General features: G+C 63.7%; 100 protein-coding genes, 5 tRNA genes and 1 pseudogene (1 of these 106 only partly in view). 32 read left to right on the top strand and 74 right to left on the bottom strand.

Annotated features, from left to right (window positions below):
- Positions 1–672 (bottom strand): DUF4136 domain-containing protein (locus ACYPXD_RS24470; protein WP_459717140.1); only part of this gene is annotated, 672 nt, incomplete at its 3' end.
- Positions 673–1,011: 339 nt separating this feature from the next.
- On the opposite strand from ACYPXD_RS24470, the gene pepN reads away from it, so the two are divergent.
- The 5 genes from pepN to ACYPXD_RS24495 all read left to right on the top strand — a co-directional run bounded on the left by pepN (position 1,012) and on the right by ACYPXD_RS24495 (position 6,035).
- On the top strand, positions 1,012–3,732 hold the full coding sequence (pepN, locus tag ACYPXD_RS24475) for an aminopeptidase N (RefSeq protein ID WP_459717142.1): 2,721 nt from the start codon (positions 1,012–1,014) through the stop codon (positions 3,730–3,732).
- Between the two features lie 216 nt (positions 3,733–3,948).
- Positions 3,949–4,230, top strand: coding sequence for a type II toxin-antitoxin system RelE/ParE family toxin (locus tag ACYPXD_RS24480; RefSeq protein ID WP_459718482.1), 282 nt, complete (start codon positions 3,949–3,951; stop codon positions 4,228–4,230).
- 17 nt (positions 4,231–4,247) lie between these two features.
- Positions 4,248–4,703: a HigA family addiction module antitoxin gene (locus ACYPXD_RS24485; RefSeq protein ID WP_459717144.1), complete on the top strand. Its 456-nt coding sequence runs from the start codon at positions 4,248–4,250 to the stop codon at positions 4,701–4,703.
- Positions 4,704–4,888: 185 nt separating this feature from the next.
- Positions 4,889–5,905: a class 1 fructose-bisphosphatase gene (locus ACYPXD_RS24490; protein ID WP_459717146.1), complete on the top strand. Its 1,017-nt coding sequence runs from the start codon at positions 4,889–4,891 to the stop codon at positions 5,903–5,905.
- Positions 5,906–5,959: 54 nt separating this feature from the next.
- Positions 5,960–6,035 (top strand) — tRNA-Thr (locus ACYPXD_RS24495).
- Between the two features lie 67 nt (positions 6,036–6,102).
- On the opposite strand, the gene ACYPXD_RS24500 is transcribed toward ACYPXD_RS24495, so the two are convergent.
- From ACYPXD_RS24500 to ACYPXD_RS24510, 3 genes are all read right to left on the bottom strand, one after another.
- Complete coding sequence (locus tag ACYPXD_RS24500) at positions 6,103–6,591, bottom strand: thioredoxin domain-containing protein (RefSeq protein WP_459717148.1); 489 nt, start codon at positions 6,589–6,591, stop codon at positions 6,103–6,105.
- Complete coding sequence (locus ACYPXD_RS24505; RefSeq protein WP_459717151.1) at positions 6,588–7,895, bottom strand: sialidase family protein; 1,308 nt, start codon at positions 7,893–7,895, stop codon at positions 6,588–6,590. Before ACYPXD_RS24505 ends, ACYPXD_RS24500 begins: the two co-directional genes overlap by 4 nt.
- A gap of 424 nt (positions 7,896–8,319) precedes the next feature.
- The gene (locus tag ACYPXD_RS24510; protein ID WP_459717154.1) at positions 8,320–8,700 is read right to left on the bottom strand and encodes a DUF2946 domain-containing protein; all 381 of its coding nucleotides are present in this window, start codon (positions 8,698–8,700) and stop codon (positions 8,320–8,322) included.
- Positions 8,701–8,984: 284 nt separating this feature from the next.
- Here ACYPXD_RS24510 and ACYPXD_RS24515 point away from each other — a divergent pair, with 284 nt between their 5' ends.
- Complete coding sequence (locus ACYPXD_RS24515; protein ID WP_198039152.1) at positions 8,985–9,134, top strand: hypothetical protein; 150 nt, start codon at positions 8,985–8,987, stop codon at positions 9,132–9,134.
- A 152-nt stretch (positions 9,135–9,286) separates the two neighbouring features.
- The gene (locus ACYPXD_RS24520; RefSeq protein ID WP_459718485.1) at positions 9,287–9,859 is read left to right on the top strand and encodes a chorismate mutase; all 573 of its coding nucleotides are present in this window, start codon (positions 9,287–9,289) and stop codon (positions 9,857–9,859) included.
- On the opposite strand, the gene ACYPXD_RS24525 is transcribed toward ACYPXD_RS24520, so the two are convergent.
- Together ACYPXD_RS24525 and ACYPXD_RS24530 are read right to left on the bottom strand one after the other, a co-directional pair.
- Positions 9,856–11,115: an exonuclease domain-containing protein gene (locus ACYPXD_RS24525; protein ID WP_459717158.1), complete on the bottom strand. Its 1,260-nt coding sequence runs from the start codon at positions 11,113–11,115 to the stop codon at positions 9,856–9,858. The two genes, ACYPXD_RS24520 and ACYPXD_RS24525, sit on opposite strands and share 4 nt — an antisense overlap.
- A 328-nt stretch (positions 11,116–11,443) precedes the next feature.
- Positions 11,444–11,647, bottom strand: coding sequence for a cold-shock protein (locus ACYPXD_RS24530; protein WP_075158921.1), 204 nt, complete (start codon positions 11,645–11,647; stop codon positions 11,444–11,446).
- A gap of 324 nt (positions 11,648–11,971) precedes the next feature.
- On the opposite strand from ACYPXD_RS24530, the gene ACYPXD_RS24535 reads away from it, so the two are divergent.
- Both ACYPXD_RS24535 and ACYPXD_RS24540 read left to right on the top strand, forming a co-directional pair.
- Positions 11,972–12,223 (top strand): hypothetical protein, encoded by a 252-nt coding sequence (locus ACYPXD_RS24535; RefSeq protein ID WP_459717161.1) that lies wholly within the window; start codon positions 11,972–11,974, stop codon positions 12,221–12,223.
- 539 nt (positions 12,224–12,762) lie between these two features.
- Complete coding sequence (locus ACYPXD_RS24540) at positions 12,763–13,905, top strand: porin (protein ID WP_459717163.1); 1,143 nt, start codon at positions 12,763–12,765, stop codon at positions 13,903–13,905.
- Positions 13,906–14,044: 139 nt separating this feature from the next.
- On the opposite strand, the gene greB is transcribed toward ACYPXD_RS24540, so the two are convergent.
- Entirely contained in the window at positions 14,045–14,617 is a 573-nt protein-coding gene (gene greB, locus ACYPXD_RS24545; RefSeq protein WP_459717165.1) for a transcription elongation factor GreB, read from the bottom strand.
- A 176-nt stretch (positions 14,618–14,793) separates the two neighbouring features.
- On the opposite strand from greB, the gene ACYPXD_RS24550 reads away from it, so the two are divergent.
- Both ACYPXD_RS24550 and ACYPXD_RS24555 read left to right on the top strand, forming a co-directional pair.
- A tRNA-Arg gene (locus tag ACYPXD_RS24550) sits at positions 14,794–14,870 on the top strand.
- Between the two features lie 106 nt (positions 14,871–14,976).
- A tRNA-Arg gene (locus ACYPXD_RS24555) sits at positions 14,977–15,053 on the top strand.
- Between the two features lie 56 nt (positions 15,054–15,109).
- Here ACYPXD_RS24555 and ACYPXD_RS24560 read toward each other — a convergent pair.
- The 5 genes from ACYPXD_RS24560 to ACYPXD_RS24580 form a co-directional block, all read right to left on the bottom strand.
- On the bottom strand, positions 15,110–15,628 hold the full coding sequence (locus ACYPXD_RS24560; RefSeq protein WP_459717167.1) for a phage protein NinX family protein: 519 nt from the start codon (positions 15,626–15,628) through the stop codon (positions 15,110–15,112).
- A gap of 65 nt (positions 15,629–15,693) precedes the next feature.
- Entirely contained in the window at positions 15,694–18,084 is a 2,391-nt protein-coding gene (locus ACYPXD_RS24565) for a RelA/SpoT family protein (protein WP_459717170.1), read from the bottom strand.
- 108 nt (positions 18,085–18,192) lie between these two features.
- Positions 18,193–18,396 carry a DNA-directed RNA polymerase subunit omega gene (gene rpoZ / locus ACYPXD_RS24570; RefSeq protein WP_006025620.1) on the bottom strand — a complete coding sequence of 68 codons (204 nt, stop codon included), beginning with the start codon at positions 18,394–18,396 and terminating at the stop codon, positions 18,193–18,195.
- A gap of 61 nt (positions 18,397–18,457) precedes the next feature.
- A complete protein-coding gene (gene gmk, locus ACYPXD_RS24575; protein ID WP_459717176.1) occupies positions 18,458–19,141 on the bottom strand; it encodes a guanylate kinase in 684 nt (227 codons plus the stop codon).
- Between the two features lie 82 nt (positions 19,142–19,223).
- Positions 19,224–20,147: a YicC/YloC family endoribonuclease gene (locus ACYPXD_RS24580; protein ID WP_459717178.1), complete on the bottom strand. Its 924-nt coding sequence runs from the start codon at positions 20,145–20,147 to the stop codon at positions 19,224–19,226.
- A gap of 241 nt (positions 20,148–20,388) precedes the next feature.
- Between ACYPXD_RS24580 and rph the strand changes: the two genes are divergently transcribed.
- The 8 genes and pseudogenes from rph to ACYPXD_RS24620 all read left to right on the top strand — a co-directional run bounded on the left by rph (position 20,389) and on the right by ACYPXD_RS24620 (position 26,677).
- Entirely contained in the window at positions 20,389–21,129 is a 741-nt protein-coding gene (gene rph / locus ACYPXD_RS24585; protein ID WP_459717180.1) for a ribonuclease PH, read from the top strand.
- Positions 21,122–21,769 carry an RdgB/HAM1 family non-canonical purine NTP pyrophosphatase gene (gene rdgB / locus ACYPXD_RS24590; RefSeq protein ID WP_459717184.1) on the top strand — a complete coding sequence of 216 codons (648 nt, stop codon included), beginning with the start codon at positions 21,122–21,124 and terminating at the stop codon, positions 21,767–21,769. The genes rph and rdgB overlap by 8 nt, the downstream gene beginning before the upstream one ends.
- On the top strand, positions 21,766–22,986 hold the full coding sequence (hemW, locus tag ACYPXD_RS24595; RefSeq protein ID WP_459717186.1) for a radical SAM family heme chaperone HemW: 1,221 nt from the start codon (positions 21,766–21,768) through the stop codon (positions 22,984–22,986). The genes rdgB and hemW overlap by 4 nt, the downstream gene beginning before the upstream one ends.
- A 52-nt stretch (positions 22,987–23,038) precedes the next feature.
- Positions 23,039–23,128: transfer RNA gene (locus tag ACYPXD_RS24600), tRNA-Ser, on the top strand.
- A gap of 312 nt (positions 23,129–23,440) precedes the next feature.
- Positions 23,441–23,677, top strand: a pseudogene (locus ACYPXD_RS24605) (CoA transferase); the annotation flags it as partial.
- Positions 23,678–23,744: 67 nt separating this feature from the next.
- The gene (locus ACYPXD_RS24610) at positions 23,745–24,161 is read left to right on the top strand and encodes a hypothetical protein (RefSeq protein WP_459717190.1); all 417 of its coding nucleotides are present in this window, start codon (positions 23,745–23,747) and stop codon (positions 24,159–24,161) included.
- 206 nt (positions 24,162–24,367) lie between these two features.
- On the top strand, positions 24,368–24,901 hold the full coding sequence (locus tag ACYPXD_RS24615) for an energy transducer TonB family protein (protein WP_459717192.1): 534 nt from the start codon (positions 24,368–24,370) through the stop codon (positions 24,899–24,901).
- Positions 24,902–25,369: 468 nt separating this feature from the next.
- A complete protein-coding gene (locus ACYPXD_RS24620; protein WP_459717195.1) occupies positions 25,370–26,677 on the top strand; it encodes an MFS transporter in 1,308 nt (435 codons plus the stop codon).
- A gap of 487 nt (positions 26,678–27,164) precedes the next feature.
- Here ACYPXD_RS24620 and ACYPXD_RS24625 read toward each other — a convergent pair whose 3' ends face one another.
- Both ACYPXD_RS24625 and waaC read right to left on the bottom strand, forming a co-directional pair.
- Positions 27,165–27,326 carry a hypothetical protein gene (locus ACYPXD_RS24625; protein WP_459717197.1) on the bottom strand — a complete coding sequence of 54 codons (162 nt, stop codon included), beginning with the start codon at positions 27,324–27,326 and terminating at the stop codon, positions 27,165–27,167.
- Positions 27,327–27,496: 170 nt separating this feature from the next.
- Positions 27,497–28,516 carry a lipopolysaccharide heptosyltransferase I gene (waaC, locus tag ACYPXD_RS24630; RefSeq protein WP_459717199.1) on the bottom strand — a complete coding sequence of 340 codons (1,020 nt, stop codon included), beginning with the start codon at positions 28,514–28,516 and terminating at the stop codon, positions 27,497–27,499.
- A gap of 347 nt (positions 28,517–28,863) precedes the next feature.
- Between waaC and ACYPXD_RS24635 the strand changes: the two genes are divergently transcribed.
- Positions 28,864–30,393 (top strand): chloride channel protein, encoded by a 1,530-nt coding sequence (locus tag ACYPXD_RS24635; protein WP_459717201.1) that lies wholly within the window; start codon positions 28,864–28,866, stop codon positions 30,391–30,393.
- A 60-nt stretch (positions 30,394–30,453) separates the two neighbouring features.
- Here ACYPXD_RS24635 and ACYPXD_RS24640 read toward each other — a convergent pair whose 3' ends face one another.
- The 4 genes from ACYPXD_RS24640 to minC form a co-directional block, all read right to left on the bottom strand.
- Positions 30,454–30,756 (bottom strand): YXWGXW repeat-containing protein, encoded by a 303-nt coding sequence (locus tag ACYPXD_RS24640; protein ID WP_459718488.1) that lies wholly within the window; start codon positions 30,754–30,756, stop codon positions 30,454–30,456.
- A gap of 230 nt (positions 30,757–30,986) precedes the next feature.
- Complete coding sequence (minE, locus tag ACYPXD_RS24645; protein ID WP_219799227.1) at positions 30,987–31,241, bottom strand: cell division topological specificity factor MinE; 255 nt, start codon at positions 31,239–31,241, stop codon at positions 30,987–30,989.
- A gap of 13 nt (positions 31,242–31,254) precedes the next feature.
- Entirely contained in the window at positions 31,255–32,070 is an 816-nt protein-coding gene (gene minD, locus ACYPXD_RS24650) for a septum site-determining protein MinD (RefSeq protein ID WP_459717204.1), read from the bottom strand.
- A gap of 92 nt (positions 32,071–32,162) precedes the next feature.
- Entirely contained in the window at positions 32,163–33,020 is an 858-nt protein-coding gene (gene minC / locus ACYPXD_RS24655; protein WP_459717206.1) for a septum site-determining protein MinC, read from the bottom strand.
- On the opposite strand from minC, the gene ACYPXD_RS24660 reads away from it, so the two are divergent.
- Positions 32,968–33,216, top strand: coding sequence for a hypothetical protein (locus ACYPXD_RS24660; RefSeq protein WP_459718532.1), 249 nt, complete (start codon positions 32,968–32,970; stop codon positions 33,214–33,216). The two genes, minC and ACYPXD_RS24660, sit on opposite strands and share 53 nt — an antisense overlap.
- A 69-nt stretch (positions 33,217–33,285) precedes the next feature.
- Here ACYPXD_RS24660 and ACYPXD_RS24665 read toward each other — a convergent pair whose 3' ends face one another.
- The 14 genes from ACYPXD_RS24665 to ACYPXD_RS24730 form a co-directional block, all read right to left on the bottom strand.
- Positions 33,286–33,819: a GNAT family N-acetyltransferase gene (locus tag ACYPXD_RS24665; protein WP_459717208.1), complete on the bottom strand. Its 534-nt coding sequence runs from the start codon at positions 33,817–33,819 to the stop codon at positions 33,286–33,288.
- Positions 33,820–34,068: 249 nt separating this feature from the next.
- The gene (gene map / locus ACYPXD_RS24670; RefSeq protein ID WP_459717211.1) at positions 34,069–34,854 is read right to left on the bottom strand and encodes a type I methionyl aminopeptidase; all 786 of its coding nucleotides are present in this window, start codon (positions 34,852–34,854) and stop codon (positions 34,069–34,071) included.
- 95 nt (positions 34,855–34,949) lie between these two features.
- Positions 34,950–36,413, bottom strand: a complete 1,464-nt coding sequence (locus tag ACYPXD_RS24675; RefSeq protein ID WP_459717213.1) for a monovalent cation:proton antiporter-2 (CPA2) family protein — start codon at positions 36,411–36,413, stop codon at positions 34,950–34,952.
- Positions 36,414–36,604: 191 nt separating this feature from the next.
- Positions 36,605–37,237, bottom strand: a complete 633-nt coding sequence (locus ACYPXD_RS24680) for a PqiC family protein (RefSeq protein ID WP_459717215.1) — start codon at positions 37,235–37,237, stop codon at positions 36,605–36,607.
- 8 nt (positions 37,238–37,245) lie between these two features.
- On the bottom strand, positions 37,246–38,865 hold the full coding sequence (locus ACYPXD_RS24685) for a PqiB family protein (protein ID WP_459717217.1): 1,620 nt from the start codon (positions 38,863–38,865) through the stop codon (positions 37,246–37,248).
- Complete coding sequence (locus ACYPXD_RS24690) at positions 38,849–40,264, bottom strand: paraquat-inducible protein A (protein WP_459717219.1); 1,416 nt, start codon at positions 40,262–40,264, stop codon at positions 38,849–38,851. Before ACYPXD_RS24690 ends, ACYPXD_RS24685 begins: the two co-directional genes overlap by 17 nt.
- On the bottom strand, positions 40,261–41,745 hold the full coding sequence (locus ACYPXD_RS24695) for an efflux transporter outer membrane subunit (RefSeq protein WP_459717221.1): 1,485 nt from the start codon (positions 41,743–41,745) through the stop codon (positions 40,261–40,263). The genes ACYPXD_RS24690 and ACYPXD_RS24695 overlap by 4 nt, the downstream gene beginning before the upstream one ends.
- A gap of 1 nt (position 41,746) precedes the next feature.
- A complete protein-coding gene (locus ACYPXD_RS24700) occupies positions 41,747–45,022 on the bottom strand; it encodes an efflux RND transporter permease subunit (RefSeq protein WP_459717223.1) in 3,276 nt (1,091 codons plus the stop codon).
- Positions 45,022–46,320 (bottom strand): efflux RND transporter periplasmic adaptor subunit, encoded by a 1,299-nt coding sequence (locus ACYPXD_RS24705; RefSeq protein WP_459717226.1) that lies wholly within the window; start codon positions 46,318–46,320, stop codon positions 45,022–45,024. The genes ACYPXD_RS24700 and ACYPXD_RS24705 overlap by 1 nt, the downstream gene beginning before the upstream one ends.
- Before the next feature lie 50 nt (positions 46,321–46,370).
- Positions 46,371–46,868, bottom strand: a complete 498-nt coding sequence (locus ACYPXD_RS24710; RefSeq protein ID WP_459717229.1) for a YMGG-like glycine zipper-containing protein — start codon at positions 46,866–46,868, stop codon at positions 46,371–46,373.
- A gap of 229 nt (positions 46,869–47,097) precedes the next feature.
- The gene (locus ACYPXD_RS24715) at positions 47,098–47,484 is read right to left on the bottom strand and encodes a response regulator transcription factor (RefSeq protein WP_459717232.1); all 387 of its coding nucleotides are present in this window, start codon (positions 47,482–47,484) and stop codon (positions 47,098–47,100) included.
- A gap of 147 nt (positions 47,485–47,631) precedes the next feature.
- Entirely contained in the window at positions 47,632–48,321 is a 690-nt protein-coding gene (locus ACYPXD_RS24720; RefSeq protein WP_459717234.1) for a response regulator transcription factor, read from the bottom strand.
- Positions 48,318–49,754 (bottom strand): sensor histidine kinase, encoded by a 1,437-nt coding sequence (locus ACYPXD_RS24725; protein ID WP_459717236.1) that lies wholly within the window; start codon positions 49,752–49,754, stop codon positions 48,318–48,320. The genes ACYPXD_RS24720 and ACYPXD_RS24725 overlap by 4 nt, the downstream gene beginning before the upstream one ends.
- A gap of 488 nt (positions 49,755–50,242) precedes the next feature.
- On the bottom strand, positions 50,243–52,612 hold the full coding sequence (locus ACYPXD_RS24730; protein WP_459717238.1) for a PAS domain S-box protein: 2,370 nt from the start codon (positions 52,610–52,612) through the stop codon (positions 50,243–50,245).
- Positions 52,613–52,860: 248 nt separating this feature from the next.
- Here ACYPXD_RS24730 and ACYPXD_RS24735 point away from each other — a divergent pair, with 248 nt between their 5' ends.
- The gene (locus ACYPXD_RS24735) at positions 52,861–53,709 is read left to right on the top strand and encodes an AraC family transcriptional regulator (RefSeq protein ID WP_459717241.1); all 849 of its coding nucleotides are present in this window, start codon (positions 52,861–52,863) and stop codon (positions 53,707–53,709) included.
- A 21-nt stretch (positions 53,710–53,730) separates the two neighbouring features.
- Here ACYPXD_RS24735 and ACYPXD_RS24740 read toward each other — a convergent pair whose 3' ends face one another.
- The 9 genes from ACYPXD_RS24740 to ACYPXD_RS24780 all read right to left on the bottom strand — a co-directional run bounded on the left by ACYPXD_RS24740 (position 53,731) and on the right by ACYPXD_RS24780 (position 64,314).
- Complete coding sequence (locus ACYPXD_RS24740) at positions 53,731–54,330, bottom strand: LysE family translocator (protein WP_459717244.1); 600 nt, start codon at positions 54,328–54,330, stop codon at positions 53,731–53,733.
- Positions 54,331–54,352: 22 nt separating this feature from the next.
- Entirely contained in the window at positions 54,353–55,993 is a 1,641-nt protein-coding gene (locus ACYPXD_RS24745; RefSeq protein WP_459717246.1) for an ABC transporter substrate-binding protein, read from the bottom strand.
- Positions 55,990–56,772 (bottom strand): 2OG-Fe(II)-dependent halogenase WelO5 family protein, encoded by a 783-nt coding sequence (locus tag ACYPXD_RS24750; RefSeq protein WP_459717248.1) that lies wholly within the window; start codon positions 56,770–56,772, stop codon positions 55,990–55,992. Before ACYPXD_RS24750 ends, ACYPXD_RS24745 begins: the two co-directional genes overlap by 4 nt.
- 31 nt (positions 56,773–56,803) lie before the next feature.
- The gene (locus tag ACYPXD_RS24755) at positions 56,804–58,042 is read right to left on the bottom strand and encodes an MFS transporter (RefSeq protein ID WP_459717251.1); all 1,239 of its coding nucleotides are present in this window, start codon (positions 58,040–58,042) and stop codon (positions 56,804–56,806) included.
- An 11-nt stretch (positions 58,043–58,053) separates the two neighbouring features.
- Positions 58,054–59,388 (bottom strand): ATP-grasp domain-containing protein, encoded by a 1,335-nt coding sequence (locus ACYPXD_RS24760; protein WP_459717253.1) that lies wholly within the window; start codon positions 59,386–59,388, stop codon positions 58,054–58,056.
- 47 nt (positions 59,389–59,435) lie between these two features.
- Positions 59,436–60,221 (bottom strand): iron-containing redox enzyme family protein, encoded by a 786-nt coding sequence (locus ACYPXD_RS24765; protein ID WP_459717256.1) that lies wholly within the window; start codon positions 60,219–60,221, stop codon positions 59,436–59,438.
- A gap of 1,098 nt (positions 60,222–61,319) precedes the next feature.
- Positions 61,320–61,410, bottom strand: a tRNA-Ser gene (locus ACYPXD_RS24770).
- A gap of 183 nt (positions 61,411–61,593) precedes the next feature.
- A complete protein-coding gene (serS, locus tag ACYPXD_RS24775) occupies positions 61,594–62,895 on the bottom strand; it encodes a serine--tRNA ligase (protein WP_459718491.1) in 1,302 nt (433 codons plus the stop codon).
- A 105-nt stretch (positions 62,896–63,000) separates the two neighbouring features.
- The gene (locus tag ACYPXD_RS24780; protein ID WP_459717258.1) at positions 63,001–64,314 is read right to left on the bottom strand and encodes a replication-associated recombination protein A; all 1,314 of its coding nucleotides are present in this window, start codon (positions 64,312–64,314) and stop codon (positions 63,001–63,003) included.
- Between the two features lie 198 nt (positions 64,315–64,512).
- On the opposite strand from ACYPXD_RS24780, the gene cytX reads away from it, so the two are divergent.
- Positions 64,513–65,829: a putative hydroxymethylpyrimidine transporter CytX gene (cytX, locus tag ACYPXD_RS24785; RefSeq protein ID WP_459717260.1), complete on the top strand. Its 1,317-nt coding sequence runs from the start codon at positions 64,513–64,515 to the stop codon at positions 65,827–65,829.
- Between the two features lie 69 nt (positions 65,830–65,898).
- Here cytX and ACYPXD_RS24790 read toward each other — a convergent pair whose 3' ends face one another.
- The 4 genes from ACYPXD_RS24790 to ACYPXD_RS24805 form a co-directional block, all read right to left on the bottom strand.
- Positions 65,899–67,047: an acyltransferase family protein gene (locus tag ACYPXD_RS24790; RefSeq protein ID WP_459717262.1), complete on the bottom strand. Its 1,149-nt coding sequence runs from the start codon at positions 67,045–67,047 to the stop codon at positions 65,899–65,901.
- Positions 67,048–67,466: 419 nt separating this feature from the next.
- Entirely contained in the window at positions 67,467–68,462 is a 996-nt protein-coding gene (gene speB, locus ACYPXD_RS24795) for an agmatinase (protein ID WP_459717265.1), read from the bottom strand.
- 55 nt (positions 68,463–68,517) lie between these two features.
- Entirely contained in the window at positions 68,518–69,264 is a 747-nt protein-coding gene (gene lolA / locus ACYPXD_RS24800; protein ID WP_459717267.1) for an outer membrane lipoprotein chaperone LolA, read from the bottom strand.
- Positions 69,265–69,447: 183 nt separating this feature from the next.
- Entirely contained in the window at positions 69,448–71,763 is a 2,316-nt protein-coding gene (locus ACYPXD_RS24805; protein ID WP_459717269.1) for a DNA translocase FtsK, read from the bottom strand.
- 465 nt (positions 71,764–72,228) lie between these two features.
- Here ACYPXD_RS24805 and trxB point away from each other — a divergent pair, with 465 nt between their 5' ends.
- The gene (gene trxB / locus ACYPXD_RS24810) at positions 72,229–73,230 is read left to right on the top strand and encodes a thioredoxin-disulfide reductase (RefSeq protein WP_459717271.1); all 1,002 of its coding nucleotides are present in this window, start codon (positions 72,229–72,231) and stop codon (positions 73,228–73,230) included.
- Positions 73,231–73,327: 97 nt separating this feature from the next.
- Here trxB and ACYPXD_RS24815 read toward each other — a convergent pair whose 3' ends face one another.
- Entirely contained in the window at positions 73,328–74,884 is a 1,557-nt protein-coding gene (locus tag ACYPXD_RS24815) for a methyl-accepting chemotaxis protein (RefSeq protein WP_459717274.1), read from the bottom strand.
- 400 nt (positions 74,885–75,284) lie between these two features.
- Here ACYPXD_RS24815 and ACYPXD_RS24820 point away from each other — a divergent pair, with 400 nt between their 5' ends.
- Entirely contained in the window at positions 75,285–75,551 is a 267-nt protein-coding gene (locus ACYPXD_RS24820; RefSeq protein WP_459717276.1) for a DUF4148 domain-containing protein, read from the top strand.
- Positions 75,552–75,596: 45 nt separating this feature from the next.
- Here the strand turns inward: ACYPXD_RS24820 and ACYPXD_RS24825 are convergent, their stop codons facing one another.
- Together ACYPXD_RS24825 and ACYPXD_RS24830 are read right to left on the bottom strand one after the other, a co-directional pair.
- Positions 75,597–76,151 (bottom strand): cytochrome b/b6 domain-containing protein, encoded by a 555-nt coding sequence (locus tag ACYPXD_RS24825; protein WP_459717279.1) that lies wholly within the window; start codon positions 76,149–76,151, stop codon positions 75,597–75,599.
- 62 nt (positions 76,152–76,213) lie between these two features.
- Complete coding sequence (locus ACYPXD_RS24830) at positions 76,214–76,477, bottom strand: PepSY domain-containing protein (protein ID WP_459717281.1); 264 nt, start codon at positions 76,475–76,477, stop codon at positions 76,214–76,216.
- Positions 76,478–76,737: 260 nt separating this feature from the next.
- Here ACYPXD_RS24830 and ACYPXD_RS24835 point away from each other — a divergent pair, with 260 nt between their 5' ends.
- Entirely contained in the window at positions 76,738–78,138 is a 1,401-nt protein-coding gene (locus tag ACYPXD_RS24835) for a DHA2 family efflux MFS transporter permease subunit (protein ID WP_459717284.1), read from the top strand.
- A 15-nt stretch (positions 78,139–78,153) separates the two neighbouring features.
- Here the strand turns inward: ACYPXD_RS24835 and ACYPXD_RS24840 are convergent, their stop codons facing one another.
- The 6 genes from ACYPXD_RS24840 to pgaA form a co-directional block, all read right to left on the bottom strand.
- A complete protein-coding gene (locus tag ACYPXD_RS24840; RefSeq protein WP_459717286.1) occupies positions 78,154–79,359 on the bottom strand; it encodes a hypothetical protein in 1,206 nt (401 codons plus the stop codon).
- A 12-nt stretch (positions 79,360–79,371) separates the two neighbouring features.
- A complete protein-coding gene (gene glmS / locus ACYPXD_RS24845; protein ID WP_459717288.1) occupies positions 79,372–81,201 on the bottom strand; it encodes a glutamine--fructose-6-phosphate transaminase (isomerizing) in 1,830 nt (609 codons plus the stop codon).
- Between the two features lie 21 nt (positions 81,202–81,222).
- Complete coding sequence (locus tag ACYPXD_RS24850; protein ID WP_459717290.1) at positions 81,223–81,687, bottom strand: hypothetical protein; 465 nt, start codon at positions 81,685–81,687, stop codon at positions 81,223–81,225.
- 19 nt (positions 81,688–81,706) lie between these two features.
- Positions 81,707–83,038 carry a poly-beta-1,6-N-acetyl-D-glucosamine synthase gene (pgaC, locus tag ACYPXD_RS24855; RefSeq protein WP_459717292.1) on the bottom strand — a complete coding sequence of 444 codons (1,332 nt, stop codon included), beginning with the start codon at positions 83,036–83,038 and terminating at the stop codon, positions 81,707–81,709.
- A gap of 69 nt (positions 83,039–83,107) precedes the next feature.
- Entirely contained in the window at positions 83,108–85,162 is a 2,055-nt protein-coding gene (pgaB, locus tag ACYPXD_RS24860; protein ID WP_459717295.1) for a poly-beta-1,6-N-acetyl-D-glucosamine N-deacetylase PgaB, read from the bottom strand.
- A gap of 6 nt (positions 85,163–85,168) precedes the next feature.
- A complete protein-coding gene (pgaA, locus tag ACYPXD_RS24865) occupies positions 85,169–87,199 on the bottom strand; it encodes a poly-beta-1,6 N-acetyl-D-glucosamine export porin PgaA (RefSeq protein WP_459717297.1) in 2,031 nt (676 codons plus the stop codon).
- Between the two features lie 854 nt (positions 87,200–88,053).
- On the opposite strand from pgaA, the gene ACYPXD_RS24870 reads away from it, so the two are divergent.
- The gene (locus ACYPXD_RS24870; protein WP_459717300.1) at positions 88,054–88,551 is read left to right on the top strand and encodes a universal stress protein; all 498 of its coding nucleotides are present in this window, start codon (positions 88,054–88,056) and stop codon (positions 88,549–88,551) included.
- Positions 88,552–88,609: 58 nt separating this feature from the next.
- Here the strand turns inward: ACYPXD_RS24870 and ACYPXD_RS24875 are convergent, their stop codons facing one another.
- From ACYPXD_RS24875 to ACYPXD_RS24910, 8 genes are all read right to left on the bottom strand, one after another.
- The gene (locus ACYPXD_RS24875) at positions 88,610–89,317 is read right to left on the bottom strand and encodes a DUF899 family protein (protein WP_459718494.1); all 708 of its coding nucleotides are present in this window, start codon (positions 89,315–89,317) and stop codon (positions 88,610–88,612) included.
- A 54-nt stretch (positions 89,318–89,371) separates the two neighbouring features.
- Entirely contained in the window at positions 89,372–90,031 is a 660-nt protein-coding gene (locus tag ACYPXD_RS24880) for a glutathione S-transferase family protein (protein WP_459717302.1), read from the bottom strand.
- A gap of 131 nt (positions 90,032–90,162) precedes the next feature.
- Positions 90,163–91,422 carry a Zn-dependent hydrolase gene (locus tag ACYPXD_RS24885; protein WP_459717305.1) on the bottom strand — a complete coding sequence of 420 codons (1,260 nt, stop codon included), beginning with the start codon at positions 91,420–91,422 and terminating at the stop codon, positions 90,163–90,165.
- 61 nt (positions 91,423–91,483) lie between these two features.
- Positions 91,484–92,191, bottom strand: a complete 708-nt coding sequence (locus ACYPXD_RS24890) for an MgtC/SapB family protein (RefSeq protein ID WP_459717307.1) — start codon at positions 92,189–92,191, stop codon at positions 91,484–91,486.
- A gap of 226 nt (positions 92,192–92,417) precedes the next feature.
- Complete coding sequence (locus ACYPXD_RS24895) at positions 92,418–93,329, bottom strand: SDR family NAD(P)-dependent oxidoreductase (protein WP_459717309.1); 912 nt, start codon at positions 93,327–93,329, stop codon at positions 92,418–92,420.
- A 158-nt stretch (positions 93,330–93,487) separates the two neighbouring features.
- Positions 93,488–94,393 carry a ketopantoate reductase family protein gene (locus tag ACYPXD_RS24900; protein ID WP_459717311.1) on the bottom strand — a complete coding sequence of 302 codons (906 nt, stop codon included), beginning with the start codon at positions 94,391–94,393 and terminating at the stop codon, positions 93,488–93,490.
- A 144-nt stretch (positions 94,394–94,537) separates the two neighbouring features.
- Positions 94,538–95,506, bottom strand: a complete 969-nt coding sequence (locus ACYPXD_RS24905) for a YihY/virulence factor BrkB family protein (RefSeq protein WP_459717315.1) — start codon at positions 95,504–95,506, stop codon at positions 94,538–94,540.
- A 132-nt stretch (positions 95,507–95,638) separates the two neighbouring features.
- Complete coding sequence (locus tag ACYPXD_RS24910) at positions 95,639–95,896, bottom strand: DUF2934 domain-containing protein (RefSeq protein WP_459717317.1); 258 nt, start codon at positions 95,894–95,896, stop codon at positions 95,639–95,641.
- Between the two features lie 412 nt (positions 95,897–96,308).
- On the opposite strand from ACYPXD_RS24910, the gene ACYPXD_RS24915 reads away from it, so the two are divergent.
- A complete protein-coding gene (locus ACYPXD_RS24915; protein ID WP_459717319.1) occupies positions 96,309–96,824 on the top strand; it encodes a Dps family protein in 516 nt (171 codons plus the stop codon).
- A gap of 98 nt (positions 96,825–96,922) precedes the next feature.
- Here ACYPXD_RS24915 and ACYPXD_RS24920 read toward each other — a convergent pair whose 3' ends face one another.
- Genes ACYPXD_RS24920 through ACYPXD_RS24930 form a run of 3 tightly spaced genes read right to left on the bottom strand, consistent with a single transcriptional unit; the run spans position 96,923 to position 102,810 of the window.
- Entirely contained in the window at positions 96,923–98,407 is a 1,485-nt protein-coding gene (locus ACYPXD_RS24920; protein WP_459718498.1) for an efflux transporter outer membrane subunit, read from the bottom strand.
- A gap of 16 nt (positions 98,408–98,423) precedes the next feature.
- The gene (locus ACYPXD_RS24925) at positions 98,424–99,623 is read right to left on the bottom strand and encodes an efflux RND transporter periplasmic adaptor subunit (protein ID WP_459717321.1); all 1,200 of its coding nucleotides are present in this window, start codon (positions 99,621–99,623) and stop codon (positions 98,424–98,426) included.
- A complete protein-coding gene (locus tag ACYPXD_RS24930; RefSeq protein ID WP_459717324.1) occupies positions 99,613–102,810 on the bottom strand; it encodes an efflux RND transporter permease subunit in 3,198 nt (1,065 codons plus the stop codon). The genes ACYPXD_RS24925 and ACYPXD_RS24930 overlap by 11 nt, the downstream gene beginning before the upstream one ends.
- A 364-nt stretch (positions 102,811–103,174) precedes the next feature.
- On the opposite strand from ACYPXD_RS24930, the gene ACYPXD_RS24935 reads away from it, so the two are divergent.
- Positions 103,175–103,507, top strand: coding sequence for a hypothetical protein (locus ACYPXD_RS24935; RefSeq protein WP_459717326.1), 333 nt, complete (start codon positions 103,175–103,177; stop codon positions 103,505–103,507).
- Entirely contained in the window at positions 103,504–103,737 is a 234-nt protein-coding gene (locus ACYPXD_RS24940; RefSeq protein WP_459717329.1) for a hypothetical protein, read from the top strand. Before ACYPXD_RS24935 ends, ACYPXD_RS24940 begins: the two co-directional genes overlap by 4 nt.
- A 279-nt stretch (positions 103,738–104,016) precedes the next feature.
- Here ACYPXD_RS24940 and ACYPXD_RS24945 read toward each other — a convergent pair whose 3' ends face one another.
- From ACYPXD_RS24945 to ACYPXD_RS24960, 4 genes are all read right to left on the bottom strand, one after another.
- A complete protein-coding gene (locus ACYPXD_RS24945) occupies positions 104,017–104,472 on the bottom strand; it encodes a DUF3331 domain-containing protein (RefSeq protein ID WP_459717331.1) in 456 nt (151 codons plus the stop codon).
- 92 nt (positions 104,473–104,564) lie between these two features.
- Positions 104,565–104,765, bottom strand: coding sequence for a hypothetical protein (locus tag ACYPXD_RS24950; RefSeq protein ID WP_459717333.1), 201 nt, complete (start codon positions 104,763–104,765; stop codon positions 104,565–104,567).
- A 55-nt stretch (positions 104,766–104,820) separates the two neighbouring features.
- On the bottom strand, positions 104,821–105,780 hold the full coding sequence (locus tag ACYPXD_RS24955; RefSeq protein WP_459717335.1) for a helix-turn-helix domain-containing protein: 960 nt from the start codon (positions 105,778–105,780) through the stop codon (positions 104,821–104,823).
- Positions 105,781–106,058: 278 nt separating this feature from the next.
- Complete coding sequence (locus ACYPXD_RS24960; protein ID WP_459717337.1) at positions 106,059–106,322, bottom strand: H-NS family nucleoid-associated regulatory protein; 264 nt, start codon at positions 106,320–106,322, stop codon at positions 106,059–106,061.
- A gap of 1,042 nt (positions 106,323–107,364) precedes the next feature.
- On the opposite strand from ACYPXD_RS24960, the gene ACYPXD_RS24965 reads away from it, so the two are divergent.
- Together ACYPXD_RS24965 and ACYPXD_RS24970 are read left to right on the top strand one after the other, a co-directional pair.
- Positions 107,365–109,569, top strand: a complete 2,205-nt coding sequence (locus ACYPXD_RS24965) for a PAS domain-containing sensor histidine kinase (RefSeq protein ID WP_459717340.1) — start codon at positions 107,365–107,367, stop codon at positions 109,567–109,569.
- Entirely contained in the window at positions 109,566–110,261 is a 696-nt protein-coding gene (locus ACYPXD_RS24970; protein WP_459717342.1) for a response regulator transcription factor, read from the top strand. The genes ACYPXD_RS24965 and ACYPXD_RS24970 overlap by 4 nt, the downstream gene beginning before the upstream one ends.
- 23 nt (positions 110,262–110,284) lie before the next feature.
- Here the strand turns inward: ACYPXD_RS24970 and ptsP are convergent, their stop codons facing one another.
- The 5 genes from ptsP to ACYPXD_RS24995 form a co-directional block, all read right to left on the bottom strand.
- Positions 110,285–112,360 carry a phosphoenolpyruvate--protein phosphotransferase gene (gene ptsP, locus ACYPXD_RS24975; protein ID WP_459717344.1) on the bottom strand — a complete coding sequence of 692 codons (2,076 nt, stop codon included), beginning with the start codon at positions 112,358–112,360 and terminating at the stop codon, positions 110,285–110,287.
- A 98-nt stretch (positions 112,361–112,458) separates the two neighbouring features.
- A complete protein-coding gene (locus tag ACYPXD_RS24980; protein ID WP_459717347.1) occupies positions 112,459–112,836 on the bottom strand; it encodes a PTS glucitol/sorbitol transporter subunit IIA in 378 nt (125 codons plus the stop codon).
- 59 nt (positions 112,837–112,895) lie between these two features.
- Positions 112,896–113,975, bottom strand: coding sequence for a PTS glucitol/sorbitol transporter subunit IIB (locus tag ACYPXD_RS24985; RefSeq protein WP_459717349.1), 1,080 nt, complete (start codon positions 113,973–113,975; stop codon positions 112,896–112,898).
- Positions 113,976–114,014: 39 nt separating this feature from the next.
- Positions 114,015–114,569 carry a PTS glucitol/sorbitol transporter subunit IIC gene (gene srlA / locus ACYPXD_RS24990; protein WP_459717351.1) on the bottom strand — a complete coding sequence of 185 codons (555 nt, stop codon included), beginning with the start codon at positions 114,567–114,569 and terminating at the stop codon, positions 114,015–114,017.
- A gap of 96 nt (positions 114,570–114,665) precedes the next feature.
- Positions 114,666–114,804 carry the 3' portion of a transcriptional regulator GutM gene (locus tag ACYPXD_RS24995; RefSeq protein WP_459717354.1) on the bottom strand. It continues 254 nt past the right edge of the window, so the window shows 139 of its 393 coding nt (coding positions 255–393); the start codon falls outside the window, past its right edge; it ends in the stop codon at positions 114,666–114,668.

Genomic DNA, 114,804 nt, shown 5'->3' on the forward strand with positions numbered 1-114,804 from the left:
TTCGTTCGGCGCGCCGCCTTGCCCATCGACCGGCAGCTTCACCGTGCGCACCACGCCGTTGCCGAGCGGGAAATCGGCCATCGCACTGCGCGCCAGATACGGCATCGCGTAGACGAGCGACGCTTCGTCGCCGGAACTGCGCGCGGTCACGTTATAGACTTCCTTGCCGCTCGTGCGATCGGTGATACGAATGCCGAGCGTGTGCGTAAACACCGGATAGCTCTGCGTCACATAACCGCCGCCATAAGGTCCCCATGGCCCCCACGGACCCCATGGCCCACCGCCCCAACCGTACGGCCGGCCCCAGTAGTACGGACCCGGCCACGGGTCGTAGTAATAAGCCGGCGACGAAGACACCGCCATATCCGAGCGCGTTCCGTACGCGATGGCAACGAGATAATGCGCCCTGTCCTGATCGACCTGCGTGAACGCATGTGTCGCCAGTTCGTTCGCGACCACCTGTTCGTACGTCGAGTCTTCGAGGCTGTTCGCTTGCGAAGTGGTGCGCTGGAATGCGTAGGTGCGCGTCGCGTCGCTGCCGCCGTCCCAGTTCGAGAACGCGGTGACCTGCGTCGTCACGTAGGACGTGCAGCCTGCCAGCAGCATCGCCATGGCGGCGAAGATCAGCCCGGCGTGGCGTACCCAGGGATGGGTTCTTCGATCGAGCTTCATCGTATTTCCTTTCTTTCGCTGTCGTTGCCCGCCGCGCACGCCGCGCAGGCGGCCCTGATAATACGCTGACCCTGCCATCGCGCGAAAAGTTCGAGCGTCGCCAGCCTCGCGAGTCGCCTGTTCGTGCGGTGCCGACCATCTGACACAAGCCGTGCGCGAACCGGGCACCAGCGAGGCGCAAGGCCTGACAGAACCAGCCCGGAACCGGTCGGCAGGCCCGCGCCGGACGGCGGGCGCGCTCGCTGTGTCCAGCGTTTTACTTTGCTTTTAAAATGATCCGACCAGCCCGGTTCGCGCAAACGCGCAAACCGGCTTCGAGACTCTTATTTTCTACCGATCATGGCCGATACCGCTACGCCTTCCGTCATCCGCCGCGCCGATTACACGGCGCCTGCCTTTCTCATCGACACCGTCGCGCTCGAGTTCGATCTCGCGCCCGAACGCACGAGCATCAGAAACACGATGCGGGTGCGCCGCAATCCCGACGCCGCGCAGGCCACGCACCTCGAACTGATGGGCGAACAGCTCGAATTCGTGAGCGCCGCCATCGACGGCAAGCCGTATGGCGCGGTGCGCGTGCACGAGCATGGCCTGACCGTCGAGAATGTGCCCGACGCGTTCGAACTGACGCTCGCCGGCACCTGCAATCCGGCGGAAAACACGACGCTCTCCGGACTCTATGTATCGAGCGGCAACTTCTTCACGCAGTGCGAGGCGGAAGGCTTTCGCCGCATCACATGGTTTCTCGACCGTCCCGATGTGATGGCCACCTACACGGTCACGCTGCGTGCGGACAAGGACGCGTACCCGGTGCTGCTGTCGAACGGCAACCTGCTCGAACAGGGCGATCTGCCGGACGGCCGCCACTTCGCGCGCTGGGAAGATCCGTTCAGGAAACCGAGCTATCTGTTCGCGCTCGTCGCCGGCAAGCTCGTCGCGCTCGAGGAGCGCGTCACGACCGGTTCCGGCAAGGAAAAACTGCTGCAGGTCTGGGTCGAACCGCACGATCTCGACAAGACGCGGCACGCGATGGATTCGCTGATCCATTCGATTCGCTGGGACGAACGGCGCTTCGGCCTCGAACTCGATCTCGACCGCTTCATGATCGTCGCGGTCAGCGACTTCAACATGGGCGCGATGGAAAACAAAGGCCTCAACATCTTCAACACGAAGTACGTGCTCGCGAACCCGGAAACCGCGACCGATACCGACTTCGCGAATATCGAAGCGGTGGTTGGACATGAGTATTTCCACAACTGGACCGGCAACCGCGTGACTTGCCGCGACTGGTTCCAGCTAAGCCTGAAAGAAGGGTTGACCGTCTTTCGCGATCAGGAATTCTCGGCCGATATGGCGGCCGGCGCGCACCAGCAAAACGGCCGGAACGGCGGCGACGAAGCCGCGCGCGCGACGAAACGCATCGAGGACGTGCGCGTGCTGCGGCAGATGCAGTTCGCCGAAGACGCGGGCCCGATGGCACACCCGGTGCGGCCCGAGAGCTACGTCGAGATCAACAATTTCTACACGATGACCGTCTATGAGAAAGGCTCGGAAGTCGTGCGGATGTATCAGACGCTGTTCGGCCGCGACGGCTTCCGGCGCGGCATGGACCTGTACTTCAAGCGGCACGATGGACAGGCGGTCACCTGCGACGATTTCCGCATGGCGATGGCCGATGCGAACGGCCGCGACCTCGCGCAATTCGAGCGCTGGTACAGTCAGGCCGGCACGCCGCGCGTGTCGGTCTCCACCACCTACGATGCCGCGCAACGCCGCTACCGCGTGACGCTCAGGCAAGGTTACGGCGAGAGTTCGCAGGCCGCACACGAAACGCAGAAGGGTCCGCTGCTGATTCCGTTCGCAATCGGGCTGATCGGCGCGGACGGCAAGGATCTGCCGCTGCGTCTCGAAGGCGAAGCGCAGGCGGTTGCCGGAACCACGCGCGTGCTCGAATTCACCGGAAGCGAGCAGACCTTCACGTTCGTCGACGTTGCCGAAAAACCGCTGCCGTCGCTGCTGCGCAATTTCTCGGCGCCGGTCATCGTCGAATACGACTACAGCGGCGACGAACTCGCGTTCCTGCTTGCGCACGACAGCGATCCGTTCAACCGCTGGGAAGCCGGTCAGCGTCTCGCCACGCGCGAACTGCTGACGCTCGCCGACCACGCGGCAAACGGCACGCCGCTGCAGTTCGACGATGCGGTCGTCAGTGCATTCGCGCGCGTGCTGAACGACGAAACGCTGTCGCCGGCGTTCCGCGAGCTCGCGCTGATGTTGCCGTCCGAGGCTTACCTCGCCGAACAGATGGGCGAGTCGAACCCGGCTGCCGTGCACCGCGCGCGCCAGTTCGTGCGCCAGCGCCTCGCGAACGCGCTCAAGCGCGACTGGCTCGCCATCTACGAACGGCATCAGACGGCGGGCGCCTATCAGGCCACGCCTGAAGACTCGGGCCACCGCGGCCTGAAGAATCTCGCGCTTGCGTATCTCGCCGAACTCGACGATCCGGGCGATGCGGTGCGGCTTGCGTCCGCGCAGTATGCGTCGGCAAACAACATGACCGATCGCGCCGCCGCACTGTCCGCGCTGTTGACCGCGGCCGCGTCGGGTTCCGGCAATGGCGAGGCGCAGCATGCGCTCGACGATTTCTATCGACGCTTCGAAAAGGAGCCGCTCGTCATCGACAAGTGGTTCGCCTTGCAGGCGACGCAGCGCGGCACGCCGCAGCGGCCGGTCATCGATATCGTGCGCCGGCTCATGACGCATCCCGCGTTCAACCTGAAGAACCCGAATCGTGCGCGCTCGCTGATCTTCAGTTTCTGCGGCGCGAACCCCGCGCAGTTCCATGCGGAAGACGGCTCCGGCTACGCGTTCTGGGCCGAGCAGGTGATTGCGCTCGATGCGCTCAATCCGCAAGTCGCCGCGCGACTTGCTCGCACGCTCGAGTTATGGCGCCGCTTCACGCCCGCGTTGCGCGAGCAGATGCGCGGCGCGCTCGAAAAGGTCGCTGCGCAGGTGAAGTCGCGCGACGTACGCGAGATCGTCGAGAAAGCGCTCGGCTGACAGAGTCAGCGCATCTTCTGTAGTACGAAGCCGGCACACACGTTGCCGGCTTTTTTGTTTGCGCCGCCCGATCGTTGGTCATTCATTGATCATTCATTGATCATTCGCTGGCCATTCGCTGGCCATTCGGACGACTGTTCAGACTCGCGCGCACCCTTCAAAGTAAACGCACTCGGACAACACTTTACATTTAACGCCGTGCGTTATACCCTACCTATGATTTCAAGTTTTGGCGACAAGGCAACCGCGCTCGTTTTTTCGGGCGGCTTTGCCCGCACGCTGTCTGTTCACATTCAGTCAGTCGCGTATCGCAAACTGCAAATGCTCGACGCGGCAACCTCGCCCTCCGACCTGCTCGTGCCGCCCGGCAATCGGCTCGAAGCGTTGCAGGGCGAACGCAGCGGCCAGTGGAGCATCCGCATCAACGGGCAATGGCGCATCTGCTTTTACTTCTCCGGAGGCGAAGCGCTAAACGTCGAAATCGTCAACTACCAGTGATTCAAAGGGAGGCCTGTATGGTCATCAAACGTTCCGAACTCGCAAGCATGGACTTCTCGGATATCGCGACCGGCGAGCGGATCACCGCGGTCCATCCTGGCGAAGTCCTGCGCGCGGAGTTTCTCGATCCGCGCGGCATGTCGGTCAACGCGCTCGCCCTTGCGCTGCGTGTACCGGCACCGCGCATCAACGATGTCGTGCGCGGCAAGCGCGCGGTATCGCCGGAAACGGCCTTGCGTCTTGCGCGCTATTTCGGCACCAGCGCGCTCTTCTGGATGAACCTGCAGATCGCGTACGATCTGCGCGTCACCACGGCGGAGTCCGGCGCGCAGATCGAGCGCGAAGTCGAGCCGCTGCCGCCGCGCGAGCGCCCGAAGCCGCCGAAAACGCAGGCCGCCAACGCGCGCGCCGCCGCGCTTGCGGCGAGCGCATCCCGGCGCGTCGGCACTGGCGCGGCTTCCCGTAAGGCCTGACTGCACAACTGACCATGTCACCGCGCTTGTCACCGCGCCTGCAAGCGCGCTTGCAACCGCGCTTGCAACCGCATTGCCCTCTCATTTCCCACTGCAGCGCCACGGCTTTCACATTTTCTTTATGCGGAATCCGGCAGGCGAGCGGGTAAAATCGATGCATTCCTGAGCCTCCCCGGAGCACTGCAATGTCACTGCCACGTCGCACCACTCTCACGAAGTACCTGATCGAGCAGCAACGCGAATACAACAACCTGCCCGCGGATCTGCGTCTATTGATCGAAGTCGTTGCACGCGCGTGCAAGGCGATCAGCTATCACGTCAGCAAAGGCGCGCTCGGCGATGCGCTCGGCACCGCCGGCAGCGAAAACGTGCAAGGCGAAGTGCAGAAAAAGCTCGACATCCTGTCGAACGAAATTCTGCTCGAAGCAAACGAATGGGGCGGCAATCTCGCCGGTATGGCCTCCGAGGAAATGGAGCAGTTTTTCCCCATTCCGGCCAACTACCCGCGCGGCGAATATCTGCTCGTGTTCGATCCGCTCGACGGCTCGTCGAATATCGACGTCAACGTGTCGATCGGCACGATCTTCTCGGTGCTGCGCTGTCCCGACGGCCAGCAGCCCACCGAAAAGTCCTTCCTGCAGCCGGGCACGCAGCAGGTCGCGGCCGGCTATGCCGTGTACGGCCCGCAAACGGTGCTCGTGCTGACCACCGGCAACGGCGTGAACTGCTTTACGCTCGATCGCGAACTGGGCTCGTGGGTACTCACGCAAAGCGATATGCGCATTCCGGTCGACACACGCGAATATGCAATCAACGCGTCGAACGCGCGCCACTGGCATGAGCCGGTGCAGCAGTATGTCGACGAATTGAACGCCGGCAAGGACGGCCCGCGCCAGGCGGACTTCAATATGCGCTGGATCGCGTCGATGGTGGCGGACGTGCATCGCATTCTGAGCCGCGGCGGCATCTTCATGTATCCGGCTGACAAACGTACGCCCGATCGGCCAGGCAAGCTGCGACTCATGTACGAGGCGAATCCGATGTCGTTTATCGTCGAGCAGGCCGGTGGCGCGGCGACGAATGGCGAGCAACGTATTCTCGACATCACGCCGAAGCATCTGCATGAACGCGTCGCGGTGTTCCTCGGCTCGAAGAACGAAGTCGACCGCGTGACCCGTTACCATCTGGAAAGAAAAAAATAAGTGCGGGGCTTGCCAAGCCGATAAAGAAGTCCCTATAATCGCGGTTCTCCTGATGCCGGAATAGCTCAGACGGTAGAGCAGCGCATTCGTAATGCGAAGGTCGGGGGTTCGATTCCTCTTTCCGGCACCAACAAGAATTAGCATGGTTCAAGCATAGAGCCCGGTCATTTGGCCGGGCTTTTTGCTTTCCGAACGTGCTACTGCCCGCGCCACTGATCCAGCACCCGAGGCGCCAGCAATCCGCTATGCGATTGCCGCGTACCGCGCGCGTCGATCAGCACCGTGCGCGGCAATTCACCGCGCCAGTCCGGATCGAGGGCACGGCGCAACTTCTCCGGTATCGCTTCCGCATTCGCGTATTGCGCGACCTGCGGCGGCAGCTGCATCGTTGCCAGTGCTTGCGCGAGCGCCGCGGCATTGTCATCGAGCGAATCCATCGCGATCATCGTCACACGCACGTCACGATGCTTCTGCTGCCATTGCGCAATCCGCGCAACGTTCTCGCGGCAATAGCTGCAATCGAGCGACCAGATCTCGACGATTTGCGCCTTGCCCGTTTCAGCGGCAAGCACGCGGGCAACATCGGCCGCCACGAGCGGTTGCAGCTCCACTGCTGCCGCGCGCGCCGGCGGAACGCCAAGCGCGAAAAACAGCAGCGCCGCCATCAACACGATCAACCGTTTCATTTACTTTCCCCGTCTGCAGGCATCAGCATGTAGCCGTCGCTCTGCGTGCGCCACGACAGATAGACGCGCCCCGCGTCTTCGAGCAGTTGCGGGTTGTCGCTGCCGCCCGCCGTTTGCGCGAGCGTGCGCGGCGCGCTCCAGTGCTGGCCTTCGTCATCGGAGCGGCGTACCTGAATGCGCATCGTGTCGCCGTTGAAGTCTTTCCATGCGAGCCACAGCGTGCCGCCGTTTTCGAGCAGCGCCGCGTGCGATGCCTGTTCGTCCTTGCCCGCCCCGCCGAACGCCCACGGTGTGCCGAGCGGCTTGCCGTCGGCCGAGAGCCGCGAATAGTAGACATCGGCCCGTCCGTCGACGACGCTGAACCACGCCATATGACGCACGCCGTCGCGCGCAATCGCGAGCGCCGGGCCATGCTCGGGGCACGCTTCGACATGCCAGTTCGAAAACGTCGCGCGCACAGGCGCGACCGGTTGGTCGGCGTCCACAGGCAATACGGCGAGCGCGTGATCGCGAATCTGGCCGGGGAACACGTCGCGCCACATCGCCTGCACGCGGCCTTGGTTGTCGAGCGCAAGCGCGATCTTGCAGCACTCGCACGTGTGGTCGGCGATCTTGCGCTCCGGCGCGAACGACTCGCCGCCGTCGCGCGACACCGCGTAGTAAATAGCGAGGCCGTCATACGGCTTGCCGTCGCGCTTCGCCGCCGCCTTGTCGCGCCGGTCGATCCACGCGACGAAGACGCGCCCCTGCCTGTCGACGATCAGCGAATCGAAACGATGCGTGATCGCCTGGCGGTCGCGATGCACGGTGACGGGCACGGTCCATGTCGCGCCGCCATCGGTCGAGCGCGAGAAGCGGACCATGCCCGTGTACGGCTGATCGAGCGGCATCGACCATGTCACGTAGACGGTGCGCGCGTCGGGGCTCGTCGCGATCTTCGGGCGATTCTCGGCGCTCGTATAGACCGGTTCCGGCATCGCATTGACGATCACCGGCGCAGACAGCGTACGACCACGATCGTCGGTGTGTGCGACGACCACATGTTCCCCTTCCACCCACGCGACCCACAGCCGGTGCCTCGCGTCGAACGCGGCGCCGGTGGCAAGCGGCGTCTTCGCGGCCTTGGTCCCCGGCGCGCTGGGCGCCGTCGGGCCGCCGCCTGACATATCCATATGCATCATCATCTGCGCGCCGTCGTCGTCGGCGGCGGCGGCGCTCGCCGGCGTATGCGCCTCCGCGAATGCCGGCGCGCAGAGCATCAAGCACACGGCGAGCGTCGCGAATGTTTTGTTCAAAACGTCCATTTGAGTTCTCCATGGATCGGCGGCGCGAACGCAGTCCGCACGATCGTGTAATTGCTGCCGCTCGATCTCGCGTGACCGGTATAAACGGCATGACCTTGCGCCGGCGCGGCGGATACACGTCGCTCGAATCGGGCAGATTCGATAGCAGCACGCCGTTCGCGCGGACGACGTCGCGCGCTTTGCGGCACGCTGAAGTCGCGCGTCAGAAGGACGGAATGGCTGTCGCCGGTGAAGCGTTTACGTATCGGAAGGTGCGGTGCGGCTGCAGCGCGTTTTCAGTCGCGACGAACCCGGCGGGTGCGTGTCGAACGCGGCCCTCATGCCGACGAGTCCCCGCGTCTGTGCGGCCGTCAACGAACTGTCCGAATCCGCCGTTATGGTGATAGGAGACGGTGCGCTGCAAGCCGGCAAGCGATTGACTGCTTCAGATCAGCTCTTCAGGTGGGGCGCGAGGCTGGGCGGCGCGAACGCTGCGGCGCACCAGTACGGTTGGCGGTTCGAACGTTCGCACGGGTACGAATGTGCGCACCGAACCGGAAATGGCGGGAAGGCTTGCACCGAGAGCGAAGTTCGCGGCGAAGCCAGGGCAGTACACGCAGTGCGCAACGACGGGACGTGTCTTCGACAGGTCGTCGTTGTCAGCGCCGATGCCGATGACGGCATGCTGCGCGCCGGCTGCGTGACAGAGTTCGACCGGGATCGGACCGCGCGCGCCGGCGACACGCGCATAGCCGATGACCGGCGACAGTACGTTGAGTACCACCGCCAACCACACGAGGCCGATCCAGTGTGTCGAACGTTTCATCGCTACCCGGCAAAAGTGAGCGCGCAGTATAGCAAGGGCGCGAGCAGCGAGTGTTTGAAGTGGACCCGAAGTGGATCTGAAGTTGAACTGGACCTGAAGTGGTCTCGAAGTGGTCCCGAGGAAGTATTAAGGACAATCGATAAATTCTATTCACGCATCTTCAACGGCGGAACCAGTGTGCCGATAAAGCAACAGCAATGTGCCGAAACGCTGGTTTTCTGGTCGACCGCACTGGTGGCAAACGGGGACTGAGGCAGATAATCGATTCGTAAAGGAGAGAGTTCATGGACACGAAACCGCCGAAGATTCCGACCCCCGACAAGGTATTGAGTCCGGATCCGGAACCTGCGGGCGTCGAGTTTCTCGGGGCAGAATTGCCGGAGCACGTGCGGGCGTTTTTCGACGAACAACGCAAGTCGTGCGAACCGAAGTAACGACGAACGGGGACATCGCAACCGGTGATGCCGCGCTGAAGCGCTCGCGGGTGAGGCTGCACGCCTTCGATATCGCTCGATTTTTCGCACGTGGACGTCGGCGAGCGACCGCGTGGCGCATCGCTGCGCCCGGAGCTGCCGGCACGCTCCGCATACTGGGCGCGCTCGCGGTCGGATTCGCTTTGGCGCTCGCGCCTGCTGCGGCCCGCGCCGATTCCGACGACACTTCGCTTACGAATCTGATTTCACTCGTCTCGCAGCGGCTCGCGCTGGCCGAACCCGTCGCGCACTGGAAGTGGCTCAACCACCGCCCGATCACCGACGAACGCCGCGAAGCCGCACTGCTCGCCGATGTCTCGAAGCGCGCGCAGACGGCGGGCGTCGACGCCGAATTCGCCCGCGAATTCTTCCAGGATCAGATCGACGCGAGCAAGGACATCCAGAACGCACTGTTCGAGCAGTGGCGCAAACTGCGGCCGCCCGAAGGACCGGCGCCCGATCTGGCGACGCGCACGCGGCCCCAACTGGACCGCCTCACACAGTCGATGATCGCCGCACTCGCTCGTGTGCAGGCGCTTCGCGCGACGCCCGATTGCCCGACGCGGGTTGCGCAGGGCGTCGCCAACTGGAAATCGCTCACGCGTTATGACGCGGCGCAAACGGAAGCGCTCAACCGGGCGCTTGGGCATGTCTGCGAGTCGGGCGGGGTAGGTGCGACGGGCTAGTCTGCGTTCGCGGCAGCGGACGTGGGCTCGCTCGTCAGCGGCTCCGTGGACCGCCCGGACAGATCGGGCGGCTGGGCCGGCTCCGGCGAGCGCGACACCTGCGGTGACGGCGAGAACTTGACCGGCATTACACGCAGACCGCGCTCCAGATGAGTCTGCAGGATCCGATACGTCGACAGTTCGAACCGGCGCGGCGTCTCCCCGGCAAGCAGCGCGTGGGCATCCGATGCCGACAGCGCATGTCCCAGATAGCACCAGCGGTCCACCACATGAAACGCGGGCGGCCCTTCTGCGGCGTGTTTGCCGCTCAACCCGCGCTCTTCGAAGACAATCGCGCCGTCGAACGGCCATGGCGCGTCGCTCGGATCGCTCCTCGACGTGCGCGGCAGCCGGTTGTGACTCGGGCGCAGCGCGGCGATCGATTGCGCTTCGGCGAGTAGCGCGCCCAGTTCGCCGCCCGTGGCGCGCCAGTCGACGCGCCGCACCAGCTGCGCGAGCCGCATGTCCTTCGACGAGCGCCGTTCGCCGGTCAGATGCGCGCGAATCCGCTGACGGACCCGCACGCTGCGCCCCACGAAGAGCGGGACATCGTTTTCGCCGTAAAACATATAGATGCCGCAGCCTGCCGGCGCCGCATCGAGCGAATCTTCGGTGAGATCGCCGACGAGCCGGTAGCGCCGCATCGTGCGGTCGATCTGCGCACGCAGGGCGTCAAGCGGCACGAGCGCGTGCAGGCGTTGCCAGAACTGCCAGAGCAAATCCGCGTCGGCCAGCGCACGGTGCCTGTCCGACGGCACGAGCGCATGCCGCTCGACGAGCGCGTCGAGCCCATGTCGCTTCTCGGCCGGGAACAGCGCGCGCGACAGGCGTACCGTGCACAGCACATCAGGATTGAACGCGAGCCCGACGCGAGCGAATTCGCTGCGCAGGAAACCACGATCGAAGCTGGCGTTGTGCGCGACGAACAGCTTGCCGTCGAGCCGCGCAAAAAGTTCGGGCGCGATCGCCTCGAAGGTCGGCGCGCCGCGCACCATCGCGTCGGTGATGCCGGTCAGCTGCTGGATAAAAGGCGGAATCGGCTGCTGCGGGTCGACCAGCGTGCTCCAGCGCGAAGGGCCATGCGGGCCGATTTCGACGACGCCGACTTCGGTAATCCGATGCACACCGGTCGAGCCGCCGGTTGTTTCGAGATCGACAAACGCGATCGGCACATCGAGCGCGGCCGGCGCCGGCGCCGCGAGGAACGCTTCAGACATGAATAGGAACAGGTTTAAGGTGCGATGAGATGCAACGGGTCCGCCCAAGTATGCACTATCACGCGTGCGGCCTGCCCGAAAGTTTCACCCCCCGCAGCCCTGCGGCGCGGCATCCGATTTCATGCGGATTGATTCAAATCGTTTATGCGCAGCGCGTCTGAATCATCGATTTATTCTTTTGAGATAAATCCGATAATCGTCGGAGAATTGGGGCAATCCATCAGATGCGTTCAAATTGAATATCGACGGATAATCGTTTCTGGCCACACAAACAAAAGCCCTCGCCAATGCGAGGGCTTGCGTCAGGCGTCGAGACTCTACGATACCGTTACAGCGGCTGGATGTTCGCAGCCTGCTTGCCCTTCGGGCCGGTCTTGACGTCGAAAGAGACACGCTGGTTCTCTTTCAGCGACTTGAACCCCTCCGCGCGGATTTCGGAGAAGTGAGCGAAGAGATCGTCGCCACCCGCATCAGAAGTGATAAAACCAAAGCCCTTAGCATCGTTGAACCATTTGACGACACCGGTTTCCATATCCATTTCCTCGAATTTGTTTTGAGACGACAGTTCAATTCACCGATTCGATATCGGCTCGGCATTTATACGTGCTAATGCAGTGAATCGTCAAGCAGTGGTTTACCTGTGTCCGATTATCGTGCGACAAATGCGCGCCGCACGCGTGAATTTCTTTTAAATAGAAGAATAAGTGATAACGGCGTTTTTACCGCTATCAGCGCGGGGCAAGAAAATTATGCCGACATGTAACAAAACGTGAGTTTTCGTAAGTGTTTTTACGGGTTGTTCGGCCTCGAACCGCATTACATGATGGTTCACAGCAGTAGATTGAGGGAGGTTGCCATGTTGCTTTCTTTTATCCGCCGCATCACGGCCTGTTTCGCCGCGCCGCTCACCGACCAATCCGAAAAATTCAAGGCTCAAAGCCTGCTGACGGCGGCGCCCGCCGCCCTGCCGTTCGATCCCGTCTGGCACGGCGATCACTGGCAGAACCTGCTGTCTTCCCCGATGGACGCGCGACATTACGTGATGGAAGATTGGAGCGTCACGCCCGGACCGGAATGGGCAGCGGCCACGGTTACGAGGCGTGCGTAGCGAAATGATTAGATGCCCGAAGGGATGGAGTGGGCAAAAAAAGGCGCGACGGTAAAGTCGCGCTGACAAAGTTTGGAGATCTTTTTCGTCAACGAAAAAGTCTGCTTCTGAAAGCAGAAAATTCAGTATAGCGCCCTCCTTAATCAGGATCAGCCGCGCGGTCCACAAACAATCATTTCGAGTTCGGCAATAATCAGATGTTTGCGGAAATTTTTGTTGTTTTTCTGCATCATTTGACGTCGCAATTAAACAACGCAACGTCGCCGACACACGCCCCAGGGTCATCCCGAATGCGTGTAAGCCCTTTGCCAGTAAGGCTGCACAGCCCCCAATCGATCATTTCCCATCTCGTAATACATTATTGCAGAAACTGGAACGGTCACGCGGCGATCAGCATCTCTACACTTTGCCTACCGGAAAACGAACGCGCCCTGGTCAGCGCGTTTTTGCGCGAACTCCGCCTCTCGCAGCGCCTCGCGTGAAGGGTTTTCTCAAAAGCCTGGGTTTCCAAAACCCATCCTGTTCTCGGAGTTACAAAGATGAAAAAGACACTCATGGTCGCCGCCCTGTCGGGCGTGTTTGCTACTGCGGCTCACGCGCAGAGCAGCGTTACGTTGTACGGCTTGATCGACGCCGGCATCACCTATACCAATAGCCAGCACGGTGCGAGCAACGTTCAGGAAACGTCGGGCTCGATCAACGGCAGCCGTTGGGGCCTGCGCGGTGCTGAAGATCTCGGTGGCGGTCTGAAGGCCATCTTCACGTTGGAAAACGGCTTCGGCATCAACGACGGCACGCTCAAGCAAAATAGCCGTCTGTTCGGCCGTCAAGCGTTCGTCGGTCTCGCGAGCGACCAGTTCGGCGCCGTCACCCTTGGCCGTCAATATGACAGCATGGTCGACTTCGTCGCCCCGCTGGCTCTGACGGGTACGCAGTACGGCGGTACGCAGTTCGCCCACCCGTTCGACAACGACAACCTGAACAACTCGTTCCGCGTGAACAACTCGGTGAAGTACACGAGCGTGAACTACGCGGGCTTCAAGTTCGGCGCGTTGTACGGCTTCTCGAACCAGGCTGACGGCTTCGCGAACAACCGCGTGTACAGCGCGGGTGCATCGTACAGCTTCGCTGGCTTCAACGTCGGCGCGGGCTACTTGCAGGTCAACAACAACGCTGGCGCGATCAACACCGCGACGACCAACGCGAGCGGTGCAATCGCGGGCGACAACACGTTCTTCGCTTCGCGCCAGCAAACGTGGGGCGCCGGTGGAAACTACACGCTCGGACCGGCAACGTTCGGCCTCGTGTACACGCAAACCAACCTGCAAGATCTGGCCGGCTTCGGTTCGGGTGCCGGTGGCCAGCCGTCGCTCGGCGCTCCGAACAGCGCTCACTTCCAGAACTTCGAAGCGAACGCGCGTTACGCTCTGACGCCGGCTCTGAGCATCGCCGGTTCGTACACGTACACGAAGGCGAGCCTCGCGGCGACGAACCCGCACTTCAACCAGGTCAACCTGCAAACGGACTACGCGCTGTCGAAGCGTACGGACGTGTACCTGCAGGCTGAATACGTGACCACGAACGACAACGCGATCGTTCACCCGGTCATCAACGGTATCGGCGCGGCTTCCTCGACGAACAACCAGGTTGCTGTGACCGGCGGTATCCGTCACCGCTTCTAAGACAAGCGTTCAAGAATAAAGCAGTATCCGCAGTATTGAAGGCGCCGCTTGCGGCGCCTTTTTTTTGTTGCCGCTCCCATTGTTGCGCGTTGTTTGCCCCGAATTTGCCCCGAGTTTGCCTCCGGGCAAAGCCCCGCTATTACGCGGCCTCTTCCTCCGCAGACGGATACTGCACGTCGAGCACATCGATCGGCTCCGGGCCGGCAGGCGTATGCAACGTGACCTGATCGCCGATTTTCGCCTTCAGTAGCGCGCGAGCAATCGGCGAAATCCAGCTGACATGCCCGTGGTCCAGATCGACCTCGTCGATACCGACGATTTTCACGGTATGCGCTTCGCCGTCGCCGGTCGCATATTCGACGGTCGCGCCAAAGAACACCTGATCGGTGTTCTCCTGCCTGCTGCTATTGACCACTTCCGCCAGGTCGAGGCGTTTGGTCAGAAAGCGGATGCGCCGGTCGATTTCCCTTAAGCGACGCTTGCCGTAGATATAGTCGCCGTTTTCCGAGCGGTCGCCATTCGACGCCGCCCACGATACGAGCTTCACGACTTCGGGACGCTCTTCATCGATCAGGTGCAGCAGTTCCGTACGCAGCCGGCGATGGCCTGCCGGCGTGATGTAGTTTTTCGCTCCCGCGGGAACGTCCGGTTGAGCGACGTCGAGATCGTCGTCGCTGTCGTCGCTCGATTCTTTAACAAAAGCCTTGTTCATGATGATCTGCCAATACTGGTCCATACAGCCGAAACCATACAGCCCAACCATTAACCGTTAACGCGCAAACGCCGTCCGGATGCCCCGATATCAAGCCTACACGATCGCCGCGGCGGGACAGATCGCCATTGCTGCTTCCCTTTTCTGCCAGCTTTGCTATAATCCCGTTTCTGCGTGCGGCTGTAGCTCAGTTGGATAGAGTACTTGGCTACGAACCAAGGGGTCGTGGGTTCGAATCCTGCCAGCCGCGCCACTTATTCGAGGGCCTTCCTCCGGGAAGGCCCTTTCATTTAATCCGGCGGCATCACCTACCCGGTCGATATGCTGGTCTCAACAAGGTAAGCAGTACCGTCTTGCGTGCGGCTGTAGCTCAGTTGGATAGAGTACTTGGCTACGAACCAAGGGGTCGTGGGTTCGAATCCTGCCAGCCGCGCCATCTTCAAAGGGCCTTCCGTACGGAAGGCCCTTTTTGTTTCAGGCCATCCTGTTCCGTCACATGCGCGGGACCGACTTGATATCGCCGATCCGTCCATCAGGCACCGGCGGATCTTCCACGACGTTCATCGCCGTCTGCTCGCCGACCGGCTCCGCTCGCGCGCCAAACAGCGCTTGCGACTGCCTCAGCACGTCGTCGACGGTGACGCCGAAGCGGCTCGCCACAAACGCCCTTAGCAACGCAATGCGCAATGACTCGCCGCGCCCTTCAGTGGCGCGCTCGCTGTTGCGGCCGCCCGCGTCGTCGCGCTCTGCATCGAATTCCGCCACACAATGCACGGCGCCGTTGCGCAGGCGCTCGCGCACGTCGATCCGCCGTACGCGCTCAAGCACAACCGAAGCGGCATCCCATGACGTCGATGGCGTGAAGCGGCCGTCCCACGGCCGCCCGCGATCATTGCCGCGAATCGACACGGTGCGGCCGCTGTCGGTGAAGTGAATTTCGCGCACAAAGTCATGCAGACTGCGCGCCACCCAGTAGTCGAGCGCCAGGCCGGTCAGGTCCGCTACCTTCATTGGATTCGCTCCCGATAACACACGCATGCCTCACCGAAATGCAGCAAGGTGCGCGCCCGAAGGGCTCAATAATCGGCGCGCTCGCGATCGATCCGCATACCGCCATCGTGACGATGATGGCCGCCGTCTTCGCTCGGCCGTTCGCGCGCGATGCGCATGACATCGGGGTTGGTCCGCACGCGCCGCATCACATTCGCGAGGTGGACGCGGTCGCTGACCTGAATGACGAAGCGCAGCACCGTCGATTCCTGCGACTGATCTTCATCCATCGCGATATGGACGATATTGGCGTCAGCCGACGTGATATCCGCGGCGACGCGCGCAAACACACCCTTGGTGTTCTTCACGAGCACCTTGACCGCGACGTCGAACAGGCGCCCCGGCTGCGGCGCCCACGCGACGTCGATCCAGCGGCCCGGATCGCGCCGGTGGATGCGCTGGGCGACGCGGCAGTCGGTGGTGTGAATCGCCATACCGAGGCCGATGCCGATATAGCCCATGATGTTGTCGCCGGGAATCGGCCGGCAGCACGCGGAGAGCTGCACCGACATCCCTTCGGTACCCGTAATGACGACGGGCGGCGCGTTCGACGTCGCGCCATGCTCGCCGCGCGAATGATGACCGTCTTCGTCGCCGTCGTGGCCGCTCATCAGCACTTCGATGCGCTTGGCCATGACGGCGGCGACGCGCCGGCCCAAGCCGATATCGGCGAAGATTTCCTGACGGTTCTTGTTGCCGGTCCACTGCACGAGCTTTTCCCACGCCTCGGGCGTGACATCGGCAAGCGACAGCCCATAGCCCTTCAACGACTGATCGACGAGCCGCTCGCCCAGCTGCACGGACTCGTTCAGACGCATCGTCTTCAGATAGTGGCGAATCGCGGTGCGCGCCTTGCCGGTACGCACGAAACCGAGCCACGCGGGGTTCGGCTTCGAATACGGTGCGGTAATCACCTCGACGATGTCGCCGCTCTTCAGCTCCGTGCGCAGCGGCAGCAGTTCATTGTTGATCTTCACCGCGACGCATTGATTGCCGAGATCGCTGTGAATCGAATACGCGAAGTCGAGCGCGGTCGCGCCGCGCGGCAGCGCCATGATCTTCGACTTCGGCGTGAACACATAGACCGCATCCGGGAACAGATCGATCTTCACGTGCTCGAGGAATTCGCTCGAATCGCCGACTTCGCTCTGAATGTCGAGCAGCGACTTCAACCACTGATGCGCGCGCTTCTGCACATCGTTGAGGTCGGCGCCGCCGTTCTTGTACAACCAGTGCGCAGCGACGCCCGCCTCGGCGATCTCATGCATCTTGCGCGTGCGCACCTGGAATTCGATCGGCGCGCCGAACGGTCCGACCAGCGTGGTATGCAGCGACTGATAGCCGTTGACCTTCGGAATCGCGATGTAGTCCTTGAACTTTCCCGGCACCGGCTTATAGAGCGCATGCAGCGCGCCGATGCACGTATAGCACTCGAGCGGATTTTCGACGACGACACGAAAACCGTACACATCGAGCACCTGCGAGAACGACAGCTGCTTGTCGCGCATCTTCTTGTAGATGCTGAAGATGGTTTTCTCGCGACCCGTCACTTCCGCATCGAGCTTCGCATCGCAGAGCGCGCGCTGCACCGATTCGAGAATCTTGCCGACCACTTCGCGCCGGTTGCCGCGCGCCGCCTTCACGGCTTTCTCGAGCGTCGCGTACCGATGCGGGTTGAAATTCGCGAAGCTCAGGTCCTGCAACTCGCGATACGTATTGTTCAAGCCGAGCCGATGCGCGATCGGCGCGTAGATATCGAGCGTTTCGCGTGCCACGCGCCGACGCTTTTCCGGCGGCACGGCGCCGAGCGTGCGCATGTTGTGCAGCCGGTCCGCGAGCTTGACGAGAATCACGCGCACATCGCGCGCCATCGCGAGCAGCATCTTGCGGAAGTTCTCCGCCTGCGCTTCCTCGCGATTGCGAAACTCCATCTTGTCCAGCTTCGACAACCCGTCGACGAGTTCCGCGACCTTCGCGCCGAAGCGTTCGGCGAGTTCGGCCTTGGTCACGCCCTGGTCTTCCATCACGTCGTGCAGGAGCGCAGCCATGATCGACTGCGCGTCGAGCTTCCAGCCGGCGCAGATTTCCGCGACCGCAACCGGATGCGTGATGTAGGGTTCGCCGCTTTGACGGTATTGCCCGAGGTGGGCTTCGTCGCTGAAGTGAAACGCCGCCTTGACCGCCTTGATGTCTTCCGGCGACAGATAAGCCGAAAGCGCGGCGGTCAGCTTGGCGATCGAGACGACGTCGTGCCGGCGCGGCTGCTCCGGCGTGGCGGTCGGCCCGAACAGATGGCGAAACGATTGTTCGAGGACCGCATCGATGTACTTGCGTGCGGACGAAGGCGCTTCGGCATCGTGTCCGTCATCCGCGTGGGATGCGACGTCCGACATGGAGGACGAGGGGTTCGAGCTCATGTCCGCCTCCTGACCGGGTTAATTGACGCCGAGCGAAACGAGCAACCCGCCAATCCGCACGCGTGGGTTCAAGTTACATGACGTTCGACGATGAATGAAGGCGCCTGTTTAAACCGGCACCTTCTTCAGCATTTCGACGCCGACCTGGCCGGCCGCGATTTCGCGCAACGCGACGACGGTGGGCTTGTCGCGGCTTTCGATCTTCGGCGTGTGGCCTTGTGCGAGCTGACGCGCGCGGTAGGTTGCGGCAAGCGCCAGCTCGAAACGATTCGGGATCTGTTTCAGACAGTCTTCGACGGTAATGCGGGCCATGTTGAAAATTCCTTCTCTGGTTGTTGCTTATTCTACCTTATGTGTTCGAACCAACGTCCGGTCAGCCCGCATGCGGCAGGTGGATGCCGAGTTGCACGAAGAGGTTCGTATGCCGCGCGTACTGCGATGCGAATCGCAGCCGCGTCGCGGCCACGAGGCATTGCAGATCGGCCAGCGCGCGATCGAAATTCTCGTTGATCACGACATATTCCGCTTCGGCCGCATGCGCCATCTCGCCGCCCGCCGCGAGCAGCCGCCGCGTGATGACGTTCGGCTCGTCCTGGCCGCGCTTCTTGAGGCGATCTTCGAGCGCCTCGAGCGACGGCGGCAGAATGAAAATCTCAACGGCGTTGTGAAACTGACGCTTCACCTGCTGCGCGCCTTGCCAGTCGATTTCAAGCAGCACGTCGTGGCCGATCGTCATCTGCTCTTCGATCCAGAGCCGCGAGGTCGCGTAATAGTTGCCGTGCACTTCGGCGCTTTCGAGAAACTCGCCCGCCGCATGGCGCGCGAGAAAGTCTTCGACGCTTGTGAAGTGATAGTGCTCGCCGTCCTGCTCTTTCGGACGCGGCGCGCGCGTCGTGTACGAAATCGACAGACGGATCGCCGGGTCGCGCGCGAGCAGCGCATTGACGAGCGTCGACTTGCCCGCGCCGGACGGTGCGACAACCATGAACAGGTTGCCCGGATAAGCGCGCGCATAGGGACTGCGCGGCGCGCTGCTTTCACGTGTGTGGTCGGTCATACCCGTAGCTCCTGCGTTTAACCCACTTCGCTTATTAACCCGCTTTTTTGATGTGCTCGCCGATCGGTGCGAAACCGTCTGCTTACTCCAGATTCTGCACCTGCTCGCGCATCTGCTCGATCAGCAGCTTCAACGTCATCGACGAGTCGGCGAGTTCCTTCGCCGCGGCCTTCGAACCGAGCGTATTCGCTTCGCGGTTCAGCTCCTGCATCATGAAGTCGAGGCGCTTGCCGACCTTGCCGCCCTTCTGGATGACGTGCCGCGTTTCGTTCAGATGCGCGGTGAGGCGCGACAGCTCTTCGGCGATATCGATGCGAATGCCGTACATCGTCACTTCCTGGCGAATCCGCTCGGCGATTTCCTCGCGCGAGACGATGGTCGCCGCCGTATCGGGCGCGGCGATGCCCAGCGCTTCCTGCAGACGCTCGACGATTTTCTGCTGATGCTTCGCAATCAGTTCCGGCACGAGTGGCGTGATTTTCGCCACGATCGACTCCATTTCGGTAACGTTCGCGAGCAGCATCGTCGCAAGCTGCGCGCCTTCGCGCGCACGCACGTCGATCAGCTCGGCAATCGCCTGTTTGCCGCATCCGAGCACCGCGTCGCGCAGCACATCGGGCGATACGCCGCTTTCGGCGAGCACCCCGGGCCAGCGCAGAATTTCGCCGGTGCGCAGGCGCCCGGCTTGCGGAAAGGCGTCGAGCACCGCGCGTTCCAGTCCGGCCAGCTGGTCGAGCGCATCGCGATTGAGCGCGCCCGCGTTGGCGGTCGCCTCGCTGCGCTGCAGATTGACGCGAATATCGACCTTGCCGCGCGAGAGCTTCGTCATCAGCATTTCGCGCAGCGTCGGCTCGCAGACACGCACGTCTTCGGGCATCCGGAAGTTCAGATCGAGGAAGCGCGAGTTCACCGTGCGCAACTCGACGGACACGCTGACGCCGCCATTGCCGGTAATCGCGGCGAGTTCGCGCGTGGCGCTCGCATAGCCAGTCATGCTGTAGATCATCGTTCGTCTCGCGAAGGGGGCGTGCGGCCATGCGCACCGCCCGGGATGCGGGTCGCCCGGCGTGTACGAGACGCGGGGCGGGGAACGCGCATTATCCCATTTTTGGCGAAAGAGCCCGCTGGACGCGCCTGAGCGGCCAGTCGGGCGATCGGCGCTAGAATCGGAGTTTGCCGGGCGCCCTCTTTTCCCGAAGCCGCCCGAGCGTGCCGATCCCTCCCACCCCTTCCCGACGACGACCACGATGAACGACACCACGACCCGCCCGAGCGGCCGCCGCGCCGATGAGCTGCGCAAGGTGCGCATCACGCGCCACTACACGAAGCATGCCGAAGGCTCCGTCCTGATCGAATTCGGCGACACGAAGGTGATCTGCACCGCCAGCATCGCCGAGCAGGTGCCGGCGTTTCTGCGCGATCGCGGCCAGGGCTGGCTGACTGCGGAATACGGCATGCTGCCTCGCGCGACGCATACGCGCAGCGACCGCGAAGCGGCGCGTGGCAAGCAGACGGGCCGCACGCAGGAAATCCAGCGCCTGATCGGCCGCGCGCTGCGCTCCGTGTTCGACCTCGAGCGGCTCGGCCCGCGCACGCTGCATATCGACTGCGACGTGATCCAGGCGGACGGCGGCACGCGCACCGCGAGCATCACGGGCGCGTTCGTCGCGGCGCACGACGCGGTGGCGAAGCTGCTCGCGACGGGCCGCATCGAGCAGTCGCCGATTACCGACTACGTCGCGGCGATTTCGGTCGGCGTCTTCGACGGCCTGCCGGTGCTCGATCTCGACTACGACGAAGACTCGCAGTGCGATACGGACATGAATGTCGTGATGACGGGCGACGGCGGCTTCGTCGAGATCCAGGGCACGGCGGAAGGCGAACCGTTTTCGCGCGACGAAATGAACGCACTGCTCGATCTCGCGCAAAGCGGTATCGAAACGCTGATCGCGAAGCAGAAGGAAGCCCTGGAGATTGCCGGTGAATGATCGTCGGAACGCCGATGGCGGCGCAGCGGTGAAGCCGTCGCCCGGCAAAGCGGTGCTTGCATCGAACAACGCGGGCAAGCTGCGCGAATTCGCGGCGCTGCTCGATGCGGCCGGTATCGAACTGATCGCGCAAGGCACGCTCAATGTGCCTGAAGCGGAGGAACCGCATCCGACGTTCGTCGAAAACGCGCTTGCCAAGGCGCGCCATGCGGCGAAGCTGACCGGCCTGGCGGCGCTCGCCGACGATTCCGGCCTGTGCGTGCGCGCGTTGCGCGGCGCACCCGGTGTCTATTCGGCGCGCTATGCGCAGCTCGCCGGCGGCGAGAAAAGCGACGCGGCAAACAATGCGCGCCTCGTGGCGCAACTCGCCAACGTGACGGACCGCCGCGCGTATTACTTCTGCGTGCTGGTGCTCGTGCGCGCCGCCGACGACCCCGAGCCGCTGATTGCCGAAGGCCGCTGGCACGGAGAGATCATCGACGCGCCGCGCGGCGCGCACGGCTTTGGCTACGATCCGCACTTCTTCATTCCGGCGCTGAACGCGACGGCCGCCGAACTCGAGCCGTCGGTGAAAAACGCGACGAGCCATCGCGCGATTGCGTTGCAGCAGTTGCTGGCGCGGCTCGAGGAGGACGCGTGAGCGCCAGTGCGGCATCGACCGGCGGCCGCGTGATCCAGGCATTCAGCGCGCCGGGCGGCATTCGCCTGACGTCGCTGCCACCGCTTGCGCTTTACGTGCACTTTCCGTGGTGCGTGCGCAAGTGCCCGTACTGCGACTTCAATTCGCACGAATGGAAAGGCGAGCGCTTTCCGGAAAACGATTATCTCGATGCGCTGCGCGCCGACCTCGAACACGCGCTCCCGCTCGTCTGGGGCCGCCAGGTGCATACGGTGTTTATCGGCGGCGGCACACCGAGCCTGCTGTCGGCGCCGGGACTCGACCGGTTGCTGTCGGACGTGCGCGCGCTGCTGCCGCTCGACGCCGATGCCGAGATCACACTCGAAGCGAATCCCGGCACATTCGAAACGGCAAAGTTCGCGCAGTTTCGCGCGAGCGGCGTGAACCGGTTGTCCGTAGGCATCCAGAGTTTCAATGAAACGCATCTGAAGGCGCTCGGCCGGATTCACGATGCGGCGCAAGCGCGTCATGCGGTCGACGTCGCCGCGCACACGTTCGACAATTTCAATCTCGATCTGATGTTCGCGCTGCCGCAGCAAACGCTCACCGAATGCCGGGCCGATGTCGAAACGGCACTGTCGTATGCGCCGCCGCATCTGTCGCTGTATCACCTGACGCTCGAACCGAACACGCTGTTCGCGAAGTTTCCGCCGCCGCTGCCGGACGACGACGCGTCGGCCGACATGCAGGACTGGATTCACGAGCGTACGGCCGCCGCGGGCTACGAACGCTACGAGGTGTCCGCGTATGCGAAGCCGCACCGGCAGAGCAAGCACAATCTGAACTACTGGCGCTTTGGCGACTATCTCGGCATCGGCGCGGGCGCGCATACGAAGCTGTCGTTCCCGAACCGGATCCTGCGGCAGATGCGCTACAAGCATCCGTCGACGTTTATCGACGAGGCGAAAGCCGGCCATGCGGTACAGGAAGAACACGAGGTCGGCCCGCGCGACTTGCCGTTCGAGTTCATGCTCAACGCGCTGCGGCTAGTCGAAGGCTTTCCGGTGCATCGCTTTATCGAGCGCACGGGCTTGCCGATGACTTCGATCGAACCGGCGCTGCAGGAAGCGGAACGACGCAAACTGATCACGCGCGACTATGAAAAGATCGCGCCGACGCCGCTCGGTCAGGCCTTTCTGAATGATTTGCAAGCGTTGTTTCTTAAAGAATCGCAATAAGCGAGTGACGTTCTGAGGCGGGGCCGCCGTTTCAGGTTACAATTTCGGGCTCGGAGGGCTGGCAGAGCGGTTGAATGCACCGGTCTTGAAAACCGGCAAGGCTTTACGGCCTTCGTGGGTTCGAATCCCACGCCCTCCGCCAGTCATACCAGCGAAACGGGCCTTTCCATCCGGACGGCCCGTTTTTCATTTCCGCGCCCTTCGTCCTAGCCCCCCAATTGTTCAACGAATACGATAAACCTACACGAACAATTCGATCCTCGTTATATACAACCAGATATAACATGAGACCTTCATGACCGGTACGAGGCACAATGAAGGAGATAGACCAGTCGCTCATCTACGAGCCGGCAATCCGGTCATTGGGAATGCAGAATTAATTCCGGACTCGGTCGCGCTCATCGAGGACGCGCACAGCATCACATAGCGTCAACTCAATACCGACACGAGCCGGCTCGCCAATGCGCTCGCCGCGCTCGGCAAACCCATCATGCCGGTACTCAACTACGCGAAGGCGACGCAGCACCCTCACGTCCAAGCACGCGGCATGCTACTGACCGATGCCGACGGGCATTGTCATCTGAATACGCCGATCCGCTTCGTGCACGAACCGGGCGAACCGGCACTGAAGGTCGCGGCGCTGGGCGAGCATACGCAAACGGTGCTGGGCGCCCCGCAGCACCATCGGTAAAGCGCCGATACAATTGAGAGATCCCTTCCTTGCATCGCCTTTCCCCATCCGAAGGAAGGAGGCTGCAATGCTCAAAACTGCTCTCATTGCCGCAGCGGCGGCTGTCATCCTGACAGGCTGCGTCGCCGCCCCCGGCTATTACTACGGCTATCCGTACGGCCCCTACGACGCGTACGACCCGGGTTACGCCTATGCCTACCCTTACGCGTATCCCTATGCATACGGCCCGGGCTATTACCCCTACGCCTACCCGTATCCCTATCCGGCGTTCGGAAGCGTCAGCATCGGCTTCTGGGGCGGCGGCTGTTGCTACTACGGACACGGCTACTACCACCACGGCGGATACTGGCACGGACATGGCGGCGGCTGGCATGGCGGCGGCTGGCATGGCGCCGGCTGGAACGGTGGCGGAGGCGGCTGGCATGGCGGCGGTGGCGGCAGCGGCTGGCACGGCGGAGGCGGTGGCGGTGGCGGCCGGCACTAGTGTGCGTCGCCACGCAATAGCCGCACGCCACGCGTAGTCCGGACACACCTCCGGACACACCTCCGGACACACCTCCGGACACACCTCCGGGCACACCACGAGGCGATCGTTCGTTGCCCCTCGCATCCGTACGAACATCTATTGAATCGCGGTGCGCCTGCACTACGATCGCTGTTAGCGGCGCCCCGCCGCAGCAGAGATCGAAGATGCCCGATCGCAACCGTCACCTCCGAGCAATCCTTGCCGGCAACGGCTCTTCCGTTGCGCGTGCCCTTCCGGCCGCACGCACCACTGCATTGCTGCTGATTTCGCTTATCGCCTACGCGTGTACGTTCACACCTCCGGAACGGCCGGTCGCGACGGTACCGCTCGCGGCAATCAACAGCGCGACGCTCGACCAATATCGCAGCGCCGTCGCAAGACGCATCATGGAGCGCAATCCGTCATACGTGCTGCAAGGCACGCCGCAGGCGATGCTGCGCTCGCTCGTCGTCGTGACTTTTGTGGTCGACAGCCGCGGGCAGATCGTCGCGTCGTCCGTGTATCGCACGAACGGCGACGACGAAGCGGAAAGCACCGCGCTCGCGACGCTGCGCCGCGCCGCCCCCCTGCCGCAACCGCCCGCAAAACTGCTCGACCGCGCCGGCCACCTCGAATTATTCGAAGACTGGCTCTTCAACGATAACGGCAAATTCCAGTTACGCACCTTTGCCGCGCCGCAAGCGCAAACCCTCGATTGACGCAGCAAAGGCAGGGCAAACGAAGCCCACACGAAGAAACTACGACGCATAAACAACAGACAAGCAGGCGGCAAACGGAGGAAAGCCAAACGAAAACCGCTCTTTAATGTCGCCGTGCCTTGCTGTCGATATAATTCGACCACTCCCCGCCGGAGACTTCCGGCACCGCTTTCGCCGCGCCGCCATCCGCCCGCGCCGAACAGCCTGGTCGCCGCGTGCCGCGTTATCCGCGCGTTCGCCCGCCCGCCTTGCATCGTCTGGCACGCTGCCGCAACGAGGAGTAGCCCGACAGGTATGCCGCGCAGGAATAGCGCCCGCCTGTTGCACGCCAGAAGTCGCAAGCTGCCTCACCCCGGTATCCCATCCAACAACGGTGCGCCGACACTACGGCCGGCAGCGCGCGTATCGTGCGATCCATACGTCGAACACGCCTGCACGCGGTCGCACCATCGATACGGAGTTTTACGCATGTCCTCACCGCCGCTTTCAAGCGCAGGCCCGAACCTCGGGCAGCAACAAGGCACGGCGCGCATCATCTTTGCGAGCTTCATCGGCACCGCAATCGAGTTCTATGATTTCTATGTGTACGCGACCGCCGCGGCACTCGTGATCGGACCGGTGTTTTTCCCACATGGATCGGCAACGGCGCAGGCGCTGTCCGCCTTCGTCACGTTCGGCATCGCGTTTGTCGCGCGGCCGATCGGCTCGTTCCTGTTCGGTCACTTCGGCGACCGCATCGGCCGCAAGTCGACGCTCGTCGCATCGCTGCTCGTCATGGGTCTGTCGACCACGCTGATCGGCTTCGTGCCCGGCTACGATGCAATCGGCAGTCTCGCGCCGATCCTGCTGTGCGTGCTGCGCTTCGGCCAGGGCATCGGTCTCGGCGGCGAATGGGGCGGCGCGGCGCTGCTTGCCACGGAAAACGCGCCGGCCGGCAAGCGCGGCTGGTTCGGCATGTTCCCGCAACTGGGACCGTCGGTCGGCTTCCTCGCCTCCAACGGGCTGTTCTTCGGCCTCGCGCTCACGCTCTCCGACGAACAGTTTCGCAGCTGGGGCTGGCGCGTGCCGTTTATCGTCAGCGCCGTGCTCGTCGTGCTCGGCCTCTATGTCCGGCTGAAGATCGCGGAAACGCCGGCGTTTCGCGCGGCCATCGAGCGCCAGGAGCGCGTGCGCGTGCCGATCGCGACGCTCATCTCGCGCTACGGGTGGCCGACGCTGCTCGGCTCGCTCGCAATGGTCGTCTGCTACACGCTGTTCTATATCTCGAGCGTGTTCTCGCTGTCGTACGGCGTGTCCGCGCTGCACTTCACGCGTCAGGGCTTTCTCGGCATGCTGTGCGTCGCGGTGGTGTTCATGGCGCTCGCGACGCCGCTGTCCGCCTGGGCAAGCGATCGCTTCGGCCGCAAGCCCGTGCTGATCGTCGGCATTCTCGTCGCGGTCGCATCGGGTTTCACGATGGAACCGCTGCTCGGCAGCGGCTCGACGCCGCTCGTGCAGCTGTTCCTCATCATCGAGCTGTTCCTGATGGGCGTCACGTTCGCGCCGATGGGCGCGCTGCTGCCCGAGCTCTTTCCCACCAACGTGCGCTATACCGGCGCAGGTGTGTCATACAACCTCGGCGGGATACTCGGTGCGTCGGTCGCGCCGTATATCGCGCAGCTGCTTGCCGCGCATGGCGGTCTCTCGTGGGTGGGCGGCTATGTGTCGGTGGCCGCGCTCGTCAGCCTGTTCGGCGTCGTCTGCATGCGTGAGACGCGCGATGCGCGACTGATGTAAATCGAAGAAAAAACCCGGGCGCGCCGTCTGCGCCCGGGACCCGTCATCGCGTCAGCGGCCGGCACGACGCGCCTCCCTGTCGATCGTCACGCCGGCCACGCGATGCGCGGCACCACTAGTAGTAGTAACCGTGGTGGTGATATCCGCCGCCGTCGTACGGCACCACGACACACCCTCCCAATGCGGTGGCCAGCAACGCCCCTGTAATCAACGTCGCAATCAAGCGCTTCACTTCACGTTTCACAGCGTTCTCCCATCGAGTCAGTGTCGTTATTCGAGTGCATCCCGAATGCTTCCGATTGAACACGAACGTCAGAACGGGGACCGTTGCAATTTGTAAGCAGCCTTGGAGTATCTGTTACACGGACGATGCCGCGCGCAGTGCGCCTTGCGGTAAAGATGGGCACCGAAGCTCGCCGTTGAAGCACAGGCGCGCCGCGCGAGCAAACGATGACGCTCGCGACCTTGCCGAAGCGCCGCTTCCGGCTCAATCAAAAGCGACAGTTTTAACAAGCGTGTAATCGAGTTCGGCGCCGAGTTTGACGTATCCATCGCGCGCCGAGGCGCCTGCCGTTTCGTGTTCAAGTCCGATGGAACTCCGCGCACGCGGCACAGTCTCTATCAGTGCAGTGCCTGATTGTTTGTTCATTGCAGTGTTTCCTCTCCGCCCGCGTGAGCAGCGCGAGCGTTCTCGAGGCGTAGCGATTCAGCCGCCCATCGAATCGGGCGACTGCGCGCTACGCCTCTTTTTCTTTTTCGGCCAGCACTTGTCCAGCGAGCGCTTTTCGGGCGTGCGCGGTTTGCGAAAGCGGGAGAAGTTCAGGATGCGGCGATGGGGCGCGCCGGCGGGTTGCGCGGCTCGCCATCCGCGGGCGGGTTGCTGTGCACATAGTCGATCGCCGCGATCGCGCGTTCGACGGGCGGCACCGAATGGCCATCGCCGATCGATGTCGAGCGATACGGCGCTTCATTGCCGAAGTGCGTAGGCGACGTGGCGATAAAGATCATCACCGTGCGCTTGCCGAGCGCATGCGCGAGATGCACGAAGCCCGTATCGACACCGATAACGAACGCCGATGCATCGACCAGTTGCGCAATACCGGTTACGCTCAGTTGCGGCAGCACCTGCGCCTGCGGCACCGCTGCGACGATCTGCCCGGCTTCCTTGCGCTCGCCTTCCGAACCCCACGGCAACACGACACAAAAGCCGCGCCGCACGAGATCGGCCGCCACCGCGACCCACGACGCAATCGGCCATTTCTTGTCGTCTTTGGAGGTTGCGTGGAACAGCACCGCGAGCGGCTTGCCTCCCGCATCGACGACGGGCTGCGCGGCAGGCGGAATACGCAGGTTATAGACCGCCGGGCCGTCTGCGCGATAACCGAGCGCATCGGCGACGGTATCGCGCATGCCTTGCCATGCATTGGCATCGTGGCGCGGCGCGAAGCGGCGCGTGTAGGCGAACGCGGCGCCCTGCTCGCCGAGATTCGTCGCGTGATAGCCGAAGCGCACCTTCGAGCGCGTGAGAAACGCGATGATCGCGCTCTTGTAGACGCCGTGAATATCGACCACCACGTCATAGCGATACGCGCGCAATTCGGCAATCGATGCGGCAATCGCCTTGAAGTCGGCCCAGCGGCGCGCCTTCTTGAAGCGGCGCAGCGGCGCGCACAACACGCGGTCGACGCTCTGGTTCCAGCACGCGACTTCCGCGTGCGCGTCGTCGCAGGCCCAGTCGACCGCCACGCCCGGAAACGCGCGCTTGAGGTCGGCCACGACCGCCTGTGCCTGAATGACGTCGCCCAGTGACGTGACCTTGACGACCAGAATTCGCTTCATTGATAACCCTGTTTCTCGCGGCGATGCCGGGCCCATGGTAGCCGGCCCTCGAATGCGTATGCGATGCGCGTCGCCCTTCCGGTCGCGAGCGTGTTGGCGCGGAACGCTTGCCCGATCAAGCTCGCGGCCAGATGCAGGATTTTAACCCGGGCGTGCGCGGCCGCCGCGCACGGATAAGCGGCCGGCGAAACAGCACGCCATGCACGCATCGATGCAACGCACATGTATGGGCCAGATCCAGGGGCCAGCTTATTTCAGCGGGCTTTCAACAATACGCCGCGCATCGTGCGCCGCTATAATTCACGCTTCGCCACCGCCCGCGTTGCTTGCGCATATTCGCCTACGCCATGCTGAGGACACCCATCCCACTGTCGTCGAACATCGTCCGGCATACGAAACGGCTCTGGCGCCAGTACGGCATCTTCTGGCTCGGCGCCATCGCCGTCGGCCTCGCCGCTGTCTACTACGCACGGCTGATCGACTGGGGCTACAACACATTTCTCGAGCAGCAGCACGAACGCCCGTGGCTGCCGCTTTTCATCACACCCGCCATCGCCGCGGCCGCCGCGTGGCTCACGCGACGCTTCTTTCGCGGTGCCGAGGGCAGCGGCATCCCGCAAGTGATCGCCACGCTGCATACGCGGCCTGCCGAGACGGGCGCGCGGCTTCTCACGCTGCGCATCCTGTTCGGCAAGGTGCTCGTGTCGTTCCTCGGCATTCTCGGCGGCTTCACGATCGGCCGCGAGGGCCCGACCGTGCAGGTCGGCGCCGCGCTGATGTTCAACCTGCGCCGCTTATACCCGCGTTCGACCGCGATGATCGAACGCCAGCTCGTGCTCGCGGGCGCCGCTGCGGGCCTGTCCGCCGCGTTCAACACGCCGCTCGCCGGCATCGTGTTCGCCATCGAGGAGCTCACGCGCAGCTTCGAAGCACGCGCGAGCGGCGTGCTGATTACCGCCATCATCATCGCCGGCGTGATCGCGCTCGGGCTCAACGGCAACTACACGTACTTCGGCACGATCAATGTCGGCGCACATTTTCCCAATGCGCTCGCGCTAGCGGTGCTGCTCACCGCGGTGGTAACCGGTATTGCGGGCGGTATCTTCGGCTGGCTGCTGCTCAATACGTCGCGCTGGCTGCCTGCGCCGCTCGTCAAGCTCAATGCCGAGCGTCCGGTGGTCTTCGCGGCGCTATGCGGACTCGTAATCGCCGTGGTGGGCCTGATTTCCGGCGGCACGACGTTCGGCAGCGGCTACGCGGAAGCGCGCGGCCTGCTCGACGGCCGCGAGCAATTGTCGATGTTCTATCCGCTGCTGAAGATGGTGTCGATGATCGGCTCGTACCTGCCCGGCATTCCGGGCGGTATCTTCGCGCCGTCGCTGTCGATCGGCGCGGGCTTCGGCAACGTGCTGCATATGGTGTTCAACGGCATGCAGCTGCAGATGCTGATCGCGCTTGCGATGGTCGGCTATATGGCCGCCGTCACGCAATCGCCGATCACGTCGTTCGTGATCGTCGTCGAAATGATCAACGGGCATGCGCTCGTGATCTCGCTGATGGCAACCGCGCTGGTCTCGAGCCGCGTCTCGGCTTTCTTCACGCCGCCGCTCTATGAGACGCTCGCGCGGCGCTATATGGCGCCGCCGGCGCCGCCCGCCACGGCTGGGGCCGGGTCTGCGACTGCCGCGGCCGCACACGATGTGCCGGAGCCGCTCGCGCACGCGGCGCCTTCGAACCCGAACGCTGACGCTTCGAACACGAACGCTGACGAAGCGTCAGCGCACGACGATGCGACGACGGATGCGCGTGACGACGCCAACGGCGATGCCCGGACCGCTCCGCCCGAAGACGAGGACGCGGATACGCCGCGGCGCTGAACGGCGACCGTGAGTGCGAGGGCACGGCAAGCCCGCGCCGCGTGCCCCGCCTTGCGCTCGTTACGCCCAGTGCCCGGGCACCCATTGCCAGTTTGGACCGCGCGCCACCCAATGCCCGGGAATCCAGCGATAACCGACTCGCGCGACCTGCCAGTGTCCAGGCACCCACACGTAACGGCCGCGAGCCCAGCGCCAGTGCCCGTGATCCCAGACATAGCCTGCACGCGGCGGCGGTACCGGCTCGTAGCGCACGGGCGGCGGCGCGTTCGGCGTGACCACGACGACGGCCGCGGACGCGGCCGACGGCAATACGAGGACGGCAGCCGACGCGCCCGCCGCGGCAAGCGCCAACTGGATAAGCAATCGATAAGACGTCTTCACTTTTTTCACCTCTTTCGATAAGCGCCGAATCGCGGCGTTATCGCTTCAATGCGCGAGGTGACAGGAACGCTGACAACGGGCGTGTTACCGCGTGGCCCGAAATGCAACCGATTATTTCGGCCGCCGGCGCATACGAACGGCCGGCAACGCGCAGGCAACAGCAATGCTTGCGGCGTGCTCACGCCGCAAGCGGGACAAACGAGGCAGACGCATCAAGCCTGCGGAATCTCGATCTTGACCTCGAGCACTTCGAGGTCGTCGTGACGTTCGAGATTGACGCGGATATCGTCGTCGGAGATTTTGACGTACTTCGAAATCACAGCAACGAGTTCGCGTTGCAACGCCGGCAGATAATCGGCGGGGGCATGGCCGCCGGCACGTTCGTGCGCAATGATCAGCTGCAGGCGTTCCTTCGCTACCGACGCGGATTTCTTCTTCTCGCCCAGCAAAAACGAAAGAATCGACATACGTGCGCCTCCCTTACTTGGTGCCGAAGAGGCGCTGCAGCAGGCCTGGCTTCTGGTAATCGGTAAAGCGCAGCGACTTCTGTTCGCCAAGGAAGCGCGAAACGACGTCCTTGTACGATTCAGCGACGTCCGTGCCGTCGAGGTGCACCGCCGGCAAACCCTGGTTCGACGCGTGCAGCACCGCCTCGGACTCCGGAATCACGCCGATCAGATCGATGCGCAGAATTTCCTGAATATCCGACAGCGACAGCATCTCGCCTTCGCTGACGCGTTTCGGGTTGTAGCGCGTGATCAGCAGATGCTCCTTGATCGGCTCCTTGCCTTCGATCGCACGTTTGGTTTTCGATGACAGAATGCCGAGAATGCGGTCCGAGTCGCGCACCGACGACACTTCGGGGTTCGTCACGATCAGCGCTTCGTCGGCGAAGTGCATCGCGAGCAGCGCGCCCGATTCGATGCCGGCCGGCGAGTCGCAGACGATGTACTCGAAGTCCATCGCGATCAGGTCGTTGATCACCTTTTCCACGCCTTCCATGGTCAGCGCGTCTTTGTCGCGCGTCTGCGAGGCCGGCAGGATGTACAGGTTCTCGAGCTTTTTGTCCTTGATCAGCGCCTGGTTCAGGTTCGCTTCGCCCTGGATCACGTTGATCAGGTCGTACACGACGCGGCGCTCGCAGCCCATGATGAGGTCGAGGTTGCGCAGGCCGACGTCGAAGTCGATCACGGCGGTCTTGTGGCCGCGCAACGCGAGGCCCGACGAGAAGCTCGCGCTCGTGGTCGTCTTGCCTACGCCACCCTTGCCCGAAGTCACCACAATGATTTTTGCCATTGGCCTTTACCTTGTATCCGTCGATTTTGTGAATTGATAAATCCGGCATCCGGTTGCGCATGCGGTGCATGCATGCAGCACACCGCGGCGCACTAGGTGAGCCGCAGCGGTTCGATCATCAGCTTTTCGTCGTCGAGCCAGATCTGCACCGCCTTGCCCTGCACGTCGGCGGGCAGCGGGTTTTCGGTCGTCCGGTAAATGCCCGCGATCGAAATCAGCTCCGGTTCGAGACAGGTGCAGAAAATGCGCGCATCGTGATTGCCGTGCACGCCGGCGAGCGCGCGGCCGCGCAGCGGTGCATAGATATGAATGTTGCCTTCCGCGATGATTTCCGCGCCGTGGCTCACGAGACCGAGCACGACGAGGTCGCCCTTCGCATAGATCCGCTGCCCCGAGCGCAGCGGTTTATCGACGACCATGGTTTGCGACGACGCTCCCGACGCGCCGGTCAGCACCGGTTCGGCAGGCTGGCTCGCGGACGCGAGAGCCGCAGGGCCTCCCTCCGAGGCCGCAGACCGGCTTTCCGATGCGGCGGCTGGATCGGCAGCCTCCCCCGGCGCGGAGGCCGGCTCAAGCGCTGGATCGGCCGCCTGCGCTTCCTCTTCGCCCGCGGCCGTCTTTGCATTCGGCCGGCGATCGCGTGCTTCGAGCAGCGGCAGATTGGCCTCGCTCACCCACGCGTGCTGCGCCGCATCGGCGACCACGCCGACCGGGCGCATGCGCACGCTGTCGAGCAGCGCGGCGATCTCGGCGAGCGGCACACGCTCGCTTTCGGCGAGGCGGCGCACGTCGATCGCGACGACGTCATTGGCGAAAAATTCGGGGGTCGCCTCGAAGCGGCGCGTGAGTTCGGCGCGCATTTCGCCGAGGTCGGTGGTTTTGACCACGAACAGAAGCGTGTCCACCGCACCGCTGCGCAATTCGAAAAAAGGCGATTTCCTGGGCGACATAGCGTTCGGCAAAAAATTTTGCGTATTTTACAGGGGTCCTGGCGCGCGTCGAACTTTTTCGCCCGAACTTTCGTCGACCGATGGCGAAACGGACGCAGCAACACGGCTAAAACGTGCGGACGTGCACGATTGGCGTGGCCGGCGCGATCACCGCAATCGCCGTGACGGCGCGCATGAGCGAACACGCAACGGATAAGACGAATGCACGAAGCGCGCGGCAAGTAACGCAAAAACCCGTACAGCGCCTCGCGCCGCGACGCCCCGCTCACCCCGCCGGCGGCACCGGCACAGGCGTCACATGGCGCACCAGTTGCGATTCCCACTGGTCCCGCGCGCGCGCGGTCGGCCGATGGTCGCCGGTGGGACCGAAGCCGAGGCGCTCGTAGAAGCGCATCGCATTGCGATTGCTGTCGGCGATCCAGGCATACACTTCGGTCGCGCCGCCACGCGCGAGCCACTCGCTGGCGGTATTGACGAGCAGTTCGCCGCCGCGCAGATGGCGCACCGCCGGCGCGACCCACAGTTCGCTCACGAATGCGCGGCGCGCGGGCGTGTCGTCGAAACACGCATCGATCACGCCGGCCGGATGGCCTTCCGTGTAAAGAATGAAAGTCGTGGACGTGACGGAGGCCGCATTGAGCGCGGCCTTCGCGTCGAACGTGGCGGCATCCGCGGACAATGCTTCCTCCAGCGTGTCGCCGAATGCGTAGGGCGCCTCCCGTAACGATGCGGTACGGAGCTCGCGAAAGACATCGCCCTGATCGGCAGTAATGCGCGCAACGGTGAGTGACGGACTCATTGGAGAGGTAGACCCCGGATCTGAAAGCGTAAAACCGGGCGTGACACGCCTGAACCCCGGCCTCAATCGAGGTGCGAAGAAAACGCAGCCTCGAAGCAGTATAAAACCCAAACCCTGCCGCATTTGCACATACAAACCGGCACGAAGCGTTGCCCCGGCTTCGACCTGACCCTTTCCGCTAGCGGTATAGCCTAACCGAACGGCCGGGCGAGTCAAATCCTTATTTGAGACATCGGCGGCACACCGCGCTCACGGCGACTCGTAGCGGCCGGTGCCATCGGGCCACGGCGTCAGCAGCTCGAAGCCGTCGTCGGTGACCGAGATCATATGCTCCCATTGCGCGGACAACGATCGGTCCTTGGTCACCACGGTCCAGCCGTCGCGCATCACGACGGTGCTGGCACGGCCCGCATTGACCATCGGCTCGATGGTAAACACCATGCCGGGCTTCAGGCGCAGCCCTTGCCCCGGCTGGCCGTAATGGAGCACCTGCGGGTCTTCGTGATAGACCTTGCCGATGCCGTGTCCGCAGTAGTCGCGCACGATCGAAAAACCGTCGCGTTGCGCGACCTTCTGGATGGCGCTGCCGACATCGCCGAGCGTCGCACCGGGCTTCACCTGACGAATGCCCGCGAGCATCGCCTCATACGTGGTGTCGATCAGCTGCTGCGCGACGCGGCTCGGCTCGCCGACCGTGTACATGCGGCTCGTATCGCCGAAGTAGCCGTCCTTGATCACGGCGACGTCGATATTGATGATGTCGCCGTCCTTGAGAACCTCATTGCGGTTCGGAATGCCATGGCAGACGACCGAGTTGACCGACGTGCAAATGGTTTTCGGAAAACCCATGTAGCCGATGTTGGCGGCAATCGCCTGCTGCGTGTTGACGATGAATTCGCGGCACAACGTATCGAGCTCGTCGGTCGACACGCCGGGCTTCACGTGTTCACCGATCATCACGAGCACGTCGGCGGCCAGCCGGCCGGCGATACGCAGCCTGGCGATGTCATCAGGAGTCTTGTAGGTAATGGCCATTGCGCAAAAACGGTGCGGTGTGCGGCACGCGTCGCGTGGCGCGTCACCCGGTTATCGACCAGTCATTGTACCGAGTCTCCTGACGACGCATTTTTTCAGCCGGGCTCGTTGGGGCTGTCGGCGGTCGATGCAGGTCCCGTTCCCGGCGCGGATTCGCGCACTTTTCGGTCGGCTGCGGGCGCTGTCGGCGGCGCGTGCATCGCCGCTTTGGGGCTCGCATCAGGGCTCGCATCAGGGCTCGCATCAGGGCTCGCATCAGGGCTCGCATCAGGGCTTGCCGCAGGACTTGCAGCAGGACTTGCCGCAGGACTTGCCGCAGGACTTGCCGCAGGGCTTGCCGCAGGATCCGCAGCGGGGCCCGCGGCGGCGTTCACGGCGGGGCTGACGTCAGCGTTGACGCCATCGCCTGCCGCCGCCATCAGCCGCCGCAACGGCAGCAACAGCAGCGGCGTCGTGATCATCGAGATCACGACCGCGAGCGTCACGATCGCCGATGCGCGCGGCTCGACGACGCGCACGGCCAGCGCCGACGACATCACGACAAACGCGAACTCGCCGCCTTGCGAAAGCAGCATGGCGAAGTACGCGCGCTGTCCGCGGGGCACGTTAAAGCGCGGCGCAAGCAGCCAGAGCGCCGCCGCCTTGATGCCGACCACCGCCGCGACGACGACCAGCACGCGCCGCGGATAGCGCACCAGCACGTCGAAGTCGATCGACATCCCGATTGCGATAAAGAAAAGCCCGAGCAGCAAACCCTTGAACGGCGCGATATCGCGCTCGACCTGCTGCTGATAGCCGGAGTCGGCGAGCAGCACGCCGGCAAGAAATGCGCCGAGCGACGTCGACAGATGCACGCCGCGGAACAGCAGCGCGACACCGATCACCCATAGCAGCGCAAACGCGGTGAAAATTTCCGGCGCGCCGGTGCGCGACACGATGCGCAAACCGCGACGCAGCGCGATGCGGCCCACCAGCACCACCGCGGCAAGCATCGCGAGCGCCTTGCCGACCGCGATCCAGTTCTCCGCCACGCTGCCGCCCATATCGATCGGACTCAGAAGCGGCATCAGCGCGACGAGCGGGATCGCCGCGAGATCCTGAAACAGCAGGATGCCGAATGCGGCCTCGCCGGTGGGCGTACCCATCTGCCCGCGCTGCTCGAGCTCGGACAGGGCCATTGCCGTCGACGATAGCGCAAGCGCGAGACCGGCCGTCAAGGCAATCTGCCAGCGCGAGCCGAACAGGAGAAAAATCGCGGTCAGCAGTCCCGCGCACAGCGCCATCTGCACGCCGCCATAGCCGAAGATCGTGCGGCGCAAGGCCCAGAGCCGGCCGACATTCATCTCGAGGCCGATCACGAACATCATCAGCACGATGCCCAGTTCCGAGAAATGCAGGATCGCGTCGACGTCGGTCACGAGCTTCATGACGGACGGCCCGATCATCACTCCGGCGACCAGATAGCCGAGCACCGAGCCGAAGCCAAGCCGGATCGACAGCGGCACGACGACGAGCGCCGCCCCGAGGAACACGACGATATGGAAAATCACGCTTTTCATGGGGACCGCGCTTTAAGGACCGCGCTTTAAAAACTGCGCTTTAGAAACCGCGCTTTAAGCACTGCTTTGAACCGCGCGTGTGGGACCGCTCCAGGACCGCCTCGAAACTGCTTGAGCACCGCTTGAAAACGATGGCGAGGCGCGGAGGGACGAACGACAGGCGCAGCAAGGCGCCTGCCGCGCGCCGCGCGTCAGGACGGCGACGCGCTTCGAATCGCCGCCGCGATGTCGCGGCTGACCGTCGCGAGCGCGCGGCTATGCGCGGCGACGAGCGCGTCGTTGCTGGCCGTCGGCACGGGCTCGCGCGCAACGGTCCGGCCTGAGATGGGCAGCGGCTTGCCCGGCACGCGCACGACCCATTGCGCGTCGACCGTCACCGCGTCGCCGGGCACCGAATCGAAGCGCACGATGTCGACGCGCACCCGCGAAGCGTCGCGCACGAGCGCCGCCTGCCCGGCCACCGAGACCTCCGCGCTGCCGAGCAACTGTTCGAGGTCGGCCGCGATCGTGCGTGCGATGCCGCTTTTCAGCGGCTCGCCCCAGCGCGCGAATTCGTTGAGCGCGACTTCGTTGTCGGACACGCGCGTGACGAGCTGCGGCCGGTCCACGAGTTCCGGCACCGTCACCGGACCGACCACGACTGCGGCCCGCATGGGCGCGCCGGTCGACTGAAGCGAGGCATCGCGACTCAGCGTATAGAAAGAAGAATTCGGCGATTTGCAGCCGGCGAACGCGCAGAGCACTACAGGCACGGCACACGCCGCCAGCAACAGCTGCGCCGCACGAGTGCGCGCCGTCGCTCCGGCATCACTACGCATGTGCATCGAACGCATCACTTTTTGTCCTCCGATTTACCCCGGATCAACGCCTCCGGATGACGTTCGAGATACTCCGCGAGCGTGCGCAGCGACGACGCGGTGCGCGACAGCTCGCGAATCGCATCGGCCGTGTCCTGCTGCAGCGCCGAATCGGGCTGCAGCGCGTTATTGGCCGAGTCGAGCGTCGTGCGCGCCGCCGTCAGCGTGTCGCGCGCCTGCGGCACCAGCTGGGTATCGAAGTTCTGCAACAGCGTATCGGCACGCGCAAGCGTCTGCTGGGCATTCTTGCCGATCGCCTCGAACGGGATCTTGTTCATGCGCGCGATCAGGTCGGTGACCGACTCCTGCAGCGACTGCAACCCGCTCGATACGGTGGGCAGCTCGGGCGGGGTGCGCTCCCAGTCCACTTGCGCCTTCGGCGCGTTCGGGAAGAAATCGAGCGCGACATATAGCTGGCCGGTGATCAGGCTGCCCGTCTTCAGTTGGCCGCGCATGCCGCGCGATACGAGGAAATCGGCCATCTCACGCGGCGAGCGCGACAGCCTGCCGCCCCGCGGCTCGTCCTGGAGACGCGACGTGAAGCGCTCCGGATAGAGCCTCACGGTCACCGGAATGCTGAACTGCTTCGTGACCGGGTCGAAGCGCGTATTGATCGCCGCCACCTCGCCGATCGGAATGCCGCGGAACTCGACCGGCGCGCCGACCACCAGCCCGCGCACCGATTCCTTGAAATTGAACGCGTAGGTCTCGACGATCCGATCGTGCTTCTTCATCGCTTCGGCGCGGTCGCCGAAGAGCTCGAAGGTCGTCTTCGCGGGCGCCTGCGGCTCATCGTCACGTACCTCAGGCGGTGTCTGGAACGCAAGGCCGCCGACCAGAATCGACACGAGCGACTGCGTATTGACCTTCACGCCCTCGGTGTTCAGCGAGACATCCACGCCGCTCGCATGCCAGAAACGCGTGTCCATCACGACGAATTTGTCGTACGGCGCGTTGATGAACACACGCATCGTGATGCCCTTGCCGTTCGGATCCAGCTCATACGACGTGACCTGCCCGACCTGCAGGCGGCGGAAAAAGATCGGCGTGCCGGTCGCGATCGAGCCCAGGTCGTCGCTCTTCAGCACGTATTCGCGGCCCGGCACGTCGCTCGCGATGACGGGCGGCGTCTCGAGACCGACGTAGTCGCGCCGGTCGCGCTTCGAAGTGCCGATGTCCGTGCCGATAAACGCGCCGGAAAGCAGCGTGCTGATACCGGACACCGTGCCGCCCGACACCCGCGGGCGCACCACCCAGAAGCGCGTATCGTCGACCAGCATCTTGGTTGCGTCGCGCGAAAGTTCGGCCGTTGCGATCACGCGCGAATAGTCCTTCGACAGCGCGACGCTCTTCACGACGCCGATGTCGACATCCTTGAACTTGATCTTCGTCTTGCCGGCCTCGAGGCCGTCGCCAGTCTTGAAGGTGATGGTGATGGTCGGGCCCTGCTGCAGAATCGCCTGCGCGGCAAGCCAGACGCCGATCAGCACCGCGACCACGGGCACGATCCAGATCCACTGGACGCGCCAGCGCGAACGCGTCACGGGGACCGCGTCGGGCAGCCCTGGCGGCGGAAAATCAGGAGGACGAGCCATGTGTGGTTTGCCTTGTATCCCAGGTGAGCCGCGGGTCGAATGACATCGCGGCGAACATTGTCAGTACGACGACCGCGCCGAACGCAATCGCCGCGGGGCCCGCGGTGACCGTCGCGAGCGCGTTGAACTGCACGAGTGCGGTGAGGATCGCAATCACGTAGATGTCGAGCATCGACCAGCGGCCGACCAGTTCGACGATCCGGTAGATTCGCGCGCGTTGCACCGGCTGCCAGCGCGAGCGCAGGTTCGCCGACACGGCAAGAAAACCGATCGCGAGAATTTTCAGCATCGGCACCGCGATGCTCGCGATAAACACGAGCACCGCGAGCGGCCACGAACCGGACGTCCACAGATAGACGACGCCGCTCATGATCGTGTCCTTCTGCGCGCCGAACAGTGAGCTGGTGTGCATGACGGGCAGCAGGTTCGCCGGCAGATACAGCACGAGCGCGGCAAGCAGAAACGCCCACGTGCGCGCGAGGCTGTTCGGCTTGCGCAGATGCAGCGGGCTGCCGCAGCGCGTGCAGCGCAGGTCGTGCCGATGGGCGCCGGCAAGCGTCGCCGGGAGCGGCGCGGACAGCAACCCGCAGTCGTGGCACACGCAGCGCAGGCAACCGGCGGCGGTGCGCGCCGGAAACGACGACGCACTGGACGCATGCGCGGCCGGAGACGCGGCCGGCGCAGACGCACCCGCGTCCGCAGCCGCAGGCCCGCCCTGCACGGCGACATCGGGCGGCCCTTCGAGCCGCGCCCACAGATCGCGCGGATCGAACGCGGCGGCCGCCGCGGCGAGCAGCAGCATCAGCGCGCCGAACGACCACAACGCCGTATCGGGAACGACGCTCGCGATATGCGCGAGCTTCACGAGCGAAACGAGCAAGCCGAGAATCAGCACCTCGGTCATTCCCCACGATTGCGCGATATGCAGCAACCGGAACACGAGATCGGCGCGATACGGCCGGCGTCCGAGCCGCAACGGCAACAGCAGCCAAACGATGCCCGCTGCCTGCAGCATCGGCATCAGCAGCGCCGTGAAGAAGATCAGCGCGGCAAGCGGCCACATTCCGTCGCGATACAGCACGCGAACCGAGCCGAACAGCGTGGTCTCGACGAGATCGCCATTGACGGACAGCCCGACGATCGGAAATGCATTGGCGAGCACGAACAGCGCAAGCGCCGCCAGTGCGTACGCAAGCGAGCGGTCGAGGCTGTCCGCCTGGCGCCGGTAGAGTGTTGCCCGGCAGCGGCAACAGCGCAGCACGCCATCGAGCGGCAACGGCTGTTCGTGCTGCAGCAGATCGCACTCGGGACATGCGATCACGCTGGCCGTGCTGCCCACGCCGCCGGAACCATCGTCTCCGGCCGCATTGGCGTCGTACGCGCCGTGTGCGGAGTTCATTTGACGTCCTCTCCTGGTGTGCCGCCGGGCGCGGGCTGCGCGTTGGTGCGCGACGACTGTTGCGTCGTCATGTTTTCCGCATCGATGACCCAGCCGCCGCCCATTGCCTTGTACAGCGACACATATGACGTCAGCACGGCCTGCTGCGTCTGCGTGCGGCTCAGTTCCGCATTGAAAAGACTGCGCTCGGCATCGAGCACTTCGATATAGCTCGTGTAGCCGCCCTCGTATCGCAGGCGCGCCATGTGCGAGTACGTGCGCAGCGCGTCGACCTGACGCCCTTGCGTGACGTACTGCTCGCGCAGCTTCTGTGAAGAGATCAGCGCGTCGTCCACTTCCTGGAACGCGGTCTGGATCGCCTTCTGATACGTGTATAGCGCCTGTTGCTGCTGTGCCTCGGCCTGCTTCACCTGGCCCGTGATATTGCCGCCGGTGAAGATCGGCTGCGTGACCGCGCCGGCAAACGACCATACCTTCGACGGCCCGGTGAACAGGTTCGAGATCTGGCTGCTCTGGGTACCCAGCAGGCCCGTCAGCGAAATCTGCGGGAAGTACAGCGCGCGCGCGGCACCGATCAAGGCGTTCGCGGCGATCAGATCCTGCTCGGCCTGGCGCAGATCCGGGCGGCGCTGCAGCAGGTCGGACGGCAGGCCGGCCGGGATCGCCGGCGTGCCAAGCGCGTTGAGAACCCGGCCGCGGATAATCGGCCCCGGATTGTGGCCGAGCAGCACCGACAACGCGTCCTCCTGTTGCGCAATCGACGCTTCGAGCTGCGGAATCACCGCGGCCGACGCTTCGTATTCGGACTGGCTCTGCGCGAGTTCCATCTGCGACACCTCGCCGCCCTGGAAGCGCAGCTCGAACACGTGTACCGATTCGGCGCGGCTTTGCGTGGTCGCCTTCGCGATTTCAAGCTGCCGGTCGAGACTCAGGAGCGCGATATACGACGAGGCGACCGACGACACCAGCACCAGGATCGTCGCGCGCCGCCCTTCCTCGGTCGACAGCAGGCTGGCACGCGCCGATTCGGTGAGGCGCCGGTTGCGCCCGAACAGATCGATTTCCCATGACGCGTTGAGCTGCGCCTCGAAGTCGTTGAAGATCGATCCGCTGTTCGAAAAGATGGAGGTCGGCCCGGACTGCGTAATGCGCTGGCGCCCCGCACTGAAGCCCGCGCCGACTTGCGGGAACAGCGCCGAGCGCGTGCTCCAGAACTGGCCGAGGAACTGGTCCACGCGCGCGGCGGCCACCTTCACATCCTTGTTGTCGGCCAGCGCCGTGGCGATCAGTTCGTCGAGCACCGGATCGTTGAACTGCTTCCACCATTCGGTGTTCGCGAGATCTTCGGCTTCGTTCTCCTGGAAGCGGAAAGTCGCCGGTGTGTCGACCGCCGGACGCTGATAGTTCGGTCCGAGCAGACACCCCGACAGAATGAACGCGAGCACCGATGCCGCGGCGAGTGAGCGTAGCGGGTGTCGCATGTCATTCATCCTCGCGACGTGCGGACGGCGTCACATGCGGGCCGCCCGAGCCCGGCGTCGGTCCCTGATGCGGCCCCTGATGCGGCCCCGGCGCCGGCCCCGGTCCCGACCCCGAGGCCGGCGTGGACGGCGGCACGTCGCCTGCCGAACCCGCCTTCTTCCCTTTGCGCTTGTCGGACAGCGTCTCCAGCACATAGAAGAACATCGGGATAAAGAACACCGCGATCGCCGTCGCGCCGAGCATCCCGCCGATCACGCCGGTGCCGATCGAATGCCGGCTGTTCGCCGATGCGCCGGTCGCGATCGCGAGCGGCACGCAGCCGAGAATGAACGCGAGCGAGGTCATCACGATCGGGCGCAAACGCTCTTCGGCCGCGAGCATCGTCGCATCGAACACCGACTTGCCGGACTGCCGGTTCAACACGGCGAACTCGAAGATCAGAATCGCGTTCTTCGCCGCCAGCGCAACGAGCATCGTCAGGCCGATCTGGAAGTACACGTCGTTGTTCAGCCCGCGCAGCAGGATCGCAAGCAGCGCGCCGAAGATCGCGAACGGCACCGCCATCAGCACGCCGAACGGCAAATTCCACTTCTCGTACTGCGCGGCGAGAATCAGGAACACCATCACGAGGCCGAATACGAACACGAGTCCCGACGTGCCGCCCGCCTGCTTCGCTTCGTACGCCTCGCCGCTCCACGCGAGCGAATAATCTTGCGGCATCTGCGCGCCGATTTCCTCGAGCGTCTGAATGACCTGTCCCGAGCTGTAGCCCGGCGCCGCATTGGTCGTGATCTTGACGGCCGGATAGTTATTAAAGCGCGTGACGAGGTCCGGCCCGGTCACGTACTTGTACGTCACGACGGACTTCAGCGGCACCATATCGCCGGACTTGCCGCGCACGAACACCTGGGTCAGGTCCTCCGGCTTCAGGCGATACTGCGGCTCGGCCTGCAGGATCACCTGCCACAGCCGGCTGTTGCGATTGAACTGCGAGACATAGAGCGAGCCGAACATCGTCTGCATCGCGCTATACACGGCTTCGACCGGCACACCGAGCGTCGTGGCCTTGTCGCGGTCGACGTTGACCAGCAATTGCTGCGATGACGCGTTGAAGGTCGATGTGACGCCCGACAGCTCAGGGCGCTTCTTCGCCTTCTCGACAAACTCCGCGACCACCGCCGCATACTGCGCGACCGTCGCGTCGCCCTTGCTCTGAATCCACACTTCGGTGCCGCCGGTCGTGCCGAGGCCCGGAATCGCAGGCGGATTGAGCGGCACGATGATGCCCTGCTTCACCTGCGACAGCGCCTTGTACGCGTTGACCAGCACTGCCCGCGCATTCTGCGTGCGGATGTTCGCCGACGAATAGCGCTCGTCGAACGACTTGAAGCCGATAAAGAAGGTGGACGCGTTGTTCTTGTTCTGGCTATCGAGCAGACTGTAGCCGTCGACGGTGGTCACGCTGTCGACCGCCGGCTCCTTCATGAAGTATTCGGTCACATCGTCGGACACGAGCCCGGTGCGGTCGAGGCTCGCCGCGTCGGGCATGATCACCGCGCCAAGCAGATAGCCCTGGTCTTCGGGAGGCAGAAACGCGCCTGGTATCGTGCGCATCATCCAGACGGCAAGCACGATCATGCCGGCGAAAATCAGCAAACCGACCGCAAAGCGCTTGATCATCAGCCGCACGGCGCGCGTGTAGCCGGCCGTCATCCGCGCGAACTGGCGGTCGAACCAGCGGAAGAAGCCGCGCTTTTCGCCGTGGCCCGGCTTGAGCAGCAACGCCGCGAGCGCCGGCGACAGCGTCAGCGCCACGACGCCGGAGATCACCACGGAAATGGCGATCGTAATCGCGAACTGCTTGTACATCTGGCCGGTAATGCCGCCGATAAACGCCACCGGCACGAACACCGCGCACAGCACGAGCACGATCGCGACCACCGGCCCCGCCACTTCGTCCATCGCATGCTTGGCAGCGGTCTTCGGGTCGAGCTTGAGCACGGTCATATTGCGCTCGACGTTTTCGATCACGACGATCGCATCGTCGACCACGATACCGATTGCGAGCACCATGCCGAACAGCGTCAGCATATTGATCGAGAAACCGAGCGCGGCCATGCCCATGAACGTGCCGACGATCGATACCGGCACCGCAAGCACCGGAATCAGCGTCGCGCGCAGGCTCTGCAGGAACACGAACACGACGATCACGACCAGCACCACCGCTTCGAAGAACGTATGCACGACGTCCGTGATCGACGCGCGCGTGAACTCGGTCGTGTCCATCGCGATCTTGTAGTCGATCCCCTCGGGGAACGACTTCTTCATCTCCGCGAGCGTCTTGCGCACCGCGTTCGATACGTCGAGCGCATTCGCACCCGGCTGCTGGTAGACCGCAATCACGGTGGCAGGCTTGCCCTGAAACCTGCTGCGGATCGAATAATCCTTCTGTCCGAGTTCCGCGCGGCCGATGTCCTTCAGCCGCACGATCGCGGCGCCGCCGCTTTGCGCGCGGATGATGATGTTCTCGAACTCCGACGGCTCGGTGAGCCGCCCGGTGGTCGTGACGGCGAACGACTGCTCGACTGCGTTGCCCGTCGGCGACTGGCCGAGGCGGCCGACCGCGAATTGCTGGTTCTGGTTCGCCACGGCTTGCTGCACATCGGCCGCGGTGATGCCCAGTTGCGCCATGCGGTCCGGCCTCAGCCAGATCCGCATCGCGTAATCGGGCGTGCCGAAGATGCTCGACTGGTTCGCGCCCGGAATGCGTTTTAACGCGTCGAGCACGTAAATGTTCGCGTAGTTCGCGATGTAGGTCGAATCGTAACTTTCGGTTGGCGAATAGATGGCGATCACCATCATGAACGCCTGCGATTTCTTCTGAACCGACACGCCCTGCGCCTGCACCGACTCGGGCAATTGCGGCAGCGCGAGGTTCACGCGGTTCTGCACGTCAACCTGTGCGAGCTCGGGGTTCGTACCGATCTGGAAGTAGCAGTTGATCGTCAGGTTGCCCGTCGACGAACTCGACGAACTCATGTAGATCATGTTGTCCGCGCCGTTGACCTGCTGTTCGATCGGGGCGGCAACGTTGTTCGCCACCACGTCCGCGCTCGCGCCCGGATAGGTCGCGGTCACGGTGATTTGCGGCGGCGTGATGTCGGGGTACTGCGCGATCGGTAGCGAGAGCATCGTGAGCGCGCCGCCGAGCGTAATGATGATGGAAATGACCGACGCGAAGATCGGCCGGTCGATGCAGAAGTGGGAGATGTTCATCAGCTTTCTCCCGCCCCCGACGCCGCCGGTGCCGCCGACGCAGGCGTAGCGGCGGCGGGCGGGCCGGAGGCCGGCTTGCCTGCGTTGCCACCTGCCGGCGTGGCCGGCGCGGGGAGATTGCTCGGCGGCGCGATGCCGGTGACCTTGATCGTCGAGTCCGGCGTCACGCGAATCGCGCCGTCGACGATAACGCGCTCGCCGTTGCGCAGGCCGTCGGTGATAAACCAGTCGTCGCCATGCCAGTCGCCGACCTCGACGACGCGCTGATGCGGCTTCGATTCGTTATCGAGCACCCACAAAAAGTGGCTCTTCGAGCCCTGCAGCACCGCCCGCTGCGGCACGAGAATCGCGTTCGGCCGCACCGCGCCCGACACGAGCGCGCGCACGAACTGCCCCGGACGCAGCACCCCCTTCGGATTCGCAAACACCGCGCGCACGAGGAAAGTGCCGGTCTCCGCGCTGAACGCCGGATTCGTGAAATCGATACGGCCTCGCTCCGGGTAGACCGAGCCGTCGGCCTGGACCACGGTCACGTCGAACTTGTTTTCCGGCGGGAAGCGCAACTGTCCCTTTTCGATCTGCTGGCGGTAGCGCAGCAGCTCGTTTTCCGAGATGCTGAAGTTCACCCACATTGGATCGAGCTGATAAACGTAAGTCAGCAAGCCGCCCTGGGTCGGCGTCACATAGCTGCCTTCCTGCTGGCGCGCATAGCTCGACAGACCGAGCAGCGGCGACTTGATGATCGTGTAGCTAAGGTTCAGCTCGGCGGTCTGCACCTGCCCCTTCGCGGCAATCACCGCGGCTTCCGCTTCCTTCTCGTTGCCGATCGCGTCGTCGAGGTCTTTCTTGCTCAATGCGTTTTGCGCGGCCAGCGGCACGACGCGCGCGAGGTTCGCCTTCGTGACCGTGAGCCGCGCCTGCTGCTGCGCGAGCTCGCCTTTGGCGGTCTGCAACGCGGCTTCGAACGGTTTGCGATCCATGATGAACATCGTCTGGCCCGCCTTCACGAGCGAGCCCTCCGTGTACATGCGCTTGTCGAGGAAGCCTTCGACGCGCGCGCGGATCTCCACTTCGCGAGAGCTCTCCGTCTGCGCGGTGAACTCGAAATCGACGGGCGTCGCCTTCTGCTCGACCGTGACAATCGTTACGTCAACGGGCGGCCGTTGTGCCTCGGGTGGCGCCTTCTTGCAGCCGCCCAGCAGCAACACAGCCGCCGCAAACGATAACCACCAGCATGCGCGCCGGCCGCTCAACACAGCGGGCGGCACCGGCACATCGCGCTCAAACGATCGATTCATTACGTTTGCTCCGTCTGATCGCCACGCTCATCGATTGACACGCGGACTGCTTATTGGATGGTGTAGCCCCGCCCGGACATGCATGCCGACAACGCCCGGTTGTAAGTGGCGAGTGCCTGCGATGCCTGCTGTTGCGTCGCCTGCTGCTGTTGCTGCTGCGACTGCGCCTGATGACGCTGGCGTATGCCGCCGCCGACCGCGCCGCCCGCCGCGCCGATCGCGGCGCCCTTGCCCGCGTCGCCTGCAATCGCGCCGACCGCCGCGCCCACGGCGGCACCGCCTGCCGCGCCGCGCACGCGCCCACCGGTCGGCTGCTGCGGCGGCGGCTGATTGGCCGCGTGTTGCGCGATTGCCGCCGGGTCGACACCGGTATTCTGTTTAGCCCATGCCTGGCACTGTCCCATGTCGCTTGCCTGCTTCTGCGCGCTTTGCCCCTTCGCGGGATAGATGATTGGCTGCTGCGCCGTTGCCGGCAGCGCCACCGCGATCGCGACAACTGCGAGTACGGAGGCAGCTGACAAAGGCGAGATCCGCATTGCGGGTTTCATGTCTGCTAATCCTCAATCGATTACCTGTCCGCGGCGCCGCTGCGCTTCACCGTCCATGCGCGGCGCGCGGGCACACCTTGACGCTTGCCCTCCCGAAGGCGGCAAGTTCCGATGCTGTGAATATTGGAAGTCAGCCTCTTCGAAGACAATTGGACCTTGGTCCAATAGCTTGTGCGGCTTGTGCGGCTTGTGCGGCTTGTGCGATTGGGCACGCGGGGCGCGCGACGCGTCAGCGCGGCACTTCGATATCGAGCGCCGAGCAGACGGTGCGAATAAAAAGTGCGTCGTTGAACGGCTTGCGCAGATAGGCGACGGCGCCCGCGGCAAGCGCCTCGTCGCGCACGCCGGCGTCGTCGTGCGCGGTGATGAAAATGACGGGCACAGCATGACCGGCCAGCCGCCGCTGGACCTCGAGTCCGTTCGAACCGGGCATCTGCACATCGAGAATCACGCAATCGGGACGATACGAGGGCATGGACGACAACGTGTCCAGAAATTCATCGCCGCTCGCAAACGTGTCGGCCACAATCCCGACAGAGCGCAACAATCGTTTGATCGCCCGGCCCACCGATGCATCGTCGTCAACCACCACAACGAATGGTTTGGCAGCGCCCATTTTGAATAGTCCGGTGACCGGCAACGCGGATGCGACGTCTGCAAATGCGTTCCCTGCAATAGACTATGAGACGGCGTGCGCAAGCGATATTGGACCTTGGTCCCGTACGGCGCCGGGCGTGGAACGGTCTGGTAGTGAGGCGGGCGTTCAGTCGTGCGAAGACAGATTGAACGTCGCGCCGGCGCGGGCGACCTTGTCGGCCACGCGCACAAGCTCCGCGAGCGAATTGACTTCCATCTTCTGCATCACGCGCGCGCGATGCGCCTTGACCGTCTTCTCGACCGTACCCAGTTCGCAGGCCACCTGCTTGTTGAGGCGCCCCAAGACGACGAGCTCCATCACTTCGCGCTCGCGAGGCGTCAGGCGTTCGACGCGGCTCTTCAATTCCCGCCACTCGCGCAGGCTTCGCAATGCGTCGGCGGAACGGATCAGCGCCTCGTCGATCGCGCGCAGCAGTTCGACGTCGCGCACGGGCTTCGTCAGAAAATCGGCGGCGCCGGCCTTGAGCGCGCCGACCGTCATCGCGATATCGCCGTGCCCCGTGAGGAAGACAGTCGGCAGCGATGCGGGCAGCTCGCGCTGCAATTCGAGTCCACTCAGATCGGGCATCTGCACGTCGAGCACGACACAGCACGGAACCTCGTCGGCCTGGCAGCGCGCGTCACACGCACACGCCAGCACCTGCCCGAGAAACTCACGAGCCGATCCATAAGCATCGACGCGATAACCGGCCGAGTGGATCAGCCGCGTCAGCGCGCGGCGCACACTCGCTTCGTCGTCGACGACATAGACTGTCGCACCGCGCGCGCCGATCCCGTTGCACTCGTTGAATATCATGATTGTCGTCCCGTGTCCGGCCTACTCCACGGCGGCAGCGCGACGTAGAACGTCATGCCTTTGTCCGTATTGTTTTCGGCCCATAGCCGGCCGCGGTGCATGTCGACGATCGAGCGGCTGATCGACAGACCGAGCCCGAGTCCCTGAGGTTTCGATGTGACGAACGGTTTGAAGATACGCTCGAGCCGATCGGCGGCGATCCCTTCTCCGCGGTCGCGAATCGCGATGCGCACATTGCCGTCGCGATCGAGCCCCGCGAATGCGCTGACGGTACGTTCAAGCGCATCGCAACCGCGCATCGCGTCGAACGCGTTGACCATCAGGTTCAGCACGACCTGCTGCAGCTGGATCTTGTCGCCGCGCACGGGCGGCAGGTCGTCGTCGATATCGACCGACAGATGCACCCCGCGCACGATCGCGTCGCTATGCACGAGCTGCGCGACTTCGCGCAACACATCGCCGGGATCAAGCCGCACGAGTTGCAGTTCGTCTTTCTTCACGAACGCGCGGATGCGGCGAATCACTTCGCTTGCGCGGCAACTGTCGTCGACGATGTCCTTCAGGATCTCGCGCACTTCGCCAAGCTCGGGCGGATCGAGATCGATAAAACGTTGCGCCGCCTGCACGTTGCTGAGGATTGCCGTCAACGGCTGATTCAGTTCGTGCGCGAGCGACCCGGCCAGTTCGCCGAGTGTCGACACGCGCGTCAGATGCGCGAGTTCCTGGCGATCGTGCCTGAGTTCGTAACGCTCGGTGCGGTCGGTGACGAACGCAAGCATGGCGACATGGCCGCCGTAACGCAGCGCGCTTGACGCGACTTCCACCGGAAATTCACTGCCGTCACGGCGTTTCGCGCGCATGTCGCGTGTGTGCGCGGCCGGTTGCATAGACGGCTGTGTAGATGGTTGCATCCGCGGCTGCGTGCGCGGTTGCACCGCCGCACGGGGGGAGTCGGTCCGCTCGTGCCCGGTATTGAGCAGATGTGGAACGAGCAACTCCGCCGCGAGGCCGGCAAGATCGCTACGCCGGTACTGGAAGAGCCGCTCGGCCTGCATGTTTGCACGCATGATCCTGCCCTCGCCGTCGACGACGATCGCCGCGACCGGCGCGTGTTCGAGGGCGGCAAAGGCATCGGACATATCGGGCGCAACGCTTCCCGAATCGCGTTGGAAGATCGCGCGCCACGCCTTCGCGAATCGCCGGGTCCGTTGCATGACGCGCGGTGCGCCACTGCCGGCTCCCGCGCGCGGTTCCCGCTCCAGCCCCGTGATCGATGACAGTTGAATGAACGATGCGGCGCCCTCGAACGGGGCGCCGATGCGCGCGGGAGCCGACGGGTACAACGGTTGAACCCGGGTCGAGGACAGCAGCAGGCCCAGAAAACGGTTGAGGCGCGAGACCGCATTCGCGACGGCAAAGATGGCGATGTTCATGGCTTACGTACCTCGTCGACGCTCGCACAAGACAACCTGATTTGCCTGCCTGATGATGCATGACAGCGGACGCATGAGGACGGCCGGAACTCGGAGCAATGCAGTTGTTGCCAACAACCGCTCGATGCGTCGATCTTTTGAAACATTGACAACTTCAACACTTATTCTGATTGCGCTTAACCGGGAACTGAGGAATTTCGACCGATGTGCGCATGGTGCGGCGCAATCGCGAGAATGTGCACAGCCGCACAGGCGGCAGCGTAGGCATTTACTTCGCTATTCGAATTGTTCAGGGAAAAATTGCAACTTAATGCTAGGCATAAACCAAGCGATAGTAAAGCGATTCTTAGTCTTAATGCCTGACGATTACATAGTTTCCCGAATTAACACGCCGCTCCACCGATCATGCACCGCGCCGAATCGCATTTATTCTTAAATAGCCTTGCTATTTAACGAAGGATTCTTAATTCTGCATCGAATATGTCCGATCAACGATTGGATGAAGGACGCGATACGCTCTCGAGCAATTCATCAAGCACGGACATTTCGAGCGGTTTCACGAGATGCGCATCGAAGCCTGCCGCAAGCGATTGCTCGCGGTCGCTCGACTGGCCAAAGCCGGACATTGCGACAATACGTGTCAACGACAGCATCGGGTTCGAGCGCAACTCGCGCAGCAGACCGAAACCGTCGACGTTCGGCATCGCGAGATCGGTCAGCACGAGTTGCGGCAGGTAGACCTTGGCGGCGGCGAGCGCGCTTTCGCCGTCGTACGCGACGCGCGCCTCGTGTCCTTTCATCTCGAGCAGCACGGCAAGACTGTCCGCGGAGTCGCGGTTGTCGTCGACGACGAGTACGCGCAGCGCCGTGCGGTCCACGCCCGCCCCGACCGGCGGCGCCACGTCGTCATGGGCCTGCCCGAAGCCGGCCGCAAGCGGCAGCCGCACGGTGAACGTGCTGCCTTGTCCACGCCCGCCGCTGGCGGCCTGAATCGCCCCGCCATGCAGTTCGACGAGCGACCGGCACAGCGTAAGACCGATGCCGAGACCGGTGTCGGTCGGGTTCTGCGCGTGGCCCTCCTGCATGAACAGATCGAAGATCGAATTGAGCGCATTCTCGGGTATGCCGCGCCCATAGTCCTTTACGCGCACGACAACCGCGCGGCGCTCGGTTCCGACGTGAATGGAAATTTGCGTACCGTTCGGCGAAAACTTCGATGCATTGTTCAACAGGTTCTGCAACACCTGCACGAGCCGTGTCAGATCGCCGCGCAGCACGAGCGGCGTGGCCGGCATCACCACCTTGATGGTTTGCCCGCGTCCGTCGGTAAACGGCCGCGCGGCTTCGACACTACGCGCGACGACCTCCTGCATCTCGACAGCCGCCATGCGCAGTTCGATCTTGCCGGTCGTGATGCGCCCGATGTCGAGCAGGTCGTCGACGAGGCGTGTCAGATGACCGATCTGCCGGTCTATCACGTCGCGGCATTGGCGCAGCAGCGGATCGGTATTCGGCGCGAGCTGCATCGCACTCACCGCGTTGCGCACCGGCGCGAGCGGATTGCGCAGCTCGTGCGCGAGCGTGGCGAGAAATTCGCTCATACGGCGGCTCGACACCTCGAGTTCCTCGAGGCGCTTGCGTTCGCTCATGTCGCGCGTGACCTTCGCGAAGCCGAGCAGCCGCCCCGTGCTGTCGCGTATCGCCGTAATCACGACATTGGCCCAGAACATCGAGCCGTCCTTGCGCACGCGCCAGCCTTCGTCTTCGATGCGGCCGAATTTGGCCGCGATCTCGAGTTCGCGCTGCGGCTTCAGTGCGGCGTTATCGTCGGCGCTGTAAAACACCGAGATCGGCCGGCCCAGGATCTCGTCGCGCTGATAACCCTTGATCTGCATCGCGCCCGCGTTCCACGTCGCGACGTTGCCGTCCGAGTCGAGCATGAAGATCGCATAATCCTTGACCGACTCGACCATCAGACGGAAGCGCTCTTCGCTCTGGCGCAGCTTTTCTTCCTCGGCGCGCCGCGCGGTCAGATCGCGCGTAACCTTCGCGAAACCGCGCAGGCGCCCGTCCGCGCCGCGCAGCGCGGTGATCACGACATTGGCCCAGAACTTCGTGCCGTCCTTGCGGATGCGCCAGCCTTCGTCTTCGATGCGGCCGTACTGCTCGACCAGCACGAGCTCGCGCTCCGGCTTGCCCGATGCCTTGTCTTCCACCGAGTAGAACGTCGAAAAGTGCCGGCCGATGATTTCATCGGGCCGGTAACCCTTGATATGCTGCGCGCCGGCATTCCAGCTCATTACATGCCCGCCGCGATCGAGCATGAAGATCGCGTAATCCTGGATGTCCTGGACAATCTGTGCGAAACGCTCGGTGCTCGCGTCGATCAGTTGCGCGTCCGCCGGGGCTTCGTCGGGGCGCGCGATGAGCAGACAGTTGAAGCCGGCCAGCGCGCCCGCTTCGCCCAACACCGAACTGATCGACACACCGGCATGAAGCAGCGCCCCGTCGTTGCGCCGCAAGCGGCGCTCGCCCTCGACACGCCCCTGATAGGCCGCACCCTGCAGATCGCGCTGCGCAAGCGCGTCCGCCGAAAGGCCGCCATCGGCCGCGGCGCCTTCGTACAGGTACGACAGATGACGCCCCGCCATGTCGGCGCGCGCATGGCCAGTCATCCGCTCGGCCGCGACGTTCCAGCCTATCACGACGCCGTTGCGATCGAGGATCGCAAGCGCACAATGGTCGTTCCCTTCGACCAGCGCCTTGTATGTTCTGTCATCCGACGAAGGCGGGTCTGACGGCACCTGATGTGTGTCGCCGGCGACGACTAGTGCGGGTTTCCTGTCGCGGGTTGCCATGGGAATGTCTGATTGAATTGCCTGAGGGTGTCTGTGGGGGTGCCTGCGGTTTGCCTGTGGTTGCCGGAACAGACTGACCGGTTGGTTGATATAAATCTAAATATCGGAAGAAAGTCGTCGATGTGTATCTTATGCCCGATTCGACCATAGACGGCATAACGAGATTCACCCATTATGCGACCGCGAGAAGCAGAATACGTACCCGACCGCTATGCGGTCACCGGACCCAGCGGGATTGATGGCATCGTATGAAAGAGAATGTCGACACTTCAACATTGCACGATGCGATGGTGCCGCGCTTCTGGCGCGACGACGCGTTCCCGTTTATCGAGGCTCGCGCCGTGCATGACGGCAGTCATGTCTGTTATGCGAAACATACGCACGAGACATTTTCGATCGGGGTAGTCACGCATGGGGCGTGTACCTATATCAACGAACGTCTGCGCGAACCAATCGGCGTGGGCAGCGTGGTCGTGATCAATCCCGGCGACGTGCATGCGTGCAATCCGCTGGGACGCGAGGCGTGGTCTTACCGGATGCTCTATGTGGACGTACCGTGGCTCGCCGAACTGCAGCACGAAGCCGGTCTCAGCAGTTCAGCCGATTTCCGTATGTTCTCGACCGCGTTGACGCTCTGTGGCGAACTGTATCGCGGACTCAACCAGCTTCATGCGTTGCTCACGACGGAGAAAGTCGACCCGCTACGCAAGCAATGCGCATTGCAGACCTTTTTCACCGAACTGCCACGCAGGCTGAACCCGGCGCCCGAACTCAGTTGCGAGCACAACTATAAACTGGCGCGCGCGGCCGAATACATTCGCGAAAACTGCACGCGCGCGTTGAAGCTCGACGAGATCTGCGCGGCCGCGGAACTGTCCGCATCGTATCTGATTCGCGCGTTCAAACGCTGTTATGGGATGACGCCGCACATGTATCTGATCAACCTCCGCGTCGACTACTGCCGCACGCAACTGCGGCGCGGGCGCACGATCGCCGAAGTCGCAATCGAAGCGGGATTCTCCGATCAGGCGCATTTACAGCGCGTGTTCCGCCAATTCATGGCGGCGACGCCGGGGCAGTACCGCCGGCGCACATGACATGCCGGGCGCGGCTTCGGTTCACGCCGGCTGATGCGCGACCTGGGCGTACATCAGATAGCCCGCCGTTGCGATCAGCATGCCCCCCATCGTCAGGTTGAAAATGCGAATGCGCAACCGGCTACGCAGCAACACCGCGACGCGATCGCCCAATACCGCCCATGCGGCAAGCGACAGATAGCAGATCAGGAAGTACACGCCGATAAACGCGACCAGCGTGGCATGCGTACTCGAGAACAGTGCGGCGCCCGATGCGCAGGCGATCCATGCCTTCGGGTTCAGCCATTGCAGCAGAAAGCCTTCGATGAAGGTCGGCATGCGTTGCTGTGCGACGCTGATTTCGGGCGACGCCGACGCGATCTTGTACCCGACGTACACGATAAACGCCGCGCCGACGAGCTCGAGGTACATCAGAAAGACCGGATACGCGCCGATCAACCGCATGAGCCAGAAGCCGACAACGACGAGCAGCAGCGTAAAGCCGATCGTCGCGCCGGAGACGAACGGTATCGTGCGCCTGAAGCCGTGATTGGCGCCCGACGAAACGATCACCATGTTCACCGGCCCGGGCGAAATCGACATCGTCAGCGAAAATACGCACATGGCGATGAAGAGGGTCATTCGGTTTTCTCCGTCAGTTGGTTCAGAAGTCCTTCAGCGTCAGGTCGGCGAAGTAATCGATATCGAACGGATTCATCACATAGCCCGCGACCTTGGTGCTCATCAGCCGGAACACCGTCGCGTGAGCGAGCGGTACGACCGGTTCGTCGTCGGCCAGCATCGCGAGCGCGCGCGCGTAGAGATTGCCGCGCACCGTGACGTCGGAGGTGGCGCGCGCGTCCGTGATCAGCCGGTTGAAATCAGCCCTGCAATAGCGCGCGTTGTTCGAACCGCGCGTCACCGCGTCGCAACTGAAAAGCGTGTAGAGAAAGTTGTCGGGGTCGCCGTTGTCGCCGGACCAGCCGAGTTGCGCCATGTCGTGCTCGCCCCGTTTGACCTTGTTCAGGTAAGTCGGCCAGTCGAAGGTGATCAGTTCGACCTTGATGCCGACGCGCGCGAGGTCCGCCTGCATCATCTCGCCCATCGTGCGGCCGTTCGGGTTGTACGGACGGCTGACGGGCAAGGTCCACAACGTCGCGCTGAAACCGCGGCTGTAGCCCGCTTCGGCGAGCAGCGCGCGCGCCTTCGCCGGGTCGTATGGATAGGTGCGCACCCGGTCCGTGTACGACCAGAGCGTCGGCGGATACGGGTTGATGGCCGGTTTCGCGTTACCCAGAAACACTGCGTCGATATAGGCCTGACGGTTCAAGGCGTGCGCGACCGCGCGGCGTACGAGCACATTGTTGAACGGCGGCTTTTCGGTGTTCATCGCGAGGTAGCCGATGTTGAGGCCCGCCTGCGCTTGCAGGACGAGGCGGTTGTCCTGGCGGATGGCGGGCAGCGCCGCAGGCGGCGGTGACACCGCAATCTGACATTCGCCGCGCCGCACTTTCTGCACGCGTACGCTCGCGTTGGGCGTGATCACGAACACCAGATGCGCGATGCCGGGTGCGCCGCGCCAGTACCGCGGATTCGCGTCGTAGCGGATCATGCTGTCTTTCACGTAGCTGCGAAATGCGTATGGGCCGGTGCCGATGGGCTCGGTATCGATGTCTTCGGGGCGCCCTTGCCCGATCAGCTTCGCGCCGTATTCGGCCGACAGGATCGACATGAACGGCATCGCGAGGTCGGCAAGGAATGGCGCGTCGGGCCGCGACAGCGTGATGCGCACTGTGTACGCATCGACGCGTTCGGCGGACACGATCAGCTTGTCCATACCCATGCCCTGAAAGTACTGATAGTTGCCGCCGCCCATCCGGTGATACGGATGATCTGACTTCCATTGCCGGTTCAACGAGAACAGCACGTCGTCGGCGTTGAAATCGCGTGTTGGCGTGAAAAACGCTGTTTGGTGAAACTTCACGCCACGCCGCAAGCGGAACAGATACGTTTTCTGGTCAGCCGAGATCGACCAGCTTTCGGCCAGTGCGGGCACGATTTCCGTCGTCCCGGGCCGGAAGTCGACGAGCCGATCGTAGATCGTCGTGGCGGTTGCGTTACGCGCCGTTCCCGACAGCATCAGTTGCGGATTCAACGATTCGGGGCTGCCCTCCGAGCAGTAGACGAGCGTATCGGCCGGCGTAGCAGACGCGGCGCCGCAGCCGCATGCCGCGACAAGCAGACAACAGGAACGCACGACGCGGCGCGCGAGGCCGCAGACACGGATGGCTGCGGATGCCGTCATGACCACAGCCCCAGGCTGCCATCCTGCCTGAGCCCGATAAACGACGTCTGCGAAATACGCTCTCCGTCGGGCGTGCCGAAAATTTCGTGGAAGTTCTGCGTATTGAAAATGATCAGGTCGCCGACTGCCGGCATGATGCGCAAGCGGTCGTCGCGCTCGAGTACCTCATACGGGAAGTAGTATTCGCCTGGCACTTTCAGCCGCTCGTTGTGCGGTGTGTGAATCGTGTCGTGAATCACGAGCTCGCCGCCACGGCCTTGCATGCAGTAATAGATGTTCCAGGTCAGTTGCCGCTGGATCTGCGTCACGGCCCACGGCTGGCGGATATGACTCGGCGCATGATCGACATGCAGGCGTCCGTGACCGCGAAAGCGCCGGAACGCGCCGGCGAAATACTTGCCGAAGCCCGGCTCATCGAACACATCGACTCGCCGGTTCGCGCGCGACGCGATCGCGTCGGCAACCATGCGCACCGGGTCGATGCCGAGGCCGTCGTACACGCGTGCGATCGCCGCTTGCGCGTCCTGCGTTCTGCGGAAATACACCGACTTGTCGTCGTTCGCCCACTGGTTATGGCATACGCCGACGTGATGCACGGGGATATCGTGCAGATGCGCGTAGTCGCCGAATTCCAGCTCGCGCAGGCGCGCCGCGACCCGCGTGCAGATTTCGGGCCGCACGAAATTCTCGACGATGATTCCCGGAATTCTGAAGTCCAGCAGCAAGTCAAGATTTGACTCCGTCAATTCGCATAGCTGACGGTGAATCCAATTGCTCATATTCAACTCTCCGTAGATTGCAGGGGTCCGCTCAGACGGCGCGCGCCGTTTGCCGGTCGCTCGACACGATAAAAATGACGGCTGTCATGTAAAGCAGCATTAACAGGCTGACCAGTTCGACAAAGCGGCCGTCGAAGCGATCGATCAGTGCGCCGACCAGCGCTGCCTGCAGGCTCGCAAGAAGACAGCCGAGCGCGAACGAGATGCCGAATACCGAGCCAAGGCGTCCACTCGGCGCAAGCGCGACCATGCCGCTGTAACCCATCATCCACAGGAACTCGAACACGACCACCATCGCGAGAAAGAGCGCGCCACTCGTGGCGGGGCTCATGCCGCTGGCTGTGGCGACGTAGAACAGCGCGGCGATCGCGGACAAAGCGACAGCCAGTCGGCGCACTTTCACGAACGGCTGCTCGAACAGCCGCGTTTTTCTGCAGAAGAACGAGAAACTCGCCGAGCCCACGACAATGCCCACGCTTGCGAGCACATAGGCCATCGACACCGCGGCCGGACCGAGGCCGAAGCGCTGCACCGGAAAGATCGGCTGCAACACGCTGTAGGTGCCCTGGAAGAAGGTGGCGGTCAGCGGCGGCAACAGCGCGCAGACGAGAAGGCGCCGGTCGGCGGCAAGCACCTCGCGGTATTCGGCAAGGCGCGCCATGAGCGATTGGCGCGAGGTGCGGACCGCTTCCGCGCGCGCCTCGATGCAGCGCGTGAACCGAACGAGCGCGGCTGCGGCAACGAACGTCAGCGCATCGAGTAGCGCCACGGCGCGAACGTCGAGCCGGTCGGCGACGACCACGCCGGCGACGGCGGCAAAGCCGATTCCACAGTGATAGCCCGACTGCAGAAACGACGCGTAGTGAGTCGCTTTGGCCCGCGGAAACAGCGCGCGCGCCGCGACTGTCTTGTTGATGCGGTTCACCTGGTCCACGAGTCCGCGCACGAGCAGAATCGCGATGATCGGCCAGTAACCGGCCGAATCGGGAATCCATGCGATGGGGACGGTCAGCGCCGCTGAGAGCAGTTCGAGGCGGAACCAGCGCACGCGCGGATCGACGCCGTCACTCCAGTCGCTGCGAACAAGCACCACGAGCATCGCGGGCAGCCACTGCAGCGAAATGAAGACCGACGTCATCAGGCCCGAGCCGGTCTTCGCATAGATGGAAACAGCCAGTACGATATGCAGCAGCACCGACCCCGCCGATGACACGGTGAACGCCGCGGTGCCGAGCAACAGGTTGACTCTGGCGCGATCGAGCTTGAGCATCTCATCCGCCTCTAGCCGATCGACGCGATCGTTGTTTGGGCCGCGATGAAATCGACGGCTCGCGCGGCGTTCAGCTTGGCTTCGTGCTGGTCGCGCCCCGTGCACATCACCTGCGCAATCCAGCTGAAGTTCGAGTTCGCGTCAACCACGGTGTCGCCGGCTTCGCGATGCAGCCAGACTTCATATACGCCGGGTTGCGACCGGATCGTATCGATCGACGGCATGGCGATGACCTTGCCGCGCGTCGTGCTGACGAAACACTTCCATGCGGCTCCGCGGCGCGCCTGATATAGGCGTTGCTGCGACTCCCGTGCGATGGGGAGACGTGTGTCCGCTTCGTCGTCCGTTCGGTCGCCGGCTTCGACGCCTGCCCGGGAACTCGAAGCAATGTCGAGCGTGCCGAGGCACAGTTCGATGCAGTCGCCAACGATCGAGCGCGACGTCGCGAGATCCAGCATCACCGAGTGGCCGCTGCCGCCGACGCGCGTGTTGACTTCGACCAGGTGCGGTCCGTCGCGCGTGACGATCATTTCGACGTGGCTCGCGCCGAAGTCGTAACCAATCGCATCGAGGGCCGCGCAAGCCTTCCGCTCGACCGCTTCGCGGTGAGCATCGACAAGCGGAAACGATGCGCCGATTTCAACGGCGCCGTTCATGACGTCACGATCCGCAATACCGACGATCTGATGCTGCCCCGCGCCTGTAGTCAGGATTTCGGCGCTGACGAGTTCGCCTTCCAGATAGTCTTCGACGACGAACGCCGGCGAGATCCAGTCTTCGTTGACTTGCCGCAACGACTGTAGCACTGCGCCGATCTCCGATTGGTCCCGGCAGACCATCGCGCCGATGCTCGAATGACCCTGCACCGGTTTCACGAAGCAGGGGAAATCGGGCGCGCCCTGCGGCTCGGCCAGCAACGCGGGCAGCAATTCGATGCTATCGATCTTTCTGCATCGGACGCTGTCTGCCCCTTTCGCGAGCAGCGTTCGACGGAAACGGTATTTATCCTGCGCAAGTTCGATTGCATCGGGATTCGCACCTCGCAAGCCAAATTCGCGACACAGCCGCGCCGCGATATGTGTGCGGATTTCGGCGAAAGTCAGCAACGCGTCGATCGGATCGAGTTCGTCTCTGAGCGCTTTCGACACCAGTTCGAGATCGTTCGAGTTCGATACATGGATCACCTTGTCGACGAGATCGAGCCTCGCGAGCGATGACGCTGGAAACCACTTCCGGAAGCGCTCGAAATTGTCGGTCACCAGCACGGACCGATAGCCGCGCTGTTTGCACCAGGCAATCGCATCGAGACCGCTGAAGTTCGTTTCTATGAATACGACTGTTTTCATGCACGTGCCCTTTTGTGTTGTTCTTTATCAATCGATGGACGGATACGTCACATGCACGTACGGATATTCGACTCGAGATGAATCAGGCGCGCGCATTGATCCCAGAATCGACGCCAGTAGTCGATGCCCTGGTCGAACGATTGCCTGAACGCTTCGCGCTCTGCCTGCGTATTGCAGAAGCGCAGGAAATTGGCCACCGAATGCCGGATATGCTCGGTTTCGTCCGCGCGATGAACTCTGAAGAAGGCCGACCCGGACAGCGCTTCGTTGCAATCTTCGCTGTAGCACAGGCCATCGAATAGCGTTTCGATATTCTCTTCCGCGATGATTTCGAAGCTCAGCAGCAAGCCGATAATGCCGGCTTCGCTATCGGTGTGCGCGAGCGTCGCGTCGAGTACCTGAATGACGTCGCGGATCGATGCGCCTGACTCGCTGGCCTCGACCTTCACGCCGATCGCATCGACTGCCTTCAGGAACAGTCGCGAATGAATGAACTCCTTGTTGCGGCCGCCGAGTTCGTCATACGCAATCTGAATCAGATGATGCTGACGCTCCGGGTCGCCGCTTTGGGCAACGGCGCGCGTAAGAAAGGTTGGCACATAGCGTGTGAAATCGTACCAGGCGGTGGCCAGCGTTTGCGCGGTGCCTTGCGACCGCCGATCGGTCAACGCGGCCTTGATGTTCGCGAAAACGTTGCGTTTGTCGGCCTCGCTCACAAAATGCCGGGTCCAGAAGATCACCTCAGGATGGTCGTATCCATATTCTGATTCGGGAATCAGATAGCGCCGTCCGTCAATAGCATGCTGACTTGACCGAAATTCCTGTTGACTCATGCTGAGCTTCCCTTATTTGGGTCCTGCACCGGCAAACGTCTAGGCAAGGGACCGGGACCTCGAACAGCTCGTGTTGCCTCACTGCCCGGACCATCAGGCTGCCGGTGAAGACTGTTGTTGCCTCTTTGGCGGTCTTGGTGTGTGTCCGATCAGGACACCGGCGAGAGGTTATAGGGAGGCGATGGGCGTGTATTGAAGAAAATTACCCTCGGGGCAGGTGAGCGCTTTAAGTCGAAGCAGCAGTTGCGTGACTGCGTTTAGCGGATGCTTGGGTGTTCGGAATTTTCAAACGCAGCCTAAGAAATATCTAAGCAAATCTAATCAATAGATTGCTTCATAGGACTCGCAATAAAAAATAGCCTCCCCGAGTGGGGAGGCTATCGGATAGTGCGATACCCGGACCTGACGTACAGAACAGGTACGCTCACGGTTGTGGCTGGAAGCTGAATAAACCGTATCTCCACGGCGGCTCGAGCCAATGCTTCACACTCGCTGCCGTCGTCATTCCGGCCGGCCAGGAGCTTGTACTCAATCGGGTGGTTCGTGGCCTATACAAGAAGCGCGGTCGTGCGGCGAAAAACGAGTTGAAGTCCATCGCGCCTTCCAGTGGCGAGCGTGAACGTTTTGCATTGGCACTGTGCGATGTACGTAGAAAGCATCCCGACATACGTTCTCGACCTGATGTGCGACTATGAGTCAGTCAGCTTTATTCCAGACGCACGGTCGATGAAGGCTGAATACAGGAATGGCCTGCACGACTACCTCGCAACGGAACTCGCGTCGGTTAGCGACACGGTGCTGCAAACAACGCCCTGGAGGAAGTCCCCCGAAGGGGGCGACGTGGGAAAGCAAGGACAGCCTGTCACTGCAGTTTGTCGATATCCTCGCGAGCATCGTGTGGGCGCATCACGAGCATGGGACGGGGTCGGCGTATCCGATTGCGGCGCCTTATCTGGCGGAGAGACGCCGCTTCTTCAACAACCCCACGCGTGGACGAGTGGTCGAATTGTGTTGAATCGATGCAGACGATGGGCCAAATGAAGTGCCGGAAAAGCAAAAGCCCGTAAGTGGGTGACTTACGGGCTTTGCCTTGATACCTGGCGGAAAGGGTGGGATTCGAACCCACGGTACGGTATAACCGTACACCGGATTTCGAGTCCGGCGCATTCGACCTCTCTGCCACCTTTCCTTGGATTCTATGGAAGCTAGAAGCGGCCTTTGCAGTGCTTCAAGCCAATACCTGAGAGCAACTGGGACGCCTCACCAAGCGGGTCGCTGCTTGGCGAAGCGAAGATTATAGAACAGTTGAATGCGGTTTCCAAGACCTTTTTCATCGCCTGCATAAGCGCGATGCCAAGCCAGTAGAACTGCCTTAGCCTGCCGCAGCAGGCGCCTCCAACCGCTCCACCCCACCGAGATACGGTTGCAACGCAGCCGGCACCGTCACCGAACCATCGGCGTTCTGGAAATTTTCCAGCACCGCGACAAGCGTGCGGCCAACCGCGAGGCCCGAACCATTCAGCGTGTGCACGAGTTCGGGCTTGCCCTGCGCGTTGCGGAAGCGCGCCTGCATCCGGCGCGCCTGGAATGCCTCGGTATTCGAGCAGCTCGAAATCTCGCGATAAGTATTCTGTGCAGGCAGCCACACTTCGAGGTCGTACGTCTTCGCCGCCGAGAAGCCCATATCGCCAGTGCACAGCGTAATCACGCGATACGGCAGTTCGAGCTTCTGCAGAATCGTTTCGGCATGCCCCACCATCTGCTCGAGCGCGTCATACGACATCTCCGGCGCGACGATCTGCACCATCTCGACCTTGTCGAACTGATGCTGGCGAATCATCCCGCGCGTATCGCGACCATACGTGCCCGCCTCCGAGCGGAAGCAAGGCGAATGAGCGGTCAGCTTGATCGGCAGCGCGTTCGCGTCGACGATGCTTTCGCGCACCGTGTTGGTCAGCGAAATCTCCGACGTCGAAATCAGATACTGCGTGACCGTGCTTTCGCCGCCGCCCTTTTCGACGCGGAACATATCGTCTGCGAACTTCGGCAGCTGGCCCGTGCCGTACAGGATTTCCGGATTCACGATGTAAGGCGTGTAGATTTCCGTGTACCCGTGCTGCTGCGTGTGCGTGTCGATCATGAACTGCGCGAGCGCCCGATGCAGTCGCGCCATCGGGCCGCGCAGCATCGTGAAGCGTGCTCCCGCAAGCTTCGCACCGGTTTCGAAATCGAGGCCGAGCGGCGTGCCCACATCGACATGATCCTTGACCTCGAAATCAAACTGGCGCGGCGTGCCCCAGCGGCGCACCTCGACATTGCCGGTTTCGTCGTTGCCGGCCGGCACACTTTGGTGCGGCAGGTTCGGCACGCCGAGCAGCAGATCCGACAAGCGCGTCTGGATCACATCGAGCTGCGCGGCGGACGCCTTCATCTCGTCACCTAGCCCGCCCACTTCGGCCATCACGGCTGATGTGTCCTCGCCGCGCCCTTTCATTGCGCCGATCTGTTTGGACAGACTGTTGCGGCGCGCCTGCAATTCTTCGGTACGGGTCTGGATGGCACGGCGTTCCGCTTCGAGCGCGGAGAACGCTGCGACGTCGAGGGTATAGCCGCGGTCGGCGAGACGTTTCGCAACGCCGTCGAGATCTTTGCGCAGCAACTGGATGTCGAGCATGACGAGGGGGAAATTCGTTGTGTGAAGCTGCGATTCTAGCGCACCGGCCGTACACACCGGTGCGCGGCCGGTGGCTGCGAGCACCACCGGCCGCTCGGGCCGCGCTCAACTCTTTTTCGGCTTGTGCTCGCTACGCCACGCCTCGTCGAGTTCCGCGAGCCGGGTCAGCTTCTCGCCAATCCTGCCTTCCAGACCGCGCGGTGTCGGCCGATACCAGTGCGGCTCGCGCATGCCATCGGGCAGGTACGTCTCGCCGGCCGCGTACGCATCCGGCTCATCGTGCGCGTAGCGGTATTCGTGACCGTAGCCGAGCTCTTTCATCAGCTTCGTCGGCGCATTGCGCAGGTGCACCGGCACCGCACGCGACTGGTCCTTGCCGACGAATGCGCGCGCCTCGTTGTACGCCATATAGCCCGCATTCGACTTCGGCGCGACCGCCATATAGATGATCGCCTGCGCGAGCGCGAGCTCGCCTTCCGGTGTGCCGAGGCGCTCGTAGGTTTCGGCGGCGTCGAGCGCGATGCGCCCCGCGCGCGGATCGGCAAGACCGATGTCTTCCCACGCCATCCGCACGATACGGCGCGCAAGATAGCGCGGGTCGGCACCGCCGTCGAGCATCCGGCAGAACCAGTAAAGCGCGCCATCGGGATTGCTGCCGCGCACCGATTTGTGGAGCGCGCTGATCTGGTCGTAGAACGCATCGCCGCCCTTGTCGAAGCGGCGCAAGTTCTCTGCAAGCGCGCTGCCGAGCAGCGCGCCGTCGATGTCCGTGGTCTTCTGCTGCGCCGCCGCCCGCGCGACGATCTCGAGGTTGTTCAGCAGCTTGCGCCCGTCGCCATCCGCGGAGCCGATCAACGCATCGCGCGCTTCATCCGTGAAGGTGAGGCCGCCCAGCTCCTGCCGGGCGCGATCGAGCAGCTCGCGCAATTCGTCGGCATCGAGGCTCTTCAACACATACACCGCGGCACGCGACAGCAAGGCGCTGTTCACCTCGAACGAGGGATTCTCGGTCGTCGCGCCGACGAACACGAACAGGCCCGATTCGACGTGCGGCAAGAACGCATCCTGCTGGCTCTTGTTGAAGCGGTGCACTTCATCGACGAACACGAGCGTCTGCCGCCCATGCGCGCGGTGCACCTGCGCGATCTCGACGGCCTCGCGAATATCCTTGACGCCCGACAGCACCGCGGACAGCGCGATGAACTCCGCGTGAAACGCGTCGGCCATGAGGCGCGCGAGCGTCGTCTTGCCGACGCCGGGCGGCCCCCAGAGAATCATCGAATGCGCTTCGCCCGACTCGAACGCGACGCGCAGCGGCTTGTTCGGCCCCAGCAGATGCTTCTGGCCGATCACTTCATCGATGGTGCGAGGCCGCAGTCGCTCGGCGAGCGGAACGTTGGCACGGGTTTCTTCGAACATGATGTTTGGGATAATCTCGGCTTTTTCGGCGCAAACTGGCGTGTGGGGCCGCAACACAAGCGTGCCGCACGCCGGTTTGCGCCGACAGGGTCATGCATTATGACAGCCGCCGCGGCATGGCAAGGGCGCAACGTTTTGCAGTGCGTGCCGTGCCGCCGGCCGAACTTATACAAACGAAGACAGGAGGATCGACATTCAATGGCCCAAGACCCGCTCGCCGGCGACACCGGCTCCGCCTACGCCCCGCTTTCACCCGTGCCGGAGGCGCGCCGCGCATTCCGCACCGGCGACGCGTTCGCGCTGTGGTTCTCACTCGGCATCGGCCTGCTCGTCGCGCAGGCCGGTGCGCTGCTGGTGCCCGGCCTTTCGCTGCCGCATGCGCTAGCGGTCATCGCGATCGGTACGGCGATCGGCGTCGTGCTGCTCGCGCTCGCGGGCGTCATCGGCACCGACACGGGACTCGCGGCGATGTCGTCGCTGCGGCCGACGCTCGGCGTGCGCGGCGCGTCGGTACCGGCCGTGCTGAACGCGATCCAGCTGGTCGGTTGGGGATCGTTCGAGGTGATCGTGATGCGCGACTCCGCCGACGCGCTCGCGAAGCAAGCGTTCGGCCTGTCGATGCCGCTCGTGTGGACCGTCATCTTTGGCGTGCTGGCGACGCTGCTCGCGATCAGCGGCCCGTTATCGTTCGTGCGGCGCTTTCTGCGCACATGGGGCATCTGGCTGCTGCTCGCGGGCGCCGGGTGGCTGACATGGGCGGTGCTCGCCAAACACGATATCGGCGCACTGCTGCATCGCCCAGGCACCGGTGAAATGCCCGCGGGCGTCGCGCTCGACCTGGTCGTCGCGATGCCGCTATCGTGGCTGCCGCTGATCGCCGACTACACGCGTTTCGGCCGGCGCGCCGGCGAGACATTCCGCGGCACGCTCTTCGGCTACGGCATCGCGAACATCTGGTTCTATGCGCTGGGTGCCGTCTACGGACTCGCGGCGGGCGGCGGCGACGCGCTGCTCACGACCGCGCTCGCGCAGGCGGGCGGCGGTCTCGCGCTGCTGCTCGTGCTCATCGACGAAATCGATAACGCGTTTGCCGATATTCACTCGGCGGCCGTGTCGACCGGCACGTTCTGGGCGCGCTCGAGCGTGCCCTGGCTGTCGGCGGCATTCGGCGCGCTGTGCACACTGATCGCGCTCGCCGTGCCGATGGCGAAGTACCAGAATTTTCTGCTGCTGATCGGCTCGGTGTTCGCGCCGCTCTTCGGCGTCGTGCTCGTCGATCACTTCATCGTGCGCAAGCGCCGCGTCGATGCCGCCGCGCTCGCCGATGCGCAGGGCCGCTACGGCTACTCCGCGGGCTGGCACGTGAGCGCGTTTATCGCGTGGGCGATCGGCATTGCCGCCTACCAGGCGATCAACCAGTGGTTGCCGGATCTGGGCGCGACGCTGCCTGCGCTTGCGATCGGCGCGTTGTGCTATCTCGCGTTCGTTTCTACGCGGCGGCAGGCATTCGCGTAGCGGGCGGGCCCCCTTCCCTCGGCGGGCCCCCTCGGCGGGCCCCCTCGGCGGGCCCCCTCGGCGGCCCCGTCAATACGTTTGATTGGCGCTCGCGGCACCTGCGCTTCTGCGCGCGGCCAGGAACTGGCCGAGCATGATCGTGCGGCGCTCAATCAGCAGATACATGGCGGTCGCGACCGGAATCTCGAGCACGGCTGCCGTGATAATCGAGCGCCACATGGTGCTGGCAGACGGCATCAGATGAATCACCGTCAGCAGCACGATCGTATGGGTGAGATACAGGCTGTACGAGATCTGGCCGAGAAACGCGAACGGCCGCGCCTCGAGTATCGAGGCAAAGCGCGCCGAGACGAGCGATGTGCAGATCAATCCAGCAGAGCCCGCGGTAACGAGCCAGTCGTACAGAAACTGACCGGCCGCCCCCAGCTTCATCGACAGCGCTCCGCGCGACAGGAAATACAGCAGCAGCGAGACGACCAGCACCGGACGCAGGCGGCCTTTTTTCATCAGCCACTGGCGCCACGCCGCGCGATGCACGGCAAGCACCGCGCCGACCACGAACATGCCGACGTAGTGCAGCGTCATCGGCCAGTCGCCGCCGAAATTCGCGCCCTGCGGATCATCGCCTTCGAGCAGGATAAGCGCGAACGACACGACCGAAACGCACAGCGCGACGGTAATTGAAGTACGCGCCGATACGCGCGCGACCCATGCGACGACGAGCGGCATGACAACCGAAATCCGGAGTTCATATATGAGCGTCCAGATAACAGGAATCATCTGGCCTGCCCGGTATTTCCCGATAAAGAGCAGATGGTCCGCGATCTCTGTCCCGGTAAATGGCCCGCTCCATACCTCATTGCCCCAACCGCCAAGCCATTTGATTGGCTTCACATCGATCGCATTCACGATCGAAAAAGTCACGACCAGCACCACCAGATACGGCAAATAAATCCGGCAAATCCGTTTGACCAGGAAATCTTTATATGAAATACCGCGGCTCGAGCGCAGTTGCAATGTCAAAACGAAACCGCTCAGGATAAAAAAGAGAATAACTGCCTGATGCCCTAGCGAGTTGACGCGGAAAGGCGACTGGGAAGCCCATTCAAGCGGGCCTACCAGGGCGAAATGACTCACCACCACCGACAGCGCAGCGACGCCGCGTAGCGCATCGAGCTGATGGTAATGCTGACGATCGGAAAGGCTCGGTTCTTTCATCCGTTGAATACCCGCGGCGAAGAACAGGCGCAAATAGGCATGCGAAAAGCGCGCTCGCAAGCGCGCCCATCGTCAAGGGGTTTTTTAAGGACCCGCCTGCTCAGGTGTTCGTTATTGATATGTTTAATTGCCCCAGCGGCTGGCGTGAAGGGCTGAATAACTTTCTAATACTTTTAGTTTTTTATATTTTTGTCGAATCAGATTATGCGTGAAAGGATCACCGCTTGCGGTGATGACCGATCGGGTCGTTCCCTGTTTCTTTTACAGGTCATTCCGACCACTTTACGATTATTCGGCAATTGCAGCGTGGCGCGAAATATATGATTATTTCTCGACATTGCAAATCAAGACAGTTCAAGCAATTCAGCCGATTTTTTCTCGGCGTTAACTTGCACGATATGCAAGTTTTCCGCCGCCTCTCAACGCGCTCGCGCCGCCCGATATTCCACACCCGGCAGCACGCACAAGAGTTCGAATGCGAGGTTCGCCCCGAGCAACGCGGTCGTGCCGAACGGATCGTACGGCGGCGCGACTTCGACGAGATCCGCGCCGATCACATTGAGCCCATGCGCGCCGCGAATGATCTCGAGCGCCTGAGGCACGGTAAGGCCGGCGATTTCCGGCGTGCCGGTGCCGGGCGCGAAGGCCGGGTCGATCCCGTCGATATCGAAGGTAATGTACACAGGCGCGTCGCCGATCCGTTCACGCACGCGCGCCATTAGCGGCGCGAGCGAGTGGTTCCAGCAGGCTTCCGCCTGCACGACTTCGAAACCCTGGTCGCGGCACCAGTCGAAGTCTTCGGCCGCGTAGCCGGTGCCGCGCAAGCCGATCTGCACGACCCGCTCGCAGTCGAGCAGCCCCTCTTCGACCGCGCGCCTGAACGGCGTGCCGTGCGCGATCTTCTCGCCCATCATGGTGTCGTTGACGTCTGCGTGTGCGTCGATGTGAATCAGCGCGACCTTGCCGTGCTGTCGATGCATCGCGCGCAGGATCGGCAGCGCGATCGTATGGTCGCCGCCGAGCGTGATCGGCCTGGCGCCGTGCGCGACGATCTCGTCGTACGCGGTTTCGATGCGCGCGATCGAATCGTGCAGGTTATACGGGTTGATCGCGACGTCGCCAAGGTCGGCGACTCGCAGCGAATCGAACGGCGCGGCGCGCGTGGCCATGTTGTATGGCCGCAGCAGCACCGATTCGCTGCGGATCTGGCGCGGCCCGAAGCGCGCGCCGGTACGGTTCGACGTACCGAGGTCGAACGGCACGCCGACGAAACACGCGTCGAGCCCTTCCGGAGAGCCCGCGTTGGGCAAACGCATCATCGTGGTGATGCCGCCGCAGCGGGGCATAACGTTGCCCGATAGCGGCTGCGGGCGTTCGGACGACAACTCCGGGGCAACAAAGGACGACTTGGTCATCAAGCTTCACCCATGCGAAGTGGTGGGATGAATCCGATCGCCGCAGCCGACAAGCCTAGCCGTTGATCACGTCCGCCCCCTTCGGCACCGTGAACTTGAACGCATCGGCCGGCAGCGATGGATTCTTCTGAATATTCGAAAACTTCAGCAGCGTCACATTTCCGAACACGTCGTGCAGTTCCATCGCTTCGAGGTTGCCGTCGCGAAAGCCGATGCCGATGCGCTGAAACTGCGTGTCTTTCGATTTTGGCACCAGTTCGAGCCAGTCGATACCCGCTTTCACCCCAGCATCCTTCAACGTGAAGTTCTGCTCGAGATCGTTGCTGCCGAAGAGAATCGCCGCCGGACTCGCGCCCAGCGCGCCGCCGAGCGTACGTACGGTGACCTGGTTCAAATCCTTGTCGTACACGTAGAGCTTGTCCCCATCGGCCTGCAGCAGCTGTTCATACGGCTTCTGGTACTGCCAGATGAACTTGCCGGGCCGCGCGAACGAGAACGTGCCGCTCGATACGGTGTTGCCCTTCATGCCTTGCGTCGACAGCGTGCCGCTTGCGCCTTTCGCATTGCCCGGCACATGGATTTCGGTCTGCACGAAGTCGCCGCGGGCCGAATGAACCTGGGAGACAAACTGCTTCAACTGGTCGGTGCCGCTTGCCAATGCTTGCGACGCGACAAAGAGCGTCGCGCAAGCGGCCGCGCACGCCATGACACGGCCGGCGCGGCGCGCAAGCGCGTGCGCGAAGCCGCCGCGAACGCGGGAATCACCGAAGCGGGCGTCAAGCCCGCCGACGTAATGCTGCATCGATTTCTCTCCGTGGATAAGACAGGAAGCGCGGCTCGAAACGCCGCTGACGAGGGCCGTCACACGACGGCGCGGCCGCTGGCCGTTCGCCGATAATAAGCGACGATAGCGACCTGAACGGCCCCTGAGCGCCCCCTGAGCGACCTGCGCGACCCATAAGCGCGCGCGCCGCTCAGGCGCCGATCATTCGGCCTCGCGCGCCGGTACAAGAATTTCGCGGTTGCCGTTCGACGACATTGCCGACACGAGCCCCGACTGCTCCATCTGCTCGAGCAGCCGCGCCGCACGGTTATAGCCGATCCGCAGATGCCGCTGCACGAGCGAGATGGACGCGCGGCGGTTCTTGATGACGATTTCCACCGCCTGGTCGTAAAGCGGGTCGGCTTCGCCACCGCCCGCGCCGCCGGCCGCGCCGTCGACCGAGCCTTCATCGCCTTCGCCCGATACACCGCCTTCGAGAATGCCCTCGATATAGTTCGGCTCGCCCTGTTCCTTGAGCTTGTCGACGACGCGGTGCACTTCGTCGTCGGATACGAACGCGCCGTGCACGCGAATCGGCAAACCGGAGCCCGGCGGCAGATAAAGCATGTCGCCCATGCCGAGCAGCGATTCGGCGCCCTGCTGGTCGAGAATCGTGCGCGAGTCGATTTTCGACGACACCTGGAACGCCATCCGCGTCGGCACATTGGCCTTGATCAGGCCCGTGATCACGTCGACCGACGGACGCTGCGTCGCGAGAATCAGGTGAATGCCGGCCGCCCGCGCCTTCTGCGCGATCCGCGCGATCAGCTCTTCGACCTTCTTGCCGACCACCATCATCAGGTCGGCGAGTTCGTCGATCACGACGACGATATTCGGCAACCGCGCCAACGGCTCCGGATCGTCGGGCGTCAGGCTGAACGGGTTCGGAATCTTTTCCTCGCGCTTCGTCGCTTCGTCGATCTTGTTGTTGTAGCCCGCGAGGTTGCGCACGCCGAGCTTGCTCATGAGCTTGTAGCGGCGCTCCATCTCGGCAACGGTCCAGTTCAGCGCATGCCCCGCCTGCCGCATATCGGTGACGACCGGACACAGCAGATGCGGAATGCCCTCGTAGACGCTCATTTCGAGCATCTTCGGGTCGATCAGGATCATGCGGACCTGCTCGGCGCTCGCCTTGTACAGCAGCGAAAGAATCATCGCGTTGATGCCGACCGACTTGCCCGAACCGGTCGTGCCGGCCACCAGCAGGTGCGGCATCTTCGCGAGATCGGCGCAAACCGAATTGCCGCCGATATCCTTGCCGAGGCCCATCGTGAGCGGCGAGGCCGCGTCCGCATAAACCGCCGAGCCGAGAATTTCGGATAGACGCACCGTTTGCCGGCGCTGGTTCGGCAACTCGAGCGCCATGAAGTTCTTGCCCGGAATCGTCTCGACGACACGAATCGACACGAGCGACAGCGAACGCGCGAGGTCCTTCGCGAGATTGACGATCTGGCTGCCCTTCACGCCTGTGGCGGGCTCGATTTCGTAGCGCGTGACGACCGGCCCCGGATACGCGGCGACCACGCTCACGTCGACGCCGAAATCCTTGAGCTTCTTTTCGATCAGGCGCGACGTGAACTCGAGCGTGTCGGCCGAAATGGTTTCCTGCGAGACGGGCGCCGGGTCGAGCAGCGCGATCGGCGGCAGCGTCGAATCGCCGGGCAGATCGGTGAAAAGCGGTACCTGCCGTTCCTTTTCGACACGCACGGACTTCTCGGGCGTGACGACCGGCGGCACGATCGTGACCGGCTCGTGCTCCTCGATCTTCACGCGGCCCTGCTCGACCTTGCCCTCGCGCTTCACCGCCGCCGCTTCGCCGGCCTTGCGGTCGCGCACGGCTTCGCGGCGCAGCTTCGCGAGCGTGACCGCCGAAATGATCGATTCGCCGACGCGCTCGGCCGCCGAAAGCCACGAGAAACGGAAGTACAGCGACAAGCCGATCGCAAGCACGAGCAGCAGCGCGAGCGTGCCGCCCGTGAAGCCGAGCGCGTGCGACACCGCGCGCGCCACCGCCTCGCCGACCACGCCGCCCGGCGCGCGCGGCAGTTGCACCTTCAGCGACCACATGCGCAATGCTTCGATGCCGTCGCACGCCAGCAGCACGAGCACGAATGCGCCCGCTTCGGCGAGCCACGTGTGGTCGCGCGGCGCGTCTTCGTCGACCGGTTCGTTGCGGGTGATGCGGCGATAGTTCGCCGAGATGCGTCGTGCGAGCAGCACGACCCACCAGTAGGCGGACAGGCCGAACAGCAGCAGCAGGATGTCGGAAGTCCAGGCGCCGACGCGGCCGGCCCAGTTCGCGATGCGATCGACCTGCGCCGCATGCGTCCAGCTCGGATCGTGCCGGCTGTAGCTGACGAGAGCCATCAGCAGGAAGACGCCGAGCGCGACCTGCAGAATCCAGCGGATTTCGGTGAAGAGGCGCGACATCCGGTGAGGCAATGCCTGCGCGTTCGCGGAATAGGTAGCTTTTGCCATTGATCCTTAGCGTGTGCGACCGGTGCCGGCGTGCCGCGCTCAAGCCTCGCGCGTCGCGCTCAGGCCTCGCGCATCGAGTCCTCGCGTCGAGGCCTCTAATCAGGTCTCTCGTTGAGTCCCCGCACGAGTCCTTTCAGGCCGCGCTCCGGCGCCGCCCGGACCGCCGGTCGTTGATCGAGGGCTATTGTAAACGCACTGCCGAGCGCAAGGCTGTAAGTGACGGTAACGGACAACACCTTGTACCCGCTTTGTGCTGTTTTTGCGCGCTTCGCACCGATTCGCATCGCATGGACACACAAAACAGCGCATTCGCCGCGCGCCGTCCCTATCGATCCGATTGCAAAGCGCGATGAGGCGGGCAAACCTGGCGACCTTTATAATGCCGGTTTGGTTCCTATCTACTGCGCGACAGTGGTTATATGGGCCCTGCACCCGCGGGCCGAACGCTTTTTACGGATTTCGATCATGCCAGCATCCACGACAAAACACGCAAAGGTCCTGATTCTCGGTTCCGGCCCGGCCGGCTACACGGCGGCGGTCTATGCGGCGCGGGCCAATCTGTCGCCGGTGCTCGTCACGGGTCTCGCGCAGGGCGGGCAGCTCATGACCACGACCGACGTCGAAAACTGGCCGGCCGATCCGCACGGCGTGCAAGGTCCGGAGCTGATGCAGCGCTTCCTCGAACACGCGGAGCGCTTCAACACCGAGATCATCTTCGACCATATCCATACCGCGAAGCTCAATGAAAAACCGATCCGTCTGATCGGCGATTCGGGCGAGTACACGTGCGATGCGCTGATCATCGCGACGGGCGCATCGGCGCAGTACCTGGGTCTGCCGTCCGAAGAGCTGTTCATGGGTCGCGGCGTGTCCGCATGCGCGACCTGCGACGGGTTTTTCTACAAGCAGCAGCACGTGGCCGTGATCGGCGGCGGCAACACGGCGGTCGAAGAAGCGCTGTACCTCGCCGGCATCGCGAACAAGGTCACCGTGATTCACCGCCGCGACAAGTTCCGCGCCGAGCCGATCCTGATCGACCGCCTGCTCGAAAAGGAGAAGGAAGGGGTTGTCGAGATCAAATGGAACCACGTGCTCGACGAAGTGAAGGGCAACGACGGCGGCGTCAACGGCGTTCGCATCAAGCACATGCAAACGGGCGAGACGACCGACATCGACCTGCAGGGCCTCTTCGTGGCGATCGGCCACAAGCCGAACACCGACATCTTCGAAGGGCAGCTCGAGATGAAGAACGGCTACATCATCACGAAGTGCGGGCTGCAAGGCAACGCAACGGCGACGAGCGTGCCGGGCGTGTTCGCCGCCGGCGACGTGCAGGACCATGTGTACCGCCAGGCCATCACGAGCGCGGGCACCGGCTGCATGGCCGCACTCGATGCGCAGCGTTACCTCGAGAGCGTCCACGAATCGATCGGCGAGCGCGCGATGAGCGCCGAGGCGGACCGGTAAGCTGAACCGGCGCGGCCGGGTCCGCGCCGGTCTCTCAACAAAGCTGATACAAAGGGCCGCTGCCTGGGTAGTTCCAGCCAGGCAGCGGCCCTTTACGTTAAAACGCCTGCGCCCCGGTCCTGAACACACTGACCACGCCGTTCATCCGCTCCGCCTGTTCGCGCAACGATGCCGCGGCGGCGGCAGCCTGTTCGACGAGCGCCGCATTCTGCTGCGTGACCGAATCCATTTGCGTCACGGCCTGCGTGACCTGCTCGATCCCATCGCTCTGCTCTTCCGATGCCGCGGAAATCTCGACGGTAATCTCGCTCACGCGCCGCACCGCCTCGTTGATCTCCTCCATCGTCCGGCCCGCGCGGCCGACCAGTTCGGTGCCGTTACTGACGCGCTCCACGGATTTATCGATCAACGCCTTGATCTCTTTCGCCGCCGCCCCGCTGCGCTGAGCGAGCGTGCGCACCTCGCCCGCCACGACCGCGAAGCCGCGCCCTTCCTCGCCCGCGCGCGCTGCTTCGACGGCCGCGTTCAGCGCGAGAATATTCGTCTGGAACGCGATACCTTCGATCACGCCGATGATGTCGGCAATCTGCCGCGAGCTGCCGTTGATCTCGCCCATCGTCGACACGACCTGCGAAATCACGTCGCTGCCGGTCTGCGCGACGCTCGTCGCCTCGCGCGCGAGGTTCGTCGCCTGGCGCGCGTTTTCGGTGTTCTGACGCACGGTCGACGTAAGTTCGGTCATGCTGGACGCCGTTTCGCCAAGCGACGCGGCCTGCTCCTCGGTCCGTTGTGACAGATCGATATTGCCGGCCGAAATCTGCTTGGTTGCCGTCGCGATCGACTGCGCGCTATCGCGCACCGCGGCGATCGTCCCGGTCAGCCGCGTTTGCATCGACTGCAGCCCTTCCATCAGGCGGCCCATTTCGTCGCGCGACCGCACGTCGATGCGATGGCTCAAGTCGCCATCGGCGATCTGCCGGAAGTGAAGCAACGCATCGCCGAGCGGCCCCGTGATCGACTTCTGCAGCGTGTACCACGCAAACGCCGCCATCGCGAGACCCACCGCGAGACCCGCGGCCGCGATCGCCAGAATCGCGTCGAAACGCTTTTGCGCCGTCTCATAGAGCGCACGCGCCTGATCGGCCTGCATCGCCTCGAGTTGCGCGGTGCGGTCGGTCACCTCGTTGAACGGCGTGGTCATCTTGTGCGCGATCAGTTCGCTCAGCGCGGCCGTATCGTGCCGATCGATCGCCGCATACACCTGCGCAACCGGACCCGACATCGCCGCGGCGCGCTTCGCTTCGACTTCATCGCTGAGGCGCGCCTCATCGGCGCCGGCGGGCAGCGCGCGATAGGTCTGCCATGCCTTGTCGGCGACATCGAACTGCTCTTGAGCGCGCTGCCGCAGATTCGCGACGTCGGGGCTATCGGGTTGCGCAGCGATGCGATCGAGCACGAGACGTCCGCGCGCAACGTAAAAATCGTACTTGCCCAGTGCACTCGCCGAAGCAAGCTGATCCGTATAGAGCTCTTTCTGATCGTTGTTGCTCATTGCGATGCCGACCACGCCGAGTACTGCGCCGACTGCCATCAGCACGCCGAGAAATCCCATCGCAAGGGCGAGACGGGTACGGATCGTGATATTTCTGAACATGAAAAAACCTCAGGAAAAGAAAGCGCGGCGAAAGGTCGCGCGCCACGGAAAGAATCCGTTCTCTTCGGTTTACGGCAGCCCCTCCGCGATGTGTAGGACGGTGTGAAGTCCAATCGTTACTGAATCGTCACTTCTTTGCGTCAGATCAAATTTGCACGCACGGATGCGGACCTGCGTGTGTGATGGCTTTCGCTTCGGTCAACGTGGTTTCGCGCAATGCCGCCGCATGATGCAGCCAGCGAAGCGAGTGCGATTCGACGGGAAGCATTCGTTCCTTGAAGTGTTGTGAAAGAGGCCACGCTATCGTCGACGCGATGTCCACCGAGGACATTGGCGATCGCGAAGGCCGGCCCCTCGTAATCGTTGTATCTGCAACTGCTTTGAGGAAAAGGAGAACATGATGAAGAACATCCGTCTCGCTGCTGTCTGCGCATCGGCGCTCGTATTCGTTTCGTTCGGCGCGCAGGCGCAGTCGTCGAGAGTGACGCGTGCCCAGGTCAATGCCGAACTCGCGCAACTGGAAGCCGCCGGTTACATGGGCGAAAAGACGACCTATCCAGATCGTCTGCAAGCCACTCAACGCCGCATCGAAGCGACGAGCGCCGCGCAAATGAACAATGCCGCGGGCGGTTATGGCGGCGTCGCACCGGGTAGTTCGAGCCAGTAACACATAAAAAAGGCAGCAAACGCCACGCGCGCCATGCTGCCTTCGCTAACCTCGCCGCCTTTCGTCTGGTCGCGCCTGGCGGCGCTTGTGCTTGTAACCGGTCAACATCGCTGCAATCAGATTCTCGCGTGTCCAGACGCTCATGACGATCGCCGCGGCAATATGAATACACACGCAGACTTCGAGTGCGACCGCGAGCAGCGTGTGAATTTCCTGGGGCCAGTCTTCACCCCAGAACGCATCGAGGCGCATCAGCCAGCCCGTCAACGCAAGTGCGATCACCAGTGCCCAAAGCGTCAGCGCCATCAATGCGCCAAGCGGGTTGTGCGACAGATAATGCGACGGCTTGCCTGACGCAAGCGAGCGCAGATATGCAAGCAGATGCGAACGCGTCGGCCACCACGCGGAGAAGCGCGCATAGCGTGCGCCGACCACGCCCCATACGATACGCACACCGACCAATGCAGCCGCCGCATAGCCGAGCTTGCGATGCAGCGGATCGGTCGGGCCGAACAGATTCCAGATCACGATGCCCGCGACGACCCAGTGCGTGAGTCGCACCCACCCGTCCCAGATGCGGATTCGATCGGTGTCTGACATCGCGGGCAATGAGGAAAAGTGATCGCGCGCTCAGCCGCGAGTGGCGGCAACAGGCGACGGGCTCAGTCGATTTCCGACTTCACGACATCGAGCGTTTTCGTATCGAAGTAAATTTCGACCTTCTTGCCCTCCTTGTTCGTGCCGTAGATCTCGTAGCAGTGGCCATCGACCTTGAACTTTTTGATCTTGTAGCCCTGCCCTTGGAGTTGCGCGCGCGCGTCGGATTCTTTCATCCATTCGTCTTTCGGATGCGCGGTGCAATCCGCCTTCGCGAACGCCGCACCCGAAAAACCGACCGCCACCATTACCGCCATCGTCTTGAGCATCTGAAACCTCATCGTCAGTTAATCGAAAGATGACTGTGCCACAGATGAGAACAGTTCTCAATGAGACGATTCAACAGTCGGTGAGAGATATTTCTTACCTTTTCAAATGTGTTAAGCGGGTTTTCCATAAGCGCGTTTACCGCTAAAATGTCGACACTTCTGCCGAAGTCGCGTCGCCACCCGCCCCCTCCCCGCGGGTCTCGAGCAACGCATCTTTCGGCTAGCCTACGGCGCGACGCACGCTCGCCCAATCGTTTTCAATGACCAAAGATTCCAAGCACACCGCGTTGCTATGGATCGTCGCCACCGGCTTCTTCATGCAAGCGCTGGACACGACGATCGTCAACACCGCTCTACCCTCCATTGCCCGCAGCCTGGGCGTCCCCGCACTCGCGCTGCAGCCGATCGTCGTCGCGTACACACTTACGATGGCGCTGCTGACCCCGGCATCGGGCTGGCTCGCCGATCGCTTCGGTACCCGGCGCGTCTATTTCGTCGCGATCCTGCTGTTCGTGATCGGTTCGTTGTGCTGCTCGAGTGCGCACACGCTCGGTCAACTGATCCTCGCGCGCGTGCTGCAAGGCATCGGCGGCTCGATGCTGCTGCCGATCGGGCGCCTCGCGGTGCTGCGCACCATCACCGGCGAACAATACGTATCGGCGCTCGCGCTGATCTCGGTGGCGGGCCAGGTAGGTCCGATTCTCGGCCCGACGCTCGGCGGCTGGTTCGTCGAAGCATTCTCGTGGCACTGGATCTTTCTGATCAACGTACCGATCGGCGCGGTCGGCGTGATCGCGGTCAATCGCTATCTGCCCGACGGCGTATCGCGCGACGCCCCGCCGTTCGATATGATCGGCTGCGCGCTGCTGTCGCTATGCATGGTCGCGTGTTCGCTTGCGATCGATGTGCCGATGGAGACGCATCGCGCCGAATGGTCGGCGGGCCTTTTCGTGGTGGGCCTCGCGGCGGCGCTCGTGTATATCCCGTATGCGCGGCGCGCGAAGAATCCGCTGTTCCGTCTCGGGCTCTTTCGCGAACCGAACTTTAGCGTCGGGCTGATCGGCAATCTCGTGTGCCGGATCGGTTCGAGCGCCGTGCCGTTTCTCGTCCCCTTGCTGCTGCAACTGCAGCTCGGCTATACGCCGCTGCATTCCGGGCTCATGATGCTGCCGTCCGCGCTCGCGGGCACGATCGCGAAACGCTGGATCGCGCCGCTGATCCGCCGCTACGGCTACGAAGCATTCCTGCTGGTGAACACGCTGATTGTCGGCAGCTCGATCGTTGCGTTCGCACTCTTTTCGCGCGGCACGCCGATTGCCATCGAGATCGCCGTGCTCGCGATCTTCGGCGCGGCAAACTCGATGCAGTTCGCCGCGATGAACAGCGTCACACTGAAAGGCCTGACGATCGCCGACGCGGGCAGCGGCAACAGCCTCTTTTCAATGGTGCAGATGCTCGCGATCGGCCTTGGCGTGTCGATCGGCGGCGGCCTCGTCAATCTGTTTACCGGTCAATGGGGCTCGGCCGCGCTCGGCTTCAGGCTCAGCTTCGCCTGCGTCGGCGCGATCACACTGGTGTCGGCACTGGTGTTCCGGCGGCTCGACAATGAAACGGGACGTCCGGTGCCGATCGCCACGCGCACCGCGCAACGCCAGGGCTAAGGCGATGTCGAACCCCTAACGCCCGCAGCGGTCCGCCGCCGTCGCGGGCCGCATCGCCTTCAGATCGAACTCCGCTTCTTTCGGCCCCTGCTGCGTGAGCGTGACCCAATGCAGCGCAGTCGGCGAACGGAGCAGTCCGAGGCTGCCCGTCTCGCCCCATTTGACCGGCGAGCGCTGCGAGCCCGCCAGTTCGACCGACGCGGGCCCAAGCTTCAGATCGAGCAGACGCCCATCCTGGCTCGGCACAAATGCGTGATCCCCCACCACCGCGATGCTCGACTCGCGCACCGACGCCGGCATGCACGCGAGCGTCGCGGTCGTCTCGCCCGTTTCGTCGATCAGTTGCGCGAAGCCTTTGCCGTCGAATCCCGTGGCCACCACGAGAAAGCGATCGAGCGCCGGCACGTACCCGGCCGCATAGGTGTAATAGCGCAAGCTCGGCGCCAGCACGCGCGCTTCGGTCAGCGATCCATCTTCCGCATTGAACACCGCCGACTTCAGCCGCGCATAGGTCGCACCCGGCACGAACTGCTGCCAGACCAGCAACGCATGCGTAGGCGAGCCGGCAATCATCGGCCACCATTCGCGCACGCGCGGCGCGACGTCGACGGACTTCAGCAATGTGCCGTCCGCGTCATAAGTTTTCAGATAAACGCCATTGCCGGTGCCGAGATTATCGACACCGCCGCCGTCGATCCAATCGTCGGAATAAAACACCACGAAGCGCGAGCCGACCGCCGCCGCATGACCCGAATGGCCGCCCGATTTCACATCGACCGGATACGGCTTCACGTCCTGGAGTTCGGAGGTATAGACGCCATATCGCTGGTTCACTTCATTCGGCGTGTTCCAGCCGTCTTCGAAACTGACCAGTATGCGGCCGGTGTCGTTCTGCGCAATCGACACCGGCTCCTGCGCTTCAGGACGACTGATGAAAATGCGTGGAGTCTCCAGATTGCGCTGCAGCGGCGACCAGCGCGCGACGTACACATCGTGCGTCCAGTTGCGGTCGCGCCCCGGTCCGCGCGGCGGCAAGCCCGAGCTGCTGAAAAATACCCACATGTTGCCGTGGCCGTCGCTCGCCGCACCGATGCCGTGCATATACGAACGCGGATCGACGGCCACCGCCCGCGCCCGGCTTGCGCCTTTGGTGGCTGCTATCGATACAGGAGAACTCAGACAGACGCCGAGCATCGCCGCAGCCACCAGCACGTTTCGCATGTTCAGGATCACTCATTCCACCGTGACGGACTTCGCGAGATTGCGAGGCTTGTCGACGTCGGTGCCCCGCACACACGCCGTATGATACGCAAGCAGTTGCAACGGCACGACATGCAATATAGGCGACAGCGGCCCATAGTGCGCGGGCAGCCGGATCACGTTGACGCCTTCCTCGCGGTCGATCGGCGCATCTTCGTCGGCGAACGCATAGACCAGTCCACCGCGCGCCCGCACCTCCTGAATATTCGACTTGAGCTTCTCGACCAGCGCGTCGTTCGGCACGATCGTCACGATCGGCATCTCGTTCGTCACGATTGCAAGCGGGCCGTGCTTCAGTTCGCCTGCCGGATAAGCCTCCGCGTGCACGTACGAGATTTCCTTCAGCTTGAGCGCGCCTTCGAGCGCGATCGGGTAATGCAACCCGCGCCCGAGGAACAGCGCATGCTCGCGGCGTGCGAAGTCCTCGGCCCAGTGCACGATCTGCGGCTCGAGCGCGAGCACGCCATTGACCGCGGCCGGCAAACGATGCAACTGATCGAGCCAGCGCGCCTCGTGCTCGGCATCGGCGATGCCGCGCTGCTTCGAAAACGTCGCGGCCAGCATGAACAGCGCAACAAGCTGCGTCGTAAATGCCTTGGTCGATGCCACGCCGATCTCCGGCCCGGCGCCGGTCAGATATTGCAGATCGGTCAAGCGCATCATCGAGCTATGCGCGACGTTGCAGATCGCCAGCGAATGCTTGTGGCCGAGCTGCTGCGCGTGCCTGAGCGCAGCGAGCGTATCGGCGGTCTCGCCCGATTGCGATACCACGACCACGAGCGCGCGCGGATTCACCACGCTATCGCGATAGCGGTACTCGCTTGCCACTTCCACTTGCGTCGGCAGGCCCGCCAACGACTCGAACCAGTACTTCGCCGTCAGCGCCGAGTAGTAGCTCGTCCCGCACGCGAGAATCAACAGCGAATCGACCTGTTCGAACACACGTGGAGCGTTAACGCCAAACAGCGCCGGCGTCAACGCATTGACACGCTCGGTGGCATCGGCAAGCACCGACGGCTGCTCGAAAATCTCCTTTTGCATGTAATGCCGGTACGGCCCGAGTTCGGTCGTGAAGTGGCTCGCGCGTTGCGTCTGCACTTCGCGGCGCACCACCTCGCCGCCGCAATCGACGATCTTCACCGCTTCGCACGTGAGCACCGCGACATCGCCTTCCTCGAGATAGACGAAGCGGTCCGCAGTGCCCGCGAGCGCCATCGGATCCGACGCAAGATAATTGCCGCGATCGGTCAATCCGACGACGAGCGGCGAGCCCGCGCGCGCACCGATCACGAGACCCGGATCGCTCTTCGCGAACACCGCGATCGCATACGCACCGCGCAGCCGGCGCAGCGAGCGCCGCACGGCAACCAGCAGATCGCGCGTCGGGTCCTGCTTGCGCGTGTGATGAATCAGATGCGCGATCACCTCGGTATCGGTCTCCGAGTCGAACGCATAGCCGAGCGTCTTCAGTTCCTTGCGCAGCGCCTCGTGATTTTCGATGATGCCGTTGTGCACGAGCACGACTTCGCCGCACGAAAAGATCGGATGTGCATTGTCGGTGACCGGCGCACCATGGGTGGCCCAGCGCGTATGCGCCACGCCGATCGTGCCCGACAGCCCCGCAAAGTCGACCTGCTCCGAAAGATCCGCGACGCGCTCGACACTGCGCACGCGGCGCGGCACGCCATGCTGCAACACTGCGACGCCGCACGAGTCGTAGCCCCGGTATTCGAGGCGCCGCAGCCCTTCGGTAAGCACCGGCACGACATCACGCCTCGCCACTGCTCCCACTATCCCGCACATAGTGTTTTCTCCCTCTTATAGTCACGCGGTTTGCCGCGCATATTCCGGCATCGAGACGACGTGCGAAATCATTCCGTCGTCGTCGTGAAAAGCGACGAGGCAGCGCCCCGCCGCGACCGTGACCGGCAACTCCGGTTGCAGCGGCACCGAGGCTTCGTCCGCTGCGCGCGCGCCGTCATGCATGCGGCGCAGACGCCCCGAATGAAAGAGGTCGATCTGGCGCGCGATGGTCCACACGATCAGCGTCGCGCTGACCGCCGCCACGCCGATGATGATCGGCACGAACGCCTCGAGCGACACTTCCTCGGGCGTGGCGTGCTCGAGGCACCAGCGGATATAGCGGACCGCGAGAAACCAGATGCCGAACACGAGCAGCGGACGAACCACGCGATACCACGCGACGAACTGCCATGCCCGGCTGCGCGTGCACTGCGTTTCGAACTCGGCGACGGACTGCTTCGATACGTCGATAATCGGGAAAGTCATGAGTGGCCTCCGTAGGGGGTTAGCTGCTTTGATCGACTTCGAGCGCGTTGCGATACGACGTTTGTGCCGCGAGTTCCGGCGCGGCGCTGCCGGCGGCGAGCGCAGTACCCGCACGGATTCCCCGGTCGGGGCTGATCCAGCGTGCGCGCTTGCGCCGCTTCATCATGACGCTCGGCAACGCGATCACCGACGCGATCATGCTGATCGCCCAGAACGCGGCCGGATACCAGACGGTGTCCGCGAAATAGCGCATGAGGTTGCTGTCGTAGCGGCGATCGATCAGGCATCCGATCAGAATCTGCAGACAGCAGGTGAGGAACAGCAGAATGCCGGTGCCGCGCGGCACGAAGCCGAAGCGCCACGCCTCGGGCATCGGCAGCAACGCGTTGCAAGCCATGATCGCGAGCGTGAACACCATGCAGTACGCCCAGACGATGCTGACCGCGTACTCGGCGAAAATCGGCCACATCATCAGGTTGCGGCGCGAGAGCACTTCGCCCGCATACTTGAATAGCACCTGAATGCCGCCCTTCGCCCAGCGCAGCCGCTGCCGGTACAGCCCGCGGAACGTCTCGGGCATCAGGATCCAGCTCAACGCGCGCGACTCGAAATGGATGAGCCAGCCGCTCACCTGCAGCTTCCAGCTGATATCGATGTCCTCGGTCAGCATGTCCGAGCTCCAGTAGCCGACTTCCTGCAGCGCGCGCTTGCGGAACATCGAGACCACGCCGGACACCGTCAGCAGGCGGCCGTACATATGCTGCGTGCGCTTGATCAGCCCGACGATCGACGAGAATTCGCCGACCTGCATGCGGCCGAGCAGCGACGAACGCGTGCGGATGCGCGGATTGCCGGTCACCGCGCCCACCGACGCGTTGTCGAGGAAATGGCGCAGCATCCAGCCGATCGCTTCCTCGTCGAGCAGCGAGTCGCCGTCGATACACATCAGATACTCTGCATCGCTGAGCATCGCGGCCGTGGTGAGGCCGATCGCCTTGCCTTCGTTCTGATGCTGATGCACGACGACGAGCTTCGGATACACATTCACCAGCTCGTTCAGAATCGCGCCGGTCGCGTCGCGGCTGCCGTCGTTGATCGCGATAATGTCGTAGTTCGGATAGTTGAGCTTGTCGAGGCTCGCAATCACCTCGCGCACGTTGTCGGCCTCGTTATAGCAAGGCACCACCACCGACACCTTCGGATAGCTCGTGAGCGTCGGCACGGCGAGCTTGCCGCCGTCCTTGCGTTCGACGAGCAGGTAGTGCAACAGGCCGCCCACCATCCACAGGTACGCCATCAGCAGCGGATAGTAGAAGACGAAGTTCGAGATCAGGTCCATCGCGTTTTTCATTGTTTTCCCCTTTTTGCCGGGCTGGCCCGCCGGGCCGGTCGCGAGGACCGGACCAGCGGGCGCGTATGGTCAGCCGAGCATCCCCTGGTTCGAGCGCAATGTGCTTTGCACCGACATCACGTCGCGCAGCATCGCCGTGTCCGGCTGGTTCGCGATAAAGTCGTCGGGCCCATAACCGAGATGCACGACGCCTGCCGCATTGAGCCGCTTCATTTGTGCGCGCAGCAGATTCGACGCAATCGGCCGCTGCGTCGCCGGATCGACGGCCGGCAGCTCGAACACGGTCCTCGTCGCCGCGTTCGGATGCGCGAGCACGGTCTTCGTGAGCGAGTCGAGCCAGCTGTTCGTCGCGCGCTCTTCGCGGCCCGCTGCCCGGTTGGCAGCCTGGTCCGGAAACGCGGCCAGCGCGACGAAGTCGTAGTTCGTGACGAACACGTCGAGGTTCTGCGCGAAATGGCGCTCGGCATCCGCATCGAACACGGCTTCGGCGGACAGCGCGCGCACGGTCAGCACGTTGCCGCCGCCCTGATACGCACGCACGTGCTGCGCAAGCTCCTGCGTGAACGCGGTCAGATACATCGTCTTGGCGCTCGCCCAGTGGCGCATGAGGCTGTCCGACGCATGAATGCGTGCGATATCGCGCGGCAGGCCCCACGTGGCATACGTGTCGGTCGCGGCGAGGCTCACGTCTTCGTATTCGTTGAGCGTCGCGTCCTCGCCGAACACGATGCCGTTGAAGCTCGCATAACGCGTGAGGTCGTCGTAGATGTCGCGGATCGTCGCGCGGGCGGTTTCGTCGAACGGGCTCAGGCGCGCGACGCGCGCATTGCCCATCGCGTTTTCGACGACGCGTCCGGCGGCCGGGTGGCCCGCCGGCAACTGGAACGCCAGCAGCGGCATGCGCGCATAGACCTGCACGCCAGCGCGCGTGATCAGTTGCCACGCGACGCGGTTGAACAGATCCGCGCGCATCGGCATATGCCGGCTCGGGAAATACACGGCGCGCGCCGCGCCCGTGCCGTCCGGGTCCGAATACGCCTTCAGGTAGACCGATTTCGGCTCGAGGTCCTTGATGCGGTCGAGCAGCCTGCCGAGCTTGTCCTCGCTCTTCGCCGGGTCCGGGTCGTACAGCTCGTCGAGCGACACGTTGACCACCCGCTCCACCGGATTTTTTTCGCCGCGATAGGCGCGCGCCACGCGCATCTGGCCGATCAGCGTGCCGACGTCCCAGTCGTACGACACCAGCAGGCGGCGCACTTTCGTGAGCGGCACGTCCGGCGTATTGGGGCCGTCGTCGAGCGTGAAGTGCACGCCCATGCCGAGCGCCTGCGACGCTTCGATCAGCGTCTGGTTGTACATCCCGTACGGCCACACCGCGGAGCGCACCTTGACGCCGGTCTTGGCCTGGATCAGCCCGACGCTGCGCTCGAGGTCGCCGTGAATCCGCGCGCGATACTCCTCGTCGGTTTCGTAGCGCTGCAGTTCGGGGTAGTACAGGTGCGCGCTTGCCGCCGGCAGCTCGTTGCCTTGCGGGTTCGCGAGCGCCCCGTGATGCATGTCGTGCGTGTGCGACGCGACTTCCACGAGGCCCGAGTCGGCCATCTCGCGCAGGTTGTCCCAGCTCATGAAGTAGCCGGGCTCCATCACGGACTTATGACTGATGCGCACCGGGTCGCCCGCCGGCGTATCGGTCCAGCGCGTCACGACGCCGATCAGCGCCGGATACTTGTATTGCTTGAGCAGCGGGAAGGCGCGCGTGTACTGGCTCTTGTACGCGTCGTCGAAGGTCAGCAGCACGGCGCGCGGCGGCAGACGCGGGCCGCCGTTGCGCGACGCCAGAATCTGGTCGACGCTCACCGGCTGGAAGTTATTGCCCTTGAGCCACGCGAACAGCATGTTCAGCGTGGCCGTGCTGATCGCGCAGGTATCGGCCACCGAGCCGATGTCCGCGTGCAGGTTGTCGCGTATGTCGTGAATCGCGAGCACGCGGAAGGTCAGACCGTCGTCGGCATCGGGCTGCGGCATCAGGTCGAGGTTGAAGCGCGACTGCGCGGCCTGCGCGGCGGGCACGGCCGACAACGCGGCGGCGAAAGCGAGAAAACGTCTGCGATTGAGCTTGTCCATGATGGCTCACAAGGGAATGTTGAGGTTCAGGTAAATGAGCTTGCTGGTCTCGCGGGTACGGTCCATCCGCTGGCTTGCCACCCCGATCCCGTAAGCGAGCGAGGCCCGCGTGCCGAGCTGCCATGCCTGCTCGAGACGCACTTCCCACAACCCGCTGTCGCCGACGTTGCTCTGCCGGTATCCGCCGAATGTGGCGTACACACGTTGCGCAAACGACTTGTCGGCGTTGCGCCACGGCGTCCACTGGTACATCGCGGTGACCTGAGCGGTGTAATCGCGCGGCGGACTGAAATAGACGGTGTTGGTCACCGTGTTGCTGCTCGTGTTGAACTCGACCCACGTCGAGATCTGATGATTCGGCGTATTGAGGAACCGCTCGTACCAGATCGCCGCCCACTGCTGGTTCAGGTTGGTGTCGCTGTAGCGGCCGACGCCGTACGACAGATCGAAGTAGCGGCGATCGTCCACCGAATAGCGCGCGCTCGCGCCGAGCGTGCGACCCGTGATGCCGGCCTGGTATGCCTTCCACGGCAAGCCGTTGCTGTTCGTGTCGAAGCCCGCCTGGAAATTCCAGTGGTCGTCGGGCGCGTAGCCCAAGGTGCCCGCGGCGCCCGTGTACGAGTTGCCGCCGGTCGAGTGATCGACCTCGGCTGCCGCATCGATGCCGTTCAGACGGAAGTCGGCGCCGATACCGTTACGCACGCGGCTCACGCTATCGCCGTCGCCGGTATCCGCACGTCCGCTGAACTGATGCGCGAACACGCGCCAGTACTGCGCGATCGGCTGCGAATACAGTTGCGTGTCGACGCCCCAGTCGTTGTCGGCAATGACCGAGTTGCCCTTCTGCCCGTTGGCGGCCACGATCAGTTGCGGACTCTTGTAGGCCTCGTAGTCGCGCTGAAATTTCTTGACCGTGTTGTTGTCGGGGAACTGATCGGCGAACGTCGCATTGACCTCGGCCGCGCGGTCGTACTGGTTCAGTTGCAGCGCGGTCTCGCCGAGACCGGCGAGCGTCTCGATATCGCCGGGGTGATCGACGAGCGTGCCCGCGTAGATCCGTTCGGCTTCGTGCGGCCGCTGCTGTACGAGCGACGCATCGGAGCGCGCGCTGATCAGCGCGGGATCGAACGGCGCCTCGTGCCGCAGCGCGTCGAGCGCCTCGACGCCTTCACGCGTGCGGTCCGTATACAACAGGTACTGCGCCTGCAGCTTTTTCACGCGGCCATAGTCTTCGTTGACGTCTTCCGGGTGTTCGGAAAGATCGGCGCGAATCGGCGTGCTCGCGGAAATCTGCTTCAGCAGTTGCTGCGCGTTGCCGTACCGGCCCGAATCGAGGTACGCGAAGAACAGCCCTTCCTGCACGTCGATGCGCTTCAACACGTGCGGTTCGACCGACGGCGTGAGCGGGTCGACCGGCGTTTGCAGCGCGCGTTCATAAGCGGGCGCCGCGAGCCGCGGCTTGTCGAGATACGTGTAGGCGTCGCCGGCTGCCGCATAGGTGCGCGCGGGCAGCGGCTCTTTCGAGATCGACAGCTGTTCGTAGAGCGCGGTGGCCTCCTTCATGCGGCCAACGCCCTGCAATGCGCCAACCCGTTCGGCCAGCACCGCGCGGCGAACCTCCACGTATTCGTCCCCATCGGGAATGCGCGTGAGCATGTCGTCGATATGCGCCAGGGCGGACTTCGTTTGAGAAAGCCGGTCGGGGTCGTCGCTTGCGATGGCCTGCTGCCGCCCCCAATGCACTTCGGTCACCACGACAAGCGATTCGATCTGCAAGAGGTCCTTCTGCGAAAACGCATCGGGACGCGTGCGCGCCTGTTCCAGCGCGACCTGCGGCGAGCCGCCGCCCGCCAGTTCGAATACCTGTCTGCGAATCTGGTCGCGATCGGTCATGATCTGGCCTTCTGCGACATTCCCCGGTGAATCCGCTGCGGCACTGGGCTGCGCGGCGCAGTAGTCGCGCGCGAGCAGCGCCAGCAGCAAGGCAGTCGCCTTGACTGCGGCACTCATGCGCCGGCTAGAGCGTCTGTTTTTCATGGTTCCTCGCTTGTCGGAGCCGCGCTCCAGACAAAGGAAGTCCCCGTGCCATGTTTGGCACAATTGAAAAACATCGGGGAATTCCTGGTCTCGCGTGCGGCGTTTATGTGCAGCGCTGCCAGGTGTCTCCTGAACGCGAGACCTCGGGTTAGCGCGGGCTCGCCTTAAGCGAGGTCTGTGCCAGAGCGACGCCGACCTTTTGCTGGCAGGGGAAACGTTGCAAACCATCGACGTGCATTCTCAGCACGCCGAAGAAACGTTTCATCGGTGAAAGTACGCTGGCACACACAGTGCAAGGGCCGGCCGCGCAGCGTGCCTGTCTGTACGAGGATTTCCGCAAGGGAAACCCCGCACATACTGGAGGTTGCTTGCGCGCACAACGGGTTTTGAAAAGCGTTTCATGAATGAACAGGCCACTGAAAAGCATGCCCGATTCATCAGCGGATATGAGGCGGCTTGCACCGGCAAACCCGCACATTGGCGCATGAATGATTTGCTGAATTCGTTTTTAGGCCAGGAAACAATGACCGCCACCGGGCTAAACGCAAATAAAACACTTCCGACAAGCTGTTTTCGCGGTATGCAATACGCGTGGCCCTAATTTCGCCGAATGCAACGCCATACGTTCGCTCGCGCACAGAATGCGCGGGCGGCGACAGCTTAATGTCTGGCTCGCGAAACTCAATTGTTGCGTTGCATCGCGCATGGCCGCCGCGATGCAACGCAAGCGGGTGCCTCTCATTCTTCGCTAATTCGCCGCGCCGATCATGCAGGTCATGGCTTCAGGCAACTCGTCATGCAAGCCTGCGGGTATCAACACGATCACGCGGTAGGACACGCAAGCGAGGCCCCAAATGGACAAGCACATTCTGGTTGCAATCGGCACCCGTCCCGATTCGATCACGCTGGAAGCAGCGCTCCGGCTCGCGCACGAAATCGGCGCGCGCGTCACCGCCCTCCATGTCGTCGATCCGGTGCCGCCGTATGTGGGCGCCGAGACCTGCGATTTCAGCGCGACGTTCGCGGCAATGGATGCGTACGGGCATGCAGTCGAAGCGCGCTGCCTCGAGGCGATCCGTCAGTCCGGCTGTGCCGGCGATGCGCGCTCGATCGTGCTGCCGATGTGCGGCAGCACGATCGGCCGCGCGATTGCCGACCACGCGCGCGAGATCGGCGCGGATCTGCTTGTCGTCGGTAACCGGCGGAAGTCGTTCCTGAGCTTCTTCCGCGAGAACCTGTATAAGGAGCTGCTGCGTCATACCGACACGCCGGTGCTCGTCGCAACCGATACGTTGCCAGCCGCGGCGGGCCGCGCGCTTGCGCTGCGGCCGCGTTATGCGCAGACGGTCTGACGGCTGACGCCACGAAGCAGGCGGCGTGAAGCAGAAGCGGCGCGATCCGGCCTAAGGATCAGCGGTATTCGAGCTTCGGATACCAGTCGGTGCCGCGTCCTTCGGGCGTCAGGTCGAGGATGGTCCAAAGCGGCATCGGATCGGGCGCGCCGCGCGGGTCCTGGCCGGGGTCCGCGGTCGAGAAGCCCATCTCGCTGCCCCAGAAATGGCGGATCGTGCCGTCGCGGCGTGTAAACACATTGATGGCGGGTTCATCGCCGCCTTCTTCCGAAATCGCGTAATGGTCGCGGCTGAAGTTGCCGTTCAGGTCCGAGTACAACGGCAGGTCGCGCCAGCCGCGCGCCTTCGTAAACGCGAGTACTTTCTGAAGCGGCGCCCGTGCGACGACGGCCAGTGCGACACGCTGCTGCAGGTCGGCCGCTTCGCCTTCCCAGGCGCTTAACAACGACGTGCACATCGGGCACGGACGCTCGCGCTGCGGGCCGAACATATAGCTATAAACAACCAGTGTCTGCCTGTCGCCGAAAAGCCCCGCGAAATCGACCGGGCCCCGCTCGCCTTCGAAGCGATAGTCGGCGGTGACCGTGCCGCCCGGCGGCAGGGCGCGACGCAATGCGGCGACACGCTCGATATGCCGGCGCAGCTCGATTTCTTCGGCAAGCAACGCGTTGCGGGCACGCCGGTATTCGGCGCTTTCATTGGGGAACGTCATCGTGTTGCGTTGTGCGAGTTCGACGGCGGGAACGAGGGTGGGCGTGTTCGCCATATCAATCTCCTGAGGAAGAAGTTCCATGCGGAACTCGTTGCATAGCTAAACGATTCAATCGCGGTCCGGCGCGCCCAGCGGAAAAAACGGCCGGTACGGCCGCGCCTCGTCGACCGCACGCGCGAACGAAGGCCGCGCAAGCAGCCGCTGCCGGTACGCGATCACATTCGGAAAGGCGGTGCCGATCCGATGCGTCCAGTCCGCATAAAACAGTGAAGGCGCCGCCGCGCAATCGGCAAGGCTGAAGTGCTCGCCCGCCGCCCACGTGCGATTCGCCATCGTGCGGTCGAGCCATGCGTAGGCCGTGTCGAGCATCGCGCGCGCATCGGCGACGCCGCGCGCGTCGCGCTCCGCTTCGGGCCGCAGGGCGTCGAAGACAATTTTCTGCTGCGGCGTCGAAACGTAGTTGTCGAAGAAACGGTCCATGGTCCGCACTTCGATCGCGGCACGGCGATCGTCGGGCACGAGCGGCACCGGGCCCGGATAGTGCAGGCCCAGATATTCGATGATGATGGTCGACTCGATCACCGTGCGGCCTTCATCGACCAGCAGGGGAAAGCGTTTGATGGGCCACAGCGCCGCGAATTCGCCGGCGATTTGCTGATGGTCGGGCGACAGCGCGCGCCATTCGAACGGCGTGCCGTTCTCATACAGCGCAATCAGGACCTTCTGGCAGTACGAAGAGAAAGGGTGGGCGTAGAGCTTGAGTGTCATCGGGCGTCACCTCCGGGGAACGTGCGTTGTTCAGGGCCTTTCGACTGAACGACGAACGAAACCGGAGGAAATCGACACGCGGTCCGAAAAATTCTGCCTTTACCGCCAGCCGGTCAGTGCATTGACCTGGTCTAGCCCGTCTCGCGCCCGGTCGCCACCGCCCGCAAGATCGACGCCGCCGCTGCGGCCGCGACCTCGCAGCCGAGCACGATATGCTCGTCGGCGGTGTTCTCGGTGAAATCGTGACTGATGCCGCCGATGCTCGGCACGAACATCATGCAGGCTGGCAGATGCGCGGCGAGTATCTGCGCATCGTGCGAGGCGCCGCTCGGCATGGGCACCCATCGGCCCGGCGCCACCGCCTGAGCGGCGCGTGCGACGTGTTCCTGTAAAACCGCGTCCATCGTGACAGGCTCGACGGCTTCGTCGAGCGCAGCAAGCGCGACGCCGACACTTCCGCGCGCGTCGAACTCGCGCACGAGTGCCGCGAGCGCCGCTTCCATCGCAAGGAGCCGGTCGGCGTTGCCGTCGCGGAACTGCAGATAGAGGTCCGCCTGGCCCGGCACGACGCTCAACGACCCGGGCTCGAGATCGATACGGCCGACGGTCCACACGGTATCGGCATCGGCGAGCGCACGAAACGCATCGTCCATGCGCGCGATAAACGCGACGAGCGCCGCGCCCGCGTCGCGGCGGATCGACATCGGCGTCGTGCCCGCATGATTGCGCTGGCCGGCAAAGCGCACGCGCAGCTCGCGCATGCCGACAATCGTCGTGACGACACCGATCGCGTGACCGCTTGCTTCGAGCCGTCCGCCCTGCTCGATATGCGGCTCGAAATAAGCAACGTGACGCCCGCGCTCGAGACGCGAGCGCGGGCGGCCGGCAAGCCCGGCAGCCTGCAGCGCGTCGTGCAGCCACTGCCCGTCACGGTTGCGCGCGCAACGGATTGCTTCGTCAACCGATGCTTCGTGCTCGCCGCCCACGAAGCTGCGGCTGCCGAGAAACCCTGAAAACGTGCCCTCTTCGTCGATCCACGATGCAACGTCGAGCGCGAGATGCCGCGTGTCGTCGCTTTCGGCAAGCGCCCGCGCGATTTCCAGACCGTAGATCACACCGAGCGCGCCATCGAGCCAGCCGCCGGTCGGCTGCGTATCGGTATGCGAACCGATCAGCAACGCGGGCCCCGCATGGCGCGAGCGGCCGAACACATTGCCGACGCCGTCGATCTGCGCATCGAGCCCGGCGTCGCTCATGCGGCCGGCGAGCCAGCGGCGCGCCTCGATGTCGACAGGCGACAGCGCAAGCCGCACGACACCGGGTCCGGTCGCACCGAAGCTGCGTAACGTACGCAGGTCGCCCAGCAGGCGCTCGGGATTGATGGTCGGCAAAAGACGGTCCTCCTTCGATATCACTGTGGATGTTTGTGCGCGCAGGTGCCCGCCAAAGCCATTATTCCGGCGTAGGCTCGACTTCCGTACCGCTCCAGCTGATGCTCGACACACCCTTTTCCATGCTGATTCGGCTCGCCATCAGTTCGAGCTTCGCCTGATCCTTCGGATGCATGCGCACGGTCGCGGTCACTTCGATGCGCGGCGGGTCGCCCTCGACGTCGCGGCTCGTCAGGCTCTGAAACGACAAAGGTTGCGAGTACATCGAATTGGACAACAGCGTGCGGATATGGATTTCGTCGTCCTCGCGGCATACGACGGTGATCACATACTGGCGAATCAGGTCCGCGCTCGATACCGGCGTCGCGTTGATCATGCGGCTCGCTTCGCGCAGCACCGTATTGGCCGCGAGCACGGCGATCGTGCCCGCGAGCGCCGGGCCATAGTGACCGCTGCCGCACAGCACGCCAACCGCGGCCGCGCACCAGAGCGTCGCCGCGGTATTGATGCCCTGGATCGAGCCTTTGTCGCGCATGATCACGCCGCCGCCGAGAAAGCCGACGCCGGACACCACATACGCGGCGATCTGCGTGACGCCCGCGGTGCCGTTGCCCGTCAGCACGCCGAGCGTGACGAACAGGCACGCGCCGCTCGCCACGAGCGTGATCGTGCGCAGCCCCGCGGTGCGCTGGCGCATCTGCCGTTCGAGGCCGATTGCGACACCGCACGCGAACGCGGCCATCAGCCGCCAGACGAAGTCGGCAATCATGTCTGCAGTGGGTATGAATAAGGTGACAACGAGGTGACAGCGGGGCGACGGCGGGGCGACGGCGCTGCCGGCCCGGACGCTGAGGCGAACGATAGCCTGAAGTCGGTGGATTGCGCCAGTGCGCGGTTGATGCGCCGTGCAAAAAGCAGACGCGGGCGGCGGCCATTGCAAACCGCCCGCATGAAAGGCAAGCAGGCTGCGCGGGTCGAGCTCGGCCGCCAGCCGCTCAGCGCTGCTTGATAAACGCTTCGAAAGCCGCGGCGTAATCGGGATGCCAGCGCGACAGCGGCGGACGGTTTTCGACGATATCGCCGGCTGCCCACAGAATGCGCCGTTCGTCGAGCGAGCGCGGCACGTCGTTGTCGGGGCACAGAATATAGAAGTCGCCGGCCACGAGACGCTCCATCATGAAGTCCACCGTTTCTTCGGGCGTCCATGCGCCGGCCGGCTTTTCGGTGCGGTCGCGCCGCGTGAGATCGGTAAACACGAAGCCGGGAATCAGCAGATGCGCGCTGATCTTGCCGTTCGCCGTGTTGCGCAACTCATGCTGCAGCGCTTCGGTGAAAGCCTTCAGGCCGGCCTTTGCGACGTTGTAGGCGGGGTCGCCCGGCGGCGTCGTGATGCCCTGCTTCGAGCCGGTGTTGATCACGAGGCCAGGGCGGCCTCTTTCGATCATCCCGGGCACGAACGTCTGCGTGCCGTGAATCACACCCCACAGATTGACGCCGAGAATGCGCTGCCAGTGGTCGCCGGGGCCGAACATCGTGCTGCCGATCTGGATGCCGGCGTTGTTCATCAGCACGTCGGTGCCGCCGAAACGCTCGCGCACGGCCGTCTGCAGGCGCTGCACGTCGTCGATGCGGCTGACGTCGGTCTGCTGCGCGAACACGTCTTCCTTGCCGTTCGCGGCGACAGCGGCAATCTGATCGACCGCGTGCGCGAGACGCTCGGCGCCGAGATCGGCGATGCATACGCGCAGCCCGAGTTGCGCGAAACGCTTCGCGGCCGCAAGGCCGATGCCGGCCGCGCCGCCGGTAATGACGGCGACAGCGCCCGGTTTGAGAGCGGGATGAGTGGTGGAAGAAGCGGCGGAAGAAGCAGCAGAACGAGCAGCGGATTGCGTGGTGGAATCAGTCATCGGGGACCTCGTTGGCACGGGGACCGCGACACCGGTGCCGCAGTCCCGTTCAGGAAAAGCGATGCGGGCGATGATGCTAGCACGAAGCCTCGCGGCACCGCGCTGCGCATTGCAGGGACATATTGCATTCGCACATTGCATTCGCGCATTACATCGAATCACGCAGCCGCGCCACCCTCCCTGCTTTCAACGAGCTTCACGAGCGTATGCAGCACGCGATTGGCCGGCGTCGCGACCCCGAGCGCCGCCCCGCGCCGCACGACATATCCGTTCAGATGATCGATCTCGCTGCGCCGGCCGCGCGCGAGATCCTGCGCGGTCGACGAATACTGGCCGGCCATCGTCTCCGCGATACGCCGCACCGCGGCGTCGACGTCGCCGGGAATCGAGACGCGATCGGCCCGCGCCACCGCAACGCATTCATCGACGACCTCGCGCATCACATCGGTCACCCCCTCGCGCTGCACGAGTTGACCGTACGGCAACTGCGCAAGCGCCGATAGCGCGTTATACGCGCAATTGAGGATCAGCTTCGCCCATAGCGCGCCGCGCACGTTACCGGAAATCTCGGTCGGCACGCCGGCCTCGATCAGCGCGCGCGCAACCGCATCGCTCGTATGCGACGGCTCGATCACGAGCTCGCCGCGGCCGTTGTGCTTCACATGTCCGGGCCCCGCCATCCCCGCCGCCACATAGACGACAGCAGCCGCCACGTCCTGCGTGACCTGCTCGCGCACACGCTCGGCATTGTCGACGCCGTTTTGCAGCGACAGAATCAGCGCGTCGGCGGCGAGATGCGGCTGCAACTGCCGCGCGGCATGTTCCGTATCGGTCGATTTCACGCAAAACAGCACGAGTTGCGCGCCTTTTGCCGCGCCCGCTTCGGTGCTGGCCTCGACGCGCACGTATTCGTCGAAGCTTTGTGCTTCCAGGCGCAATCCCTGCGCGCGCATGGCATCGACATGCTGCGCGCGGCCGATCAGCACGACTTCATGGCCCGCGCGCGCAAGCATGCCGCCGTAATAACAGCCGACGGCGCCCGCGCCCATCACGGCGACTTTCATTCCGGTCTCCTCCCCGATGCATATGGAATCCGCGGCGACTGTGCACTCGCGCGCCCAGGCCGGTGCCTCGCCCGCGGCGAAGCGGCAACGGTAGCATAAAGGACATCGAAACCGGCGCGTCAGCCCGGCATCGCGCGCAACGCGCTAGCTCGTATGCAGCGGTGCGGGTGGCTCGGGCGGCCGGGGTGCAGCGACGCGCGCAGGCGCACAAAGCCGCTCATACTCGGCAATCAGCTGCGCGCCGAACAGCAGCAATGTCGCGAGCGCTTCGAGGCTGAACAGCACGACGATCGCCGTCGCAAGCGACCCGTAGACCACATTGACCTGCGACAGCGTCGCGAAGTACCAGACGAGCACGCGCCGCGTAATCTCCCACAGCAGCGCGGCCGTCATCGCCCCCGTCAACGCGTGACGCAGCGTCGGCCGCCCGACCGGAATCACCAGATAGATCGCGGTCAGCACAAACACCTCGCCCGCGACGCCCAGCAGGTACAGCACCGCCCGCACCGCGCCGGTCAGCGAAATCGCGTGGCCGAACAGCACCACACCGTCGGCCGCGACCACCTGCAGACTGCTCGTGACGAGCGTAACGATCAGCACGCCGATGCCGAGCGACAGACTGAAACAGTAAGGGACGATTGCCGACACGAGAAAATGCCGCCGCCGGATCGCCACGCGATGCACGAAGATGATCGACAGCGCATTTTCGAGCACCGTGAACGCGAGCGAACTGAAAAAGATCATCGTGACGAGCAGCAGCCAGCCGACCACATTGCGATGCGCGAGAAAATTCGCAAGCTCGCTCACGAGTGCGCGCGACTGCCCCGGTATCAGCCACTCGAGCAGACGCGCGAGCGTATCGAGCAGCCGCGCTTCGCCGACGAAATGCGAGAACGCGATCGCGACGAGAATCAGCAGCGGCACGATCGACAGCAGCGCGTAATACGCGACCGCGCCGGCCAGCAGCAAGCCCTGATTCGCACGGAACGCTTTCATCGCGATCCACACGAAACGCGTCGGATGCAGCGTGACAAAGCGCAGCGCATCGTTGCGCAGCGCGTTACGGAACGCGTTATGGAACGCGTTATGGAACGCGTTGATCGGCGTCGTCATCATGCGCTCCCCCGGTAAGGCGCCCGCATGCCCCAAACAACGTACGGCGTTGGTAAGGCCTGTTTGTGAGGCTTGTTTGTAAGGCTTACGCGCGCTGCGTGAAGGGGTCAGCTTGCGCTTCGCAAGCGGGGACTATCGCGCCCGCTTCGCACGCGGCGTCGCCATCTGGCCCGCCGTCTCGCTCGGGTCCTCCTGCGGCACGGCGTCTTCGAGCGTGCGTTTTTTCGATTGGTCAGCGGAAACGGGCGCCGGCTCGTCGCCGCCTTCGGCGTCGATCTGCCTGCGCGCCTTCTCCCAGTATTCGTCGGCCCGGCCCTCGGGCGCACCGTCCTGCTCCCACAAGTGATATGCGCGTTCGCGGATACGCTCTTCGCTGTGCTCGTTCGCCATGGCTGCCGCCCTCCGATGGGTCTTCACTGGCTTCACTGACCGTACCGTCGACGCGAGCGCAACGGTGCGTTCGCGCGGCACGGGCTTGTCCGATCGCTGAGCAACCGCTATACCCAAAGATGCGTGACGCCCGGCGCCGACGAATTGCAATGGCACACAATCTGCATCGGTTGCGTGTTGTGCGCACGAAAGCGCGCACGAAAGCGTCATACCGGCAAGAGCGGGCACACCTGCTGCCGTCCGTGCGCGCCGCGCAAATTCGTGCGAATCGGCAAAACGCCGTTCGTCCGGCAATACGCGGTTGTGCGCGTCGCGCGATGCTCGACAGTCGCGCTGCCGTGCCCGCTGCCGTACTCTGAAAGCGCGGCCGCGCAACCTGGTTCGAACCGACACTCCATCGAGGAACAACGCCATGCCTCACAGCACCGAAAGCAAACAGGTCAAAGCCCCGCTGCATACGCCGTCGGGCCTCTCGCAGGAAGCCGTTGCCAATGTGTCCGGCGCACTCAATCCGCTGCTCGCCGACACGTTCGCGCTCTATCTGAAGACGAAGAATTTCCATTGGCACATGTCCGGCCCGCATTTCCGCGACTATCACCTGCTGCTCGACGAACAGGGTGAACAGATCTTCGCGATGACCGACGATATCGCCGAGCGCGTGCGCAAGATCGGCGGCACGACCCTGCGCTCGATTGGCCATATCGCGAAACTGCAGCGCGTGCGCGACAACGACCAAACCTACGTGCCGCCGCAAGACATGCTCGCCGAACTGCGCGACGACAATCTCGCGCTGGCCGCGCACATGCGCGAAGCGCATGAGGTGTGCGACGACGCCGGCGATGTCGCGAGCGCGAGCGAACTGGAAAACTGGATCGACGAAGCGGAACGCCGCGCGTGGTTCCTGTTCGAGGCAACCCGTACCGAGTGAACCGCCACCAGCCGGCGCATCGTGCCGCACACGTAAAAAGGCCCGCGCATGCGGGCCTTTTTCGTCGCTAGCGCCGTGCGCGCCTTGATTGCTTTGCGCTATTTGCCGGCGCTCTGCGGCGCCTTCTCGTCCGCTTCCGCGACGAGCGCGGGCGCCATCGCCGCCCGTTCGAGCTGATCGGTCGACCAGCCGCCGCCGACCGCGCGAATCAGCTGCACGTTCGCGCTCAGTTGCCGCGTCTGAATCTGGATCGCGGACACTTCGGCGTCGAGCGCGGCCGTCTGCGCGGTGACCACGTCGAGATAACCCACCGCGCCCTGCTTGTATTGCGTCAACGCCAGCGAAAGCGCGCGTTCGGCCGCGGCGGCCGCATCCTTCTGCTGCTGCAACGCCGTGCCGAGATCCGACAGCAGCGACAGATTGTCTTCGACCTGCTGGAACGCCGTCAGCACGACGCCGCGATAGCGCGCGCCCGCTTCGCTCGTGGCCGCCTTCGCCGCCTCGAGCTGGCCGCGCCGGAAACCGCCGTCGAAAATGTACTGCGCGAGCTGTGGACCGACCGCCCAGAAGAAGTTCGGCGCACTGAAGAAGTTCGCGTACGCGGAACTCTGCAGGCCGCCCTGCGCGGTCAACGTGAGCGACGGGAAATATGCGGCGCGCGCGACGCCGATCTTCGCGTTCGCCTCCGCCACGCGCCGCTCGGCTGCCGCAATATCGGGGCGCCGCTGCAGCAACACCGACGGCACGCCCACCGGAATGGCCGGCAGCGGCAGATTCGCCGTCGATTCGGGCAACGTGAACTCGGAGGCCGACGCGCCGACCAGCACCGCAATCGCATGCTCGAGCAGCGCGCGCTGCGCGAGTGTCTGCGACAGTTGCGACTGCGCGGACGACAGCTGCGTTTTCGCGCGTTCGACGTCGAGCCCCGCGACGATACCGCCGCCATGCAGCGCTTCGGTCAACTGCAGCGCCTTCGTAAACGCAACCACCGTCTGACGCAGCAACGCGGTCTGCTGATCGAGCCCCCGCAACTGCACATAGCTATCGGCAAGCTGCACCTGCAAGCTCAGCTGCACCGAAGCGAGATCGGCCTGCGTCGCCAGCGCTTCGTCCTTGCCGGCTTGCACCGAATCGCGCACGCTGCCCCACAGATCGACGTCATAGTTGACCGCGCCGCCAAGCGTGATCGCATTGTAGTAGTCGGGACCGCCCGAGCGCAGCGGCCGCGTGGCCGACTGCCGCTCGCGGAACAACGACGGATTCAGCGTCACGCTCGGATACAGATCCGCGCTGACCTGTGTCACAAATGCCTGGGCTTGCTGATAGTGTGCGTACGCCGCTTCGAGATCGGTGTTGTTCTCGACCAGCCGCTTCTCGAGCTCGCCGAGCCGCGCATCGTCGTACATGTTCCACCAGCCGTCGCGACTGAGCTGGTCGCCGGGCTTCGCGCTGACCCACGGCCCGATGGTGCGGTATTGCGCGGCGACCGGCGACGGCGGCACCTTATAGTCGGGCGCGAGCGAGCAGCCGGCAACGAGCAGCGCGGCGGCGGCGGTGGCGGCTGCAAGCGGCGCGGTGCGCATAACGGCCTTGACCCGGTTAGCCATGAGCCGCCTTCTTGCCGCCGGCCGCAACCGCTACCTTGTCGCCCTCGGCCAGACCGTCGGGCGGCGCATCGATCACGCGATCGGTCGGCAGCAGGCCGGCACCGATCTCGACCGAATCGCCGAGGTCGCGCGAAATCGTCACGCGCTTGTAGACGACATGATCGCCCTCGCCGACTGTCGCGATACGCAAACCATGGCTGTCGAACAGCAGCGCGCTCGCCGGCACGCGCAATGCGTTCGGCGCGACCGGCAGCTTGAACTGCACGCTCGCGAAGCCGCCCGGCAACAGCTTGCCTTCGCTGTTGTCGACCAGCAGTTGCACGAGCGTCGAGCCCGACGTCGCATTGACCGAATCGGCCGATGCGACGACCCGCGCCGAGAACTGCTCGTTCGGATACGCGGGCACCGTCAGCATCGCGATCGTGCCTTCATGCACGATCGGCGCGTAGTTCTGCGGCACCTGCACGTACACGCGCAACTGCCTGACGTCGGACACCTGGAACAACTCCTGACCGACCCCGCCGCTGCCCGCGTTGATCAGCGCGCCGATATCGGTATCGCGCGCGGTCACGACGCCGTCGAACGGCGCGACGATGCGCGCGAACGACTTGGTTGCGACGAGCCGGTCGAGATTCGCCTGCGCGGCATCGACGAGCGCCTTCTTTGCCGCGAAGTCGCCGTTGCGCGTATCGACGTCCTGCTGCGCGACCGCGTCGGTGCCGAGCATCGCGCGCCAGCGCTTCGCGGTGATCTCGGCGAGGTCGGCATTCGCCTTCGCCGTTTGCAGGTCCGCTTTCGCCTGGATCAGCTGCTGATCGATTTCCGGCGTTTCGATCACGGCGAGCAGTTGCCCTGCTTTCACGTGACCGCCGATATCGACATTCCACGACTTCAGGTAGCCGCTCACGCGCGCGAAGATCGGCGCGCGCGAGTAAGCCTGCAATTGCGACGGCAGCGTGAGCGTCGGGCCATGCGCGTCCTTGACCGGCGCGACGATGCTGACGGTTTGCACCGCCTGCGCGTCGGTCCAGTTCTTCAGCTTGCGCGAGTCCGAGGCGCGAACCGCGAGGCCCGTCGCGACCACGACGACGACCAGCACGACGCCGACGATGCCGGCCGTGACGATCCGGCGGCGCGGCGGCGCACCCGCATATTTGGATTCAAAACCGGGTTCAACGGATTCAGACGACATGAGCAGGACCTCCCGAGGCGGATGCCGGGCTTGCCGCGCGTTTGTCGCGCGCGTGAATAATGCTAAACATGATAGGGACAAAGAAAAGCGATGCGGTAGTCGCGAACAGCAGGCCGCCGATCACCGCGCGGCCGAGCGGCGCATTCTGCTCGCCGCCTTCGCCGAGCGCGAGCGCCATCGGCAGCATGCCGATGATCATCGCGAGTGCGGTCATCAGCACCGGGCGGAAACGCGTGAAGCCGGCTTCGATCGCGGCCTTGACCGGATCGCCGTGCTCGGCGAGCCGTTCGCGGCAGAAGCTCACCACCAGAATGGAGTTCGCGGTCGCGACACCCATGCACATGATCGCGCCGGTCAGCGCCGGCACCGACAGCGTGGTGTGCGTCGCGAACAGCATCCAGATGATGCCGGCCAATGCGGCCGGCAGCGCGGACACGATCACGAACGGGTCGGACCACGACTGGAAGTTCACGACGATCAGCAGATAGATCAGCACGACCGCGCCGAGCAGGCCGAACAGCATGCCGCCGAACGCGGCGTTCATCGTCTGCACCTGGCCGAGCAGCGCGACGTTCGACCCCTTCGGCAGTTCCTTCGCGTGTCGCGCGACGATCTTCTGGATGTCGGAGGCGACCGCGCCGAGATCGCGGTCCTGGGTCGCCGCAAAAATCTCGACCATCGGCACGATGTTGTACTGGCTGACGACCGAGCTGGTCGCCGTGCGATCGAACGACGCAAGACCGCCCAGCACCTGCGCGTTGAGCGGCGTACCGGCCGTGATCGGAATATTGCGCAGCGCGGACAGCGAATCGAGCGTGTACTGCGGCGTCTGCATCACGATCGGGTACGACACGCCGTTCGCGTTGTTGAGCCAGTACGTCGGCGCGACCTGGCTCGAACCGGCGAGGTTCACGACCAGGCTGTTCGTCACATCGCGCTCGGTGATATTGAGCAACTGCGCGCGTGTGCGGTCCACGTTCACGTTGAAGCTCGGAATCTGCTGCGACTGCTGGATGCGCGCATCGACGACGCCCGGTACCTCGCGGATCTCACGCAGCACCGCATTCACGTACGCGAAGTTGCCGTTGAGGTTGTTGCCGCGCACCTGCAGATCGATCGGCGCCGGCGAGCCGAAGTTCAGGATCTGACTGATGATGTCCGCCGGTGGGAACGAGAACGTCTCGCCCGGATAGCGGCGCGGCAATTCTTCGCGCATCCGGCGCACGTATTCGGCGGTCGGACCGTGGCCTTCCTTCAGTTCGATCTGGATATCGCCGTCCTGCGAGCCGATCGTGCCCGTGTTGTTATAGGCCGTGTTGATACCGCTGACCGGCTGCCCGATGTTGTCGACGACGGTGCCGAGCTCGTTCGGCGGAATGATCGTGCGCACGGTGTCTTCGATATTCGCGAAGATTTCCGAGGTCCGCTCGACGCGTGTGCCGACCGGCGCGCGCACGTGCATCAGGATCTGCCCGGCATCGACGTCCGGAAAGAAGTTGCGGCCGAGAAACGGCACGAGCGCAAACGACAACAGCACAAAACCGAGAAAGCCGATCAGGAACGGCTTGCGATGATCGAGCGCGAGCGTGAGCAGACCACGGTAGACCACCCGAATCCGCTCGAAACGCGCTTCGAAGCCTCTCTGGAAGCGCACGAGCGGGTTGCGCGACGGCTTCTTGTGCTCCTCCCCTTCGTGCCCGGGATTGTGCGGCTTCAGCAGGAAGTTCGCCATGGTCGGCACCAGCGTGCGCGACAGGATGAACGACGACACCATCGCGAAGATCACGGCCTCGGCCATCGGCACGAACAGGAAGCGCGCGACGCCGTTCAGGAAGAACATCGGCACGAACACGATACAGATACACAGCAGCGAGACGAACGCCGGCGTCACGATCTGCGCCGCGCCGTCGAGAATCGCATCTTCGACGGGCTTGCCGTGCTCGAGGTGCCAGTTGATGTTTTCGATGGTCACCGTCGCGTCGTCCACCAGGATACCGACCGCGAGCGCGAGACCGCCGAGCGTCATGATGTTGAGCGTCTCGCCGAGCGCCGACAGCGCGATGATCGAACCGAGAATCGCCAGCGGAATGGACGTCGCGATGATGACCGTGGAGCGCCAGCTGCCGAGGAACAGCAGAATCATCAGGCTCGTCAGCACCGCGGCGATCACCGCTTCGCGCGCGACGCCGCTCACTGCCGCGCGCACGAACAGCGACTGGTCGCCGATCGGATCGATCTGCAAATTGTCGGGCAGCGCCGCGCGCGCGTCGTCGACGTGCTGCTTGATGCCCGCAATGATCGCGAGCGTCGAGACCGAGCCGTTCTTCAATACCGACATCAGCACCGAGCGGTGGCCGTTGACGTGCACGATATTGGTTTGCGGCGGCGCGCCGTCGCGCACGTTCGCGACGTCGCGAATATAGACGGTCGTGCCGTTCACCGCCTTGACCGGCAAGTCGGCGAGATCGCGGATCAGCGACGGCGCGTTGTTCAGCTGCAGCACGTATTCGTGGTCGCCCATCTTCGCGGTGCCGACCGGCGTGGTCAGGTTCTGCGTGGCGAGCGCGTTCGCGACATCCTGCGCGGACAGTCCGCGCGCCTGCAGCTTCGCCGGATCGACGTCGATCTGCACCTGGCGCGTCTTGCCGCCGAACGGATACGGAACCGATGCCCCGGCCACCGTCACGAGTTGCGGACGCAGCTGGTTCAAGCCGAGGTCGCCGAGGTTCTGTTCCGAGAGCCCCTTGCCCGATAGCGCGAGCTGGATGATCGGCACCGTCGACGCGTTGTAGTTCAGGATCAGCGGCGGCGTGGTCGCGGGCGGCAACTGCTTTAACTGCGTCTGCGCGACGGCCGTGACCTGCGCGTTCGCGGTCGCGATGTTCACGCCCGGCTGGAAGAACACCTTGATCACCGCGAAGCCGTTGATCGATTCCGCCTCGATGTGCTCGACGTCGTTCACGGTCGTCGTAATCGTGCGTTCGAACGTCGACGTGATGCGGCCGGCCATCTGGTCCGGCGGCAGGCCCGTGTACTGCCACACGATACTGATCACCGGAATGCGGATGTCGGGGAAGATGTCGGTTGGCGTCTTCAGCGCGGACAGCGGCCCGATGATGAAGATGACGATCGCCAGCACGACGAAGGTGTATGGCCGTTGAAGGGCAATACGTACCAGGCCGAGCATGAGTATTCCTGGATAGAACGGTTACAGGGAAAAGCGCTTGATTGCCGCCACCGCGGCGCATCACTGCAGGGCCTTGCGGGCCCGCGGTGACCTCGCCGCATTCGCGTCTCGTCCACGCCTCGTCTGGTCCGACGCCGCAAAAGATGCAACCGCGCCGCACGTTAGCCGCTGCGGCGCGCATGGAGATCGATGTCGGCATCGCAGTCACCGCGTACGGCAATGACCGCCTGGTGGAGGCGCGGGGTGATGCGCTTCACTTCTTCGAAGGGACCGCGAGTGCGGTCCGATCGCAGTCTCGCTACAGATCAAAAGACCGGCGACAAATCCTTTCCATCTCCTTTCCACTATCTATACGGAACATTACATGGAGACGCGTCGTGCCGAAGCGCGGTTCGCACGCGCCGCACATCGACCGAACAAGCGCGAATTTACACAAACGCTGAAGAATTTGCAGGCCAGGACGCATCGGTCGTCCCTGCGACAGATGCTACTGCAACGATATTGCGCGTGTGAACGATCTGCCCTGAAGGAAGCCGCAGCGGCGCTTATTGCCGGTAAACAGGCGCTTTCAGACGCTTTGCGTGCCATGCGTGCGAAGCGATTCTTCGCGTTCCGAGGTCATACAGTTTTTTTTATTACCGTTTATTTTTTCGCACGCGAGCGTTACCCGCGAGGCGCCCGTCGCGCCTCGTTATGAATCTGAAGGCTCCACGCTATATAAATGAAACAGAAAAAGAAAGAAAGGATTTTGAAATATTTGCGCCTCACCAACTCGAAGCCTTCGCGGCCAGCGAGGCGGACATGGCCGGCGCGTTCACGATGAACGATATCGACGAAGCGCTCGGCATCGCGCTCGCTGCGAAAGCGTGCGGCGAATGCCTCGCGGCGCAGCCACGCGGAACTCGACCCCGCCACCGAACTCGATGACGGCGACCCGGCGCGAACTCGGCGCGCAATACGCTGCGCTACGGCGCTTCCTGCAGCGGATGACCGTGGCCGGCGACTGTCGCGGCACCGATGACCGCCATGTCGAGCAGATCTGCCGGGCGCTGAAGAGACCGGTATCCGCGGTTCATTAGAGACTCACGCCGCGGCGCTCCTCGCGGATGCCCCGCGCCCATGTCCGAGCCCATGTCCGAGCCCATGTTCCACACTCATGTTCCACACTCATGTTCCACACTCATGTTGCACACTCACGTTGCGCGCTCATGCCGCCGCCGGTGTAACCGGAAAGCGCGTCCCTACGCCGACGTTGGCCACTTCGTTGAGCACCGCGGCGAGAATCATCGCGCTCGCGTTGAGCGGCGCGGGCCGGCCGCGGCGCGGCTTGAACACGGCGTCGCCGACATGGATCGCGCGCCCGCTCATCGCGCATACGCCGTTCACACGTGCACGCGCCGCATGCCACAACTGATCGCCATACGAGCAGTGCGTCGCATCGCGCCACGCGATCGTCGCGGTCGCCGACGTCGGCCGCTCGATCAGCGCCACCTGTGCGTCGAAGCGCTCGCCCGCGATCGGCAGCGGGCAGTTCCTGCGTTCGAACTGCACATGCAGCGCCGCGAGCCTTGTCACCGCGGGATCCGTGCGTCCCGACATTAAAGAGAGCAAACCAATGGTCTGCCGCCACGGGTCGCACACATTCATCATCTTGGCCAGCATGAATCACCTCGTCGTCAAGGAAGTGCCGCTCAGTCCGCTTGTTCCGCTTGTTCCGCTTGTTCCGCTTGTTCCGGTCCTTTCGTCTGATCCGCTCATTCAGGTTTGCGCCGTCCGTTGACAATGCAGCAGTTCAGAATCCGCGCGTGCCGGCGCGCCGCCACGCCCGGCGGCAAGGTGTACGGCTGCGGAAGCTCGGGCGCAACCGGCTTGCTGTAGACAATCAACGGGGCCGCCATCCGCGGCGCCGCGGCGAGTAGCGCCTCGGCGCCGCGCGCGGGTACAGGTTTGCTCATTGTTCTGATCTCCGTGATTCTTTTCGCGGCGGGTCGAGGCCGCCCAGTCACTGATTCACTGATTGACGTTCGTCTTCACCTTCCAGCAATACGGCGTATCGCCGACGAACCGTTTGAATACCGCGGTGAAATGCGACTGCGAGCGAAACCCGCAGCTCAATGCAACATCCAGCATGCTGTGCTTCGAGCGCGTCAACAATTGTTGTGCGTGCTCGATCCGGCGGCGCAGCAGATATTCGTGCGGGCGCAAGCCGGTCGCGCGGCGGAATTGCGCGGCGAAATGCATGCGCGTAAGCCCCGCGCTTTGCGCCATTTCGGCCAGGCCGATCGAGTCAGACAAATGCGCCTCGATAAATTCGATCGTGCGGCGCATCCGCCACTGCGGCAGCGCCGCCGCTTCGCGCGTTTGTCGCGCAGCCGCGGTGAAGTACCGCGACACGAGCCGCGACACGATCGCGAGGCACACGCTGTCGGTAAACAGCTTGCCCGAGGCGGCGTCGGTCGAATGCGAAACGGCCAGCGCCTGCGCGAGCCGCTCGAGCGTCGGGTCGCGCAGAATGCGCGGATCGGCGAGCACGATGTCTCCGGCGTGCGCATGACCGAACAGGTCTTCGAAGCATTCGGCAAGCGCCTGCTGCGAGACGAACAGATGCAGCACGTCGCCGGGCGACTCGAAGCGCACGCTGACCGGCACGGCCGGCGCGGTCACCTGCACGGCACCCGCCGTCACGCGGCCCGACACGATCGCGCGCCCCGCATGCTCGAAATTGAGCGTCGTGCACTTGAGGTTCAGGCCGATGCAGTGATAACCGGCGTGCCCTTGATGCGACGCTTCAAAGGAACCGGCGTCGTTGCGCGTCCAGCGCGCCACCATCATTTCCCCATACGGAAGCGAATCGCGCGCTTCGTCGACAACGGGGTAGCGCCAGTGATGCTCGGAATGGATCGGGTTGCCGTTTTTTCTGCGCACGGCGTCCGTGGCAATCTCAGTTGAATGGGTCGACAAGGCAATCATGAGCGGCCTGCACGAAGTGAGTGTCATGCGATGCGGAAACAGCAGCTTCCCGCGCTCACTCAAAGGTATCCGAACAGACCCGGTCCAACTAGCCCTACAAAGGATTGACACGAGCCACTGTTGGTTTGCTCAACTCATCTGCAGGTTTAATCGTCTAATCCGATTTGTGTACTGTGCGTACGCGCACTCGTCGATCCCGGCAATCAATGTACGGGATTCTGATGGTTCCGTGTCCGCGTCGCCGGCCCGTTTTCCGTTTGTGACCGCACATCAAGACACTACAGACCGTGCGTCTGGAAATGCTCGATGCTTTGTCCGGCAGCCACCGCGCGTCGGAGCCAGGAAGGCATATCGCCCGCTCCCGTCCATGTATTGCCATACGCATCGCGATAGCGGATCGCATCGCGCTCGCGCACTTCGTCGACGAGCGCCTGCTCGAGCGCGTCGAAGCTGATACCGCATTCCTTCATGCGGCGGCGGATCCAGCGAACCAGGCGTTCGCGCGCTTCGCCTTCGAGAGATTGTGATACTGCGCGGGTCATGCAAGCTCCTCAGTGATCGGTTCGGGAACAGTTCAGGACCATTTCGGAAAGGTTCAACCCCAAATACGTTCGATGCGTGGTCATTGCGGCGAGAGTACCGGCGCGCGCGTGCCCCACCTTTGCCGAACAGCACGTGCCGATTCAAATATGCACGTCCGCCCGAACCCGATGTGGTGACTGCGCATGCGCGGCGCACGCGCGAAGCCGCTTCGCATACGCGGCCGGCGCATCGCCCGAACGGTCGTTCGCACCAGCGGTTGGGTGCGGTTATCTCGTGCGAACGGGCATGTTGTGTGCTCGGATCGTGCGATTTCGACAAATTGTGAACACCGCTAAAAGACGGCGCATACCCAATGACTACACTCGATGCCGATGGGTATCCGATCGGCATGCAACGCGTGTCGTTCGGAATCGCAGTGCCAGGTACGCGTGACCCGCAAGCAAGGCATCGCCAGAATGCGCGTCGGCAGTGCAGTGAATCGTCGGCACTGCGGCCGGCACTGCGGTGAACAAAAAAACACGCATCGCTGAATCCCGCTCTTCAGCGTAAAGAGGGAACCGCAACTGGAAACAAGTCCATCGGGTTGCGCATCGGATCGCCACCGCTCGCATCGCGCGATGCGCGGCGAATGGCATCGCCGCTTGCCGCATCGGGCGCGGGCGATCGTACCGCTATCGGTTCGCTTCATGCCGCGGCTTGCGTCGCGCATCGGCTGAGTGGCGGCCGATGCCGGCGCTCATCGGCGGCCGCGCGGCACGCGCGCGTCCGTTTCGATCGCGATGTGCTTACACGGCCATGCGGCATGCGAGCGCGCCATGCCGGCTGGTGCGACGGACCGGCGACTGCCGGCCTGGTCCACGCCGCCGCGATACACCGGGTGCTGCCCTGCTTCTCGGCAGGTTCGCGGCCATGCTATATATCGCGCTTTTGGCGGAAAGCGATGCCGATCTTTGCGGCGGCGTGTCCGCTCCGAACAGATTGATCCCCTGTCTCACCGCGGCTGTGCTTCCCGCACTGTCGCGACGCGCTCTCCCAGTTGCCGTGAAATTCCACAGACGCACATTTGAACAGGTGCGCCGCCCCGACGCTCGCGCGCTCCGGATACTCGCCGCGGCGCTTGCGTCCGCTGTATTTTTCGCCGACACGCTGACGCCGCTTCATATCGCGGTTGCCGTTCTCTATGTCGTCGTGGTCCTGCTCGTCGCCATGAGCGGCTCGCGGCGCGCCACCATCGTCGCCGCATGGAGCTGTTCCGCGCTGACGCTGATCGCGCTCGCGATCTCGCATACGGACTGCATCGCGGGCGATGCCGGCGGCCGCGGCGCGATGAGCCTGATTGCGATCGCGGTCACGTCGCTCGTCGCCGTGCGTCATCAGACCAGCACCGCGCGTCTGATCGAGCAGATTCACCTGCTGAACCTCACGCACGATGCGATCGTCGTCTACGACATGCAAGACCGCATTGCGTTCTGGAATCAGGGCGCGGAGAAACTATACGGATGGCCCGCGCATCGCGCGCTGTCACAGCCGATTCACGAACTCACGCAAACGCGCTTTCCCGATGCGGGCGAGGTGCACGCCACGTTGCTGCGCGAAGGCCGCTGGGACGGCGAACTCGAACGCACGCGCAACGACGGCCGCGTCGTGATCATCGCGAGCCGGCTCGCGCTGCTGCGCGACGAACGCGGCAAACCGCGCGCCGTGCTCGCCACCGACAACGACATCACGTGCCGCAAACATCTCCAGGCGGAACTGCAGCGTAAACAGGACGAAATGAGCGCAATGCTCGAAGCGATTCCGGGGATGATCTGGGCATCGACGCACGACGGCGAGATCGAACCCGTCAATCGGCGCTGGGATGCATTCGACATCGTGCGCACCAATACAACACAAAACGGCCAGAGCCTGTGGCGCCGGCTCGTTCATCCGAATGACTTGCCGGGACTCGAAAATGACTGGCGCACCGCCGTCGCGACCGGCTCGCCGTTCGAAGGCACCGCACGGCTGCGCCGCAAGGACGGGCTTTATCGATGGATGCACATCTGCGCAGAACCGCTCCTCGATACGGCCGGCCAAATCGTGCGCTGGTATGGCATTAATACCGATATCGAGGAACGCAAATGCGCGGAAGAAGCCCTCGAGCGCAGCGAAGCCTTTCTCGCCGAAGGCCAGCGCCTTTCGCATACGGGCAGCATCGCCATGAAACTTCCGGATGGTGAAATGCTCTGGTCGCAAGAGGCATATCGCATTTTCGGCTATGCTGCGAACGTCGTTCCAGGCATGGATCTGATCCTCGCGCGCACGCATCCCGAAGACGTCGCGCTCGTGCGCCAGAGCTACCGGCAGGTGCTCGCCGAAGCACCGTTCATCGATATCGAGCACCGGCTCGTCATGCCGGACAGGTCCGTCAAACACGTGCATTTTGTCGCTCACTTGAGCGCCCGCCAGTCGGGGCGTTTCGAGTATGTCGGAGCCTTGATGGATGTGACCGAAGCCAAACAGACCGAAGCGGCGCTCACGCGCTCGATGACCGAGCTCGCGCACGTGACGCGCGTCACGATGCTCGGCGAGCTGACGGCGTCGATCGCGCACGAGGTCAGCCAGCCGATCGCGGCGATCGTCACCTGCGGGCATGCGGCGCTGCGTTGGCTCGACCGGCCCGAGCCCGATCTGGCCGAAGCGCGCGAGGCGATCGACAAGGCGATTCGCAGCGCAAAGCGCGCGAGCGACATCGTCTGGCGGATCCGCTCGATGGCGCAAAAGCGCGGTCCCACGCATGCCGTGCTTGACCTCAATGCACTCGTCGACGAGTCAATTGAGCTCGTGCTGCACGAGTTGCACGGTCATCGCGTCGAGCTCGAAATCGAGACCGTCACGCCCTCGCCGCAGATCAACGGCGACCGGATACAGTTGCAACAAGTATTGATCAACCTCATCATGAACGGCGCGCAGGCGATGGCATCGGTCACCGGCCGCGCAAAACGGATGTGGGTCACCACGCGCATGGCCGATTCGCAACATGCGCACGTGATCGTCAAGGACTCCGGCACCGGCATCAGCGCCGAACACGCCGAGCAGCTCTTCGAAGCATTTTTCACGACCAAGTCCGAGGGCCTGGGCATCGGACTGTCGATCTGCCGTTCTATCGTCGAAGCGCACGGCGGCCGCATCTGGGCTGAGTCGCCGCCCGAAGGCGGCGCCGTGCTGCAATTTACCTTGCCCGTATACGATGGGAGACAGCAATGAGCAGTGAAAGCGCCAACGAAACCGTCAACGTCGCGGACAACGCGATCGTCTACGTCGTCGACGATGACGAATCGATGCGCGATGCCGTGAGCACGTTACTGCGCTCGATTGGCCTCAAGGTGAAGACATTCTCGTGCGCGCAGGATTTCCTCGCCGCCGAGCGGCCGGATGTGCCCGCGTGCCTCATTCTCGATGTGCGACTCAAGGGCCAAAGCGGACTCGCGGTCCAGGAACAGATCGCCGCGCACCAGATCCGCATGCCGATCGTATTCATGACCGCGCACGGCGACATCGCGATGTCGGTGAAAGCGATGAAAGCCGGCGCCCACGATTTTCTCGCGAAGCCGTTTCGCGATCAGGACATGCTCGACGCCGTCTCCGAGGCGCTCGCCGCCGATCAGGAGCGGCGCCAGGCGGACCGTTCGTTTGCGGGCCTGCGGCGCTGCTACGAGTCGCTCACGCAGCGCGAGCGCGAGGTGATGGCGCTCGTCGCGAGCGGTCTCCTGAACAAGCAGATCGCGGCCGAGATGAAGTTGAGCGAAATCACGGTGAAGATCTACCGCAGTCAGGCCATGAAGAAGATGGAAGCGCGCTCGCTCGCCGATTTCGTGCTGAAAGCGGAAGCGCTCGGGGTGAAGGCGGCGCTCGGCGCGCCTTCGTTTGTGACGATGAGAACGTCGCCACGGGTTTAGCGCGGGTTCGCTTTCGCGCGGCCTCACAATTCGCTGACAATTTTCTTCGCACGCAGCACACAGGCCGGGCTCATGCTCAGTTCGGCAACGCCGAGACCGACCAGCACCGGAATCATCGGCGGCTGCGCGGCCGCCTCGCCGCACACCGCGACCTCGATGCCGGCCCGTTGCGCCGCGTCGCAGACCATCGCGATCGCGCGCAGCACAGCCGGGTGATCGCATCGGTAGAGCGACGCGAGATGCGGATTCGCGCGGTCCGCGGCCATCACATACTGCGTGAGGTCGTTGGTGCCGATCGAAAAGAAGTCGACTTCCGGCGCAAGCATATCGGCGGTCAATGCGGCCGCCGGCGTTTCGATCATGATGCCGAGCTTCGGTTCGCCGAACGGAACGCCTTCGCTGGCAAGTTCGCCTGCGCATTCGGCCATCAGCGCCTTGACGCGGCGGATCTCGTCGATGTCGGCGATCATCGGCAGCATCGCCTGCACATTGCCGGCGCTCGCGGCGCGCAGCAGCGCGCGCAACTGCGGCTTGAACACGTCGGGACGGTCGAGGCACATGCGCACGCCGCGCCAGCCGAGAAACGGGTTGTCCTCGGGCGGAAACGCGATGCCGGGCACCGGTTTGTCGCCGCCGATATCGAGCGTGCGGATCACGACCGGATGCGGCGCGAACGCCTCCGCAACGCGCCGGTACACGGCGTATTGCTCGTGCTCGCCGGGCAGCGCGCGGCGGTTCATGAACAGCAGCTCGGTGCGAAAGAGGCCCACCCCCATCGCGCCGACCGCTTTGGCCGCATCGATCTCGTCGGCCGAACCGAGGTTCGCCGCAATGCGAACCGGCCGGCCCGCGCGCGTAAGCGGTTCGACATCGCGAAAGACGTCGAGCGCGGCGCGGTACGCGTGCGCTTCGCCGAGGCGCGCCGCAATCTGGTCCTGCAAGGCGCGTGGCGGCTCGAACCAGACATGACCGAGCGTGCCGTCGACGGCGATGTGCTCGACGCCGCGCAGGCGCTCGTCGGGAACGGACAGGCCGAATACCGCGGGAATGCCGTGCGAACGCGCGATGATCGCAAGATGCGACGTCGCGCTGCCGCGCGTGCAAACCAGCGCCGCGATGTTCGCGACGTTTGCCCGTGCAAGATCGGGCGCCGTCAGCTCCGACGCGAGCACGACGCAGGGCTTCGTCAGCCCGGCGAGGCTCGCGTCCTGCCGGCCCGTCAGGCGCAGCACGAGCTGGCGCGTAATGCCGTGGATATCGTCGGCGCGGCTGCGCAGATACTCGTCGTCGATCGCCTCGAACGATGCGGCGAGCGTTGCACCGACTTCGAGCGTCGCTGCCGCCGCGTCGCGGCCCGCCGCGATGCGCATGCGGATCTCGCCCGCGAATTCGTCGCTTTGCGCGACGCTCGCCAGCGCTTCGGCAATCCCGTCGTGATCGCCCAGCGTGTCGAGCTGCGTGTCGAACTGCGTGGAGAGCGCGGCCAGTGCGTCGTCGAACGCGCGGTTAAAGCGCGCGGCTTCGGCTTGTGTCTCGTGCGGCTCGATAGACTGACGCGTGGCTTGTAATGGCTCGGGAAGGTATACGTAGGCGTCGCCGAATGCGAGGCCTTCGCTGGCGGGGATACCGATAAGCGGCGGTGTTTCATCCGCGGGCGTTGCCGTTGCCGGTTGAACGCTCGCGTCGGCGCCATTGCCATTGTCATTGCTATTTCCCGCGCTCGTTCGCAATGAAGCAACCCGCGCGACCGTCTCGTCCCCGCACGCTGCGTCGTCTGCGGCATTGCCCGATGGGGCGGCCCTCGCCGGCTGCACGCCCGCTTCCGGCGAAGACAGGAACCGCGCCATCCGCTCGACCGCATCGCTTTCGTCGGCGCCGTCCGCGCGCAGCACGATCTGGTCGTGTTCGCGGATGCCGAGCAGCATCAGCTTCACCGCGCTCTTCGCATCGGCGCTCGTCGTGCCGTGCAGCACCTGCAGCGAGCACGAGAACTCTTTCGCGAGCTTCGCGAACTGCGTCGCGGGCCGCGCGTGCAGCCCTTCGGTTACCTTCACCACCACCGCCGTTTCGAGCATCGACTTCACCTTCCCGTCTGACATGCCGTGACCTCACGGCACGGACGATTGACGCAAGCGCGCTCAGCGCGTGATCCGGCCGCCCGTCCGCGAGGCCCGCAATCGCGACGCCCGCGTACGGTTTAGCGATCCGCGATCTCGATCACCGTGCCGCTCTTCATGCACGCGAGCAGTTCGCCCGCGTCGACCGGCTGCGCGCAGATTTCGCCCGGCCGCTGCGCTTCGTTCGCGCCATTGAAATTGATCACGACGTGACCGAGTTCGCTGACCTTGTTCCATGCGCTCGGACCGACCGCCGTGACAAACGCGCTGATGCCGCCGATGCGCAATGTCGAGCCCGCGTGCGGGGCCTGCGGCTGCGCCGCTTCGACCCGATGCAGCACCGACACTTCGGCGAGCTCGGGGGGCGCGCCATCCGCGTACAGAATCAGCACGCCGCCTTCGAGCAGCGCCGGCACTTCGGGGCCGACTTCCGAGATCACCGTTTTGTAGTAGTGCATATGCCGTTCCAGAGAAGGTCGTCGCCCGATCGCGAATCCCGCGTCGAATCCTGCGCCGCTCACAGCGCGAAACTTGCCGCCCACGCGATCAGCACCGAGATCGGTCCCATGATCTGCCGGCTGATCAGCACCGCGGGCACGCCGACGCGGATCGTCTCCGGCTTCGCTTCGCCGAGCGCCATGCCGACCGGCACGAAATCGCAGCCGACCTGCGTGTCGTAGGCGAACAGCGCGGGCAGCGCCATTTGCGGCGGAATCGTGCCGTTGCCGATCGCGGGACCGATAATCGCTGCGCCGATCACCTGCGCGATCACCGCGCCCGGGCCCAGCACCGGCGACAGAAACGGCAAGCCGCAAATCGCCGACAGCACGACGAGGCCGATGATATTGCCCGCGAGCGGCTCGAGCAGATGCGCGAGGCCATTGCCGATGCCGGTCGCGTTGATGATGCCGATCAGCATCGTCACGAAAGCCATGAACGGCAGCACGTTGCGGATCACCGTGTCGATCGCCTTGCGGCCGCTGTTGAACAGCACGTTGACGACACCGCCCATCACGCGGCCGATCGACGTGATGAGACCGACGATGCCGCGGCTTTCCTGGCCGCCGCCGGGTTGAGCGGACATGCCCGACGCGCCGCCCGCGCGCGGCATCGGCACGACCGCCGCGCCGGCGCCACCGGCCGCCGGCATCACGAGCGCGTCGCCGGGGCGGGCGGGACCGCCCGCCTCACCCGCGGGCTCGTGTTCGCCTGCTTCGCCTTCGACGACCGACAGGTTCTCGGGCAGCACGCCCGATACGTAGATGTCTTCGGTGATGAACTGCGCGAGCGGCCCCGACTGGCCAACCGGTGTCAGATTGATGGTCGGAATGCGTTTGCGCGGATAGACGCCGCAGCGCGCGGTGCCGCCGCAGTCGATCACCACCGCGGCCATTTCCGATTCGAGCGGCGGGCTGCGGAACCCGTCGACGACCGTCGCGCCGGTCAGTTCGGCAAGACGCGTCGCGAGTTCAGGAATCTTGCCGCCCGTCACGGCAACGATCTTGTTGCGCTCCGGCGTCGGCTGAATGAAGATCGGGCCGCCCCAGCCGTTCGGCCCATGCACGACCTTGACGGTCCGATAAGCTCTCGTGTCCATTGCGTTGTCCCCTTCCGTGTCCCGATGATCGGTGGGCGATCACAGCCTGATATTTTCGCGGTGCGCGATAAGCCGCGTGATCAGCTCGGTGAGCATGCCCTTGAACAGGTTCACGACGAGGCCCACGATCAGATAGAACAGCGCGAGCCTGGGAATCGAAAACGGCAGCGGATGCGTTTCGGCGAGCTTGGTCAATCCCGCGGCCACGCCGAGCCAGACGAACAGCTCGCCGGGGTTGCAATGCGGAAAGAGTCCGGTAATCGGATGGCACAACGAAACGGCCGAATCGTAGAACGCCGGCTTGTGCTTCTCTTCGAGAAACACGCCGAACGTATAGGCCATCGGGTTCGTCAGAAAGAACATCGCGAGCAGCGGCAGCAGCGTATAGCGCGTGATGACGTTCTTCGAGAAGAAGCGCGCGAGGCCCTGCACGCGATGCTCGCCGATCAGCGCGATCAGCGTGTAGACCGCGGTCAGCAGCACGATCAGCGTCGGCAGGATGCCGGTCACGAAACCGATAAACACCTTGCCGCCCGCGTTGAACACGCCGATAAACGCTTCGGCGAAGTGCGTAAGCCAGTCGAGAACGATCACGGCGACTCTCCCAGTGGGTCCAGCTGATGCGCGAAAAGCTCCGTCGTGTTTGGCTGCGAACGGAACCGGACGGTACGGCTGTGGACGAGCGAAATCTTAGGCTGGCGATGCGGTGCGCTGCGCGCGCTCGAGCGCATCCGACGCAGCGATCACGACACTGCGGCGCAAACCCGAGCCCGCGAGCCGCATACGGAATTCATCGATGGCGAGGCCGGAAAATCCGTCGTGCTGACGG

It is taken from the genome of Paraburkholderia sp. 2C (assembly GCF_054589215.1).

Bases quoted from the DNA above. Each gene is read 5' to 3' on its own strand.
- ptsP (WP_459717344.1), bottom strand. From the start codon at position 112,360: ATGTCAGACGGGAAGGTGAAGTCGATGCTCGAAACGGCGGTGGTGGTG.
- ACYPXD_RS24790 (WP_459717262.1), bottom strand. From the start codon at position 67,047: ATGAAAGAACCGAGCCTTTCCGATCGTCAGCATTACCATCAGCTCGAT.
- minE (WP_219799227.1), bottom strand. From the start codon at position 31,241: ATGTCGATTCTTTCGTTTTTGCTGGGCGAGAAGAAGAAATCCGCGTCG.
- speB (WP_459717265.1), bottom strand. From the start codon at position 68,462: ATGACCAAGTCGTCCTTTGTTGCCCCGGAGTTGTCGTCCGAACGCCCG.
- ACYPXD_RS24930 (WP_459717324.1), bottom strand. From the start codon at position 102,810: ATGCTCGGCCTGGTACGTATTGCCCTTCAACGGCCATACACCTTCGTC.
- ACYPXD_RS24565 (WP_459717170.1), bottom strand. From the start codon at position 18,084: ATGAGCTCGAACCCCTCGTCCTCCATGTCGGACGTCGCATCCCACGCG.
- ACYPXD_RS24895 (WP_459717309.1), bottom strand. From the start codon at position 93,329: ATGACTGATTCCACCACGCAATCCGCTGCTCGTTCTGCTGCTTCTTCC.
- ACYPXD_RS24750 (WP_459717248.1), bottom strand. From the start codon at position 56,772: ATGAGCAATTGGATTCACCGTCAGCTATGCGAATTGACGGAGTCAAAT.
- ACYPXD_RS24840 (WP_459717286.1), bottom strand. From the start codon at position 79,359: ATGCGAAACGTGCTGGTGGCTGCGGCGATGCTCGGCGTCTGTCTGAGT.
- ACYPXD_RS24675 (WP_459717213.1), bottom strand. From the start codon at position 36,413: ATGAAAAGCGTGATTTTCCATATCGTCGTGTTCCTCGGGGCGGCGCTC.
- ACYPXD_RS24610 (WP_459717190.1), top strand. From the start codon at position 23,745: ATGCTCAAAACTGCTCTCATTGCCGCAGCGGCGGCTGTCATCCTGACA.
- lolA (WP_459717267.1), bottom strand. From the start codon at position 69,264: ATGCAGCATTACGTCGGCGGGCTTGACGCCCGCTTCGGTGATTCCCGC.
- ACYPXD_RS24695 (WP_459717221.1), bottom strand. From the start codon at position 41,745: ATGCGACACCCGCTACGCTCACTCGCCGCGGCATCGGTGCTCGCGTTC.
- ACYPXD_RS24955 (WP_459717335.1), bottom strand. From the start codon at position 105,780: ATGATTGCCTTGTCGACCCATTCAACTGAGATTGCCACGGACGCCGTG.
- ACYPXD_RS24755 (WP_459717251.1), bottom strand. From the start codon at position 58,042: ATGCTCAAGCTCGATCGCGCCAGAGTCAACCTGTTGCTCGGCACCGCG.
- ACYPXD_RS24820 (WP_459717276.1), top strand. From the start codon at position 75,285: ATGAAGAACATCCGTCTCGCTGCTGTCTGCGCATCGGCGCTCGTATTC.
- ACYPXD_RS24665 (WP_459717208.1), bottom strand. From the start codon at position 33,819: ATGAGTCCGTCACTCACCGTTGCGCGCATTACTGCCGATCAGGGCGAT.
- ACYPXD_RS24580 (WP_459717178.1), bottom strand. From the start codon at position 20,147: ATGATCTACAGCATGACTGGCTATGCGAGCGCCACGCGCGAACTCGCC.
- ACYPXD_RS24745 (WP_459717246.1), bottom strand. From the start codon at position 55,993: ATGACGGCATCCGCAGCCATCCGTGTCTGCGGCCTCGCGCGCCGCGTC.
- ACYPXD_RS24880 (WP_459717302.1), bottom strand. From the start codon at position 90,031: ATGACACTCAAGCTCTACGCCCACCCTTTCTCTTCGTACTGCCAGAAG.
- ACYPXD_RS24980 (WP_459717347.1), bottom strand. From the start codon at position 112,836: ATGCACTACTACAAAACGGTGATCTCGGAAGTCGGCCCCGAAGTGCCG.
- pepN (WP_459717142.1), top strand. From the start codon at position 1,012: ATGGCCGATACCGCTACGCCTTCCGTCATCCGCCGCGCCGATTACACG.
- ACYPXD_RS24715 (WP_459717232.1), bottom strand. From the start codon at position 47,484: ATGGGCGCTGCCAAACCATTCGTTGTGGTGGTTGACGACGATGCATCG.
- minC (WP_459717206.1), bottom strand. From the start codon at position 33,020: ATGTCGCCCAGGAAATCGCCTTTTTTCGAATTGCGCAGCGGTGCGGTG.
- greB (WP_459717165.1), bottom strand. From the start codon at position 14,617: ATGAACAAGGCTTTTGTTAAAGAATCGAGCGACGACAGCGACGACGAT.
- ACYPXD_RS24720 (WP_459717234.1), bottom strand. From the start codon at position 48,321: ATGATATTCAACGAGTGCAACGGGATCGGCGCGCGCGGTGCGACAGTC.
- rph (WP_459717180.1), top strand. From the start codon at position 20,389: ATGAACGACACCACGACCCGCCCGAGCGGCCGCCGCGCCGATGAGCTG.
- glmS (WP_459717288.1), bottom strand. From the start codon at position 81,201: ATGTGCGGGATAGTGGGAGCAGTGGCGAGGCGTGATGTCGTGCCGGTG.
- ACYPXD_RS24870 (WP_459717300.1), top strand. From the start codon at position 88,054: ATGGACAAGCACATTCTGGTTGCAATCGGCACCCGTCCCGATTCGATC.
- ACYPXD_RS24485 (WP_459717144.1), top strand. From the start codon at position 4,248: ATGGTCATCAAACGTTCCGAACTCGCAAGCATGGACTTCTCGGATATC.
- ACYPXD_RS24945 (WP_459717331.1), bottom strand. From the start codon at position 104,472: ATGCTGGCCAAGATGATGAATGTGTGCGACCCGTGGCGGCAGACCATT.
- ACYPXD_RS24905 (WP_459717315.1), bottom strand. From the start codon at position 95,506: ATGACGACGCCGATCAACGCGTTCCATAACGCGTTCCATAACGCGTTC.
- ACYPXD_RS24705 (WP_459717226.1), bottom strand. From the start codon at position 46,320: ATGAATCGATCGTTTGAGCGCGATGTGCCGGTGCCGCCCGCTGTGTTG.
- ACYPXD_RS24920 (WP_459718498.1), bottom strand. From the start codon at position 98,407: ATGCGCACCGCGCCGCTTGCAGCCGCCACCGCCGCCGCCGCGCTGCTC.
- ACYPXD_RS24835 (WP_459717284.1), top strand. From the start codon at position 76,738: ATGACCAAAGATTCCAAGCACACCGCGTTGCTATGGATCGTCGCCACC.
- ACYPXD_RS24960 (WP_459717337.1), bottom strand. From the start codon at position 106,322: ATGACCCGCGCAGTATCACAATCTCTCGAAGGCGAAGCGCGCGAACGC.
- ACYPXD_RS24825 (WP_459717279.1), bottom strand. From the start codon at position 76,151: ATGTCAGACACCGATCGAATCCGCATCTGGGACGGGTGGGTGCGACTC.
- ACYPXD_RS24925 (WP_459717321.1), bottom strand. From the start codon at position 99,623: ATGTCGTCTGAATCCGTTGAACCCGGTTTTGAATCCAAATATGCGGGT.
- ACYPXD_RS24900 (WP_459717311.1), bottom strand. From the start codon at position 94,393: ATGAAAGTCGCCGTGATGGGCGCGGGCGCCGTCGGCTGTTATTACGGC.
- ACYPXD_RS24985 (WP_459717349.1), bottom strand. From the start codon at position 113,975: ATGGACACGAGAGCTTATCGGACCGTCAAGGTCGTGCATGGGCCGAAC.
- minD (WP_459717204.1), bottom strand. From the start codon at position 32,070: ATGGCAAAAATCATTGTGGTGACTTCGGGCAAGGGTGGCGTAGGCAAG.
- ACYPXD_RS24970 (WP_459717342.1), top strand. From the start codon at position 109,566: ATGAGCAGTGAAAGCGCCAACGAAACCGTCAACGTCGCGGACAACGCG.
- ACYPXD_RS24950 (WP_459717333.1), bottom strand. From the start codon at position 104,765: ATGAGCAAACCTGTACCCGCGCGCGGCGCCGAGGCGCTACTCGCCGCG.
- ACYPXD_RS24505 (WP_459717151.1), bottom strand. From the start codon at position 7,895: ATGGACGTTTTGAACAAAACATTCGCGACGCTCGCCGTGTGCTTGATG.
- ACYPXD_RS24765 (WP_459717256.1), bottom strand. From the start codon at position 60,221: ATGAGTCAACAGGAATTTCGGTCAAGTCAGCATGCTATTGACGGACGG.
- ACYPXD_RS24780 (WP_459717258.1), bottom strand. From the start codon at position 64,314: ATGTTCGAAGAAACCCGTGCCAACGTTCCGCTCGCCGAGCGACTGCGG.
- ACYPXD_RS24875 (WP_459718494.1), bottom strand. From the start codon at position 89,317: ATGGCGAACACGCCCACCCTCGTTCCCGCCGTCGAACTCGCACAACGC.
- ACYPXD_RS24500 (WP_459717148.1), bottom strand. From the start codon at position 6,591: ATGAAACGGTTGATCGTGTTGATGGCGGCGCTGCTGTTTTTCGCGCTT.
- ACYPXD_RS24525 (WP_459717158.1), bottom strand. From the start codon at position 11,115: ATGTCTGAAGCGTTCCTCGCGGCGCCGGCGCCGGCCGCGCTCGATGTG.
- ACYPXD_RS24560 (WP_459717167.1), bottom strand. From the start codon at position 15,628: ATGAAGGTAGCGGACCTGACCGGCCTGGCGCTCGACTACTGGGTGGCG.
- rpoZ (WP_006025620.1), bottom strand. From the start codon at position 18,396: ATGGCCCGCATTACCGTCGAAGACTGTCTGAAACAGATCCCGAATCGT.
- cytX (WP_459717260.1), top strand. From the start codon at position 64,513: ATGGCCCAAGACCCGCTCGCCGGCGACACCGGCTCCGCCTACGCCCCG.
- trxB (WP_459717271.1), top strand. From the start codon at position 72,229: ATGCCAGCATCCACGACAAAACACGCAAAGGTCCTGATTCTCGGTTCC.
- ACYPXD_RS24910 (WP_459717317.1), bottom strand. From the start codon at position 95,896: ATGGCGAACGAGCACAGCGAAGAGCGTATCCGCGAACGCGCATATCAC.
- ACYPXD_RS24915 (WP_459717319.1), top strand. From the start codon at position 96,309: ATGCCTCACAGCACCGAAAGCAAACAGGTCAAAGCCCCGCTGCATACG.
- ACYPXD_RS24830 (WP_459717281.1), bottom strand. From the start codon at position 76,477: ATGCTCAAGACGATGGCGGTAATGGTGGCGGTCGGTTTTTCGGGTGCG.
- ACYPXD_RS24510 (WP_459717154.1), bottom strand. From the start codon at position 8,700: ATGAAACGTTCGACACACTGGATCGGCCTCGTGTGGTTGGCGGTGGTA.
- map (WP_459717211.1), bottom strand. From the start codon at position 34,854: ATGGCCATTACCTACAAGACTCCTGATGACATCGCCAGGCTGCGTATC.
- ACYPXD_RS24805 (WP_459717269.1), bottom strand. From the start codon at position 71,763: ATGGCAAAAGCTACCTATTCCGCGAACGCGCAGGCATTGCCTCACCGG.
- pgaA (WP_459717297.1), bottom strand. From the start codon at position 87,199: ATGAAAAACAGACGCTCTAGCCGGCGCATGAGTGCCGCAGTCAAGGCG.
- ACYPXD_RS24535 (WP_459717161.1), top strand. From the start codon at position 11,972: ATGTTGCTTTCTTTTATCCGCCGCATCACGGCCTGTTTCGCCGCGCCG.
- ACYPXD_RS24480 (WP_459718482.1), top strand. From the start codon at position 3,949: ATGATTTCAAGTTTTGGCGACAAGGCAACCGCGCTCGTTTTTTCGGGC.
- ACYPXD_RS24850 (WP_459717290.1), bottom strand. From the start codon at position 81,687: ATGACTTTCCCGATTATCGACGTATCGAAGCAGTCCGTCGCCGAGTTC.
- ACYPXD_RS24940 (WP_459717329.1), top strand. From the start codon at position 103,504: ATGAATCTGAAGGCTCCACGCTATATAAATGAAACAGAAAAAGAAAGA.
- gmk (WP_459717176.1), bottom strand. From the start codon at position 19,141: ATGACCGACCACACACGTGAAAGCAGCGCGCCGCGCAGTCCCTATGCG.
- ACYPXD_RS24710 (WP_459717229.1), bottom strand. From the start codon at position 46,868: ATGAAACCCGCAATGCGGATCTCGCCTTTGTCAGCTGCCTCCGTACTC.
- waaC (WP_459717199.1), bottom strand. From the start codon at position 28,516: ATGAAGCGAATTCTGGTCGTCAAGGTCACGTCACTGGGCGACGTCATT.
- ACYPXD_RS24730 (WP_459717238.1), bottom strand. From the start codon at position 52,612: ATGGCAACCCGCGACAGGAAACCCGCACTAGTCGTCGCCGGCGACACA.
- ACYPXD_RS24615 (WP_459717192.1), top strand. From the start codon at position 24,368: ATGCCCGATCGCAACCGTCACCTCCGAGCAATCCTTGCCGGCAACGGC.
- ACYPXD_RS24680 (WP_459717215.1), bottom strand. From the start codon at position 37,237: ATGCACATGCGTAGTGATGCCGGAGCGACGGCGCGCACTCGTGCGGCG.
- ACYPXD_RS24700 (WP_459717223.1), bottom strand. From the start codon at position 45,022: ATGAACATCTCCCACTTCTGCATCGACCGGCCGATCTTCGCGTCGGTC.
- pgaB (WP_459717295.1), bottom strand. From the start codon at position 85,162: ATGGACAAGCTCAATCGCAGACGTTTTCTCGCTTTCGCCGCCGCGTTG.
- ACYPXD_RS24935 (WP_459717326.1), top strand. From the start codon at position 103,175: ATGGAGACGCGTCGTGCCGAAGCGCGGTTCGCACGCGCCGCACATCGA.
- serS (WP_459718491.1), bottom strand. From the start codon at position 62,895: ATGCTCGACATCCAGTTGCTGCGCAAAGATCTCGACGGCGTTGCGAAA.
- ACYPXD_RS24890 (WP_459717307.1), bottom strand. From the start codon at position 92,191: ATGATTGCCGACTTCGTCTGGCGGCTGATGGCCGCGTTCGCGTGCGGT.
- ACYPXD_RS24540 (WP_459717163.1), top strand. From the start codon at position 12,763: ATGAAAAAGACACTCATGGTCGCCGCCCTGTCGGGCGTGTTTGCTACT.
- ACYPXD_RS24515 (WP_198039152.1), top strand. From the start codon at position 8,985: ATGGACACGAAACCGCCGAAGATTCCGACCCCCGACAAGGTATTGAGT.
- ACYPXD_RS24760 (WP_459717253.1), bottom strand. From the start codon at position 59,388: ATGAAAACAGTCGTATTCATAGAAACGAACTTCAGCGGTCTCGATGCG.
- ACYPXD_RS24815 (WP_459717274.1), bottom strand. From the start codon at position 74,884: ATGTTCAGAAATATCACGATCCGTACCCGTCTCGCCCTTGCGATGGGA.
- pgaC (WP_459717292.1), bottom strand. From the start codon at position 83,038: ATGAAAAACGCGATGGACCTGATCTCGAACTTCGTCTTCTACTATCCG.
- ACYPXD_RS24490 (WP_459717146.1), top strand. From the start codon at position 4,889: ATGTCACTGCCACGTCGCACCACTCTCACGAAGTACCTGATCGAGCAG.
- ACYPXD_RS24735 (WP_459717241.1), top strand. From the start codon at position 52,861: ATGAAAGAGAATGTCGACACTTCAACATTGCACGATGCGATGGTGCCG.
- ACYPXD_RS24740 (WP_459717244.1), bottom strand. From the start codon at position 54,330: ATGACCCTCTTCATCGCCATGTGCGTATTTTCGCTGACGATGTCGATT.
- ACYPXD_RS24530 (WP_075158921.1), bottom strand. From the start codon at position 11,647: ATGGAAACCGGTGTCGTCAAATGGTTCAACGATGCTAAGGGCTTTGGT.
- ACYPXD_RS24690 (WP_459717219.1), bottom strand. From the start codon at position 40,264: ATGAACTCCGCACACGGCGCGTACGACGCCAATGCGGCCGGAGACGAT.
- ACYPXD_RS24635 (WP_459717201.1), top strand. From the start codon at position 28,864: ATGCTGAGGACACCCATCCCACTGTCGTCGAACATCGTCCGGCATACG.
- ACYPXD_RS24725 (WP_459717236.1), bottom strand. From the start codon at position 49,754: ATGAACATCGCCATCTTTGCCGTCGCGAATGCGGTCTCGCGCCTCAAC.
- ACYPXD_RS24625 (WP_459717197.1), bottom strand. From the start codon at position 27,326: ATGAACAAACAATCAGGCACTGCACTGATAGAGACTGTGCCGCGTGCG.
- ACYPXD_RS24685 (WP_459717217.1), bottom strand. From the start codon at position 38,865: ATGGCTCGTCCTCCTGATTTTCCGCCGCCAGGGCTGCCCGACGCGGTC.
- ACYPXD_RS24620 (WP_459717195.1), top strand. From the start codon at position 25,370: ATGTCCTCACCGCCGCTTTCAAGCGCAGGCCCGAACCTCGGGCAGCAA.